At 57.5% G+C, this 110,999-nt stretch carries 116 protein-coding genes and 1 tRNA gene (1 of these 117 running past the window's edge); 78 read left to right on the top strand and 39 right to left on the bottom strand.

Annotated elements, in window-relative coordinates:
* Nucleotides 1-2,547, top strand: partial view of a PAS domain S-box protein gene (locus SLIT_RS15085; protein ID WP_013029015.1) — the 3' portion only. It extends 237 nt beyond the left edge of the window; 2,547 of the gene's 2,784 nt are visible here — the last part of the coding sequence; its start codon lies off the left edge, out of view; it ends in the stop codon at nt 2,545-2,547.
* 65 nt (nt 2,548-2,612) lie between these two features.
* Here SLIT_RS15085 and SLIT_RS04400 read toward each other — a convergent pair whose 3' ends face one another.
* On the bottom strand, nt 2,613-3,428 hold the full coding sequence (locus SLIT_RS04400) for an NAD(+)--dinitrogen-reductase ADP-D-ribosyltransferase (protein WP_041420771.1): 816 nt from the start codon (nt 3,426-3,428) through the stop codon (nt 2,613-2,615).
* A 299-nt stretch (nt 3,429-3,727) separates the two neighbouring features.
* On the opposite strand from SLIT_RS04400, the gene nifH reads away from it, so the two are divergent.
* From nifH to SLIT_RS04440, 8 genes are all read left to right on the top strand, one after another.
* Entirely contained in the window at nt 3,728-4,606 is an 879-nt protein-coding gene (gene nifH, locus SLIT_RS04405; protein WP_013029017.1) for a nitrogenase iron protein, read from the top strand.
* A gap of 105 nt (nt 4,607-4,711) precedes the next feature.
* The gene (gene nifD, locus SLIT_RS04410; protein WP_013029018.1) at nt 4,712-6,187 is read left to right on the top strand and encodes a nitrogenase molybdenum-iron protein alpha chain; all 1,476 of its coding nucleotides are present in this window, start codon (nt 4,712-4,714) and stop codon (nt 6,185-6,187) included.
* Nucleotides 6,188-6,269: 82 nt separating this feature from the next.
* Entirely contained in the window at nt 6,270-7,838 is a 1,569-nt protein-coding gene (gene nifK / locus SLIT_RS04415) for a nitrogenase molybdenum-iron protein subunit beta (protein ID WP_013029019.1), read from the top strand.
* A gap of 115 nt (nt 7,839-7,953) precedes the next feature.
* Entirely contained in the window at nt 7,954-8,175 is a 222-nt protein-coding gene (nifT, locus tag SLIT_RS04420) for a putative nitrogen fixation protein NifT (RefSeq protein ID WP_013029020.1), read from the top strand.
* A 16-nt stretch (nt 8,176-8,191) separates the two neighbouring features.
* A complete protein-coding gene (locus SLIT_RS04425) occupies nt 8,192-8,392 on the top strand; it encodes a 4Fe-4S binding protein (protein ID WP_013029021.1) in 201 nt (66 codons plus the stop codon).
* 108 nt (nt 8,393-8,500) lie between these two features.
* On the top strand, nt 8,501-9,208 hold the full coding sequence (locus SLIT_RS04430) for a dinitrogenase iron-molybdenum cofactor biosynthesis protein (RefSeq protein WP_013029022.1): 708 nt from the start codon (nt 8,501-8,503) through the stop codon (nt 9,206-9,208).
* Nucleotides 9,209-9,217: 9 nt separating this feature from the next.
* Nucleotides 9,218-9,490, top strand: coding sequence for a DUF6129 family protein (locus SLIT_RS04435; protein WP_013029023.1), 273 nt, complete (start codon nt 9,218-9,220; stop codon nt 9,488-9,490).
* A gap of 88 nt (nt 9,491-9,578) precedes the next feature.
* Nucleotides 9,579-9,845, top strand: a complete 267-nt coding sequence (locus tag SLIT_RS04440; RefSeq protein WP_013029024.1) for a hypothetical protein — start codon at nt 9,579-9,581, stop codon at nt 9,843-9,845.
* Between the two features lie 10 nt (nt 9,846-9,855).
* Here SLIT_RS04440 and SLIT_RS04445 read toward each other — a convergent pair whose 3' ends face one another.
* The 6 genes from SLIT_RS04445 to SLIT_RS04460 all read right to left on the bottom strand — a co-directional run bounded on the left by SLIT_RS04445 (nt 9,856) and on the right by SLIT_RS04460 (nt 14,520).
* Nucleotides 9,856-10,464 (bottom strand): HD-GYP domain-containing protein, encoded by a 609-nt coding sequence (locus tag SLIT_RS04445; protein WP_013029025.1) that lies wholly within the window; start codon nt 10,462-10,464, stop codon nt 9,856-9,858.
* 49 nt (nt 10,465-10,513) lie between these two features.
* Nucleotides 10,514-11,200, bottom strand: a complete 687-nt coding sequence (locus tag SLIT_RS04450; protein WP_013029026.1) for a class I SAM-dependent methyltransferase — start codon at nt 11,198-11,200, stop codon at nt 10,514-10,516.
* Between the two features lie 4 nt (nt 11,201-11,204).
* Nucleotides 11,205-11,780, bottom strand: coding sequence for a hypothetical protein (locus tag SLIT_RS04455; protein WP_013029027.1), 576 nt, complete (start codon nt 11,778-11,780; stop codon nt 11,205-11,207).
* A gap of 8 nt (nt 11,781-11,788) precedes the next feature.
* Nucleotides 11,789-12,250 (bottom strand): hypothetical protein, encoded by a 462-nt coding sequence (locus tag SLIT_RS15090; RefSeq protein WP_013029028.1) that lies wholly within the window; start codon nt 12,248-12,250, stop codon nt 11,789-11,791.
* Between the two features lie 58 nt (nt 12,251-12,308).
* Nucleotides 12,309-12,458 carry a hypothetical protein gene (locus SLIT_RS16050; protein ID WP_013029029.1) on the bottom strand — a complete coding sequence of 50 codons (150 nt, stop codon included), beginning with the start codon at nt 12,456-12,458 and terminating at the stop codon, nt 12,309-12,311.
* A gap of 331 nt (nt 12,459-12,789) precedes the next feature.
* Nucleotides 12,790-14,520, bottom strand: coding sequence for a lysozyme inhibitor LprI family protein (locus SLIT_RS04460; protein ID WP_049870953.1), 1,731 nt, complete (start codon nt 14,518-14,520; stop codon nt 12,790-12,792).
* Nucleotides 14,521-14,848: 328 nt separating this feature from the next.
* Between SLIT_RS04460 and modA (SLIT_RS04465) the strand changes: the two genes are divergently transcribed.
* From modA (SLIT_RS04465) to SLIT_RS04570, 21 genes are all read left to right on the top strand, one after another.
* Nucleotides 14,849-15,643, top strand: coding sequence for a molybdate ABC transporter substrate-binding protein (gene modA / locus SLIT_RS04465; protein WP_223293822.1), 795 nt, complete (start codon nt 14,849-14,851; stop codon nt 15,641-15,643).
* Between the two features lie 282 nt (nt 15,644-15,925).
* The gene (locus SLIT_RS04475) at nt 15,926-16,732 is read left to right on the top strand and encodes a TOBE domain-containing protein (RefSeq protein ID WP_013029032.1); all 807 of its coding nucleotides are present in this window, start codon (nt 15,926-15,928) and stop codon (nt 16,730-16,732) included.
* Nucleotides 16,733-16,753: 21 nt separating this feature from the next.
* Nucleotides 16,754-17,521: a molybdate ABC transporter substrate-binding protein gene (gene modA / locus SLIT_RS04480; protein ID WP_013029033.1), complete on the top strand. Its 768-nt coding sequence runs from the start codon at nt 16,754-16,756 to the stop codon at nt 17,519-17,521.
* A gap of 161 nt (nt 17,522-17,682) precedes the next feature.
* Complete coding sequence (gene modB, locus SLIT_RS04485) at nt 17,683-18,360, top strand: molybdate ABC transporter permease subunit (protein WP_041420774.1); 678 nt, start codon at nt 17,683-17,685, stop codon at nt 18,358-18,360.
* Complete coding sequence (modC, locus tag SLIT_RS04490) at nt 18,357-19,430, top strand: molybdenum ABC transporter ATP-binding protein (protein ID WP_013029035.1); 1,074 nt, start codon at nt 18,357-18,359, stop codon at nt 19,428-19,430. Before modB ends, modC begins: the two co-directional genes overlap by 4 nt.
* The gene (locus SLIT_RS04495) at nt 19,427-19,879 is read left to right on the top strand and encodes a GNAT family N-acetyltransferase (protein ID WP_013029036.1); all 453 of its coding nucleotides are present in this window, start codon (nt 19,427-19,429) and stop codon (nt 19,877-19,879) included. Before modC ends, SLIT_RS04495 begins: the two co-directional genes overlap by 4 nt.
* 109 nt (nt 19,880-19,988) lie before the next feature.
* Nucleotides 19,989-20,813, top strand: coding sequence for a 4Fe4S-binding leucine-rich repeat protein (locus tag SLIT_RS04500; protein ID WP_223293823.1), 825 nt, complete (start codon nt 19,989-19,991; stop codon nt 20,811-20,813).
* Nucleotides 20,810-21,775 carry a hypothetical protein gene (locus SLIT_RS04505; protein WP_013029038.1) on the top strand — a complete coding sequence of 322 codons (966 nt, stop codon included), beginning with the start codon at nt 20,810-20,812 and terminating at the stop codon, nt 21,773-21,775. Before SLIT_RS04500 ends, SLIT_RS04505 begins: the two co-directional genes overlap by 4 nt.
* A 266-nt stretch (nt 21,776-22,041) precedes the next feature.
* Nucleotides 22,042-23,448: a nitrogenase iron-molybdenum cofactor biosynthesis protein NifE gene (nifE, locus tag SLIT_RS04510; protein WP_013029039.1), complete on the top strand. Its 1,407-nt coding sequence runs from the start codon at nt 22,042-22,044 to the stop codon at nt 23,446-23,448.
* Between the two features lie 152 nt (nt 23,449-23,600).
* On the top strand, nt 23,601-25,100 hold the full coding sequence (gene nifN / locus SLIT_RS04515; protein ID WP_013029040.1) for a nitrogenase iron-molybdenum cofactor biosynthesis protein NifN: 1,500 nt from the start codon (nt 23,601-23,603) through the stop codon (nt 25,098-25,100).
* A gap of 10 nt (nt 25,101-25,110) precedes the next feature.
* Complete coding sequence (locus SLIT_RS04520; RefSeq protein WP_013029041.1) at nt 25,111-25,524, top strand: NifB/NifX family molybdenum-iron cluster-binding protein; 414 nt, start codon at nt 25,111-25,113, stop codon at nt 25,522-25,524.
* Entirely contained in the window at nt 25,521-25,958 is a 438-nt protein-coding gene (locus SLIT_RS04525) for a SoxR reducing system RseC family protein (protein ID WP_013029042.1), read from the top strand. The genes SLIT_RS04520 and SLIT_RS04525 overlap by 4 nt, the downstream gene beginning before the upstream one ends.
* Nucleotides 25,955-26,416 carry a NifX-associated nitrogen fixation protein gene (locus SLIT_RS04530; RefSeq protein WP_013029043.1) on the top strand — a complete coding sequence of 154 codons (462 nt, stop codon included), beginning with the start codon at nt 25,955-25,957 and terminating at the stop codon, nt 26,414-26,416. The genes SLIT_RS04525 and SLIT_RS04530 overlap by 4 nt, the downstream gene beginning before the upstream one ends.
* A 91-nt stretch (nt 26,417-26,507) precedes the next feature.
* A complete protein-coding gene (locus SLIT_RS04535) occupies nt 26,508-26,726 on the top strand; it encodes a CCE_0567 family metalloprotein (protein WP_013029044.1) in 219 nt (72 codons plus the stop codon).
* 14 nt (nt 26,727-26,740) lie between these two features.
* Nucleotides 26,741-27,031, top strand: a complete 291-nt coding sequence (fdxB, locus tag SLIT_RS04540; protein WP_013029045.1) for a ferredoxin III, nif-specific — start codon at nt 26,741-26,743, stop codon at nt 27,029-27,031.
* Between the two features lie 2 nt (nt 27,032-27,033).
* Nucleotides 27,034-27,357, top strand: coding sequence for a (2Fe-2S) ferredoxin domain-containing protein (locus tag SLIT_RS04545; protein WP_013029046.1), 324 nt, complete (start codon nt 27,034-27,036; stop codon nt 27,355-27,357).
* A gap of 122 nt (nt 27,358-27,479) precedes the next feature.
* Nucleotides 27,480-27,851, top strand: coding sequence for a hypothetical protein (locus SLIT_RS04550; protein WP_013029047.1), 372 nt, complete (start codon nt 27,480-27,482; stop codon nt 27,849-27,851).
* Nucleotides 27,852-27,858: 7 nt separating this feature from the next.
* Nucleotides 27,859-28,128 (top strand): nitrogen fixation protein NifZ, encoded by a 270-nt coding sequence (locus tag SLIT_RS04555; RefSeq protein ID WP_013029048.1) that lies wholly within the window; start codon nt 27,859-27,861, stop codon nt 28,126-28,128.
* A gap of 2 nt (nt 28,129-28,130) precedes the next feature.
* Complete coding sequence (locus SLIT_RS04560) at nt 28,131-29,669, top strand: nitroreductase family protein (RefSeq protein ID WP_013029049.1); 1,539 nt, start codon at nt 28,131-28,133, stop codon at nt 29,667-29,669.
* Between the two features lie 16 nt (nt 29,670-29,685).
* The gene (locus tag SLIT_RS04565) at nt 29,686-30,156 is read left to right on the top strand and encodes an ankyrin repeat domain-containing protein (RefSeq protein WP_013029050.1); all 471 of its coding nucleotides are present in this window, start codon (nt 29,686-29,688) and stop codon (nt 30,154-30,156) included.
* Nucleotides 30,149-30,475 carry a hypothetical protein gene (locus SLIT_RS04570; RefSeq protein ID WP_013029051.1) on the top strand — a complete coding sequence of 109 codons (327 nt, stop codon included), beginning with the start codon at nt 30,149-30,151 and terminating at the stop codon, nt 30,473-30,475. The genes SLIT_RS04565 and SLIT_RS04570 overlap by 8 nt, the downstream gene beginning before the upstream one ends.
* A gap of 55 nt (nt 30,476-30,530) precedes the next feature.
* Here the strand turns inward: SLIT_RS04570 and SLIT_RS04575 are convergent, their stop codons facing one another.
* From SLIT_RS04575 to SLIT_RS04600, 5 genes are all read right to left on the bottom strand, one after another.
* Nucleotides 30,531-30,902 carry a hypothetical protein gene (locus tag SLIT_RS04575; RefSeq protein ID WP_013029052.1) on the bottom strand — a complete coding sequence of 124 codons (372 nt, stop codon included), beginning with the start codon at nt 30,900-30,902 and terminating at the stop codon, nt 30,531-30,533.
* Nucleotides 30,903-30,957: 55 nt separating this feature from the next.
* Nucleotides 30,958-32,355, bottom strand: coding sequence for a TIGR00341 family protein (locus SLIT_RS04580; protein ID WP_013029053.1), 1,398 nt, complete (start codon nt 32,353-32,355; stop codon nt 30,958-30,960).
* Nucleotides 32,356-32,416: 61 nt separating this feature from the next.
* Nucleotides 32,417-33,790 (bottom strand): cation:proton antiporter domain-containing protein, encoded by a 1,374-nt coding sequence (locus SLIT_RS04585; RefSeq protein WP_398348834.1) that lies wholly within the window; start codon nt 33,788-33,790, stop codon nt 32,417-32,419.
* A gap of 54 nt (nt 33,791-33,844) precedes the next feature.
* Complete coding sequence (locus tag SLIT_RS04590) at nt 33,845-34,282, bottom strand: phosphate-starvation-inducible PsiE family protein (RefSeq protein ID WP_013029055.1); 438 nt, start codon at nt 34,280-34,282, stop codon at nt 33,845-33,847.
* Nucleotides 34,283-34,770: 488 nt separating this feature from the next.
* Nucleotides 34,771-35,262 carry an OmpA family protein gene (locus tag SLIT_RS04600; protein ID WP_013029057.1) on the bottom strand — a complete coding sequence of 164 codons (492 nt, stop codon included), beginning with the start codon at nt 35,260-35,262 and terminating at the stop codon, nt 34,771-34,773.
* 346 nt (nt 35,263-35,608) lie between these two features.
* Here SLIT_RS04600 and SLIT_RS04605 point away from each other — a divergent pair, with 346 nt between their 5' ends.
* The gene (locus SLIT_RS04605; protein WP_013029058.1) at nt 35,609-36,895 is read left to right on the top strand and encodes a chloride channel protein; all 1,287 of its coding nucleotides are present in this window, start codon (nt 35,609-35,611) and stop codon (nt 36,893-36,895) included.
* Nucleotides 36,896-36,949: 54 nt separating this feature from the next.
* Here SLIT_RS04605 and SLIT_RS04610 read toward each other — a convergent pair whose 3' ends face one another.
* From SLIT_RS04610 to SLIT_RS04625, 4 genes are all read right to left on the bottom strand, one after another.
* Nucleotides 36,950-37,189, bottom strand: coding sequence for a hypothetical protein (locus tag SLIT_RS04610; protein WP_150102938.1), 240 nt, complete (start codon nt 37,187-37,189; stop codon nt 36,950-36,952).
* Nucleotides 37,190-37,308: 119 nt separating this feature from the next.
* Complete coding sequence (ppdK, locus tag SLIT_RS04615; RefSeq protein ID WP_013029060.1) at nt 37,309-40,104, bottom strand: pyruvate, phosphate dikinase; 2,796 nt, start codon at nt 40,102-40,104, stop codon at nt 37,309-37,311.
* A 183-nt stretch (nt 40,105-40,287) separates the two neighbouring features.
* Nucleotides 40,288-40,830, bottom strand: coding sequence for a flavodoxin (locus SLIT_RS04620; RefSeq protein ID WP_013029061.1), 543 nt, complete (start codon nt 40,828-40,830; stop codon nt 40,288-40,290).
* A 67-nt stretch (nt 40,831-40,897) separates the two neighbouring features.
* Nucleotides 40,898-41,455 carry a hypothetical protein gene (locus SLIT_RS04625; RefSeq protein WP_013029062.1) on the bottom strand — a complete coding sequence of 186 codons (558 nt, stop codon included), beginning with the start codon at nt 41,453-41,455 and terminating at the stop codon, nt 40,898-40,900.
* 118 nt (nt 41,456-41,573) lie between these two features.
* Here SLIT_RS04625 and greB point away from each other — a divergent pair, with 118 nt between their 5' ends.
* Nucleotides 41,574-42,134, top strand: coding sequence for a transcription elongation factor GreB (gene greB / locus SLIT_RS04630; RefSeq protein ID WP_013029063.1), 561 nt, complete (start codon nt 41,574-41,576; stop codon nt 42,132-42,134).
* Between the two features lie 69 nt (nt 42,135-42,203).
* Here greB and SLIT_RS15810 read toward each other — a convergent pair whose 3' ends face one another.
* Nucleotides 42,204-42,863, bottom strand: coding sequence for a hypothetical protein (locus SLIT_RS15810; protein ID WP_013029064.1), 660 nt, complete (start codon nt 42,861-42,863; stop codon nt 42,204-42,206).
* A 213-nt stretch (nt 42,864-43,076) separates the two neighbouring features.
* Here SLIT_RS15810 and SLIT_RS04635 point away from each other — a divergent pair, with 213 nt between their 5' ends.
* From SLIT_RS04635 to SLIT_RS04665, 7 genes are all read left to right on the top strand, one after another.
* Nucleotides 43,077-43,652, top strand: a complete 576-nt coding sequence (locus SLIT_RS04635) for an RNA polymerase sigma factor (protein WP_013029065.1) — start codon at nt 43,077-43,079, stop codon at nt 43,650-43,652.
* Between the two features lie 17 nt (nt 43,653-43,669).
* On the top strand, nt 43,670-43,996 hold the full coding sequence (locus SLIT_RS04640; protein WP_041420775.1) for a hypothetical protein: 327 nt from the start codon (nt 43,670-43,672) through the stop codon (nt 43,994-43,996).
* Nucleotide 43,997: 1 nt separating this feature from the next.
* Nucleotides 43,998-44,660: an NAD(P)-dependent oxidoreductase gene (locus SLIT_RS04645; protein ID WP_013029067.1), complete on the top strand. Its 663-nt coding sequence runs from the start codon at nt 43,998-44,000 to the stop codon at nt 44,658-44,660.
* A 112-nt stretch (nt 44,661-44,772) separates the two neighbouring features.
* Nucleotides 44,773-45,489, top strand: coding sequence for a TetR/AcrR family transcriptional regulator (locus tag SLIT_RS04650; protein WP_150102939.1), 717 nt, complete (start codon nt 44,773-44,775; stop codon nt 45,487-45,489).
* Between the two features lie 60 nt (nt 45,490-45,549).
* Complete coding sequence (locus SLIT_RS15095) at nt 45,550-46,485, top strand: efflux RND transporter periplasmic adaptor subunit (protein ID WP_013029069.1); 936 nt, start codon at nt 45,550-45,552, stop codon at nt 46,483-46,485.
* Nucleotides 46,486-46,487: 2 nt separating this feature from the next.
* Complete coding sequence (locus SLIT_RS04660; protein ID WP_013029070.1) at nt 46,488-49,574, top strand: efflux RND transporter permease subunit; 3,087 nt, start codon at nt 46,488-46,490, stop codon at nt 49,572-49,574.
* Nucleotide 49,575: 1 nt separating this feature from the next.
* The gene (locus tag SLIT_RS04665) at nt 49,576-50,928 is read left to right on the top strand and encodes a TolC family outer membrane protein (RefSeq protein WP_223293824.1); all 1,353 of its coding nucleotides are present in this window, start codon (nt 49,576-49,578) and stop codon (nt 50,926-50,928) included.
* Here the strand turns inward: SLIT_RS04665 and SLIT_RS04670 are convergent.
* From SLIT_RS04670 to purM, 8 genes are all read right to left on the bottom strand, one after another.
* Nucleotides 50,925-53,417, bottom strand: coding sequence for a bifunctional diguanylate cyclase/phosphodiesterase (locus SLIT_RS04670; protein ID WP_013029072.1), 2,493 nt, complete (start codon nt 53,415-53,417; stop codon nt 50,925-50,927). The genes SLIT_RS04665 and SLIT_RS04670 overlap by 4 nt on opposite strands.
* A 5-nt stretch (nt 53,418-53,422) precedes the next feature.
* Complete coding sequence (locus SLIT_RS04675) at nt 53,423-53,959, bottom strand: YfiR family protein (protein WP_013029073.1); 537 nt, start codon at nt 53,957-53,959, stop codon at nt 53,423-53,425.
* Nucleotides 53,960-53,980: 21 nt separating this feature from the next.
* On the bottom strand, nt 53,981-56,128 hold the full coding sequence (locus tag SLIT_RS04680; protein WP_013029074.1) for a TonB-dependent receptor plug domain-containing protein: 2,148 nt from the start codon (nt 56,126-56,128) through the stop codon (nt 53,981-53,983).
* A 113-nt stretch (nt 56,129-56,241) separates the two neighbouring features.
* Nucleotides 56,242-57,513 carry an RsmB/NOP family class I SAM-dependent RNA methyltransferase gene (locus tag SLIT_RS04685; protein ID WP_013029075.1) on the bottom strand — a complete coding sequence of 424 codons (1,272 nt, stop codon included), beginning with the start codon at nt 57,511-57,513 and terminating at the stop codon, nt 56,242-56,244.
* Complete coding sequence (locus SLIT_RS04690; RefSeq protein ID WP_013029076.1) at nt 57,500-58,558, bottom strand: DUF3108 domain-containing protein; 1,059 nt, start codon at nt 58,556-58,558, stop codon at nt 57,500-57,502. The genes SLIT_RS04685 and SLIT_RS04690 overlap by 14 nt, the downstream gene beginning before the upstream one ends.
* The gene (locus SLIT_RS04695) at nt 58,555-59,259 is read right to left on the bottom strand and encodes a DUF3108 domain-containing protein (RefSeq protein WP_013029077.1); all 705 of its coding nucleotides are present in this window, start codon (nt 59,257-59,259) and stop codon (nt 58,555-58,557) included. The genes SLIT_RS04690 and SLIT_RS04695 overlap by 4 nt, the downstream gene beginning before the upstream one ends.
* Before the next feature lie 2 nt (nt 59,260-59,261).
* A complete protein-coding gene (gene purN / locus SLIT_RS04700; RefSeq protein ID WP_013029078.1) occupies nt 59,262-59,900 on the bottom strand; it encodes a phosphoribosylglycinamide formyltransferase in 639 nt (212 codons plus the stop codon).
* 3 nt (nt 59,901-59,903) lie between these two features.
* On the bottom strand, nt 59,904-60,986 hold the full coding sequence (gene purM / locus SLIT_RS04705) for a phosphoribosylformylglycinamidine cyclo-ligase (RefSeq protein ID WP_013029079.1): 1,083 nt from the start codon (nt 60,984-60,986) through the stop codon (nt 59,904-59,906).
* A gap of 399 nt (nt 60,987-61,385) precedes the next feature.
* On the opposite strand from purM, the gene hda reads away from it, so the two are divergent.
* The 9 genes from hda to panD all read left to right on the top strand — a co-directional run bounded on the left by hda (nt 61,386) and on the right by panD (nt 68,170).
* Nucleotides 61,386-62,048 (top strand): DnaA regulatory inactivator Hda, encoded by a 663-nt coding sequence (hda, locus tag SLIT_RS04710; protein WP_041420778.1) that lies wholly within the window; start codon nt 61,386-61,388, stop codon nt 62,046-62,048.
* A 92-nt stretch (nt 62,049-62,140) separates the two neighbouring features.
* Nucleotides 62,141-62,749 carry a hypothetical protein gene (locus tag SLIT_RS04715; protein WP_013029081.1) on the top strand — a complete coding sequence of 203 codons (609 nt, stop codon included), beginning with the start codon at nt 62,141-62,143 and terminating at the stop codon, nt 62,747-62,749.
* 72 nt (nt 62,750-62,821) lie between these two features.
* A complete protein-coding gene (locus tag SLIT_RS04720) occupies nt 62,822-63,484 on the top strand; it encodes a histidinol-phosphatase (protein WP_013029082.1) in 663 nt (220 codons plus the stop codon).
* A gap of 87 nt (nt 63,485-63,571) precedes the next feature.
* Nucleotides 63,572-64,915: a polynucleotide adenylyltransferase PcnB gene (gene pcnB / locus SLIT_RS04725; RefSeq protein WP_013029083.1), complete on the top strand. Its 1,344-nt coding sequence runs from the start codon at nt 63,572-63,574 to the stop codon at nt 64,913-64,915.
* On the top strand, nt 64,915-65,403 hold the full coding sequence (gene folK, locus SLIT_RS04730; protein ID WP_013029084.1) for a 2-amino-4-hydroxy-6-hydroxymethyldihydropteridine diphosphokinase: 489 nt from the start codon (nt 64,915-64,917) through the stop codon (nt 65,401-65,403). The genes pcnB and folK overlap by 1 nt, the downstream gene beginning before the upstream one ends.
* Nucleotides 65,404-66,045 carry a deoxynucleoside kinase gene (locus SLIT_RS04735; RefSeq protein ID WP_013029085.1) on the top strand — a complete coding sequence of 214 codons (642 nt, stop codon included), beginning with the start codon at nt 65,404-65,406 and terminating at the stop codon, nt 66,043-66,045.
* Nucleotides 66,045-66,836: a 3-methyl-2-oxobutanoate hydroxymethyltransferase gene (gene panB, locus SLIT_RS04740; RefSeq protein WP_041421054.1), complete on the top strand. Its 792-nt coding sequence runs from the start codon at nt 66,045-66,047 to the stop codon at nt 66,834-66,836. The genes SLIT_RS04735 and panB overlap by 1 nt, the downstream gene beginning before the upstream one ends.
* Nucleotides 66,836-67,663 carry a pantoate--beta-alanine ligase gene (gene panC / locus SLIT_RS04745; RefSeq protein ID WP_013029087.1) on the top strand — a complete coding sequence of 276 codons (828 nt, stop codon included), beginning with the start codon at nt 66,836-66,838 and terminating at the stop codon, nt 67,661-67,663. Before panB ends, panC begins: the two co-directional genes overlap by 1 nt.
* A gap of 120 nt (nt 67,664-67,783) precedes the next feature.
* On the top strand, nt 67,784-68,170 hold the full coding sequence (panD, locus tag SLIT_RS04750; protein WP_013029088.1) for an aspartate 1-decarboxylase: 387 nt from the start codon (nt 67,784-67,786) through the stop codon (nt 68,168-68,170).
* 109 nt (nt 68,171-68,279) lie between these two features.
* Here the strand turns inward: panD and purB are convergent, their stop codons facing one another.
* The 6 genes from purB to SLIT_RS04780 form a co-directional block, all read right to left on the bottom strand.
* The gene (purB, locus tag SLIT_RS04755; RefSeq protein ID WP_013029089.1) at nt 68,280-69,650 is read right to left on the bottom strand and encodes an adenylosuccinate lyase; all 1,371 of its coding nucleotides are present in this window, start codon (nt 69,648-69,650) and stop codon (nt 68,280-68,282) included.
* Nucleotides 69,651-69,706: 56 nt separating this feature from the next.
* Nucleotides 69,707-70,792 carry a tRNA 2-thiouridine(34) synthase MnmA gene (gene mnmA / locus SLIT_RS04760; protein ID WP_013029090.1) on the bottom strand — a complete coding sequence of 362 codons (1,086 nt, stop codon included), beginning with the start codon at nt 70,790-70,792 and terminating at the stop codon, nt 69,707-69,709.
* Nucleotides 70,793-70,899: 107 nt separating this feature from the next.
* The gene (locus SLIT_RS04765; RefSeq protein WP_013029091.1) at nt 70,900-71,346 is read right to left on the bottom strand and encodes an NUDIX hydrolase; all 447 of its coding nucleotides are present in this window, start codon (nt 71,344-71,346) and stop codon (nt 70,900-70,902) included.
* Between the two features lie 65 nt (nt 71,347-71,411).
* Nucleotides 71,412-71,597 carry a hypothetical protein gene (locus SLIT_RS04770; RefSeq protein ID WP_013029092.1) on the bottom strand — a complete coding sequence of 62 codons (186 nt, stop codon included), beginning with the start codon at nt 71,595-71,597 and terminating at the stop codon, nt 71,412-71,414.
* Between the two features lie 147 nt (nt 71,598-71,744).
* Nucleotides 71,745-71,951 (bottom strand): hypothetical protein, encoded by a 207-nt coding sequence (locus tag SLIT_RS04775; RefSeq protein WP_013029093.1) that lies wholly within the window; start codon nt 71,949-71,951, stop codon nt 71,745-71,747.
* 122 nt (nt 71,952-72,073) lie between these two features.
* Nucleotides 72,074-72,159: transfer RNA gene (locus SLIT_RS04780), tRNA-Leu, on the bottom strand.
* Between the two features lie 83 nt (nt 72,160-72,242).
* On the opposite strand from SLIT_RS04780, the gene queA reads away from it, so the two are divergent.
* The 6 genes from queA to SLIT_RS04810 all read left to right on the top strand — a co-directional run bounded on the left by queA (nt 72,243) and on the right by SLIT_RS04810 (nt 78,363).
* The gene (queA, locus tag SLIT_RS04785) at nt 72,243-73,265 is read left to right on the top strand and encodes a tRNA preQ1(34) S-adenosylmethionine ribosyltransferase-isomerase QueA (RefSeq protein WP_013029094.1); all 1,023 of its coding nucleotides are present in this window, start codon (nt 72,243-72,245) and stop codon (nt 73,263-73,265) included.
* The gene (gene tgt, locus SLIT_RS04790; protein WP_013029095.1) at nt 73,262-74,362 is read left to right on the top strand and encodes a tRNA guanosine(34) transglycosylase Tgt; all 1,101 of its coding nucleotides are present in this window, start codon (nt 73,262-73,264) and stop codon (nt 74,360-74,362) included. Before queA ends, tgt begins: the two co-directional genes overlap by 4 nt.
* Nucleotides 74,363-74,487: 125 nt before the next feature.
* Nucleotides 74,488-74,811: a preprotein translocase subunit YajC gene (gene yajC / locus SLIT_RS04795; RefSeq protein ID WP_041421055.1), complete on the top strand. Its 324-nt coding sequence runs from the start codon at nt 74,488-74,490 to the stop codon at nt 74,809-74,811.
* A gap of 42 nt (nt 74,812-74,853) precedes the next feature.
* Nucleotides 74,854-76,665: a protein translocase subunit SecD gene (secD, locus tag SLIT_RS04800; protein WP_013029097.1), complete on the top strand. Its 1,812-nt coding sequence runs from the start codon at nt 74,854-74,856 to the stop codon at nt 76,663-76,665.
* Between the two features lie 12 nt (nt 76,666-76,677).
* The gene (secF, locus tag SLIT_RS04805) at nt 76,678-77,610 is read left to right on the top strand and encodes a protein translocase subunit SecF (protein WP_013029098.1); all 933 of its coding nucleotides are present in this window, start codon (nt 76,678-76,680) and stop codon (nt 77,608-77,610) included.
* Between the two features lie 111 nt (nt 77,611-77,721).
* Nucleotides 77,722-78,363 (top strand): DedA family protein, encoded by a 642-nt coding sequence (locus SLIT_RS04810; protein WP_013029099.1) that lies wholly within the window; start codon nt 77,722-77,724, stop codon nt 78,361-78,363.
* A gap of 10 nt (nt 78,364-78,373) precedes the next feature.
* Here the strand turns inward: SLIT_RS04810 and gluQRS are convergent, their stop codons facing one another.
* The 3 genes from gluQRS to clpS are packed head-to-tail and all read right to left on the bottom strand — an operon-like array spanning nt 78,374 to nt 81,827.
* The gene (gluQRS, locus tag SLIT_RS04815) at nt 78,374-79,288 is read right to left on the bottom strand and encodes a tRNA glutamyl-Q(34) synthetase GluQRS (protein ID WP_013029100.1); all 915 of its coding nucleotides are present in this window, start codon (nt 79,286-79,288) and stop codon (nt 78,374-78,376) included.
* Nucleotides 79,263-81,524 (bottom strand): ATP-dependent Clp protease ATP-binding subunit ClpA, encoded by a 2,262-nt coding sequence (clpA, locus tag SLIT_RS04820; RefSeq protein WP_013029101.1) that lies wholly within the window; start codon nt 81,522-81,524, stop codon nt 79,263-79,265. Before clpA ends, gluQRS begins: the two co-directional genes overlap by 26 nt.
* Nucleotides 81,525-81,827: an ATP-dependent Clp protease adapter ClpS gene (gene clpS / locus SLIT_RS04825; RefSeq protein ID WP_013029102.1), complete on the bottom strand. Its 303-nt coding sequence runs from the start codon at nt 81,825-81,827 to the stop codon at nt 81,525-81,527. It lies immediately after the preceding gene.
* A 245-nt stretch (nt 81,828-82,072) separates the two neighbouring features.
* Here clpS and SLIT_RS04830 point away from each other — a divergent pair, with 245 nt between their 5' ends.
* Nucleotides 82,073-82,276 carry a cold-shock protein gene (locus tag SLIT_RS04830; RefSeq protein WP_013029103.1) on the top strand — a complete coding sequence of 68 codons (204 nt, stop codon included), beginning with the start codon at nt 82,073-82,075 and terminating at the stop codon, nt 82,274-82,276.
* A 122-nt stretch (nt 82,277-82,398) separates the two neighbouring features.
* Here the strand turns inward: SLIT_RS04830 and SLIT_RS04835 are convergent, their stop codons facing one another.
* Nucleotides 82,399-84,621: an NADP-dependent isocitrate dehydrogenase gene (locus tag SLIT_RS04835; protein ID WP_013029104.1), complete on the bottom strand. Its 2,223-nt coding sequence runs from the start codon at nt 84,619-84,621 to the stop codon at nt 82,399-82,401.
* Nucleotides 84,622-84,650: 29 nt separating this feature from the next.
* On the opposite strand from SLIT_RS04835, the gene SLIT_RS04840 reads away from it, so the two are divergent.
* From SLIT_RS04840 to pbpG, 15 genes are all read left to right on the top strand, one after another.
* Entirely contained in the window at nt 84,651-85,193 is a 543-nt protein-coding gene (locus tag SLIT_RS04840; RefSeq protein ID WP_013029105.1) for an rRNA large subunit pseudouridine synthase E, read from the top strand.
* Between the two features lie 370 nt (nt 85,194-85,563).
* A complete protein-coding gene (wecB, locus tag SLIT_RS04845; protein WP_223293844.1) occupies nt 85,564-86,640 on the top strand; it encodes a non-hydrolyzing UDP-N-acetylglucosamine 2-epimerase in 1,077 nt (358 codons plus the stop codon).
* A gap of 64 nt (nt 86,641-86,704) precedes the next feature.
* Nucleotides 86,705-86,947, top strand: coding sequence for an FmdB family zinc ribbon protein (locus SLIT_RS04850; RefSeq protein WP_013029107.1), 243 nt, complete (start codon nt 86,705-86,707; stop codon nt 86,945-86,947).
* Nucleotides 86,944-87,558, top strand: a complete 615-nt coding sequence (locus tag SLIT_RS04855; RefSeq protein WP_223293825.1) for a DUF502 domain-containing protein — start codon at nt 86,944-86,946, stop codon at nt 87,556-87,558. Before SLIT_RS04850 ends, SLIT_RS04855 begins: the two co-directional genes overlap by 4 nt.
* Before the next feature lie 38 nt (nt 87,559-87,596).
* The gene (gene aspS, locus SLIT_RS04860; RefSeq protein ID WP_013029109.1) at nt 87,597-89,393 is read left to right on the top strand and encodes an aspartate--tRNA ligase; all 1,797 of its coding nucleotides are present in this window, start codon (nt 87,597-87,599) and stop codon (nt 89,391-89,393) included.
* Between the two features lies 1 nt (nt 89,394).
* Nucleotides 89,395-89,781, top strand: coding sequence for a guanyl-specific ribonuclease (locus tag SLIT_RS04865; RefSeq protein WP_013029110.1), 387 nt, complete (start codon nt 89,395-89,397; stop codon nt 89,779-89,781).
* Nucleotides 89,778-90,152 (top strand): barstar family protein, encoded by a 375-nt coding sequence (locus SLIT_RS04870; protein WP_013029111.1) that lies wholly within the window; start codon nt 89,778-89,780, stop codon nt 90,150-90,152. The genes SLIT_RS04865 and SLIT_RS04870 overlap by 4 nt, the downstream gene beginning before the upstream one ends.
* Complete coding sequence (gene nudB / locus SLIT_RS04875; RefSeq protein WP_013029112.1) at nt 90,152-90,601, top strand: dihydroneopterin triphosphate diphosphatase; 450 nt, start codon at nt 90,152-90,154, stop codon at nt 90,599-90,601. Before SLIT_RS04870 ends, nudB begins: the two co-directional genes overlap by 1 nt.
* Complete coding sequence (gene nadA, locus SLIT_RS04880) at nt 90,594-91,691, top strand: quinolinate synthase NadA (protein ID WP_013029113.1); 1,098 nt, start codon at nt 90,594-90,596, stop codon at nt 91,689-91,691. Before nudB ends, nadA begins: the two co-directional genes overlap by 8 nt.
* Before the next feature lie 60 nt (nt 91,692-91,751).
* A complete protein-coding gene (locus SLIT_RS04885; RefSeq protein WP_013029114.1) occupies nt 91,752-92,495 on the top strand; it encodes an endonuclease/exonuclease/phosphatase family protein in 744 nt (247 codons plus the stop codon).
* On the top strand, nt 92,492-93,658 hold the full coding sequence (clsB, locus tag SLIT_RS04890; RefSeq protein WP_013029115.1) for a cardiolipin synthase ClsB: 1,167 nt from the start codon (nt 92,492-92,494) through the stop codon (nt 93,656-93,658). The genes SLIT_RS04885 and clsB overlap by 4 nt, the downstream gene beginning before the upstream one ends.
* A gap of 97 nt (nt 93,659-93,755) precedes the next feature.
* A complete protein-coding gene (locus SLIT_RS04895) occupies nt 93,756-96,242 on the top strand; it encodes a glycogen/starch/alpha-glucan phosphorylase (protein ID WP_013029116.1) in 2,487 nt (828 codons plus the stop codon).
* Nucleotides 96,239-97,228, top strand: coding sequence for a glucokinase (gene glk, locus SLIT_RS04900; RefSeq protein ID WP_013029117.1), 990 nt, complete (start codon nt 96,239-96,241; stop codon nt 97,226-97,228). Before SLIT_RS04895 ends, glk begins: the two co-directional genes overlap by 4 nt.
* Before the next feature lie 261 nt (nt 97,229-97,489).
* Nucleotides 97,490-99,367 (top strand): ABCB family ABC transporter ATP-binding protein/permease, encoded by a 1,878-nt coding sequence (locus tag SLIT_RS04905; RefSeq protein ID WP_013029118.1) that lies wholly within the window; start codon nt 97,490-97,492, stop codon nt 99,365-99,367.
* A gap of 77 nt (nt 99,368-99,444) precedes the next feature.
* Nucleotides 99,445-100,344, top strand: a complete 900-nt coding sequence (gene pbpG, locus SLIT_RS04910) for a D-alanyl-D-alanine endopeptidase (protein WP_013029119.1) — start codon at nt 99,445-99,447, stop codon at nt 100,342-100,344.
* 60 nt (nt 100,345-100,404) lie between these two features.
* Here pbpG and SLIT_RS04915 read toward each other — a convergent pair whose 3' ends face one another.
* Complete coding sequence (locus SLIT_RS04915) at nt 100,405-101,376, bottom strand: LysR family transcriptional regulator (RefSeq protein WP_049871037.1); 972 nt, start codon at nt 101,374-101,376, stop codon at nt 100,405-100,407.
* 165 nt (nt 101,377-101,541) lie between these two features.
* Here SLIT_RS04915 and SLIT_RS04920 point away from each other — a divergent pair, with 165 nt between their 5' ends.
* The 5 genes from SLIT_RS04920 (at nt 101,542) to SLIT_RS04940 (ending at nt 107,188) form a co-directional block, all read left to right on the top strand.
* Nucleotides 101,542-102,963, top strand: a complete 1,422-nt coding sequence (locus tag SLIT_RS04920; RefSeq protein WP_013029121.1) for a form I ribulose bisphosphate carboxylase large subunit — start codon at nt 101,542-101,544, stop codon at nt 102,961-102,963.
* Between the two features lie 94 nt (nt 102,964-103,057).
* Nucleotides 103,058-103,414, top strand: a complete 357-nt coding sequence (locus SLIT_RS04925; RefSeq protein WP_013029122.1) for a ribulose bisphosphate carboxylase small subunit — start codon at nt 103,058-103,060, stop codon at nt 103,412-103,414.
* A 134-nt stretch (nt 103,415-103,548) separates the two neighbouring features.
* Nucleotides 103,549-104,352, top strand: coding sequence for a CbbQ/NirQ/NorQ/GpvN family protein (locus tag SLIT_RS04930; RefSeq protein WP_013029123.1), 804 nt, complete (start codon nt 103,549-103,551; stop codon nt 104,350-104,352).
* A gap of 12 nt (nt 104,353-104,364) precedes the next feature.
* Nucleotides 104,365-106,755, top strand: a complete 2,391-nt coding sequence (locus tag SLIT_RS04935; RefSeq protein WP_013029124.1) for a nitric oxide reductase activation protein NorD — start codon at nt 104,365-104,367, stop codon at nt 106,753-106,755.
* A gap of 130 nt (nt 106,756-106,885) precedes the next feature.
* Nucleotides 106,886-107,188, top strand: a complete 303-nt coding sequence (locus SLIT_RS04940) for a hypothetical protein (protein WP_013029125.1) — start codon at nt 106,886-106,888, stop codon at nt 107,186-107,188.
* Nucleotides 107,189-107,198: 10 nt separating this feature from the next.
* Here SLIT_RS04940 and SLIT_RS04945 read toward each other — a convergent pair whose 3' ends face one another.
* Nucleotides 107,199-107,609, bottom strand: a complete 411-nt coding sequence (locus tag SLIT_RS04945; RefSeq protein WP_013029126.1) for a hypothetical protein — start codon at nt 107,607-107,609, stop codon at nt 107,199-107,201.
* Nucleotides 107,610-107,676: 67 nt separating this feature from the next.
* Between SLIT_RS04945 and purE the strand changes: the two genes are divergently transcribed.
* Both purE and SLIT_RS04955 read left to right on the top strand, forming a co-directional pair.
* Complete coding sequence (gene purE, locus SLIT_RS04950; protein WP_013029127.1) at nt 107,677-108,225, top strand: 5-(carboxyamino)imidazole ribonucleotide mutase; 549 nt, start codon at nt 107,677-107,679, stop codon at nt 108,223-108,225.
* A gap of 10 nt (nt 108,226-108,235) precedes the next feature.
* Nucleotides 108,236-109,468, top strand: coding sequence for a class II fructose-bisphosphate aldolase (locus tag SLIT_RS04955; RefSeq protein ID WP_013029128.1), 1,233 nt, complete (start codon nt 108,236-108,238; stop codon nt 109,466-109,468).
* 37 nt (nt 109,469-109,505) lie between these two features.
* Here the strand turns inward: SLIT_RS04955 and SLIT_RS04960 are convergent, their stop codons facing one another.
* Both SLIT_RS04960 and SLIT_RS04965 read right to left on the bottom strand, forming a co-directional pair.
* The gene (locus SLIT_RS04960) at nt 109,506-109,940 is read right to left on the bottom strand and encodes an EamA family transporter (RefSeq protein WP_013029129.1); all 435 of its coding nucleotides are present in this window, start codon (nt 109,938-109,940) and stop codon (nt 109,506-109,508) included.
* A gap of 48 nt (nt 109,941-109,988) precedes the next feature.
* Nucleotides 109,989-110,330, bottom strand: coding sequence for a hypothetical protein (locus tag SLIT_RS04965; RefSeq protein ID WP_013029130.1), 342 nt, complete (start codon nt 110,328-110,330; stop codon nt 109,989-109,991).
* Nucleotides 110,331-110,661: 331 nt separating this feature from the next.
* On the opposite strand from SLIT_RS04965, the gene SLIT_RS04970 reads away from it, so the two are divergent.
* Nucleotides 110,662-110,979, top strand: a complete 318-nt coding sequence (locus SLIT_RS04970; protein WP_013029131.1) for an ArsR/SmtB family transcription factor — start codon at nt 110,662-110,664, stop codon at nt 110,977-110,979.
* Nucleotides 110,980-110,999: the final 20 nt, after the last annotated feature.

The following is a 110,999-nucleotide window of genomic DNA, read 5'->3' on the forward strand; positions in this document are numbered from 1 at the left end:
TATGAGGCGCCGTTCTGGAATGCGAAACTCAAGGAGAATCGTATCGGCTTCTTCATCAAGAACCCGACTTTCGATGCTGAAGGCAAACTTCTATTCCTGGTCTGCATCACCTTTGATGTCACCGAAGACAAGAAGGCGGCGGCGGCATTGCGCCTGCAGAGCCAGATTGTGGAAAATGCCGTTGAGGGAATCGTGCTGATCAAGGCAAGTGACAGCACGATCCAGTACACCAACCGGCAGTTTGAAACGCTGTTCGGCTATGCCCCGGGCGAATTGATCGGCAAGCATATTTCGATCATCAACGCGCCTGGCAACAAATCCCAGATGGAAACTGCGCAGGAGATCAACCGGCAACTGGAAAAGGAGGGAGTGTGGAGCGGCGAAGTCTTCAACCGCAGGAAGGATGGTACGACGATCAACACCTTCCTGAATGCTTCCTCGTTTCAGCACCCGGAACTTGGAGATCTGTGGATTGGCTACCAGCGGGATATCACCAAACGCAAGTTGACGGAAGCGGTGATGCTCGAAAAGGAGTCCCAATACCGGGCCGCGATCGACACGGCCGCAGATGGTTTCTGGCTGGTAGACATGCAGGGGCGATTGCTCGAAGTGAATGATGCATATGCGCGATTGTCAGGATACAGCCGGGAAGAGCTGATCGGGATGTCCATTCCGGAGCTTGACGCGATCGACAACAGCGAGCTCGTCAGGGCTCGCATCGAGGAGATCATACGCAACGGAGGCTATCTTGAGTTCGATACCATGCATAAAAGGAAGGACGGCAGCCTCTGGCCCGTGCATATTTCCACTACCTATTCGTCTGTTTCGGGCGGTCGCTGTTTCGTTTTTTCCACCGATCTTACCGAACAAAAGAGGGCTGAGGAATCGTTGCGGCTTGCTGCCATGGTGTACGAGAACAGCAGCGAAGCGATCCTCGTCACCGATGCCGACAACCTGATCATCGCGGTCAATCCGGCCTTCGAACAGATGACAGGATACGCCGCGGCAGAAGTGCTTGGAAAGAATCCGCGCATATTCAAGTCCGGCCGGCATGACCGGGCTTTCTATCATTCCATGTGGCTTGCCCTGGACACCGAGGGTTACTGGCATGGCGAGGTGTGGGACAAGCGCAAGAACGGCGAAGAGTACATCAAGCTGCTGACCATCAACGTCATCAGGGATGACGATGGCGCGATCTATCGCCATGTCGCCCTGTTCACCGACATCACCGAACGCAAGAAGGTCGAAGAGCTGATCTGGAGGCAGGCCAATTACGATTCGCTCACCAAACTGCCCAATCGCCAGATGTTCCATGACCGGCTGGAACAGGAAGCCAAGAAAGCGCATCGCGCCGGTCTGTCGATGGCATTGTTGCTGATCGATCTCGACCGATTCAAGGAGGTGAACGACACCCTCGGGCATGACAAGGGCGACATCCTGCTGATCGAGGCGGCGCGGCGGATCAGTGCCTGTGTGCGAGAGTCGGATACGGTCGCCCGGTTGGGCGGTGACGAATTCATTGTCATCCTGTCGGAACTGGAGGATATGGCAAGCATTGATCGCGTCGCGCAGGACATCCTCGGTTCCCTGGCTGAGCCCTTCAAGCTCGACGCCGAGCCGGCTTATATTTCCGCCAGTATCGGCATATCGCTGTATCCGAACGATGCGACCGAACTGGATGTCCTGTTCAAGCATGCCGACCAGGCGATGTATGTCGCCAAGTACGCAGGGCGCAACCGGTTCAACTACTTTACGAAAGATATGCAGGAAGCTGCGCAAGCGCGCATGCACCTTGCCAACGATCTGCGCATCGCTGTAGCGGCCGGCCAGTTCCGTGTGTATTACCAACCCATCGTGGAGATGTCCAGCGGCCAAATATACAAGGCGGAAGCATTGATACGCTGGCAGCATCCTGTGCGCGGCATGGTCAGTCCGGCAGAATTCATCCCGTTGGCGGAAGAGACCGGGCTGATCGTCCCGATCGGTGAGTGGGTGTTCAGGCAGGCCGTGCAGCAGGTCGTGCAATGGCGCAGAAAGTTTCACCGGTCGTTCCAGATCAGCGTCAACAAGTCGCCGGTACAGTTCCGTCATGCCGAGTCTCTTTCGTGGCCCGAGTATCTTGAACAGCAGCACGTAAGTGGTGACAGTATCATCGTGGAGATCACCGAGGGGTTGCTGCTGGATGCGGAGGTCGAGGTTAACAAGAAGCTGCTGCGGTTCCGCGATGCAGGCATCCAGGTGGCGATCGACGACTTCGGTACAGGATATTCGTCGCTTTCCTACCTCAAGGAATTCGACATCGACTACCTTAAGATCGACCAGTCCTTCGTACGCAACCTCGGACCGGGAACAAGCGATCTCGCGCTTTGCGAAGCCATTATTGTGATGGCGCACAAACTGGGATTCAAGGTGATCGCAGAGGGTGTGGAAACGAGTACGCAGCACGAGTTGCTGGCTGCCGCAGGATGCGATTATGGACAGGGATATCTGTACTCCAGGCCGCTACCGCCGGAAGAGTTCGAGCGGCAGCTGGCTGGCAAGCTCTAAGATCTTCATCATCTGCACATGCCCAAGGATATGCATCAGGCCGGGTTATCGGCTCAAAGGGTAAATCAGTACGCCGCAATGCTAACTTCATACAAGCCGCCAATCACCGTGTACTCGTCTTCGCCCTGCAGCATTCCCGGTAGCAACCTCGTATAGCAGAACACTTTGGCCAGCGGCACTTGCGCAGTGAGCAGGTAGTCGCCGAACTCGTCGGCGCGTTCGCGGTTGGCGGTGAACGAGCTCAGGCTGTTGAACAGTACCACGCGGTGCTTGTCGTCCAGTGTGGCCAGCGTCTCATGGTCGTCCACGCGGTTCACGCCGCGATATAACGTGAGGTGGGTCTCGCCTGGATGTAGTCGCGTCAGTTCGTGCTGGCAGTAGGTGTAGAGCAAGTCGAACTGCGATTCCAGCGCGTTCGTTCCATAGAGCGCAGTTGCGCGCATCTCCAGATAGCGGCGGTAAGCTTCGCCCGACAGGTCGCGTATCTGGCCGCCGTGATGTCTTGGCAACAAGCCGAAACGCGATTCCACCCAGCCTTTCAGTGCCGCACCCTCCCGACCGTCCGCATCGAAGCTCCAGCCGCGCACCATGCGCAGGTAGTCGGCTTTTTCTCGCTTGTGTGTCGCTTTCGCGGTGTAACCCGCCTGTTCCGGTTCGTCGAGGTAGAACGAGGCGTTCATGTGCATGATGAAGGCGTTGGCTCTTTCCTTGGCATCGTTGATCTTGTCCAGCAGATTGAACAGGCCGCGATGGAATTGGGCGACGCCGTCGAGTTCGAGCGCGACGGGGGAGCGCTGGAAGGTGAGGCCGCCGAGGATGTCTGCAGGCAGGTTGCAGCGGTTGATCGGCAGGCGCGCCGTGCGTGGCAGGACGACGGACATGACGCTGTCCTTTCCGTCTCCCTCACCCCCGTCCCCCCTCTCCCCGGGGGCGATGGGTACGGTATGTCCTCGCTGCGCGAGGTCCTTTTGATTGCCTGACGGGGTTGTAGCCCCTGCTACAAAGGCATCGGTTTTGTTGGGTTCCACATCCGTCAATGCATTTTGTGTCGAATTGGTTTTCTCTTGCATTACATGCGGTTAGGCGTATCGGTGAGGGGTGGCACGGAGCTTGCGAAGTATTGGGTGCGAGCGACAGTTTTCAATCGCATATTAAATTCTGAAACTCTAAGGAGACTAACATGGCTCTGCGTCAATGCGCAATTTACGGGAAGGGCGGTATCGGAAAATCGACTACCACCCAGAACCTGGTAGCTGCTCTTGCTGAATCCGGTAAGAAGGTAATGATCGTCGGCTGCGATCCCAAGGCGGACTCGACCCGTTTGATTCTGCACTCGAAGGCACAAAACTCCGTGATGGAACTGGCTGCCGAAGCCGGTAGCGTCGAGGATCTGGAACTGGAAGACGTACTGTCCGTCGGTTTTGGCGGCATCAAGTGCGTTGAATCCGGTGGTCCTGAGCCCGGCGTTGGTTGTGCCGGCCGCGGCGTGATCACCGCCATCAACTTCCTCGAAGAAGAAGGCGCGTATGACGAAGCACTCGACTTCGTGTTCTACGACGTGCTGGGTGACGTGGTGTGCGGAGGTTTCGCGATGCCGATCCGCGAAAACAAGGCGCAGGAGATCTACATCGTTTGCTCCGGCGAAATGATGGCGATGTATGCCGCCAACAACATCGCCAAGGGCATCGTGAAATATGCGAACTCCGGCAGCGTGCGTCTGGCCGGCCTGATCTGCAACAGCCGCAACACCGACCGTGAAGATGAGCTCATCATGGCACTGGCTGCAAAGCTCGGTTCGCAAATGATCCACTTCATCCCGCGCGACAACGCTGTGCAGCACGCCGAGATCCGCCGTATGACCGTGATCGAATACGACCCTACGCACAAGCAAGCTGACGAATATCGCGCCCTGGCGAAAAAGATCGTGGAGAACAAGAAGTTCGTCATCCCGTCTCCTATCACCATGGACGAACTGGAAGCGTTGCTGATGGAATTCGGCATCATGGAAGCAGAAGACGAATCCATCATCGGCAAGAAAGCGGCTGAACTGGCTGCCTGATAAAGGTCTTGAGCGCGACGGGTCGTTAGTGTGCGGCCCGTCAACCTTAGCAAATCGAAACTCTGACAGACTCCACATATTGGTGGGTCATTTAAGGAGAATGAAATGACAGCATTAACACGCGAAGAAACCGAAGCCCTCATTCAAGAGGTGCTTGAAGTCTATCCCGAGAAAGCCAAGAAAGACCGCGAGAAGCACCTGGCGGTCAACGATCAATCCATCGAACAGTCCAAGAAGTGCATCACCTCCAACCGCAAATCGCTGCCTGGCGTGATGACCATTCGCGGTTGCGCATACGCCGGTTCCAAGGGCGTGGTGTGGGGCCCGATCAAGGACATGATCCACATTTCCCACGGCCCGGTCGGCTGCGGTCAATATTCCCGCGCCGGTCGCCGTAACTACTACGTCGGCACCACCGGCGTGAACACCTTCGGCACGATGAACTTTACTTCCGATTTCCAGGAAAAGGACATCGTGTTTGGCGGTGACAAGAAGCTGGCCAAACTGATCGGCGAGATCGAGCAGCTGTTCCCGCTGAACAAGGGTATCTCCGTGCAATCCGAGTGCCCGATCGGTCTGATCGGCGACGACATCGAAGCGGTATCCAAGAAAGCGGCCAAAGAGATCGACAAGCCTGTCGTTCCCGTGCGCTGCGAAGGTTTCCGCGGCGTGTCGCAATCGCTCGGCCACCACATCGCCAACGACGCGATCCGCGACTGGGTCCTGCCGCGCCGCGAAGGCAAGGCATTCGAAGGCACACCGTATGACGTGGCCGTGATCGGCGACTACAACATCGGCGGCGACGCCTGGTCTTCCCGCATCCTGCTGGAGGAAATGGGTCTGCGCGTGGTTGCGCAATGGTCCGGCGACGGCACCATCGCCGAGATGGAAAAGACACCTTACGTCAAGGTCAACCTCATCCACTGCTACCGTTCGATGAACTACATCGCGCGCCATATGGAAGAGAAGTACAACATCCCCTGGATGGAATACAACTTCTTCGGCCCGACCAAGGTTGCCGAAAGCTTGCGCGCAATCGCCGCCAAGTTCGACGACAAGATCAAGGAAGGTGCCGAGCGCGTCATCGCCAAGTACCAGCCGCTGATGCAAGCCGTCATCGACAAGTACAAGCCGCGCCTGCAGGGCAAGCGCGTCATGCTGTACGTCGGCGGTCTGCGTCCGCGTCACGTGATCGGCGCCTATGAAGACCTGGGCATGGAAGTGGTCGGTACCGGTTACGAGTTCGGTCACAACGACGACTACGACCGCACCATCAAGGATATGGGCAACGCCACCCTGCTGTACGACGATGTCACCGGCTTCGAGTTCGAGGAGTTCGTGAAGAAGGTCAAGCCTGACCTGGTCGGTTCCGGCATCAAGGAAAAGTTCATCTTCCAGAAGATGGGCGTGCCTTTCCGCCAGATGCACAGCTGGGACTATTCCGGCCCGTACCACGGCTATGACGGCTTCGCCATCTTCGCCCGCGACATGGACATGACCTTGAACAACCCGTGCTGGGGCAAGATGACCGCACCGTGGCTGAAGAAGGATGAGTCCGCCGCCGAGAAGAAGGCAGCGTAAGTAACAAGGGGGCGGCCCCGGTCGCCCATCTATCAATCTGTGCCGGCATCTGCATATGGGCAGTGCGGCTAAGGAGATAAAAATGCAACAAGCTGATGACATCAAACCCTGTTATCCATTGTTCCGTCAGGACGAATACAAGGAATCGATAGGCAACAAACAGACGCAATTCGAAGAGCGTCACGAAGCGGACAAGATCCAGGACACGTTCACCTGGACCACCACGATGGAATACCGCGAGCTGAACTTCAAGCGCGAAGCGTTGACCGTGAATCCGGCCAAGGCCTGCCAGCCGCTGGGCGCGGTGCTGTGCGCGCTGGGCTTCGAGAAGACCATGCCGTATGTGCACGGTTCGCAAGGTTGCGTGGCCTATTTCCGTACCTACTTCAACCGTCATTTCCGCGAACCGGTGTCCTGCGTATCCGACTCCATGACTGAAGACGCAGCCGTGTTCGGCGGTCAGAAGAACATGATCGACGGTCTGGAGAACTGCCGCGCCATCTACAAGCCGGACGTCATCGCGGTATCGACGACCTGCATGGCCGAAGTGATCGGTGACGACCTGAACGCCTTCATCCGCAACACGAAAAAAGCGGGCAACATCCCCGACGACTATCCTGTTCCGTTCGCGCACACCCCGTCGTTCGTGGGTTCGCACGTGACGGGTTGGGACAACATGTTCGAAGGCATCATGAGTTACTTCACCCGTAACAGCATGGAAGACAAGGTTCCAGGCAAGAACGGCAAGATCAACATCGTTCCCGGCTTCGAGACCTACCTCGGCAACTTCCGCGTGCTGCACCGCATGCTGGACGAAATGGGCGTTGCGCACACCATGCTGAGCGACCCGACCGAAGTGCTGGATACCCCGGCTGACGGCCAGTTCCGCATGTACGCGGGCGGCACGACCCAGGACGAGATCAAGGATGCACCGAACGCGATCACGACCTTCCTGATGCAACCGCTGCAACTGGACAAGACCAAGAAGTACATCGACCAGATCTGGAAACATGAAGTGCCGAAGGTCAACATCCCGATGGGCCTGGAGTGGACAGACGAATGGCTGATGAAGGTGTCCGAAGTGACCGGCAAACCGATCCCTGCATCGCTGGTAAAGGAGCGCGGCCGTTTCGTGGATATGATGACCGACAGCCACACCTGGTTGCACGGCAAGAAGATCAGCCTGTACGGCGATCCAGACTTCACCATCGGCATGACCAAGTTCCTGACTGAGCTCGGCATCGAACCGCTGCACGTGCTGTGCAACAACGGCAGCAAGCGTTGGGAAAAAGCCATCCGTAAAGTGCTGGAAGAGACTCCATACGGCAAGAGCACCCAGGTGTTCGCGGGTGCCGACCTGTGGCACTTCCGTTCGCTGGTGCTGACCGAGAAGCCCGACTTCATGATCGGCAACAGCTACGGCAAGTTCATCCAGCGCGACACGCTGCACAAGGGCAAGGAGTTCGAGGTTCCGTTGATCCGTATCGGCTTCCCGATCTTCGATCGTCACCACCTGCATCGTTCCACCACGCTGGGTTATGAAGGTGCCATGCAGATGCTCACTACGCTGACCAACGCAGTGCTGGAGCGTCTGGACGAGGAAACTCGCGGCATGGGAACGACGGACTACAACCACGACCTGGTACGTTAAGGCAGGATTTGGGAATTGGGAATTGGGAATTGGGAATTGGGAATTGGGGGCAGCCGAACTGCCCAATCAAAAATCCTAAATCCTAAATCCCAATTCCTGATTCAAGGAATTGCAAATGGCAAACATCATGATCCAGGGCAGCAAAGGTGCGTATGTGTTCTACCTGCCCAAGCGCGACCTCGAGGACAACATCGTTTCGATGGAATTCGACACCCCGGAAAAGTGGGGCGGCGAGATCAAACTCAACAACGGCGGTACTTATTACATCGAACCGCAGGCTGCACCGGCCAGATTGCCGATCTCCCTGCGCGCCAAGCGTCTGGATGCGGCTGAATAACAGAAAGGAATTCATCATGGCAATGAAAATCGACGCGAATCTGTGCACCTCGTGCGGTGACTGCGAACCGGAATGCCCAACGGCTTCCATCAGCGTGAAAAAAGGTCTGTACGTCATCAGCGCGAGCGGTTGCACCGAATGCGAAGGCGAATACGACAAGCCGCAATGCGTGAAGGTGTGCCCGATCAAGGGTTGCATCACACAGATCGCGGCGTAACGAGATTCCGTTCGTGGTCTGCCAATCAAGCCATGGACGGACCTATTCAAACAACCCGGATAGCTTGGTTGCTTCCAGGTTGACGGCTGAGAAGAGAGGTAGCAAGCCATGACCACAACAGTGATCACCAAAACCGCCGCCCTGCGCATCGCGCAAGCCGCCCGCGCGCTCGCTGATGTGAATGCAGGCGCTTTTGCGGCGAAGCTGGGAGACAGTCTCGGCCTGCCGATCACCGAAGAAAAACTGGCCAAGGTGACCGTGGCCGACCTCAAGCTCATCCTTTCCGGCGAAGAGACCGTCGAGCCGGATGTGGACAGCGCTTCCATCAAGCTGGCGGTGCGCCACCTGTGGGGTGAGGCCGGCGATGCGGACAACCTGCCGCCGATGGATGCCTATGTCGACGGCGAGATACCCGGCAGCCTGCGCGTGGCCGTCGCCTCCAATACCGAAGAGAACCTGGACGGGCACTTCGGTTCCTGCCCGCGCTTCCTCATCTACCAGGTTGGGCGCAATGACATGCGCCTGATCGATGCACGCTCCACGCTCATCACCGAAGATGCGGATGACAAGAATGTCGCGCGTGCCGAGCTCATCAGCGATTGCCAGATCGTCTATGTGCAATCCATCGGCGGCCCCGCGGCAGCCAAGGCGGTGCGTGCCAACATCCATCCGGTGAAGGTTCCGGATGGCGGCAAGGCCCGCGTCACGCTGCAGCGCCTGCAATCGGTGCTCGATGCGCCGCCTCCGTGGCTGGCCAAGATCCTCGGTGTGGAAGCTAAATCGCTGAGCAGATTCAGCTCGGCAGAGGAAGAATAGGGATACCGGATGATCGCTGCCGCGACATTGGAGCAGATCGCCAGCGCCGCCGATTCGATGAGCGCGCTCAATGACGAATCGCTGGTTGCCCTGAAACAGACCTGGCCGGACCTGCGTTTCACTTTGTGCAACGACGACGACATGCCTGCACGGTTGCCGCCGGCATTGAAGCGCGCAAGATTCAATCTGTACCTGGTCAACGGCAGCGAGCATTGCCTCAGCCTGACCGACGACCCGGCCAACGCCATCGGTGTCGTGCTGGCAAGCGTGGATGCCGACTAGCCGTGGTGCAGCAGAGCAGCATCAGGAGGGTGTCTTCAAATAATAATTTTGCCAATAAATACAAAAAGCAAATAAACGGGAGTTGGACATGCTGGACGCTGCAACCATGGCATTGCTTGCCAAACTAAAGGTATTGGGAAAACAATCGGGAACCAATATCGATCTTGTCAAAATGAGCGATGACAAGAAATACGCTGAACATACGCTGAATGAGCTGAGTAACGCGGATGATCCGGAACTGGTACTGATCGTCATCCAGTTGATGAACCTTTTCGGGATGATCAAGGCGCCGTCGTTGCAGGCCAAGGCCGAAGAGAAAGACGACAAGAACCGTTACGTCGGCTCGCTGCGCTGAGAACAGGAAGCTAGTTCCTGGCAGCCTTGAATTCGCTGCTTTCGATAAGGCCGCAGAAGATGTCCATCAGCTCCGGGTCGTGTTTCTTTCCATTCTCCTGCTGCAATATGCCCATGATGTCCGGATGAGCCCGGGAACGGTGATATGACCTGGTCACGGCCATCGCGTCATAACTGTCTGCGATGGAGATGATGCGAGCGCATATCGGGATATCTTCTCCTGCCAGACCATCCGGATAGCCCGTTCCGTCGAAGTGTTCGTGATGGTGGCGAATGACATCCGCCGCAAGCTGCGAACCTTCCAGTTCGGTTGCCGCCATGATCCTCTCGCCGATCTCGGAATGGCTCTGCATGACTTTCCATTCGGCATCGTCAAATTGTGCCGGCTTCAGCAGAATGCGGTCAGGGATGCCGATCTTGCCGATGTCGTGGAACGAGGCGGCGACCTGAAGCGCTTTCAGCTGGACTTTGGACAGGCCGCGAGCTTTACCGATAGCCAGGGAGATATCCTGCACGCGTTCAGAATGAAGTTGTGTCAGCATATCGCGGTAACCCAGTGCAACCGACAATACCTTGGTGTAGGTGGACAGTGTGTGAAGCGCATCGTCTCGATTTTCCATGATGTCTCCTTCTAAGAAAGTCTTCCACATCGATGGTTTGAAGTTGATCCTATAATTTTCGCACCAGCGTCAGTCCATCCGCAATTGGAAGCATGGTCTCGTCGACGCGGGGGTCGTTCCTGATTTTCAGGTTCAATTTTCGCATCGCATCGATATCTGCAGCGTTCATTCTGGACCCGGGCTCGGCATCCGGCAAGCTGCCTTCCACCACTCTCCCGAACAGCAATACATTGTCGATCGCGATCACGCCGCCGGGGCGCAACAAGCTTAACGATCTTTCGTAATACTCGTCGTAGCTGGCTTTGTCGGCATCGATGAAAATAAAATCGAAACTGTTCGCTTCGCCCGACTTGATCAGCGCATCCAGGGTGCGCACCGCCTTGCCGAAACGGAAGTCGATCTTGTGTTCCACGCCGGCTTCCTTCCAGTATCTCCTGCCGATGCCGACCCATTCTTCGTTGATGTCGCACGCGACGAGCTTGCCGTCATCGGGCAGGGCCATGGCAACGGTTAGAGCGCTGTAGCCGGTATAAGTGCCGATCTCCAGCGCCTTTCTTACGCCCAATGCCTTCACCAGGAATGACATGAACTGGCCCTGCTCCGGCGGGATCTGCATGATGGCGTGCGGGTCGCGAGACGTTTCCTCGCGCAGACGCTTCAGGATCTCCGGTTCGCGCAGCGATGCAAGCAGGTATTCATGCACGCCCTCTGAAAACTGTATCTCTGCCTTTTGCATAAGGTCACTGCGCCTGAGTCATCCGCAGCCAGGCGGCGTTGAACGTGGGCGGGATCGCGCCTGCCGTCATTTCCGGGCGGCTGCCTATCGGACAGTCGGCACCGTTGAGCTGGTCGAACCATTCCTTGAAGCGCAACATGCTGGCAGGATTCATCACGCAGGCCTTCTGGCCGAATGGATGGCCGAACTGGAACAGCAGATGCCCGATCTCATGCGCCAGATACGCACCGGCCAATTCTGCCGCATCCGCCCGGGAATATTGTTCGCCTCCGCGTAACAGCATCGTTTGTCCGGAATTGTCCAGAAACGGGAACGTGCTCATGAAGACATACGAGCCATATTTGCTGTCGCGGTTGTATGTGGTCGTACCGACTGTGACGCCGCCGCGGATGGCGGAATGGATGTCGACGCCATAATATTCCGCGCTCGCGATCAACTGATTGGTGATCACCAGGTCATAGGGCAGCTTGCCATAACCCAGGGTGTCCCAGTAGACCCATTCGTTGTATGGCGAGGCATCGAGCACAGAGGCGCCATCTGCCGCCTTGATCGCTCGCCATTGCTGCAGCCGTTCCAGCATGACGTTTGCTAGCAGTTCCGAAAACTCCTGCAGGTCTTTGGGGTGTGCATCCGCCGGCAGGTAGGGCGCGGCAAAGGCGAGCGCATCGGCCAGCTTCGTTTTGCGCTGGGTGAGCGTCTCGTTGATGCCTGCGGCAAGTTTTTTCCTGTCACCGGTACCCGCTTGAAGTCGAATATGGAAGCCATGCGCTCTTTCATGATGGCTGGCGGGATCAGCGCGAACAACTGATCGATGTTCATTTCCGGAACGTCGGTGAACTCGATATTGACGCCGAAGTTCTTCCACACGGTCAGCTGGGCGGATGCCAGAACGATCTTCAGATAGTCCGGGGACAGTTGCGGCAAGCGCGGGTTGGTGGCATGCACCACGCGGATCACGACGGTGGAGCCGGGTTTGATCGGCGCTACAGACGACTTTTTCCATTCGTTAACGTCACCATCACCCTTGCAGCCCAGGAGCAACAAAGCCATTCCGACGCTGAGGCATTTTTTTAGCAAGGCTCTTCTCTCGCAAAGCAGGGTTGAGCTGTCACAGCCCCAGGATGAGCAGCGCACCGGCGATGGTGGCAATGACCGCCATCGCGACGCCCATACCCGAGAAACTTAAATGCAGCAGGTGGGCCAGTCCGCTGACGAAGAGCCAGATACCCAGTAACAGCGATCCGAAACTTCTTTTCATTATTGCGATTCCTTATTGCTTGAAATTGACGAGATGATTTTAGCTGCGGGTTATGGCAAGCCTGGAGGCAGTGTAGCGGTGTGAGGTTGTTGACGCTATAGCAGATATGCATACAGGCCTGCCTTTTGTGGGTGAACCCCTGAAATTTTCAGCAAATCCAGATGGGGCTATGTGTGTCTGCTTCGTGCCCCCTTTTGCGACATTGCGGCCCAACAATATCTTGCGCGAAACCGGACACTATTGGAGGGCTGCAGATAACCCGAAGCTGCCGTTCGAGGTTCCCGATACCGGACACTCAACATTAAGTTTCAAGTAGTTTACAAACGGGGCGTTATTTAATTACTGAACGAACCCACTCTTTCCCAGGTACTTGCCCAAGCGCACCCTGCACAACCCCTAGCCTCCCTTTAGCTCGGGAAAACGGTTTGAAACTCATTTCGTTATTTTTAAGCCACTTATACGCGTTCTCAACTCCATCCACGCGACTGAAGGCAGCCATAAGCGGCTGAACTGCCCGAGCTTGTAAGTTATCCGAATCAATTTTTTTGGCCAAATCTAACCAAGTCAAAATAACCGTGCGTTGTGGTGATTCTGCGGCAGCAGCCATAACAATGGTAGATTGGATATAACCGTTAGGAATTTCAGCGAATATATTCTGAGCTTTCTGATATTCGCCAACTCGTGCTTCAGAAATTGCAAGTGCCTCAAGGGCATTTTGGTAGTGCGGGGAAAAATGATCATTAGCGGGAAAGGAATCCAAAACACGTTGGGCACTACTAAAATCTAGTTGAAGCGCCCGAACAGTAGCGATTTCTGCAATCATAAATTCTGCTTCAGCCATCGGTTTTTTGGTCAATTGCAGAGCAGTATCTGTATCGCCGTTCTCCGCATAAGCTCTGGCAAGGTTTAGCCAATCCAGCCAGCAGCTTCTATCTTCCGCAGTGTCATGGCAACTTTCTGCAACCCTCATTGCAGAACTGAGTACACTTTTTGAAAATTCTCGGTCTTTTGAGACCTTGGCAATCCTTGAATAAGTCTGGATGCGAGTTAGGGGTGTACCAATCTTTTCCACAGCATTCATGGCATCTGTTAAAGTTCCGGACTTGGCGTATGTATATGCTAATTCTCTCCAAAACCAATCAGAAGCAGATGTATCTTCTTCATCCGGAGTCTGCGATAAAACATAGTCAAGTATGGGTCGAGACTCCTCAAACCGTCCTTGGCGAGCCATTTCCTGAATTACTAGCAGACGTGCATTTGTAGAAATTGGAAGGTTAGACTTTGGATCAGCTTCAGCAATTGCATTAGTTAGATATCCATATTCAATTTCGAAAACTATAAGGTCATCCAAAAGGTAGTATTCGGTTTTTTTAGCGATGTCCTTCGCACTTTTAAAATCACCAGTTCGGACGAAAGATCGAATAATTCCTCTGGCCGCGTTTGATCTCTCATTTTCTAACGTTAATGTTTGGAATAAATTAATAGCACGAGAGGTATTGTTTTGGGATGCATACTCAATCGCCATTCTTGCAATTACGTTCTCTTTATTGACCTTATCTTTATCTGTTGACGTCCTCATCTGGCCTAGCAATTTCGCTGCGTCCAAATAGCACTTAGCTGATGCCAGTGCAACTGTAAGATCAGGAATTAAAGTTGTATACCCTGTTCGAACATTGTCCGAATCGCCTCCATTATCGAAATCTTTCAAGCCAGTTGCGGGTATGCTTCTGGCTAAGTCCACGGATTCGTTAAGAATTAATCGAAGCTGTTGGTTGCATTGTGAGGGAACATCTGTAATCGGGGTGGCCGTCAGATCATGAATTCGATCCTGATAGGACTTGTTCATGCATGACGTATCTTGGCAAGCATTCCGAACTTTTTTTAGCCATTGTCGTTGCTCGTCGATTACTTTCTGTTTGCTATCGCTTTGCTCAAGTGCTTTTTGGTATGCCATCTTCAAGGCATCATCCAACTTGGACAAATCATGATCGCTACATATCAGTTTCTCTACCTTTGATGACGACTGACGGCAATCAAAACTTGCAGCTTGTGCCGTGAGCATTAGAAGCCATCCTAGAGCAACCCATACTATTCGCCTCATACTGCCCCTTTTTTAGTGCTGAAACTCATAATTGAAAGGCACCCTCGAACTTCCGCTATTGGCCGACAGCGGAAATCTGCTCGCCAGTATTCACTGCCGCAAAGCTGCCATTCGTGACTGGCGGTAACTGGGACAAAGCCGACTTTTCATACAGGCTAAAAGCCAAGCGCTTTTCCCCTTATTTTCAAACGCCGCCGTTTTCAGCCCGCACCGTACCTGCGTCCACTTATCCGGTCAATATGCCAAACGGCCTATATACCTTTCACAACCTGCCAGTCAGCTTGTTATCATGGCAGCCATGTTCAGTCAGGAGTTGAAGATGCAGATTCCATTGCGCGGCCTTGTTGTCACCATGCTGTTGCTGTGCGGGCTGGTGAGTTCTCCGGTGTGGGCGGGCGAGGTCAAGGTTGCGGTGACGGCGGATTTCGCTGCGCCGATGGAGAAGCTGGCGCCGCTGTTCCAGAAGGAAAGCGGACACACGGTGAAATTCAGCTCGGGCGCCAGCGGCGTGTTGTATGCGCAGATCAAGAAAGGTGCGCCGTTCGATGTGTTCCTCTCGGCCGACGAGGAGTTGCCGAAACAGTTGTTGCAGGACGGGCTGGCAGTTGGCGGTTCGCGCTTCATCTATGCCACGGGCAGGCTGGTGTTGTGGAGTGCACAGCCCGGTCTGGTGGATGAGAAAGGCGCGGTGCTCAACAAGGGCAATTTCAGCACGCTGGCGATGCCCAATCCCAGGACCTCGCCCTATGGGACGGCGGTGAAAGAGACGCTGACGAAGCTGATCATGTGGAATGCGATGCAGGGCAAGCTGGACCGGCGCGACGATGTCGCAGTCGCCTACCAGTTGGCGGCGACAGAGCGGGCCGATCTGGCCTTCATCGCGCTGTCGCAGGTCATGCGCGACGGCAAGGTGACTGCCGGTTCCTGGTGGCTGGTGCCGCCCGAATTGCACAATCCCATCCACCAGAGCGCGGTGCTGTTGTCCGGTGCCAAGGATCCGGCTGCGGCAAAAGCCTTCCTCACGTTTTTGAAAAGCGAGAAAGCCAGGAAGGTGATGCGCGGGTTCGGCTACGAATCGCCTTAGACGGTATTCAAAATATTCCAGTTACTTATGAGAACGGGCACTTCGGTGCCCGTTCTGTTTTGCTGCAACTTCATCCATGGTTTGAAAGCGTTATAACTTTTACGTTGTAACGAATATGCCAAATTGTTCTGCTTGGCACAAAGCAGTCTGTTTAAAGTGCCCGTTTTGAATATCCCAAGATGCATCCAGTTCCAATATCCACGCGGTATTGCAGCCAGTTTCGCCCGCCGTGGCATCGCTTTTGCTCGTTATGTCGCATGAGTGATAACGCGTGAGGACATCATGACTCAATCCGTAATGGAAAAGACCGAACCGGGTGTCGTGCCCAGACTGAAACTTGCCAAGGGGCGGCGCTGGGATCATCTGGAACTGCTGGAGCGCATCGATGCGACCGGCTCGATCTCGGCGGCAGCAAGCGCCATGGGCATGAGCTACAAGGCGGCCTGGGAGGCGGTCGAGGCGATCAACAATCTTTCCGAGCAACCGCTGGTCGAGCGCAAGACCGGCGGACAGAAAGGCGGCGGGACGACGCTCACCACCTATGGTCGCAGGGTGGTGGGGGCTTACCGGCGCCTGGAACAAGAGCGCGAGCAGGTGCTGAAACAACTGGCGGAGGTGATGGACGATTTTGACAAGTACTACCATTTGATAAGGAGATTCGATATGAAGACGAGTGCGCGCAACCAGTTCCTGGGCGCGGTGAAGAGCATCAAGTCGGGGGCGATCAACGCCGAGGTGGTGCTGGATATCGGCGGCGGAGACACGCTGGCCGCGGTGATCACCAACGAGAGTGTGGAACATCTCGGCTTGAAGGTCGGCACCGAGGCATACGCGATGATCAAGGCACCATGGGTGATCGTGACCACTTCCGATGGTTTCAAGACCAGCGCGCGCAACGAGCTGCGCGGCAAGGTGGTGCGCTGTCAGGAAGGCGCGATCAACGGCGAGGTCATCATCGAACTGGCCGGCGGCAAGACCGTGGCGGCCATCGTGACCAACGACAGCATCAAGTCGCTGGGGCTCAAGGAAGGTGTAAAGGCATGTGCGCTGATCAAGGCATCGCACATCATTCTGGCAGTCAATGCATAATATATGGATAAGGAGAGAAAAATGGCATCGCGTAAAAATTCATTATTGGTTCTGGTTGGCGTGCTGCTGCTCGGCACGATGGTGCGCTCGGTGAGCGCAGGGGAAGTGAATGCGGCAGTGGCGGCCAACTTCACCGCGCCGATGCAGCAGATCGCTGCACTGTTTGAAAAAGAGAGCGGCAACACGGTGAAGCTCAGCTTCGGGTCGAGCGGCAAGTTCACTGCGCAGATCAAGGAGGGGGCGCCGTTCGACGTGTTCCTGGCTGCCGACGTGAAGAACCCCAAGCTGCTGGAAGAAGAAGGCCTGGCCGTCAAGGGGACGCGTTTCGTGTACGCGCTGGGAAAACTGGTGCTGTGGAGTGCCAAGCCGGGTTTTGTGGATGACAAGGGCGCCGTGCTGGGCAAAGGTGACTTCAACAAGATCGCCTATGCCGACCCCAAGCTGGCGCCTTACGGCCTGGCTGCCAAGGAGACACTGGAAGCGATGGGGTTGTGGGACAAGGTGCAAGGCAAGCTGGTGACGGGCGAGAGCATCGCGCAGACCTACCAGTTCGCTGCGACTGGAAATGCCGAGATGGCTTTCGTCGCCTTGTCGCAGATCACCAAGGACGGCAAGATAACAGGAGGATCCTGGTGGCTGGTGCCCGCGGACAAATACAATCCGATAGAGCAAAGTGCGGTGCAATTGACCGCTGCAAAAGACAAGGCTGCGGCAAAAGCGTTCCTCGCTTACCTGAAGAGCGACAAGGCAGTGGCGGTCATCCGCAGCTTTGGATATGAGCTGCCGTGATTCGATTTTTCGTCATTCCGGCGCAGGCCGGAATCCAGCGAAATAAGCACTTCATGCAGTGCAAAATCTTGATGTTGACCCGCAACGCGGGATGTTAAATCAACTGGATTCCGGCCTGCGCCGGAATGACGGTGTCTTAGAGGGAAATGATGGAAAGCGGAATGACTCCTGACGACCTGCAAGCCATCTGGCTGACGCTCAAGCTGGCGAGCGTCACCACCGTATTGCTGTTGCTGATCGTCACGCCGCTGTCGTGGTGGCTGGCACACACCAGGAAATGGTACCGGGGGCCGGTGGCGGCAGTGGTGGCATTGCCGCTGGTGTTGCCGCCGTCGGTGCTGGGATTCTATCTGCTGTTGTTGCTGGGACCGCACGGCCCGGTCGGCAAATTCACCGAAGCTTTGCATCTGGGCACATTGCCGTTCACTTTCGCCGGCCTGGTGGTGGGCTCGGTGCTGTTCTCGATGCCCTTTGCGGTGCAGCCGATCCAGAACGCATTCGAGGCGATGGGCAGGCGTCCGCTGGAAGTGGCTGCCACCCTGCGTGCCGGCACTTGGGATCGCTTCTTCAGCGTGGCAGTGCCGCTGGCACGTCCCGGTTTCCTTACCGCGATCATCCTTGCGTTCGCACATACGGTCGGTGAATTCGGCGTGGTGCTGATGCTGGGCGGCAATATCCAGGGCGAGACGCGTGTACTCTCCGTCGCTGTCTATAACCATGTCGAGGCGATCGAGTACGGTGCCGCGCACTGGCTGGCAGGTGGCATGGTGCTGTTCTCGTTCGTGGTGCTGCTCGGTTTGTATCTCGCCGGAGGGAAGTCCTGGAAGGTGACGCGATGAGCGAGATACGCGCGCAGTTCCGCATGCAACAGGAAGGTTTCGCGCTGGATGCCGCCTTCACTGCGCCGGCTGTCGGCGTCACCGCCTTGTTCGGTCCGTCCGGTTCCGGCAAGACCACGCTGCTGCGCTGCATCGCCGGACTGGAACGCGCTGCAGGTTCGCTGCAGGTGAACGGCGAGACATGGCAGGACGAGGCTGTGTTCGTACCGACACACAAGCGTCCCTTGGGTTATGTGTTCCAGGAAGCCAGCCTGTTTCCGCATCTGTCGGTGCGCGCCAATCTGGAATACGGGTTGCAGCGCACACCGCTGGCCGAACGCAAAGTGCCGCTGGAGCAGGTGGTGGAATGGCTGGGACTGGGACGGCTCATCGAACGCGGCGATCCATCGAAGCTTTCCGGTGGCGAACGCCAGCGTGTCGCCATCGGCCGCGCGTTGCTTACCAGCCCGCGCATCCTGCTGATGGACGAGCCGCTGTCTGCGCTCGACACCACCAGCAAGCAGGATATCCTGCCGTATCTGGAGCGCTTGCATCGCGAGCTTTCCATTCCCGTGCTGTACGTCAGCCATGCGATGGATGAAGTGACCCGGCTGGCCGATCATCTGGTGCTGCTGCAGCAAGGCAGTGTCATCGCCAGCGGACCGCTCGGGGAAACCCTGGCCCGGCTCGATCTGCCTATCGCGCATTTCGACGATGCGGGAGCGGTGATCGAGGCGGCGGTGGCGCAGCACGACGAGAAGTACCATCTCACGCGGCTGGATTTCCCCGGCGGACAACTGTGGGTGGGCAGGGTGGATCAGCCGTTCGGCACTCGGGTGCGTGCCCGCGTGCTGGCGCGCGATGTGAGCATCGCCACGCAACCGCCGCAGGGTTCCAGCATCAACAACATCCTGAATGCACGCATCGAAGAGATACGCGACGAGGGGCCGGACAAGGTGATCGTGCGCATGAGGGTGGGCGATGAACATATGCTGCTGTCGCGCATCACGCGCCGTTCGCGCGACCATCTGGCCCTCGTTGCCGGGATGTATGTCTGCGCACAGGTGAAGAGTGTGGCGCTGATGTCATGACCATCAGGATCGGATTCGCCACCAAGGCCGACTTGCCATATCTCGTCGATCTGCTCGCCGAGCTGTTCGCGCTGGAGAGCGACTTCACTCCCGATCCCCAAAAGCAGTTGCGAGGTTTGCTAGCCATCCTCGACGAGCCTGAGCTTGGCAAGCTGTTCGTGGCGCGTATCGATGGCAAGGTGGTGGGCATGGCCAATGTACTGATCACCATCAGCACTGCGGAAGGTGGCCGCGCGCTGTTGCTGGAGGATGTGATCATCCATCGCGATCATCGCGGCAGGGGGCTTGGGCGCAAACTGGTCGAACATGTGCTGCACTGGGCAAAACTGCGCGGTATCGTGCGCGTCACCTTGCTGGCCGACCGCGATAATCATCCGGCACAGGATTTTTACCGCAAGCTCGGCTTCGTGGATTCGAACATGACGGTGTTGCGCAAGCTGTTAAGGTAGGTCGCATCGTTTTGTCGCAATCGCGACAAAACCTGCCATACGTTCCCCCCTTCTTTCTGCATCCTCCTTGTCTCTATTGGGCTGGCGCCATGTTCGGGGTGCTGGCACGGTGGTTGCTCATCTCCATGCCGGGTTCTTTGCGGAGCAACAATTGAAGGTCTTCAACATGTCGGAGCGTCATCCGGGGGCATCACCATTGGCAGAAGTCGTGCGCGTCGATTGCTTGGTGTGTCCGCATCGCGCGCTATTGGCCGAAGGGAAGTGCGTGCCGGGCGACATCTGCCTGATTGCGCAGAGCGGCAGACAGATCGACCGTTTCTTGCGGCGCAATCCGCAAGTGGCACAAGATTGCCTGAACGACGGATTCTGGGAGCGTCGCGCCATCGCCGCGCGCTACGCACCGCTGGAGGCGGTGCGCAAGCTGCCGCGCGATGCGGACGAGGTGGTGCGGCGCGTGGTAGCAAGCCGGTTGCCGATCGACGAGCTGGACGGATATCTGCATGACTCGGATCGCGAAGTGCGCATGACGGTGGCCGAGCGCATCGCGCCCGAACGGTTGAGCGCCCTGATCGGGGACGAGGATTATCTGGTGCGCTTGCAGGCGGCAAAACGCCTGCCGCACGGGCAATTGCGGCGCATGGCGGGCGACCCGGATCGCGAAGTGCGCAAGGAGGTGGCGCGGCGTCTGCCGCCTTTCGCCTTGAGTCTGATGGCTAAAGACGATGATGCGGAAGTGCGGCGCATCGTCGCGTCGCGCATGTTGCCTGACGATGCAGTGCAGATGCTGGCCGACGACGATTGGCTGGTGCGTCTGGAGGCGGTGCAACGCGCGCCGCTTGAAACCATCGCTGAATTGGTGGACGATGCCGAGCCCGATGTGCGCGGCGCAGTAAGGGAGCGCCTGAACGATTTTTTGCTGGGAGAGAGTCAATGAGTATCTATACGCTGGACGAGACCACGCTGCGCAACCTTGCCGCCGAGATCGACGCAGCACCGCCGCGGCCGCATCACAGCGGGCTATTGGAGATCGCGAACCGCATTCGCTCCGGCTGCAGCTTCCGCTATGCGCTGAATCGCGGAGGCTGGTATCGTCCCGGCGGGATCATCGCAGCCGACGGCACTCGCATTACCAATAGTCTGGCCGAGTGGGCGAAGTCCGAACTCGCAGCTTGCGGCAACGACATGCATGAACTGGTCGAGCGCCATGCCGATAGTGGTTTGCTGGTGACGCGCCATACCGGTCGTACACATTATTTCGTCGCGGCCTACGGCCCTGCGCCGGCGGATTTCCTGCAGCTTGAGGTGGAAGAGTTGCAGGAAGTGCTGGATCGAGAACTGATCGACACGGATCAACCGCCGGAAGATCTGCAGGAACTTGTCGAGCCGGTCGCGCCCGAGCTTCTCGAAGCCCAAGCGGTCGCCGCGCCGCGCTATCGTTTCAGCCGGTTGATCGATATGCGCCAGACCGTTGCCAGGACGTCGTCTTCGAATACGCGCAATGAAGGGTTGCCGCGCTTGCTTTCCGAATGGGCGCACAGCAGCGCTGCCGGGCGCGGTCATTTCAGCGACCACTGGATCGTCGCGCTGCGGGAACACCAGGATCGTTACCGTAACCCGGTGATCTCGGCTTCGCTGGTGTCGCGCCATGCGCGCGAGCTCAAGCCGTTCCAGTGGAACATCGAACTTTCCGGGCCGGAGATGTCTGCGCAGTTGAAGGCATTCGACCGTGCAGCAGGGTATACCTCGGCCTGGTATGCACATCTGGTGGCGGGAACCATCACCCCGCCCAAGGTCGCCTATGCCGTGGCGCGCGATCTGGAAGCCGGTTTCAGTTACCTGCCGGATACGGAAGCTGCGTTGATCAGGAGCTGGGTGGTTGCGCCTTACTCGGTTTGATGCGCGAAACCTACTGCGTGGACTGATTGCTGCGTTGCGTGGTACTCGCTTCCTTGCCTACCTTCAAGGTATGTCTCGTCGCTCCGTTCCGTGCGCCTTGCACTCAAGCCACTCGCTATGGTTTCATCTGTAGACGATTTGTTGTGTCAGGGTGTCTTGTCGGGTTTGCTACAAGACATCCATCCATAAATCCCATTGAAATCAACCTACTGTTTTTGGCACGGCATTTGCGAATACGAGGGTGTCATTACTCGTGAGTGAATGCCATGCAAGCCAAGGATATCGCCGAACTGCTGAACGAACCGGCGTGCACACATAACACCAAGTCGAAATCGGGCTGCGCTCGACCCAAACCGGGGTCGACGGCGGGCGGTTGTTCTTTCGACGGTGCGCAGATCGCCTTGCTGCCCATCGCCGATGTGGCACATATCGTGCACGGCCCGATCGCCTGCGCCGGCAGCTCCTGGGACAACCGCGGCACGCGCTCTTCCGGCCCGACCTTGTACCGCATCGGCATGACCACCGACCTGACCGAACAGGATGTGATCATGGGGCGCAGTGAGAAGCGCCTGTTCCATGCCATCAAACAGGCGGTGGACGGCTATGCGCCGAAGGCTGTCTTCGTCTACAACACTTGCGTGCCGGCGCTGACCGGCGACGACATCGGCGCGGTGTGCAAGGCCGCTGCGGAAAAATGTGGCGTACCGGTGGTGCCGGTGGACTGTGCCGGTTTCTACGGCACCAAGAATCTGGGCAACCGCATCGCTGGTGAGGCGATGTTCAAATACGTGGTGGGCACGGCGGAACCGTTGCCGGTGCCGGCCGGGGCGCAGCGTCCCGGCATCACCGTGCATGACGTGAACCTGATCGGCGAATACAACATCGCGGGCGAGTTCTGGAACGTGCTGCCGCTGTTTGACGAACTCGGTCTGCGCATCCTCTGCACCTTGTCCGGTGACGCGCGCTTCCACGATGTGCAGACCATGCATCGTGCCGAGGCCAACATGGTGGTGTGCGCCAAGGCACTGCTCAATGTGGCGCGCAAGCTGCAGACCGACTACAAGATTCCGTTCTTCGAGGGCAGCTTCTACGGCGTGACCGATACTTCGATGGCGTTCCGCGAATTCGCGAAGTTGCTCAACGACCCGCAGCTTTCCGAACGCACCGAGGCACTGATTGTGCGCGAAGAGGCGAAGATCAATGTGGCGCTCGATCCGTGGCGCGAGAAATTGCGCGGCAAGCGCGTGCTGCTCTATACCGGCGGCGTGAAGTCGTGGTCCATAGTCTCCGCGCTGCAGGACCTGGGGTTGGAAGTGGTCGCCACCGGCACCAGCAAATCCACCGAGGAAGACAAGGCACGCATCCGCGAGATCATGGGCGAGAAGACCAAGATGATCACCGACGGCAGTCCCAAGGCGCTGCTCGGTGTGGTGAAGGAATACCAGGCCGACATCCTCATCGCCGGCGGACGCAACATGTATACCGCCTTGAAAGCGAAGATCCCTTTCCTCGACATCAACCAGGAACGCGAATTCGGCTACGAGGGCTACAGCGGCATGATCGAACTGGCGCGGCAACTCGCGCTGACCTTGCAGAGTCCGGTGTGGCAGTCGGTGCGCAAGCCGGCGCCATGGGCGAAGTCGGGTGTGCCGGGTGTGGAGTTGGGAGCGTGAACATGGCTCGAACTTCAACCCGTCATTCCGGCGCAGGCCGGAATCCAGCTCAAACAAACAGCCCGCAAAGCGGACAACCCATTGTTGTTCCGCTACGCGGAATATTTTCTTCAACTGGATTCCGGCCTGCGCCGGAATGACTGGGGTGTGACATGGCCGAGATACTGAAACGCAACAAGGCACTCGCGGTGAATCCGCTCAAGGCCAGCCAGCCGGTCGGCGCATCGCTGGCCTTCCTCGGCATCAACCGGGCGATGCCGATGATGCACGGTTCGCAGGGCTGCACCGCCTTCGGCAAGGTGTATTTCGTGCGCCATTTCCGCGAGCCCATCCCGCTGCAGACCACGGCGATGGACCAGGTGTCTACGGTGATGAACGCGGACGAGAACGTGATCGAAGGTCTGCGGGCGGTGTGCGAGAAGAGCAAACCGGCGCTGATCGGCTTGCCCACTACCGGTCTTTCGGAGACGCAGGGTACGGACATCAAACGCCTGGTGAAGGATTTCTACGCGGCATATCCGGAATACGCCAACATTCCCGTGGTGCCGGTGAACACGCCGGATTTTACCGGTTGCCTGGAAAGCGGCTATGCGCTGGCGGTGAAAGCGGTATTGGAAACATTGCTTCCCACGATTGCTCCCTCGCCCGCAAGCGGGAGAGGGTTGGGGAGAGGGTTTGTTGGCAAGCGCAAGAAACAGGTCAACGTGCTGGCTGGGTCGTTCCTCACGCCGGGCGACATCGAACACATCAAGGAGCTGATCGAGGCATTCGGCCTGCGTCCGCTGGTGTTGCCCGACATCGCAGATTCTCTGGACGGTCATCTCACCGAGATTGAGACCAGTCCGGTGACCGTCGGCGGCACGCCGGTATCGGACATCTCCAGCATGGGCGAATCGATCGCCACGCTGGTGCTGGGTAATTCGCTGTACGACGCGGCAGACTTCCTCAAGGCGCAGACGGCTGTGCCGGATCACCGCTTCGACAGCCTGATGGGCTTGGAAGCGGTGGATGGCTTTGTCGCAGCACTGGCCGAGATCAGCGGCAAGCCGGTGCCGGAGAAGATCGAACGCCAGCGCGCGCAACTGCAGGACGCGATGGTGGATTGCCACTTCATGCTGGGTTTTGCACGCGTCGCCATCGCGGCCGATCCCGACCTGCTCTTCGGTTTTGCGCGCCTGGTGACGGAGATGGGGTGCGAGGTGGTGGCTGCCGTCGCACCGGCGCGGGCAAACATCCTCGGCGAGGTGGCTGCCGAGAAGGTCGCCATCGGTGACCTGGAAGACATGGAGAACGCGGCAAAGAGCAACGCCGCGCAACTGGTCATCGGCAATTCGCATGCGGTGGAAAGCGCGCGCCGTCTCGGTGTGCCGCTGTTGCGTGCAGGCTTCCCGCAATACGACCTGATCGGCGGCTACCAGCGCCTGTGGGTCGGCTATCGCGGCACGCGCCAGGCCTTGTTCGATCTGTCCAATATGGTGGTTGAACACGGGCATCACGAGCCGGAACCTTATGTATCGATCTATACCCAGCGGACAGGAGATGCTGCGCATTTCCCCCACCCTAACCCTCCCCCGGTGGGAGAGGGGACAAACGTGAAAAGCAATTTTGGAGAGGTGTGTCGTGCGACACCTGCGACTGGTCAAACCCATTGAGGAGGCGGAGATGACGGTAAAGATCGCCTTTGCGACCAGCGACCGCCGCGCGGTCAACCAGCATTTCGGCGCAGCCGAGGCATTTGCAGTCTACGAGTTGAGCGAGAGCGAGACGCGCCTGATCGAGGTGGCCGAGTTCATCGAGACCGCGATGGACGGACATGAGGGCAAGCTTGCCGCCAAGGTCGATCTGTTGGGTGATTGTGCGGCGGTGTATTGCAACGCGGTGGGGGCCTCGGCGATCCAGCAACTGCTGGCCAAAGGCATCCAGCCGATGCGTGTGGATGAGGGCGCACTCATCGACGAGCTGTTGTGTGGCTTGCAAAAAAATCTGGCCAGCGATCCGCCGGTGTGGCTGGCGAAACACCTGAAGAAGCAATCCAGCGCCGGACGCTTCGCCGAAGACGAGGAGTGGCAGGAATGATCGTGACGACGGCACGCGTGGTTGCGGCGGACAACGGCAGGACGATGGTCGAGCCGAGCAACGAGTCCGGCTGCGGCGGCTGCAAGTCGCGCAGTGTGTGCGGCGTTTCCGGTCTGGGGAAATATTTTTCCGGCAACCGCAAGGCCATCGAAGTGCAGTGCGATGCGAGCGTAACCGCAGGCGACGAGTTGCAGTTGAGCATGAGCGAAGGAGACATGCTCAAGGCCGGGTTGCTGGCCTACCTGTTGCCCAGCGTGATGGCACTGGCCGGTGCAGGCATCGCGTCTGCTTACGGGTGGGGCGATGCCGGTGCGGTGCTGGGCGCGGCCGGCGGTGTCGCTGCAGGATTGCTGATGGGGCGCCTCACCGGTTGGGTGCCGCACATACTGGCACAACGAAAGAACGAGTATTCATCAAAAGGAGAAACACCATGAATCAAGTTGCAGAACAAGACCCGTTGCTGGAAACCGACTTCATCAAGGAGATGGTCAAGCAGATGCGCGCCATCGACAGCTACGGCACCTACGACGGCTGGCCGGCCGATCGCATCCTGGCGCCGTATGTGGTGACCAAGGAGCAGCGCCGTGCGATCCCGGTGATCGGCGATCCGGACGAGATCATGCTTTCGCGCATCAAGGCTTTCTATAACGCGATCTCCTCGCTGATCGAAAAGGAATGCGGCCTGATGGCGGTGCCCAGCGTCAACATCACGCACGAAGGCTTCGGCCGTGCCTTGATCACCGTGGGCAAGCTGGTGGTGATGGATCGCACCCTGCGCGACGTGCACCGCTACGGCTATGAGAGCCTGTCGAAGATGAAGGACGAGGGCGACAAGCTGCTGTCGGTGGCGCTGGAGATCATCGGCAAGTATCCGGAAGTGGCGGGACTTTGATGCAGGATTGAGGGTTTAGGACTGAGGATTGAGTGTGAGACGTGGCTTCTGGTTTTGCACAATCCTCAATCCTGATAGCTAAGGGCTAATTATGACCGAAGATGAACTGAAAGCGCTCGACAAGGAAGTGAAGAAGCTCAAACGCATCTCCAGCGAATGGGCTTCGCAGTTGCACGACCTGGTTGAGGATAAGCTGCCGGCCGGATACAAGGATATCCCCGGCATCGCGCAATCCACTTTCGATGCGTGCCAGGCGTGGGCCGAGGCGAACGCAAGATTGGCGGCAGCACAAAAAGAGATACAAGGATAAGCAGAGGAAGAACCATGTCCAATATAGCCGGAATAACCCGAGGCGGCACGCCTTACGAACCCACCTTTGTCACCGCGCTGAATGCGGCCAACTGCATCGGCTGCGGCCGCTGCTACAAGGTATGCCCGCGCAAAGTGTTCGAACTGGTCGAGCGCAGTGAGGACGACGAGAACTACGACGAGGATGAAGACAACAGCATGGTGATGACGCTCGCCAACATGCTGGACTGCATCGGCTGCGGTTCGTGCGGACGCGTTTGTCCCAAACAATGCCACACGCATCAACCGATGGCGGCGGGAGCATAACGATGCCGAAACCTCCAAGACACGTGTTTGTCTGTTCCCAGAATCGCCCCGCCGGACATCCGCGCGGCTCCTGCGGGCAGAAGGGCTGCGCCGAAGTGGTGGATGAGTTCATGAAACAGTGGCAACAGCGCCAGTTGTTTGCACAAGTGATGGTGACGCTCAGCGGCTGCATCGGTCCGTGCAACATGGGGCCAAACGTGCTGGTCTATCCCGAAGGCGTGATGTACAACAATGTGAGTAAGGCCGATGTGGCCGAGATATTTGACGAGCACCTGCTGGGCGGAAGACTTGTCGAACGTTTGAAAGCACCATCCGACATATGGTGATTCCGACTCCATTTCATCGGTGATGCTGCGTTGGCTTCTTTGCTCTCTCCTCGTCGTACTGATTGTACTGCCATCGTCGGTCGCTCGTCGCCGCCTTGCCTGACCTTCGAACTGGAGCCGGAATGGATGATGTGATGACACGCCAGTTGCCCGCAGAACTTCAGGCGCTGGCCGAGCGCATCGTGTCGGCGTTGCAAAAAGAGGCGATCAATCACGCTGCGACCGGTGCGATGCCGAAGATCGAACTGGCCGAGCTGCAGTTCACCCGTGTCATCGATCCCGGCAACCAGTTGCCCGGCTATGAAGGCGTATGGCGCAATGCGCGCAATGACCGTTGCGGCACGCTGACCATCAACAGCGACAACAGTTTTTTTGCGGAGTACGATCTGTTCTGTCCGCACCCGCGCGACCCGCGCTGGTTCGTCGAGATGGTCACGGCGTGGGGCAACGAAGAGTCGTTGCGCAGTGAAGCGACGCTGATACCGAATTTGTGAGGTGGTCATGAGCAGATTTCAAATGGGTGACATGGTCTTTGCGGCGTACGACCTGTTCAACGAATCACTGGAGGAGACCGGCGAGAGCAGCATCCCGGGTGTCGAACCCGATGCCTTGCTGGCTGCCGCGGGAACGCGCGGCGTGGTGGTCAATGTCGGGCATGCGCAGGAGATGCCCAATGCAGAGATCTACCTGGTACGCTTCGAGATGGATGCAGAAGGCACCTTGGCCGAGCCCATCGGTTGCCTGAGCGACGAGCTGACCGGATTGAATTGACCATGAACGATGCTCGTGTCGCGACCGTGCTCGCTTATCACGCGCGCACCAAGCATGCACTGGATCGTTATGCGGCCGGTCCCGGCGCGCTGGATTGGGAAGCGCAGCCCGCGGCGTTCCGCGACTGGAACGGTACGCAGCAGGTCGCATTGCCGCGCGATGTCGTCGTGTCCGGAATATCCTGGACGGAGCTGTCTGCAAAGCGGCCATCCTTGCCACTGGATACTGCCAATCTTGGCTCGCTGTTGCGCTTGTGCGTCGGGCTGACTGCGTGGAAGGAATATGCCGGATCGCGCTGGTCGCTGCGCGCGCATCCCTCGTCAGGCAACCTGCATCCCACCGAAACATGGCTGATCGCCGCAGCTGTGGATGGCCTGGAAGACGGTTTGTATCACTACCAGAATCTGCATCATGCACTGGAGCGGCGAGCCTGGGGAAGCCCGAGCCCGACAAAGGGTGCATGGCTGGGATTCAGTTCCATCCATTGGCGCGAAGCCTGGAAATACGGTGAACGTGCCTTCCGTTACTGCCAGCTCGACCTCGGTCATGTGCTGGCCGCAGTGAGCTATGCCGCGGCGCTGCATGGCTGGCAGGCACGTTTGGTCAAAGCGGACGCGGCGGCTGTCGCGCACAGTCTGGGGCTGGATAGGGAGGCCGATTTTGCCGGTGTGGAGGTCGAAGAAGCGGAGGTCATCGTTGCATTGCAGCCAATCGATGAGGTGTTGCCGACGGACTGGCAACACTGGGCGGGCAAGCCCAGCCTGCTCGATCCGCGTCCTCTGTATCAATGGCCGGTGATCGCAGAGGTGGCCGAGTCCACACGTGGTAATTCGCCCGTAGCTGAGCCGTCCATAGCGGCGACTAGTGTCAAGCGCAAGACTGGCAGCGATATTCCTGCCAGCCAGGTCATCCTGAATCGCCGCAGTGCACAGGCTTTCGATGACCAATCGGTGATGGCGCAAGCCTTGCTCAGACAAATACTCACCAGCCTGCTGCCGGGCGGCTCGCCCATATGGGATCTGTGGCCGCATGCCGCGCGGGTGCATCCGGTGCTGTTGGTGCACCGGGTGGAAGGTATCGCGCCCGGCCTGTACGCGATGCCGCGATCCGGGGAAGCCGGAACGTCGCTGCAGCAGGCGTTTCGCGAGACCTTTTCCTGGCAGCGTGCCGATTCGGAGTTGCCGTTGTACCAGCTGGTCGCTGCGCGCGCAGGCAAGACCGCGCGCACGCTATCCTGCCATCAGGACATCGCCACGCACTGCGCGGTCACGTTCATGATGGTGGCCGAATTCGCGCGACCTGTTACGGCAGACCCTGCCGCCTATCGCCACCTGCACTGGGAGGCCGGCATGCTGGGGCATGCGATCACGCTGGAGGCGGAAGCGGCCGGATGGCGCGGCACCGGCATCGGCTGTTTCTTCGACGATGCCGACCACGAAGTGCTCGGGCTGCAGGATGACAGATTCCAGGTGATCTACCACTACGCTGTCGGGATGGCGCTGGAGGACAGGCGCATCTCGACGTTGCCAGCTTACGAATGAATCGAAGGGGACCGGAATGAACGACAACCAACTCAGATGCTGGCTGCTGCAGGCAGGATTCAGCGCGGCTGACCTGCTGCAGGCCGACATCGACAAAGCATTGGCCAATGGAACGACTCCGCTGATGCATGCCGCCCGCATGGGCGAGACCGAGGTTGTGCAGGCATTGCTGGCACGGGGCGCCGATCCGTCCTTGCTGAATGCGGATCGCAACGGCGCATTGTGGTTCGCCTGCTTTGCCGACAGCCAGGCCTGCGCAACCGCTCTCATCAATGCGGGCGCTCAACTCGACAGCCAGAACATCAACGGTGCCACGGCTCTGATCTATTGTGCATCTGCTGGCAAGGCTGCACTGGTGCGGCTGCTGCTGGATGCGGGTGCGAATCGGGATTTGATGACGCTGGACGATTTCACTGCACCGGAACTGGCTGCCAGCCAGGAGTGCTTGAAGATGCTCAGGGCGGCGAGGAGTGTGACCCATGTCTGAGCGATCTGGATCGCCATTCGCTGTGAACAGCATGCAGCACCGCGCCTTTGGCAAGCTGGTGAAGCTGCAATTCGCAGATGACTTCACCTTGAGGCTGACCCAGGCCGAGGCATCCAGTCTCTCGTTTGCGCTGGTCGCCGTGCGCGACGGTATCAGTCCGGAACGCGAGATCTACATGAGCCCGATCGCCAGCGATGCTGCATTCGTCGGTTCGGTATGCGACTCGGGGATGAGCATCGCCGTGCCGGCAGGCGCGCTGGAACTGGATTGGTTCAATGTGGGGCGATTGGCAGAGTTGCTTGCTGCGGCGATAGATTAATACCGGTTGTGTCTGGATGCGACAGGGGCCTGGCTGTCGTACCGGATCCAATGTCTCACGATCGCTTGGGGTTTTCCTGATCGAACTGTTTTTCAGCTTTTTCAAGGTGACGAATCAGCAGATGGGAGATCACGTTCACTCCGACCCCGGCAAACAGCGCCGGCAGCAGATACAACGCCAGGGAGATTTCTGAAGAGAACATCCTGTCGTCAATGAACGAGGGTGACGCGGCTGCGATCACTTTCAACCTCTGCAACAGAAACACGCACACGCCCGCGATCGCTATCAAGGTGATGCCGAACATCAACACGGCACCGCGGGAGATCACCTTTTTCCACATCATGTAGCCATAGATACCGGCGGGCAGCACGATCGAAAAGATGATCAGCAGAAAGAACTCGATCTCGGAGAATGCGGAGACCACCATTTTCAGTTCACCTTCTGGTTCAAAGAATGACGCCAACGTTTTGCTTGTGCAAATCTCATCTGGAATCAACCAGCAACTTGACTTGAGCTACTTCTGTTCTGACCTTCAACCATGCACTGATCCTTTGTTGCTCTGTTTTGCTGAGTGCTTTCTTCGTTGAGATACTAACTAACAAAACAATTGCATTGTCTGACTTGCCGGTTTGATGCTCCATTGCCTTTGCAAAAGACAGTTTCTGTACTTGGGGATATTGCGCCAATAGTTCATCAAAGATTTTTTTCTGCTCTGCCAAACTTGCTGATTGCTCGGCTTGCTGTTCCTGTAAGAGTGCAATCTGTTTTTGCAGGTCGTGGATCTGCTTGTTCTTTGTATCAAAGATATCCTGACTTGTATTTAGCAATTCAGCGAGCAGCGATTTTTTCAGTGATGTTTCGTCAAATTCATTATAGGCAGATTGGTGAATGACCAGTCTGGCTTTAGGTATGCGGTAGCTTTCCAGTCTTTTCGAAAGGTCCGATAGCTTTTCATCGCTGACCTTCTGGCCTATCAAGGTGATATCGATCTCGTGCTTGTCTGCCGAAATATTCTCCTTAGCAACAACACTGTTCTCGAACACCAGTTCATGCCTGATGAAGTCATTGGCCCTGGAATTGAAAATCTCGCGCGTGACTAGTCCATATGCCAGATAGATGCTGGGTACGATCGTTAACATGATCACCAGGTAGATGTAGCGTTTCACCTTGCGTTCCCGCTCGGCGCTTACGAAGATCTTGTGCGGAGGGTTGATGTAACTGATCAGTAACAGGGTAGCGAATGCAATAAATACGCAGTTGATGAAGAACAGATAAAAAGCACCGAAGAACATTTCCATGGAGCCATTGGCCAAGCCATAGCCAGCGGTACATAACGGCGGCATCAACGCGGTTGCAATGGCCACTCCGGGTATGACGTTCGTTTTTTCTTTTCGTGTCGAAGCGATAATGCCAGCGAGTCCGCCGAATAGCGCGATCAGGACATCCCAGATGGTCGGTGTCGTTCGTGCCAGTAATTCCGACTGTACGAAGGATAGCGGGCTGACCAGAAAATAGACTGTAGAGGTGAACAGGCCGATCAGAAAGGATACCAGCAGGTTGCCCATGGCCTTTCTGATGAGGAGGCCATCATTGATGGCAGCGCCGTAACCTACCGCCATGATTGGCCCCATGAGCGGCGAGATCAGCATCGCACCTATGATCACGGCCGTAGAGTTGACATCAAGCCCGATGGAGGCGATGAAGATCGCCAGCATTAGCACCCATAGTTTGGTCCCTCTGATCTCGCAGCCGTCGCGAATGTTCTTGTCGATTTCTTCGAAGCTGTCTTGATCGGCGCGTAAATGGAAGCGATAGGCAAGCGAAGCCCGGATCCTTTTGACGACTATCCTGAACAGTTTCTTGTCTTCTTCTCTAAACATGTCGAATCACCCGTCGATTGCTTTCTTTAAATTTATTTACCTGGATCCGGTGGACAGTCATCTATTGTTGAGATTGAGATGCCTGAAGGGGCTGGATTATCTCCTGATTCTTTTCCGATAGAAAACGGTCTTTGTTTTGGCCGATGATCAACAGCAAAATCCCGGAATAGATGAACGTGGAAAGCATGATGACCCCGATCACCACAGCCTTGAACATTTCCAGATGCTGGAACGAAGCGGGGATCATGTTTATCATCACGATGGACAGCCCACCCTTGATTCCGGCAAATGTCAGTACGCCCCACCATTGCATACTGATATCGGCCATCTTGGCTGTCCTGTTGGATATCCACGCGAACAGTCCCATCATCACGCCGCGGATCACGGTCGTGGCCAAGAACATCGCCAGTATCTCGATCCTGTATTTCCACAATATGTTCAGCTGGATCATTTCTGCCATGGCGACGAACAGGATGGTATTGGCTACCAGGGCCAGTAACTGAATGTCCTCCTTGGTGCGAAGATGGCGGTCACGCTCCTCGATGGTGGCCTTGAGCCTGCGCAGGATATTCCTGAAGACGCCAGAGGATGTCTCGGTTCCTTGAATCTCGACTTGCAGTGCAGCCTCCTCGCGATCTATCCGGCTGTCTTCCTCGGCGATCGCCTGCGTCATCACATGATGAACGGTGATCGTGGCAAATATGACCGCCAGGATCCCGGATAGATGGAAGTGAGAGTGCGATCCCAGTAAATCGAGAATGAGATAGAAATGCTCGGCCAACTCGAATGCACCGTATCCGGTGATGATCAGCACCATCATCTCGGCGATGCGGTTGCTGGTCGATTTCATGGCAAACAGTCCGATGAATCCGACCAGCATTCCTGTCACTATCGATCCGACGATCACTTCGCTGCTGATTTCGACAACATACCCGGCTGTTATCTGCTCGCCTTCCAGGGCGTACAAGCCGATAAAGACGAAGACGATCAATGCCGTTGCATCGTTAAGCAGACTCTCGCCCTCGGCCAGGATCTTCAGCCGGTGTGGCAGTTCGAATTTGGAAAATATGCTGACCACTGAAACCGGGTCTGTTGCCAGCACCATGGCAAACAGCACGATGACCGCTGCATTGGAAAGGGCATATTCGGAAAACAGCCAGTCGGAAATGACCAGCGCCGTCAGTACCGAAAGAACCACTGCCACGACCGCAAGGTAGAGCAGGCTCAGACCATGCTCTTTCAGGTCAGCCAACTTTAGTTCGAGGGAATCTGAGACCAGCAGGATAGGCAACAGAAAAACCACCAGTGTGGCGAAATGTTCTGCATCCCCGGTCAATACCGGAACTTGCTTGAAAAGAAAATGAGCCACGAACGAGAGTGCTATCAATCCAAGCGGGGAGGGCACTTTGAACTTGTCCTCCAGTTGGAGTGCCATATACAGTATCCCGGTAATCATCAGCAAGATTGTGATCATATGTTTATATTCTGACTATTTCTTCCGTTCCAGCAACCAATAGACTATTCCGAGCGATAAAAGCGAAAAGGCGAGCGCAAACAGGATGAGCGGAGATGTCGACTCTATTTCAAATACGATGAACTGCCGTGAAATGGCAAGGATCGAAACGAGAACAACTGTTCTCGCGATCACTTCTCTGCCGCTCTTCAAGTGCACATGCATGATCGTATGGTTGAACTCTATTGCGATCAGCAGCGTCATTATCATCCCGAAAGCCGACTGGAATGCTTTGTGGTCCAGCGAATCGAATGCACCATGAAGAACAAGGTGGTAGGTTTCGATGATCAAGCCCCAGAATGCTGCGACTATCATGATCGATGTAAGAATAACCAGGCCTGTCGTAATCAGATTCTCAAAGCGGGGATATATTCTCGATGTAAAGGATGCTGTGATTTTTTCAGTATTGGGCATTGTGGCTACAGGATATCAGGGAATGTGGATATTCAAGCCTTGACTCTGTCGGCCAGACTCAGAGCTACTGCTGTTTATTGTGTCAGATTGCTTCGATCGTTACTTGCGTCTTCCGTCATGCCAATTCAAAGACGCTAGTCTCAGACCCCGATCTTCCGGAATCTATCCCAACTCTGTACCTTACATGGCATAAAGTTGTTGTTCCGCAGAGTCATTATGGGTGGGCTGGGGGTGTTGCAGATTCAATTCGAGTGTGGGAGAGATCTGGCGATCACATGGTTGTTCAAGTTTGCTGTGTTTTCCGGTGGCTGTGTTTTACTTAACTGGATGCATATCAGCAGCAAGATGCTCAAGGCGCCTACGATTAACCATTCGTTCATGGCGACCTCCACCTGTTAACAAATCGATCTTCGTTGGGGGTTATTTCAACTGTGGGGAAAACGGTGAAAAGCCGGATGAAATTCCAGCATTCCACCGTTCGAAGTACTTTAACCCAGGTTATGCAGGAAATCGACCCGGCGATTTTCTTTCCAGCACTTTTCCTTGTGGCAGGTGAGCCGCGGTTTATCCTTGCCCAGGCTGACCATCTTGATCTGGTCCGCAGGTACACCATCCTTCTCCAGAACCTTTGCAACTGCATCGGCCCGGTTTTCACCCAGACCCAGATTGTATTTTTCGCTGCCGCGCTCGTCTGCGTTACCTTGCAGTGTGACGACATCGTTTTTATGGGTTTTGAGGAACTCTGCTTCTTTTTGTATGACGTTCATGTACTCGGACTTCACGGTGTATTTGTTGAAGTCGAAATAATCGCTTTGTTTTTCCATTTGCTGTATCTCTGCATTCAATTTGCCCAGATCCACTTTTGCGGCGGCGGCAGATGCCGTTGCATTGTTCTCATTCGCTTGCGAAGTGTTGGTTTTCTGGGTTGATGCGCATGCCACAACCATAAGTGAAGCCAAAATGACTGCCAATTTTTTCATGACGAAATCTCCGGAAAATTAAGTGAAACCTTGTGAGGCAACTCCATAAACGGATTGAAGACTATAAGGTTGACATGAATAATATTTATATAAATGTTATTTGAGGGTGCATAATGCAAAATAAATCGAATACTTAACCTGGCTGAATGGACTTAAACTGTAAGCAGCTGGCGGGCAAGACTTTAAATACGATGTAGCGCAAGGAAGAATTAGCCTATGTAATCTTCTCGAAATATTTTCGACTCGCTTCTGAGTCTGTCCGGAATCAAGAGTTCCTGGTTCGAATTTATATTTTGATTAATACCGAATTGTGAAAATCTCGTTAGTATTTCTTAAAGAACGATTGATGAAAATTTCCTCGCTGGATGTTGACCTGATCCTGGATTGGAAACGAAGACTGGTGTTCTGGAGCGGAGCGATCAGCGTGGGATTGGCTGCGATCCTGTTTGCCATCGCCTGTGAGTGGGCGAACGACGTGTTCCATAAGCTGCTTGCAATTTCACCATATCTCCCATTGCTGATCACGCCAATCAGTCTGGCATTGATCGTCCATATCACCCGCAAGTATTTTTCCGGGGCGCAAGGTAGTGGCATTCCCCAGGTGATCGCATCGCTGGACCCCAAAGAGAGCAGCAAGGTGCGCGAGCAGGTACTTTCGTTACGCGTGACCATGGGCAAGATCATGCTGACCATCCTGGGGCTCATGAGCGGGACATCGGTGGGCCGCGAAGGGCCTACCGTGCAGATCGGTGCATCCATCATGCACAAGCTGGGCAGCCTGGCGCGCTTTCCCAAGCATGATCTCGACAAGGGCTTGATACTCGCCGGCGCAGCTGCCGGCGTCGCTGCCGCGTTCAACACTCCGCTTGCGGGCATCGTGTTCGCCATAGAGGAGATGAGTCGCTCCTTTGAGGAACACAACAGCTCGACCATCCTCATGACGGTGATCATTGCCGGTATTGTTTCGCTTGCGCTGCTCGGCAACTATTCCTATTTCGGCCACACCTCGGAATCGATGGATTTCGGCAAGGAATGGTATGTCGTCATCGTATGTGGCATCGTGGGCGGAACGCTCGGAGGGGCATTCAGCCGCGCGCTGATCGAAGTCAACAAGGGGCTGGCGGGGAGCATGGGAACCTGGATACGCGCGAATCCGGTCCGGTTTGCAGCAGTCTGCGGCTTGCTGCTGGCGCTGATAGGATTGGCTTCTGGCAACAATACATACGGCAGCGGATACAATGAAGCGAAGTCACTGCTCGTAGGCAATGCGGCATTGCCGGATAACTACGGCCTGCTGAAGATGGCCGCCACAGTGATTTCATACATCAGCGGCATACCCGGCGGGATAATGGCCCCAACGCTTTCCGCAGGTGCCGGGTTCGGCGCCAATATCGCCTCCTTCGTTACTTCCGTGCCTGTAGCCGCGACGGTCATACTCGGCATGGTCGCCTACTTCGCCGGTGTCACCCAGGCACCGATCACCGCTTTCGTCATCGTCATGGAAATGATAGACAACCACGAGATGGTACTGCCGTTGATGGCTACCGCATTCATCGCCAAGGCCTGCTCTCGGCTGGTATGCCCGACGCCCATATTCCACACGATGTCGGAGAATTTCATCGGCAAGAAATGAAATACGGTTTCTGAGCGCAAAGCCGATTCCAACCTGTCCGGCGGTTGGTCGGGACTATCTTGAAGAGTCGTCCTGCTTCGACCTTCTGTTTTTCAGATCCCGCATGCTGCTTCGCCAGATCAGCCCGAAAACCACTACGATGGTGACAATGGTAACTCCCTCGATCGTCCAGGATATCGCCTGGACTTCCTCTTTCGCGGACATGTTCAATACGGCTTGCGCATAGCCCGTCAACGGAAGCATCCCGAACATCGCAAGCAGAACGAGAGTCTGTTTTTTCAGATATATCTTCATGTCGTTATCCTGAAATCCTTCCATCTTCTTGATGTGCGCCCGGCAAGGTTTGGACGGGCTCCCCTTTTGCTGCATTGCACTCCGAACTGCGAATCATTCCAGTTTTTCTGCCCGAACGATCAGACAGGTTCCTGATACTTGTCTTCCAGCAGTTTGGCCTGTGCTGCAGCCAGACGCGCGATGGGCACGCGCGGGCCGGAGCAGGAGACGTAATTGAGTCCAACGTGATGGCAGAACCGGATCGAGCCGGGATGACCGCCGTGTTCGCCGCAGATTCCGACCTTCAGCTCCGGGTTGGTCGCGCGGCCTTTTTGCACGGCCATCTTCATCAGTTGCCCCACACCTTTGATATCCAGCACTTCGAACGGATTGTCTTCGAGGATGCCGGTCTCCGTGTAAGCGGGCAGGAACTTGTTCTCCGCATCCTCGCGGCTGAATGAGAAGGTGGCCTGGGTCAGGTCATTGGTGCCGAAGGAGAAGAACTCGGCAGTCTCTGCCATGCGCCCGGCGCGCATACAGGCACGTACCACTTCCAGCATCGAGCCGAACTTGAATTTCACGTCGATGCCCTGCGTCGCTTTTACTTCCGCATGGATACGCTGCACGTAGCTGTGGATGCGCTTGAGTTCTTCCACGGTGGCTACTTGAGGCACCATGATCTCGGGGTGGATCTCCAGCCCTTCCTTGGCACACAGGGCAGCCGCTTCCAGCACGGCGCGTATCTGCATGGAATATATCTCGGGATAGGTGATGCCCAGCCGCACGCCGCGATGGCCCAGCATCGGGTTGACCTCGGCCAGCGCGCGAACTTTCTTCAACACCACTTCCTTCTTGCTGATCACGTCTTCTTCAAGATGTGATTCCTTGAAGTCGCTCAATCCGCCCATGAGCTTGGTCAGGCCGTCTGCGTATTGCTGGTACAGCTTGGGGTTGAGCATCTTCAGCGTGTCCGGCAATTCTTCCAGACCCTTGATGGTGTCGCGCAACTGGTGCAGGTGCGCGATCTCCAATTCGAGTTGTGCTGCGGTGGGCAGGAACTCGTGCATCGGCGGATCAAGCAGGCGCACGGTGACGGGTAATCCCTTCATTGCCTTGAAGATGCCCTTGAAGTCGGCACGCTGTATCGGCAGCAAACGGTCCAGTGCGGCCTGGCGTGCCTCGGTCGTTTCGGCCAGGATCATCTCCTGCACGATGGGCAGGCGGTCGGTGCTGTTGAACATGCGCTCGGTGCGGCACAGGCCGATGCCCATGGCACCGAATTCGCGCGCGCGCGCAGCGTCGTTGGGCGTGTCGGCATTCGCCATCACCTTGAGTCTGGACACCTCGTCCGCCCACGACAGCAGCGTCGCCATTTCCTGCGAGAATTCCGCATGCACGGTCGGCACTTCGCCCGCATAGACATGGCCGGTACCGCCGTTGATGGTGATGACATCGCCTTCGTGCAGGGTGGTCTCGCCGATCTGCGCGCTGCGCAACGCATCGTTGATGACGATCTGCTCGCAGCCGGAGACGCAGGGTTTGCCCATGCCGCGGGCGACGACGGCTGCGTGCGAGGTCTTGCCGCCGCGACTGGTCAGGATGCCTTCCGCCTGGAAGAAACCGTGGATATCTTCGGGCTTGGTCTCCTCGCGCACCAGGATGATCTTCTCGCCGGCACGGCCGCGGATCTCGGCGGTGTCGGCATCGAACACGATCTTGCCGGATGCGGCGCCGGGTGAGGCTGGCAGTCCCTGTGCCAGCGATTTGCCGCGGAAGTTCGGGGCCAGTTGCGGCACCAGCAGCTGTTCGAGGATGGCAGGATCGATGCGCAGCAGGGCACGCTCCCTGGTGATCAGTCCTGCGTTGAACATCTCAACCGATGTGCGCACCATGGCGCGCGCATTCATCTTGCCGTTGCGCGTCTGCAGGCAATACAGGATGCCTTTCTCGATGGTGAACTCGAAATCCTGCACTTCCTGGTAGTGCGATTCCAGCCTGTCGCGCAACTCGATCAGCTGGCGGTAGATCTCCGGCATCTCCGTTTCCATTTCGGAGATCGCCTTCGGCGTGCGGATCCCCGCCACCACATCCTCGCCCTGGGCATTGGTCAGGTATTCGCCGTAGATGATGTTCTCGCCGGTGCCGGGATTGCGCGTGAAACCCACACCGGTAGCGGAATCGTTGCCCATGTTGCCGAACACCATGGTGCAGACGTTCACCGCCGTGCCGTTGGCCATGTCCCTGGTGATCTTGAATTGCTTGCGGTAATCCACCGCGCGTTTGCCCATCCAGGAATGGAACACCGCACCCACCGCGATCTCGAGTTGTTCGTAGGGGTCCTGCGGGAATGGCTTGCCGGTGTGGCGCTGGACGATTTCCATGAATCCGGCAGCCACCTCCTGCAGATGCTCGGTCTTCAGGTCCACATCCTGCAGGGCGCCGAATTTGCGCTTGACCGCGGTCATGTGTTTGTCGAAATGCTCGTCGCTGATGTCGAGCGCGATCTTGCCGAACAGCTGGATGAAGCGGCGATAGGTATCGTAGGCAAAACGCTCGTTGGCGGTCAGCTTGATGAGCCCTTGCAGGGAAGATTCATTCAGTCCGAGATTGAGTATGGTGTCCATCATGCCCGGCATGGACATGGAAGAACCCGAGCGCACCGAGACGAGCAAGGGATTCTTGCCGCTGCCGAAACCCTTGCCGGTCTTCTTTTCCAGCGCCTGTATGTGCGTCTTGACGGCGTCCATCAGCCCGTCGGGCAGCTGGTTCTTTTCCAGATAGGCAAGGCAGGCTTCGGTGGTGATGGTGAATCCGGGCGGGACATTCAAACCGATCTGCGTCATCTCGCACAGGTTCGCCCCCTTGCCGCCGAGCAGCATCTTGTTCTTGCCGTCGCCCTTGTCGAAATCGTAGATGTATTGCTTGCTGCCGCCCATGGTGTCTCTCCTTAGCTTGCCCAAAAGAAACCAGAAAACATCGACTGATTGTATTTTGTCGTGAAAGTCGAGTGTTCCGCTTGCACATTGCTACAACGCGCACAGGACGCATTGACGCATATCAGGGCCGATAATTAAAGGGGGCTGCCGGAAAAAAACGAAAAAGCGGAGCGGGTGATGAGGCTACAGCGGCAGTCCGAATTCGGGCGCGATCAGTTTCAGCCAGGCTTCCAGGCGTGCATCGGTAAGTATCTTCTGGTTCTCTTGGTCCAGCGCCAGGCCGACGAATTGGTCGTCTACAAAGGCTTTGGATGAGATGAAGTCGTAGTCGTCGGCGGGCCAGACACCGACTATTTTTGCACCGCGCGCGACGACGAACTCGTAGATGATGCCCATGGCATCGACGAACTCGTCCGGATATTTCGACTGATCGCCCAGGCCGTAAAGCGCGACGGTCTTGCCGCTGAAATCGACGTTCTTGAGTTGCGGCAGGAACTCCTCCCAGCCTCCGCCCATGCAATCGGTGGAAAGTCCAGGCAACTGCCCACCACCCAGCGTGGAAGTGCCGAGGATGAGATGCGAATAGCCGGCCACCAGCCCGGGGCTGGCCTTGTTGACGTTGAGAGCCTCCGCCATCGTCTCGTCGTCAAAACGTTTCTTGATCATTTTGGCGATACGCCGGGTGTTTCCGGTACTGCTGGCGAAAAAGAGGCCGATGCGTGGCATGATGTTCCCTCGATTGTTTGGCCGATTGTCGCGAACATGACAATCGGCGGGCGGTGCAACAGGCAGATCAGACGGGGCCGCGTCCTGCGCGTTTGAGTTCGACCGTCCGGGTCAGTGCTTCCTCGAATGACACCTTGTCACCCTTGGGCTTGTAGTCGGACAGCGCCTTGTAGACTGTGACGATCTTTTCGGTAGCAGACTGGCCCTTGAAATCGCCCTTGTCCAGTGCGGCGATGTCGATCAGCTCGTTCCAGATCAGGCCTTCCTGCATGCCGATGGTGGCGATGTTCAGGCCGCCCAGTTCGATCACCATGGGCTTGTTGATATTGACCACGAACAGGATGATGCGCACATCGGGGGCGAAATCTGCCTGGTAGTAAGTCAGCACTTTTGGCAGCAACTCAAGCTCGTCCAGACTGCCGACGTACAGCTTGATCTGGTCTTTATCCGCCAGCACGATGGTGTTCTTGATGGTGGCGGTAGGGGGCTTGCGGTGACCGAGCGCGTCGCCGACTTCGCCCAGGGCGAGTACCAGGTCTCCGCGATAAGCCGAGTAACCGGCTTCGGACTCCTTGAAGTTCATATTGAACAGCAAACCTTTTTGTTCATAAGTGTCGAATAGCATGGGGCACCTTGTCGTAAATGAATGATGGAGTCCTACGTTCAGCAATATCCGTACCAGTACCGGCGGGGTTTTTCAGTTACTATTTATGCAGTCCCTTTAAGGCAATCCTGTAACGAACATGAGCAAAGCTTTCACCCGCGAAACCGATGATGATGACGATGATGAGCAATCGGCGTTGCCGGCCATCCCGGCCGGCACCAAGAACTACATCACCCCTGAGGGATATCGCCGCCTGAAAGAGGAGTACATGCAGCTGCTCGACGTAGAGCGTCCCGCGCTGGTGCAGACCGTATCCTGGGCGGCTTCCAATGGCGACCGCTCGGAGAATGGCGACTACATCTATGGCAAGAAGCGCCTGCGCGAGATCGACCGGCGTTTGCGCTTCCTCGCCAAGCGTCTGGAAAACTCCCAGGTGATCGATCCGGCACAGCGCCAGGGTTGCGAACAGGTATTCTTCGGCGCAACGGTCACGGTATGCCACAGCGATGGAACCGAACGCACCTACAGCATCGTCGGCATAGACGAAGCGAACGCAAGCAAAGGCCACATCAGCTGGGTGTCGCCGCTGGCGCGAACCCTGCTCAAGGCGCGCGCAGACGATGCCGTGATATTGCAACTTCCCGAGGGAGTTGAAGAACTGGTGGTGATCGAAGTGAGCTACCAGAGTATCGAGTTGTAGCTGTAGATCCTGGTTTGTTAGTTTGATGGGTGGCAGTTATCGGCTGCAAATAACAGCCATTCGAATCTTTCAAAAGGTGTAGTCCATTCCTAATGCAACTTTGACAAAGATATCTGAAAGAGTGCCACCAGGATTGATAGGGTCAGCGACTTTAGCGAAGAGAAATAAGTCGGATGCTAGCCTAGCTGACAGACGTGGCGTAACTGGATAGATGTATCCAGCACCAAGTAAAAGACCAGTCCCAGTTACAGTGCGAGAATATGGCCCACTACCCAATCCGAAGTTACCCTCCGACCTCACAATCGATCTAAATAAGCCGATTTTGCCGAATAATGCCTCCCCTTTGTCCGTTGCTGCGCCAAGCATATCTACATGCACCATTGTTGCTTCATGTCTCCAGGTAGCAGTTGTGCTTGGACCTAAACAGAGTAGTGGACATCCCTGAGGATAATACGTCGTACTGCCGGAAATGCTTCCTAGTGTGTCGTAGCCTATTTCCCAACCAGTCTTGCTGTTGCCGTCGCGCGGCAACCACATACCTATGCGAATTCCAGCCCCATTGCTGCTGCCGTCAGAAACTCCCGTGCAATTGCTACTACATATAATGTACTTGCTTTGCCTCCATAAGTTCAGCGGTACAACATCGGCGCCAACATAATACTCTGCCGCCTGGGAATGCAACGCCAATATGGTCATCATCGGGGAGATCAATAACGCGACAAATTTCACTTGTCACCTCCAAAAGTCCACTCAAGATGAGAGTTAATAAAACAAACATGCAAGATGACAATACGCTCCTCAAATGGCTCGTGCAATATGCCGAGTTGGTCTATCTGTATAGGTCAGAATATCCAATTCGGATAAGCAAGTCATAATGTATAACCAAGGGTAATTATTTTTTCATCCATACAATATTTCCATCGGTGAATCGTCTTCACCTGCATGGATACGACCCTGACTACCAATGCCCTGATGGCCGAACAGGAAAAACGCATCACTGAGGATATCTCTCGCGAGCGCGGGCGGCTACGGGATTTCATCCGCCGTCGCGTGCCGGATGCGAACGAGGCCGAAGATATCCTGCAGGATGTGTTCTTCGAATATGTCGAGGCCTATCGCTTGCCTGAGCCGATCGAGCAGGTCGGTGCGTGGTTGTTCCGCGTCGCACGCAACCGCATCATCGATCGTTTCCGCAAGAAACGCGAGGTGCAGTTGCCGGATGTCTCTGGTGATGCTGAAGAGGAACATTGGCTCGATGAAGTATTGCCTTCACCGGAGGCAGGGCCTGAGGCGGCTTATGCGCGCGGGGTGTTGCTGGAGGAGTTGTATGCGGCGCTCGGCGAATTGCCGAAGGAACAGCGCGACGTATTCATCGCCCATGAACTGGAAGGGCGCAGCTTCAAGGAGATGGCTGCGGAAAACGGGGCAAGCATGAACACGCTGCTGGCGCGCAAACGTTATGCGGTGCTGCATCTGAGGGTGCGACTGCAGGCGATCTATGACGAATTCGATATCTAAGGAGAGTGGCGATGGGAATGAACTGTAAACCGAAATGCTGGAAGGTCGTGATATTGGTGTTGGCCGGTATCGCGGCGCTGGGCTGGGTCGTGATGGCGCTGTGGAACTGGTTGCTGCCGAACCTGTTCTTCGGTGTCAGGGAGATCGATTATTGGCAGGCGATGGGCGTGTTGTTGTTGAGCAAGATTCTGTTCGGCGGATTCCGCGGGCACTGCGGCGGCCACAGAAAGTGGCACCAGCATCGCCTGGAAAGCATGACGCCGGAAGAGCGCGAGAAATTCAAGAGCGGCATGCGTGGCTGGTGCGGCAAGCCCGGGCAGGATGAAGCCGAGTCGAAGGAATAACATGAGCAAACGCATCCTGCTGTTGGGGGCGACCGGACGTACCGGCAGTCTTGCACTGGAGTACGCCCTGTCGCAAGGGCTGGAGGTGGCGGCATTGGTGCGCCGCCCGCAGGCGATCAGCGTCAAATCGGAAAAACTTACGGTGATCGAGGGTTCACCGCTGAACGAGAACGATGTAAGGAAGGCTCTCACAGGTTGCGATGCTGTGGTCAGTGCGTTGAATAACAACCGGACTTCCGACAATCCGTGGGCGAAACGCCTGAGCCCGTCGCTGTTCATGACGAACTCGATACGCAATTGCCTGTCGGCGATGAAAGAGCATGGCACCCGCCGCATCGTGGTGCTGAGCTCCATCGGCGTGAACGAGTCTTTCGACGACGCAGTGTTCTTCATGCGATGGCTGATCCGTAACACCAATCTGCAATACACGTTCCAGGATCACGATGCCCAGGAGTCCGAGCTGCGCCGTTCCGGGCTGGACTGGACGGCTGTGCGGGCGGCCGGTTTGAACAACGGCAGCAAGCTCAAGTCGCTGGTGGTGAGCTATTACAACGAGCCCAAGCCGGCATGGATGATATCGCGTCTGCATACCGCGCGTTATCTCATCGATTGTGTCGGCGACACGACGACATTCCGCAAGACCCCCGCGATTTCAGAGCGGTAAGGAACTGGATTGGAGCGTGGCGGAGAGTGCAGGGTGTGGTTAATTCAGTCGCTTGACTTAATCAAATGACTGAATTATCTTGCCTCATCCTTTAATCGATCCGGGGCTGAATGTGACTGCCAAAAAAGAGACCCGCTGCCTGTTGCTGCAAACCGCGCAGCGCCTGCTTGGGCATCAACCGAGCGCGCAGGAAGAGACCCGCTGGCGCCTGCTGCAGGCGGCGAGCGAGGTGTTCGCCGAGGTCGGCTACCACGCGGCGACCACGCGCGAGATATGCAAGCGTGCCGGGGTCAATCTGGCGTCCATCCATTATTACTACGGCGACAAGGCGGAGCTTTATCGCGAGGTTTTTCGCCTGCCTTTCCTGAATGAATGCAATACGTTCGCTACGCTGGACATCGCGCAGGCTTCGTTGCAGGAAGCGTTGCGGTCGTTCTATGGCTGGCTGTTCCCGGCGACCGCAGAGGAAGACCCGATGCAGCAGCTCTTCATGCGCCTGCATGCGCGCGAGGAAGCCGAGCCTAGCGGCGTGTTAGGCGATGCCATGTTGCAGGCATTCCGTCCGAACCACGAAAAGATGCAGGCCTTGTTGTGCCGCGAGTTCGGGTTGAAGAAACCGGATGCAGAGGTGGACAGGCTGACCTTCGGTGTGATCGGTCTGGCGACGGTCTATTTCCACAATCGCACAGCCGTCGACAACTTCGCACCGCACCTGCTCGAAGGGCAGAAGGCCAGGGAAACGATGGCGCAGCGTCTGGTGGGATACGCGATGGCTTTGATCGAGGCGGAGCGACAGCGTCGCACCCAGGCCGGGCGGGCAAAGAAATAGACGCGCCGCAAAATCCACGCGCAGTGATACAGATCGAACGCTTTAGAAGGAACAAGAACAATGAGCACGAACAGCAAACCTGATCCAAAGATATTCAAGGGCGCAGTGATCGCACTGATAGCGATCGGCGCAATCGCCTGGTTCGCCGGCAGCAACAGATCCAGTGCCGAACAGGCCGCACCTGCAGTAAGCAACCCCGCACTGACCGTGCGTACCACGATGTTGCGCGAAGACAAATGGGGGCGTTCGCTGGAGGCTTCCGGCAGCATTCTGCCCTGGCAGGAGGCCATCATCACCGCGCAGGTGCAGGGCGTGCGTATCGCCGAGGTGAAGGCCAGTATCGGCGACCATGTGAAGCAAGGCGATGTGCTGGTGACGCTGGATAACTTTGCCCGCCTCAGCAACGACCCGGCAGTCTCGCATTCCGCACAGGGACGCATCGTCGCACCCTATGACGGCGTCATCTCGGCGGCCAACGCCAATTCCGGTTCCATGACCCAGCCGGGCATGGAACTCTTCCGCCTGATCCGTGGCGGACGCTTGGAATGGCGCGCCGAACTGACGGCAGACGAACTGATGCTGCTGCGCAAGGGCATGCTGGCGGAGATCGGCGTGGGCGAAGGCCGCGTCATCAAGGGCACGGTGCGCGCCATCTCCCCTGCGGTGAATCTGCAGACGCGCTATGGATACGCGCTGGTCAGTCTGGCGGACAGCACGGGGATCATCGCCGGGCTTTTCGCACACGGCACGTTCGATATCAGCGGCAAAAAGCCTTTGCTGTCGTTGCCGCAATCGGCCGTCATGCAGCGCGGCAGCATGACTTTCGTGCTGGTCGTGGGTGCGGATAGCCATGTGCACGAACGCGAGGTCAAGGTCGGGCAGCGCAATGGCGACCGCATCGAGATCAAGCAGGGATTGAAGCCGAATGAACCGGTGGTCGAGAGCGGCGGCGCGTTCCTGACCGAAGGCGATACCGTTCAAGTGGTGAAAGGCTGAACATGAACGTATCCGCCTGGTCCATACGCAACCCCATTCCGGCCGTGCTTGGCTTCGTCATGCTCACGTTCCTGGGCGTGATGGCATTCAAGGCCATGAAGATCCAGCTTTTCCCGGATATCGACCTGCCGATGGTCACCGTGACGGCAACGATGCCGGGCGCATCGCCCGACCAGCTGGAAGCGGAAGTGGCGCGCAAGATCGAGAACGCGCTGGCCAGTTCGCAAGGCTTGAAGCACATCTACAGCCACATCACGGACGGCACCGCCATCGTGTCCGCCGAGTTCCGGCTGGAACGCGATTCGCGCGAGGCGCTGGAAGATGTGCGTTCCACCGTCACGCGCATCCGCAGCGACCTGCCCAAGGAGATGCTCGATCCGGTCATCACCAAGGTGGAGCTTAGCAGCAAGCCGATCGTGACCTATGCCATCTCCGATCCGGACATGACCGAGGAGGAGCTGTCCTGGTTCGTCGACAACAACATCACCAAGCTGTTGCTGGGTGTGAAAGGCGTCGGAGCGGTCAATCGTGTCGGCGGGGTGACGCGGCAGGTGCGCGTCGAGCTCGATCCGGCCAGGTTGCAGGCATTGAACATCACGGCTGCCGAGGTATCCAGCCAGCTGTTCAAGATCCAGCAGGAAGCGCCGGGCGGACGTACCGATCTCGGCGGGATCGAGCAGACCGTGCGCACGCTGGCGACGGTGAAGACCGCAGAGCAGCTGGCGCAGATGGAGATCAGCATCCGCGACGGCCGCCGTATCCGCCTCGACCAGGTGGCCGATGTCAGCGACTCCATCGCCGAACGCCGCGCGGCCGCGCTGCTCAACGGCAGGGAAGTGGTCGGGTTCGAGATCATCCGTTCGCTCGGGGCCAGCGATGTCGAAGTGGGGCAGGGTGTGGCCAATGCTCTGGAGACCCTGAAGCAGACGCATCCGCAGGTCAAGGTCGAGCGCGTGTTCAATACCATCGATCACGTGTACGAGACCTACAAGGGTTCGATGGAGATGATCTTCGAGGGTTCGTTGCTGGCTGTGATCGTGGTGATCTTCTTCCTGCGCAACACACGTGCCACCATCGTGGCGGCGACAGCTCTGCCTCTGGCGGTGATTCCCACGTTCGCGCTCATGTATGTGTTCGGCTTCACCATCAACCTGGTGACGCTGCTGGCTTTGTCGCTGGTGGTAGGCGTGCTGGTCGACGATGCCATCGTCGAGATCGAGAACATCATGCGCCATCTGGAGATGGGCAAGACTCCCTACCAGGCGGCGATGGAGGCAGCCGACGAGATCGGCATGGCGGTGATCGCGACGACCTTCACCCTGGTGGCGGTGTTCCTGCCGACGGCGTTCATGAGCGGGGTGCCGGGCAAGTTCTTCGTGCAGTTCGGCTGGACGGCGGCAGTCGCCGTGCTGTTCTCGCTGGTGGTGGCGCGCTTGCTGACGCCGATGATGTCGGCTTATTTCCTGCGCCCGCGTGTCCTGCATGCGACGCCGAAGTGGCTGGAGATCTATCTCAAATGGGCGCAATGGTGCCTGGCGAATCGCCTGAAGACATTGGCAATGACGGCGGTGTTCTTCATCGGCTCGTTCATGCTGGCCGGTACCCTGCCCACGGCCTTTCAGCCCAAGGACAACCTGTCGCAGACCCAGGTGGTGCTGACACTGCCGCCGGGAAGCAGATTCGACCAGACCTATGCCCTGGCCGAACAGGCTCGCGGCATCCTCATGAAGAACCCGAATGTGACGCTGGTCTATACCGCCATCGGTGCGGGCTCGACCGGGGGCAATGCATTCGAGCCTGCGGGCACATCCGATGTGCGCAAGGCTACGCTATCCGTACAGCTGAAGTCCAAACAGGAACGCAAGTTGAGCAAGCAGCAGATCGAGGACCAGCTGCGCGAGGCGATGAAGGTATTGCCCGGCGTGCGCTTCAAGGTCGGTCTGGGTTCGTCTTCCGACAAGTACCAGCTCGTGCTGACCAGCGAGAACGGCGAGGTGCTGAGCGAGTATGCCCTGAAAGTCGGGCAGGAACTGCGCAAGATCCCGGGCATCGGCAATGTGGTATCCAATTCCAGCGTCTTGCGTCCGGAACTGGTGGTGCGTCCCGACTTCGCCAAGGCCGCCGACCTGGGGGTGACTTCCAGCCAGATCGCCGAAGCGCTGCGCGTGGCGACCAATGGCGATTACGAGCAATCGCTGCCCAAGCTCAACTTGCCTGACCGGCAGCTGCCTATCGTCGTGAAGCTGCGCGACGATGCGCGCCAGGATATCCAGTTGCTGTCGCACCTTGTGGTGCAGGGCTCGCGCGGCCCGGTGATGCTGAGCAACGTGGCGACGCTGAGTCTGGAAAGCGGCCCGGCCGAGATCGACCGCTACGATCGCCAGCGCGACATCTCCTTCGAGATCGAACTGGCCGGACAGCCGCTGGGCAAGGTGCAGGCTGCCGTACTGGCATTGCCCGTCATCAAACAGATGCCTGCGGGCGTCGAATTGGCGCCGATCGGCGATGCGGAAATGATGAAGGAGCTTTTTGCCAGCTTCGGCCTGGCGATGTTCACGGGCGTGCTGTGCATCTACATCGTGCTGGTGCTGCTGTTCAGGGACTTCATGCAGCCCGCCACGATATTGTGGGCGCTGATCCTGTCCATTCCCGGCGCGTTCCTGGCATTGTTCCTGACGCGCACAGCGATCTCGATGCCGTCGATGATCGGCATCATCATGCTGATGGGCATCGCCACCAAGAACTCCATCCTGCTGGTGGAATACGCCATCGTGTCGCGGCGCGAGCGCGGCATGAACCGCAGCGAGGCATTGCTGGACGCCTGCAAGAAACGCGCACGTCCCATCGTGATGACGACCATGGCGATGGGCGCGGGCATGCTGCCGGTGGCGCTCGATCTCGGCGTGGGAGACGGCAGCTTCCGCTCGCCGATGGCGATCGTGGTGATCGGTGGCCTGATCACTTCCACTTTCCTGAGCCTGCTGGTGATCCCGGTGGTGTTCACCTATGTGGATGACCTGATCGAATGGCTGCGTGCCAGGGTGAAAAGCTTCATGCCGGCACAATCCAGTGCCCAGATGAGTAAATGATATGAAGATCGGAGAACGTGCGATGAGATATTCGAAATTGACGGCGAGCGTATTCCTGTCGCTGGGCATCACCCCGCTGGCAGGCGCGACCGACCTGCTCGACATCTACCACGCGGCGCAGAGCCAGGACGCCGTGTTCGCCGCCGCCCGGGCCAGCCAGCAGGCAGGTGAGGAGAAACTCACCCAGGGCCGCTCCCTGTTGCTGCCCAGCGTCAGCCTCAACGCCAACACCACCAAGAACAACGTCACCACCACCTACGCCCCCGGCTCCTTCCTCGCCCCCTACGGCGGCAACCAGCAATACAACAGCCACGGCTACGGCGCCACCCTCGTGCAACCCCTGTTCCGCGAACAGAACTGGGCCCTGTACAACGAATCCGAACTGCAAGTGGCGATTTCCGAAGCCCAGTTCAAACTGGCCGAACAAGACCTCATCCTGCGCAGCGCCCAGGCCTACTTCGACGTCCTCATCGCCCAGGACAACGTCCAGCTGACCGCCGCCCAGAAGACCGCCATCTCCGAACAACTGGAACAGGCCAAGCGCAACTTCGAAGTCGGCACCGCCACCGTCACCGACACCTATGAAGCCCAGGCCCGCTACGACCTCATCGTCGCCCAGGAGCTGAACGCCGCCAACAACCTCGAGATCAAGCGCCGCAGCCTGCAGCAACTGGTCAATGGCAACGTCGGTACACTCAACGACCTCGGCCCCGGCTTCAAGCTGGAAGCCCCGGTACCGGCCGACATACAGAAATGGGTAGACGACGCCCGGCACGGCAACTACCAGATCGCCATGGCCCAGGCCGCGGCCGAGATCGCCGACCGCGAAGTCGACCGCAACCGCGGCGGCCACCTGCCCACCGTCGACCTGGTGGCCAACTACAACAAGAACACCACCGGCGGCGGCACCTTCGGCGCCACCGACACGCGCAGCACCGCCATCGGCGTCCAGCTCAATATGCCGCTGTTCCAGGGCGGCGCCATCCAGTCCAAATGGCGCGAAGCCGAAGCCAACCGCGAGAAGGCCAGACAGGACCTGGAGAACGCCCGCCGCAACGTCGAACTGCAGACGCGCCAGGCGTATCTTGGCGTAGTCAGCGGCATCTCGCAGGTGCAGGCGTTGCAACAGGCATTGAAATCCAGCGAAAGCCTGCTGGAAGCGAGCAAACTGGGACAGCAGGTGGGCGTGCGCACCAACCTCGACGTGCTCAATGCGCAACAGCAGCTGTTCTCGACCCGGCGCGACCTGTACCAGGCGCAATACAACTACCTGGTCAGCCAGCTAAGCCTGAAGGCGGCGGTGGGCGGGTTGGTGGAAGACGACTTGGGCAGGGTCAATCTGGCGCTGCACTAGGCCTGCCGTATCGGATTCTTGAGCATGCTTTCGAACTCGTGCGACGGGAGCGGGCGGGAGAAGAAATGGCCTTGTCCATAATCGCATCCCGCCGCTGTTAGCAGGTGGCGCTGGGTGGCTGTCTCTATGCCTTCGGCGATTACCTTTAGTCCGAGTTTGTGTGCCATCACGATGATTGCCTCGCACAATACCATGTCGTCCGATGTGGCCGTCAGGTTGCGCACGAAACTGCGGTCGATCTTGATGTAGTCGATATCGAATTTCTTGAGGTAGGAAAGGGAAGAATAACCCGTACCGAAATCGTCCAGCGCGACCTGGATGCCGGCATCGCGCAAGTCGAGCAGTTTTGCCTGCACGCTCTCTGTCGCATCCAGCAGCAGACCTTCGGTGATCTCGATCGTGATGCATTCGCCGGGCAAGCCCAGTTGCTGCAAATGAGGCAGCCAATCGCGGAAATAGCGGTCGTCGTTGCGGAACTGGATCGGCGATTTGTTCACGCTGATCTGGAACTCGGGGTGGTGTTCCTCGCGCAAACGCAGCACCTGGCGGACCGATTCCCTGAATACCCAGTCGCCGATCTCGACGATCATTCCAGACTCTTCTGCCAGTGCGACGAACTCGGCCGGATTGATCAGTCCTCGCACAGGGTGGTCCCAGCGGATCAGCGCCTCTGCCTTGTGGATGTTGCCGCTGCTCAGCTCGACGATGGGATGGTAATGCAGGCGAAACTGGTTTCTGGAAAGTGCATCGCGCAGATCGTTGATGAGGTGCATGCGGTTCAATGCGGCTGCCTGCATGCTGGGCGTGAAATAACTGAAGCGGTTGCGTCCGGCGCTCTTCGAGGCGTACATGGCCTGGTCGGCATTGCTCATCAGCAGTTCCAGATTGGGCGCGTCATTGGGATAGAGCGTGATGCCGATGCTGGCAGAGACGAACGCGACCTCTTCGGCCAGCAGGAATGGCGCAACCAGGGCCTGGATGATGGCTTGCGCGATGCGCTCGATGCTGTTGGCGTCATCCAGTTCCGACAGGATGACGGTGAATTCATCTCCGCCCAATCTGGCAACGGTATCCGACTCGCGCACGCAACCCGAGATGCGTTGCGCCGCCTCGACCAGCAGGATATCGCCCTTGTCGTGTCCCAGGGTGTCGTTGACTTCTTTGAACTTGTCGAGATCGATGAACATCAATGCCAGCGGCAACCCCTCGCGGTTGGATTTCTTGATCTCGTGTTCCAGCCTGTCCTGGAACATGCGGCGGTTGGGCAGGCCGGTGAGCGGATCGAAGTTGGCCTGTTGCCAGATCGTCTCCTCCGAGCGCTTTTTTTCGGTGATGTCCTGGCTGACGCCGGTCAGCTTGTATTTGCGTCCATGCTCGTCGCTTTGGGATTTGAAACGGATCCTCATCCAGCGCATGCTGCCGTCTGCACACAGGGTTCGGATCTCGGTCTCCACGACGAAATCCGCTTCGCTGGAATCCAGTTCGAACTGGATGTGGTCGCTGATGCGCTGGGTATCCTCGTGATGGATGAAGCGTTTGGCAAAGTCCTCATACGACAGACGGTATCCGCCGACTTCACTGGCGGTGGTGAAATGCAGCGAATAATACTGGTCGTTGAACGTGAATTCCCTGGCAAGGACGTCATATTCCCAGTAACCGAGAGTTGACATTTTCGCCGCCAGCGCCAGTTCATCATTGGTCCTGGCAAGTTCTTCCGTGCGTTTCACCACTTCTTTTTCCAGCCTGTCTTGATGGCGAAGCAGGCTCTCGTCGCGATCCTGGATTTCGCTCAGCATATGGTTGAACGCCAGGGTCAGGTCGCCGATCTCGTCGTTTGAATGCTGCGGGACCCGCAGTTCATAGGATTTGTTGTCGGCAATGGTCCGGGCAGTATCGGCAACGTTCCTGATCGGTCGCGAAATGACGTTTTGCAACCGGGTTGCCAGAAAATAGACCGCCAGCAGCGACAGGGCGGCGACGATCAGTCCCGTTTCAAGGTCGGCAAGATGGCTGTTCCAGTTGTCGGTGAGGTCGGCATGCAGCAGAACATATCCGATACGATCTTCGCCGCGCATCACCGGGCGATAGAGTTCGGCGTTCCTCGACCAGAATTCCGAACGTATTTGTTTGGCATCGGTCCGGTAGTCTGCAGGAGCCGTCTTGACTGCGCCATGGCGGTTCCATGCGGCCAAAGGATCGCCCTTTGCATCCAGCAACCAGGCCGCATCGATCTCGCGGTGCTGCTGCAGCGCATCAAGCAGGCGCCTGGCTTCATCGCGGTCCTCGAATATCAATGCGGCTTGAGCGTTCTCGGCCAGAATATCGGAGAGGCTGGAAAGCTGCTGCAAAGTTTCCTTGTAGCTGCTGCGCAAAGAACTTCCGAACAGCACCGTAAGGCTGACCAGCAGGCAGATCGTGCTGCTCAGCATGATCAGGAAGACAAGCTTCCTGCTTAGCGACCAGTTGGACAGATTCGGCAGGATTCTCATGAGGTTCATCTCCCGAAAATGTTCGCAGCCAGATTGAGCATCTGGCTGGACAGGCGCAATCCCGCTTTTCGGGTCGATGCGAGGTTGATCTCGAACAGTACCTTGTCGTCGCGGTAGATCAGCCCGATGTTGCCTCCGCGTTCGGCGAAGTTCGGTATGTCCGAGATGGTCAGAACGGGCCTGCTCCCCAGCGACTTGAGGATGGGAACAAGTCGGTGCTGTTCCTGGTCTTCGATATACAGCGCATGGCACGAACTGAAACCGTCGCTGCCGTCGCTGTGCGGCATGACCTGCAATTCGTACGCTCCAGCCTTGCGCCCGTTGAGTGTGGATAGCGAAGCATGCAGCTCGCTGTTTCCCAGCACGCACAGCCGGATCTTGTCCCCGGATTTGAGTGTGTCCGCAGGCCACTCTGCAAACTTGATGAAATTGAACACGTAGGCCGATTCGATCTGCAACTCCGTGAGTTCTGCGCGACAGGCTTGCGTACCCAAACCCGTGAGCAGGAACAACAGCAGAAGGAATCGCGCAGTGTCTCTCATGGGTTCAGGAGGGGCGATTGTTCAGTGAACGTGCCATAGCGCTTTCAGGTAGATCGTGCGTTGCGGCACGACCGGGAGAGACGGCATGTAATCCGGATATATCTGAAGCTGATTTCCGGAAAGCAGATTCTGCAAGGTGAGCGAAAGTTCGAGTGCCTCGTTCACCTGTTCGGAATAGCGCAGATCCAGCTCGGTCCTGGCATTGATGGGCATCGTACCAGGCAAGCCGGAAATGTACCCGGTGTTGGAAAGGCCGCCGATCCTGCGCCACCAGAGATCGAAGTGGCGTTCCTCGGTGATATCGTACGAGGAGCGAATCGAACCCTGATAGTTCGGACTATTACCATACACGACGCCGTTGTTGTTGGGGCCACCGTCCAGCCACATGCGCGAAGCGTTGACCTGCAAACGCCAGTCGGGCAGGGGATTCCACTCGGTGGATAGCTCGATGCCGCGCGTGCGCACCGACTCGGCATTCCCTCTCGGCATGGTCATGCACAATCCGGGTGAGCCTGCGGCCAATCCGAAGTTGGTCAGTGCTGCGGTACAGGCCGGATCCACGGAAATGCCCAACGCGCCGGCAACGCCGGGGTTGTTGGTGGTCATCGACGTGCCGGACATGGTGTCGAAGATGCCGTCGTAATGGCTGACATAGACAGTGAGGTCGGAGTAGAAGGTCGGCGTCCACTGAGCCCGATGACCGGCCTCGATGGTGTGGACTTTCTCGTTGCCGAAGCTGGCCTGCTCGCCGGGGGCGGCGTAAATCAGTGTCGGCAACGGGACCGAGGCTGATGGTTGCATGGCTCCCGGATAAGCGCCGATGGTGCGGTTGACTACGCTTGGCGAACGTACCGTCTTCGACCAGGCAAGCCAGAACGATTGCCGTTCTGACGGCGTCCACAGCATGCGGATCGAGGGTTGCGGAGACGTTCCACCGAAGGTCTGGTTCTCGATCCGTACACCTGCCTGGAAACTGAAGCGGTGCGGGATCAGCGTCCATTCATCCTGCGCGAAGATGCTGGCCAGACTGACGGTGATGTCCGGGCGCGATGAGGTCAGGAAACCGGTCGATCCCATGGTGTCCCGGTGTCTGCTCTGGCGGTAATTGCCGCCCCATACGATGTCATGCGCATCCCCGAGAGGAAAACGATGCTGGGCGTCGATATCCATCGTCGTGTGATTGTCGTAAGCACCGACGACCGATCCTCGATATTCCTCAATATAGGACTGGATGCGTACTTCGCCGCCGCCATCTGTCGATTTCTCGAAACGCCCAAGCAGGTCGCCGCCATTCTGTGTCGAAATGTAGGGGACAAGCCGTGCCGTGCCGTACTGGGCAAGATTGTATGTTGCCGCCGCGTCGAAAGTGGGGATGAGCCAGGGGTCGGCAGATTTGGTTTCGAAGACACGTCCGGTGAAAAGCCAGCGTGTGTCGATATTGACCGGCTTGTCGTAGCGGAAGGTCAGTGAAGTATCGTTCCAATAATCGGGGGCATCCATGCCGTTGAGTTCCTTGCCGCCATCGCGCTGCTGGTCGTTGGCAGTGATGCGAAAGGCCGATCCATCTTCCATTTTCATGCCGTAGCGCACCGCCAGTCCGGCTTTCCCGGTCGAAGTCCCGGCATGGCTATCGACCAGCCAGCCGGAAGTGTCTTGCGCTCGCTTGGTGATGATGTTGACTACGCCATTGACTGCATTGGAACCCCAGGCAAGCCCCGCTGAACCGCGTATGACTTCGATACGGCTGATCTCTTCGAGCGGGATATTTTCAGCTTCCCAGATCACTCCCCCATAAAGCGAGCTGTAGATCGAACGGCCATCGACCAGAACCAGCAGTTTGTTGGCCATGCGGCCATTGAAACCGCGTATGGTGACAGCCCATCTGTTATTGCTCACTTTGGCGACTTCGACTCCCGGTGCCAGCCGCAATGCTTCAGGTATGGACAAGGCACCGGAGCGTTTAATGTCCGATGCCGAGATGACGAATACGGCGGCAGCCGTGTTGGAGACTGACTGGCTTTTGCGGGAGGCAGTCTCGATGCCGACTTTCATCAAGTCGCCCAGGCTGAGTTCGGGCCAGTTTGCTTCGCCGGTGCCGGACGCATTGGCATGCGGCGAGGCAAGCAACATGCAAAGCAGCATCCAGCTGCATATTGTTATTTTTTTCATGTGCTTTCCAGTGAGATTTTTTGTTCTGATTCGAGCGACTCTCCAGCTCAGCATTTTGCCGGTCGATTATTTCATAAATTGGATTTTCCTGTGTCAAGCGGCATAAGCCATTGTTACGCGTTTCTACGTTCCATCACGGCGGCGAAGAATCCGTCAGTATTGTGATATTGAGGGGTGAGTTGCAAGTAGTCGCCCATCGCCAGATCGATGTGTTGCTGCCGCAGCACATCGCTTGCAGGTACCAGCGTGAAATCGGGGTGAGCCGCCAGGAATGCCTGCACGATGGCCTGGTTCTCTTCATGCAGCAGGCTGCAGGTGGCATAGACCAGACGGCCACCCTGTTTCAGCAGACGCGCAGCCGAAGCGAGGATCGCCGCCTGTTTCTCGTTGAGTTCGGCCACGCTCTGAGCCGACTGGCGGAACTTGAGATCCGGATTGCGGCGCAGCGTTCCCAGCCCGCTGCACGGTGCATCCACCAGCACGCGGTCGATCTTGCCGGCCAGTCTTTTTACCTTGTTGTCGTTTTCGTGGGCGATGAGCTGCGGCTGCACGTTGCTCAACCCGGAACGTTTCAAACGCGGCTTCAGGTTGGTGAGCCGTTTTTCCGAAACGTCCCATGCATACAGCCTGCCCTGAGAATTCATCATTGCGCCCAGCATCAGCGTCTTGCCGCCCGCGCCGGCGCAGAAATCCACCACCATGTCGTTGCGTTTCGGCGCGAGCAATATCCCCAGCAGCTGGCTGCCTTCGTCCTGCACTTCGAATTTGCCGGTGAGGAACAATGCGTGTTTGTTCAGCGCCGGTTTGTATTTGAGGCGGATGCCAATCGGTGAATAAGGTGTCGCCTGAGCATCCATGCCTTCGGCTTGCAGGGATTGCAGCACTTCGTTGCGTCCGGCGAGCAGCGTGTTCACGCGCAGATCGAGCGGGGCGGACTGTTGCATGGAGCGACCCAGCGCAAGGATTTCGTCGTCGCTGTGTTGCGGGCGCAGTTTTTCGACGATCCATTCAGGCAATTCCGCCTGGATGGAAAGCGGCAGAGCGTTTGCGTCGATGCTCTTCACTTTGCCCAGCCATTCAGCTTCCTTGGGTTTGAGCAGCGGCTCCAGTTCGCGCAGGTTGTAGCCGCCGAACCTGACCCAATAGGCCAGGGCCATGCGCCGCGCCGTGGCTTGTCCTTTGTCGTCGAGGGTGCAGGCATGATCGAGGAACAGGCGATGGCGCAGCACGCCGAACAGTGTTTCGGCCACCAGCGAGCGTTCGTTGGAACCGATGCGTTCGGCCTGGAAGAAATGGCGCAACACGGCATCGGACGGATGTTCCATTTTCAGGGCTGCACGCAGGGCTTGTATGACCAGGTCGAGACGGTATTCAGTTAACAGCATTGCTTCTTACTCCTTGTTCATCCGACACGCGGATGTCGGTGATGACAGCCTCGCCGGTGACTTCGCCATTTCTTTCGATAAAACGCAGCTTGACCGGGAACAAGCGGTATTCCCTGGCCAGCCATATATCCAGCCCCTCCTCGTCGGGGGCGCGCATCTTGCGCAGGTGCACGGTGAGCATCTTGCCGAGCGGAGTGTCGATCGTTTCGTCAACGGCTATCTCGAACTTGTATTGTTCGATCTTCTTGCCGTTACACACCGAGACAGTGGTCATCTCGGTATGTGCCAGTGGCGGAAACTGGTACAGCACGCTCAGGATGTCCTGGGTATCCGGCGGCAGGGGCGTTTCGCCACCGGGTGCGAAAAATGCGTGCTGCGACTTTCTGTCAAATTCAACCGCATGACTCTGTGTGCCGGATCGTTCTATGCGTTTTTCGAGAAACTGTTCCGGTTGCAGGCCGTATTGGTTATAGCTGCCGCTACTGAACTGGGAGAGTTCGTAACTTTTGAACAGGCTCACCAGACCGACGGTCTTCGTCACCGCCTGCAATACATAATGCCCGTCCTTGATCTCCAGCGTGTGGACGGCTTCGCCGATGCGGAAGCTGGTGGTCCCGTTATAGATGGCGAAAGTGAGCTGAGCGTACTTGGGCAAAGGCGGTCTATCGACGGTTTGATTGGCGTTTGCAATGGTTTCTGTTTCCGCGGGCGCGCTGGCTGCGACTGGAGTGCTGGCAGCCACGGCACTGGCAGCGACCGGGGCGCTTGCCGCAGGTGGCGATTGCAGTAGTGCGGTGTTCTGTGCTGACTGATCCTTGACTGGAGCAGATTTGGGGGCGGCAGGTCTGGTTTTTGGTTTGTGCTTTGCCTTGGGTCTGGGAGGAGCCGAAGGCAAAGCTTCGAGTCTGGCGGTCAATGCCGGCAACGAGGACTGGAAACGCGGCAGATGGATGTCCGGGGTCCACAGCATCAGGCCGTGCAGCAGCAGGGAGATGCCGATTGCAAAAGCGATGCGGCGCGACGGAGTGTCCAGCCTGAAACTCACTGGGAGATGCTCAAGGCAGTGAGGACCTGTGTCAATTGATCGCCATTGTCCTCGGTCACTACGATCTTGCAAGGGAAGTTGCCGTTCTCGACTGACAGCCATATCTCCGTCTTCCACGCTGTTGCCTCCGGCGGGGTGCTCAGATACAGCGTTTCCAGCGTGCCCATCGGGACGGTGAGCATCTGTACCGGATGTGTCAGGTAATGGCGCGTGTCGATCTTGCTGCCATTGGTGATATGCATGGTCAGCTCCTTGCGCTCGCGCAGTTGCGGGATGTAGCGGAACTGGTATTGCACGCTCAGGCGGTCCTGTGTGGCCGCTGGCAACGGTTCGGAACGCTGGCCATTGCGGTCGCTGAGCATGAGATTGGATTGGTTCCAGTCGAAACTCGCTGCTGTGTTCTTGAGCGTTTCCTGCGAGTGCTTGTAGACGAAGCTCTGCGGCCGCAAGCCTTGTGCGGTGACATCGCCTTCGCTGACGACTGACAGCGTACCGGGCTTGAACATGGCGAGCAACCCGACCGGTTGAGTCAGGCTTTCGATGCGGTAATGGTTGCCGATGCGCGTGAATTTCTCCGTGATGACGGCGATCTTGACGCCCTTGGTGGATATTTCAAAACTGGCTTCTATGTGTTGCGCCGGCGGGGCGGCGAAAAGCGGGGGAGCAATGCAGCATAAAAGGAATGCGACGAGAGTACGCATGCTTATTCCAGACCCGGCGAGATGAGTGCCGCCCCCGGTTGTTCCAGACGGTCACTGGCCACACGGCCAATCTCATCCAGCCACACCTGGTTGCGGCACAGCCAGCGGACGGCCTGTGGGTAGATACGGTGTTCCTCGCACAGCACGCGAGCGGACAGGCTCTGCGGCGTGTCGTCGCGCAAAACCGGCACTGCCGCCTGGATGATGATGGGACCGTGATCCAGATCGGGTGTGACGAAATGCACGGTGCAACCGTGTATCCTGGTGCCGGCCTGCAAAGCGCGCTGGTGAGTGTCGATGCCGGGGTAGGCGGGCAATAACGACGGGTGGATGTTGATGAGTCTGCCGCGATAACGTTCGACGAAATTTGCCGTCAGGATACGCATGAAGCCGGCCAGCACGACAAGGTCGGTCGCGTAACTGTCGATGATTTCGGCCAGCGCAGCATCGAAGGCGGCACGGTCGGGATAGTTGTTGTGCGGTATCACGGCGACCGGGATACCGTGCATGCGGGCGATCTCCAAACCCTGCGCATCGGCACGATTGCTGATCACCGCCGCGATCCGGCAAGGGAGGTTCGCTTCCAGCAAAGCCTGCATGTTGCTGCCGCGTCCCGAGATGAGGATGACGATGCGTTTCACGGCTCAGCGGACTTGTGTCTGGTGTTCGCCGCCGTTGCGTGTGCGGATGACGCCGATGCGCGAGACCGTCTCGCCGACGGATCGCAGGTGCCCGATCGCCGCATCCGCATCCTGCGCGCTGACCACGACCACCATGCCGATGCCGCAATTGAAGGTACGGAACATTTCCTGCGCTTCGACATTGCCGCCCTCGCGCAGCCAGTGGAACAGCCTGGGCATCTGCCAGGTCTTGCTGTCGATGTCGGCAACCACGTTGGCGGGCAGCACGCGCGGCACGTTTTCGGTGATGCCGCCGCCAGTGATGTGCGCCATGCCTTTCACCGTGATCTTTGCCATCAGGCTCAGCATCGGCTTCACGTACAGACGGGTGGGTGCCATGATGCAGTCGGCCAGCGTGCGCTCGCCGTCGAATTTGGCGTTCAGGTCGGGCTTGCTGCGTTCGATGATCTTGCGCACCAGCGAATAACCGTTGGAGTGAGCGCCGTTGGAGGCCAGGCCGAGCACCACGTCGCCAGCGGCGATGTGCTCGCCGGTGATGATCTTGCTTTTTTCCACCACGCCGACCGCGAAGCCGGCCAGGTCGTATTCGCCGACAGGGTACATGCCGGGCATCTCGGCGGTCTCGCCGCCGATCAGCGCGCAGCCGGAATCTTCGCAGCCTTTGGCGATGCCCTTGATGACTTCGGTGGCGGCCGGCACGTCGAGCTTGCCGCAGGCGAAGTAGTCGAGGAAGAACAACGGCTCGGCGCCCTGCACCAGGATGTCGTTCACGCTCATCGCGACGAGGTCGATGCCCACGGTGTCGTGGCGGTTGAGTTCAAACGCCAGCTTGAGTTTGGTACCGACGCCGTCGGTGCCGGACACCAGCACCGGCTCCTTGAACTTCTTCGAGATCTCGACCAGACCGCCGAAGCCGCCGATGCCGGACAGGACTTCGGGGCGCATGGTGCGCTTGGCAAAAGGTTTGATGTTCTCGACCAGTTGGTCACCAGCATCGATATCGACGCCCGCATCGCGGTAGGAAAGACTGTTGGAAGGGGTGCTCAATTTAAGTTCTCTCTTTCTAAAAGGGAATTCCAATCCCATTTCTTCGGTGAAACGTCGTTGCCTAGCCATTTGACTAGGCTGTCAAAAGACAACAGCCAAGTCCCTGGTTATTGCTCACTCCTTGCTGTGCAACGGCGACACGTTACTGGCGAAGCCAGCCGATTGCGGGAGCCGTTGCATGGCCGTTCCTCCCGCACCTAAGGGCTACGCCCCACCGTGTTGGAACGGCAACTGCACTGCCTTCGTCGTTCGCTCGTCGTCGCCTGGTTTGACCTTTGAAATGAAATTGGAATACAGTGCCGCACGTTTTTAAGCCGCGGATTTTACCCGAAATGACCTCTTCCCGCTTTGCTGCCGTACAGCGGCCGGTCAGGGCCGTCGTTTTGCAGGGCGTGCCGCGATGTTCCCTGCCTGAATGAGTGAGATATACGACGAGCCATGACGCAAATGCTATTGGGCATAGCCCCCGAATGGATCCCCACGCTGGAGAACTTCGTTGTCGGACGCAACGTCGAGTTGCTTTCGGCTTTGCGTCATGCACTCGCTGGCACTCAGGGTGAGCGCATGCTGTATGTCTGGGGCGATGCGGGGGGCGGCAAGAGCCATCTGCTGCAAGCATCGGCCGGACTGGCGCTGGCATCTGGACAATCGGCGATCTGTACCTGTGGTGCAGTGCCGGAGGCCGCACAGGTGGTCGCGGTCGACGATGTCGAGAAACTGGACGATGAGGCTCAAGTCGCATTGTTCGCCCTGTATAACCGCCAGCGCGAGAACGGCGGCATGCTGCTGGTGGGCGGCAGGCAGGCTCCCGCATTCCTGTCGTTGCGCGAAGACCTGCGCACCCGCCTGGGCTGGGGCCTGGTGTATCAGGTGCATGCGCTGAACGATACCGAGAAAGCGCAGGCACTGGAACAACACGCCATGGCGCGGGGTTTCGAATTGACGACCGAGGTTACCACCTATCTGTTGCGGCATGGTCGCCGCGACCTGCCAGCCTTGCTGGCGACGCTGGATGCTCTGGATGAGCTTTGCCTGCGCCTGAAGCGTGCCGCATCCGTGCCGCTGTTGAAAGAGGTGATGCGCAACGATCAGCCAGGGTAGTCGGCTTCTGTCAAATCTGCGAGAATTGAACGTGGAGGGTGTGTCAAAAAAACAAGAACGTGATTTCAATCTTAAAAATTGGGGAAAACTTTATGAAGAAGCAAATTCTATTGGCAGCAATGTTGGCGGCGATGTCGGCTCCGGCATTTGCGGGTACCGGTATCGAAGCGCGCATCTCTACTTTGGGCTATGGCCTGGGGCTGGGATTCCAGGCGACCGATTCGGTAGTGGCACGCGTGGGTTTCAATCAGTTCAGCAAGACCTATTCCACTACCTCGGGTACGGTGAATTACAACGGCAATCTGAAGCTTTCCAGTGCCGACCTGCTGGCTGACTGGCACCTGTTTGGTGGCGTGACACACCTTACGGCAGGCTTGGTCTACAACAACAATAAAGTCGAGATGACTTCCGTTGGTCAATATACGCTTAACGGCAATCCTTATACCGGCACGTTGAATTCTTCCGTGACCTTCAACAAGGTTGCACCCTACCTGGGGTTCGGCTGGAGCGGTCAACCGAAGAACAGCGGGTTTTCCTTCAATTCCGATTTCGGCGTCCTGTTCCAGGGGCAGCCTAAAGCATCCGTCAGCGGCAGCGGCAATGCTGCAGCCGATGCGACTGCACAGGCAGACTTGGAGAACAGCCTGAAGAACTTCAGGTACTACCCGGTGATCTCGGTCGGTATCGCTTACGCGTTCTAAAGTCATCAAGTAACGGTTGTTCGGAAGCCAGGCCATGCAGCACGCCTGGCTTCTTTAATTTGGGAGAAAGTAGTGAATCTGGCTTTATTCGACTTGGACAATACCCTGCTGAGCGGCGACAGCGACTTCGAGTGGTCGCAGTTCCTGATCGAGCAGGGCGTGCTGGACCGCGAGCTGTTCGAGGCAAAGAACCTTGCGTTCTACGAACAATACAAGGCGGGTACGCTGAATATCTCCGAGTTTCTCGATTTCCAGCTCAAACCCTTGTCGCGGCACGCGCGGAAGTTGCTGGACGAGTGGCATCAGGAATTCATGCGGCGCAAGGTGCGCCCCATGATGGGCGACAAGGCGCGAGCCCTGGTCGCGAAGCACAAGTCGGCGGGCGACGTGTGCGTGATCATCACTGCCACCAACAGCTTCGTGACGGCTCCCATCGCGCGTGAGTTCGGCATCGAGCATCTGATCGCCACCGATCCGGAAGAAAAGGATGGCGAATTCACGGGCAATGTCGCAGGTGTGCCCAGTTTCCGCGACGGCAAGGTTGTGCGCATGGAAAGCTGGCTGGCGGAACGCGGTCAGGGTTGGGAAAGCTTTGAGAAAACATGGTTCTATAGTGATTCCCTGAACGACCTCCCGCTGTTGTCCAAGGTGAGCTGTCCGGTTGCCGTCGATCCCGATGCAACCTTGCGCGTGCATGCCGAAAAACGAGGCTGGACGGTCATTTCCCTGCGCTGAGGGGGAGGCTTAAGGGGCAGTGTATAATCTGTCCCGTAGATGTCCATAGGATCGCCGCCCTTGCGGCGATTTCAACTTTTACTGACGATGATAAAAAGACTGATCAAACGGGTGTTCGGCAAGACTGTTCCGGTGCGTGTTGCAGGCGCCGCGCATGTGATTCCATTCGAGTTGCACAAAGTGAGCCGCGATGGGATCAGTTACGGTGCCCGGCGGGTGACCGATGGGTTGCAAGCTGCCGGATTCAAGGCCTTTGTGGTCGGCGGCGCGGTGCGCGACCTGTTGCTGGACCGCCAGCCCAAGGATTTCGATGTGGCGACCGATGCCACGCCGGAAGAGGTGAAGCGAGTGTTCCGCCGCGCGCGCATCATCGGCCGGCGTTTCCGGCTGGTGCATGTGATGTTCGGGGAAGAGACGGTGGAGGTCTCGACCTTCCGCCGTGCCATTGATGCGGAAGACGCCGAAACCGACGAGCACGGGCGTATCCTGCGCGACAACGAGTTCGGCGATCAGGAGCAGGATGCCGCGCGGCGCGATTTCACCGCCAACGGCTTGTTCTATGACCCTGCCACGCAAGAGATATTCGACTACCACCACGGCTACGAAGATATCCGTGCCAACACCTTGCGCATGATCGGCGACCCGGAAGTGCGCTATCGCGAAGATCCGGTGCGCATGTTGCGAGCGGTGAGGCTTTCGGCCAAGCTGGGGATGAAACTGGATCCGGCCACTGCGGCCCCGATCTCGAAAATGAAGGAATTGCTGAGCAACGTGCCGGAGGCACGGTTGTTCGACGAGATGCTCAAGCTGCTGTTGTCCGGGCAGGCCTTGCCTTGTATCAAGAAACTGCGCGCGATGGAGCTGCATCACGGCATGCTGCCGATGCTCGATGTGATCCTGGAACAGCCGATGGGCGAGAAGTTCGTCATGCTGGCCTTGCAGAACACCGACCAGCGCATCGCCGAAGAAAAACCCACATCACCGGCTTTCCTGTTCGCAGCCTTGTTGTGGCACGAAGTGCTGGCCGCATGGAAGGCCAGGCAGGATGCGGGCGAGCGCCCGGTCGGGGCGATGCATGCGGCGATGGACGAGGTACTGGACAGGCAGCGCGCGCAACTCGCCATTCCTCGCCGCTACGACACGGTAATGAAGGAGTTGTGGCTGTTGCAGCCGCGTTTCGAGCAACGTGGCGGGCAGCGCCCCCTGCGCTTGCTGGCCTTGCCGCGCTTCCGCGCCGCTTACGATTTCCTGCTGTTGCGTTGCCAGAGCGGAGAAGTGGATGCAGAGCTGGGTGCATGGTGGGAGGAATTCCAGCATGCCAGCGACGAGCGTCGCAACGAGATGCTGTTGCCAGACAGCGGTGGCCCGAAGAAACGCCGCCGCCGCAACAAGAAACCTGCCGCCGCCCAGGCTGAACTGCCCATAGATTGATGAAGCGCCTTCAACACGTTGCATTCGTAGGGTTGGGTAGCAATCTGGCCGATCCGGTGTTTCAGGTGTCCAGCGCACTGGAGGCTCTGGCTGGATTGCCGCAGACGCGCATGGTAAGGCACTCTTCGTTGTATCGCAGCGCCCCGGTGGGCTATCTGGATCAACCGGATTTCATCAATGCTGTGGCGCAGATCGAAACGGAACTGAAACCCCGTGCCCTGCTGGATATGCTGCTCGCCCTGGAACACGAATGCGGACGCACGCGCGAGTTCTGCAATGCGCCGCGCACTCTGGACCTGGATGTGTTGCTTTATGACGATCTGCAGCACCACGAGCATGGCTTGACCATCCCGCATCCGCAGATGCATCTGCGCGCGTTCGTGTTGCAACCTTTGCTGGAGATCGCGCCTGACTGCGTTATCCCGGGGATCGGTTCCGCAGCAGAGGCGGCCTTGCTATGCACGGGACAAACTTTGGAGCGGATCTGAATGCCCTTGAGCAAATATCGATATATCGTGGTGGAAGGCCCCATCGGCGTGGGCAAGACCAGCCTGGCGCAGCGCCTCGCCGAGCATGTCGAAGTGCAGCCATTGCTGGAGAAACCGCAGGACAATCCTTTTCTGGCCAGCTTCTATCAGGACCCGGTGCGCTATGCCTTGCCCACGCAGTTGTTCTTCCTGTTCCAGCGCATCAACGAAGCGCGCGACATGGCGCAGATGGACTTGTTCCAGACCCGTACCATCTCCGACTACCTGTTCGAGAAAGATGCATTGTTCGCGCGTTTGACCCTGAGCGACGACGAGTACAAACTCTACCAGACCATCTATCAGGGACTCTCGCCGCAAGTACCCACGCCCGATCTGGTGATCTACCTGCAAGCCCCCACTTATGCCCTGGCCGAACGCGTACGGCGGCGCGGGAATCGTTATGAAAGATCCATCCAGGACGATTATCTGGCGCGGCTGGCCGACAGCTATGGCGAGTTCTTTCACCAGTACGATGAAGCGCCGCTGCTGGTGGTGAATAGCGAACACCTGAATTTTGTGGATAATTCTGATGACTTCGAATTGCTGCTCGATCGTATCGGCAAGATGCGCGGGCGGCGGGAATATTTCAACGTGGGTGCATGATGCGCAAGACACTATCGACACTGCAAGCGATGCGCAGCAAAGGCGAAAAGATCGCGGTATTGACCTGCTATGACGCCAGTTTCGCCACGCTGCTGGAAACGAATGGTGTGGATGTGCTATTGGTCGGCGATTCGCTGGGCATGGTGATCCAGGGGCGCGAAACCACCCTGCCGGTGACCATCGAGCAGATGGCGTATCACACCTCCTGCGTGGCCAGCGGCGCACAGCAGGCGTTCATCATGGTTGATATGCCGTTCGGCACTTCGCAAGTCAGTCCGCGCGAGACCTTCGCCTATGCGGTGCAATTGATGGCGGCTGGTGCGCAGATGGTCAAACTCGAAGGCGGTGCAGAGATGGCCGAGACCGTCCACTTCCTTGCTTCACGGGGTATCCCGGTGTGCGGGCATGTTGGCCTGACGCCGCAATCCGTACACCAGCTCGGCGGTTACAAGGTTCAGGGCAAAGGCGATGCCGCTGCGCAGAAGCTGTTGCAGGATGCTCTGGCTTTGCAGGGGGCGGGGGCCGGCATCGTGCTGATGGAGGCGATTCCTGCAGCGCTGGCGACAGAAGTCACCGCAAGACTCAGTGCGCCTACGATAGGCATCGGCGCTGGTGCCGGGTGTTCCGGGCAAGTGCTGGTGATCTATGACATGCTGGGCATCTATCCCGGCAAGAAGGCACGTTTCGTCAAGGACTTCATGGCGGGAACCGGCTCCGTCGGGCAGGCCGTGGCGAATTATGTTGCTGAAGTGAAGGCTGGGACCTTCCCGGCGCCGGAGCACTCGTTCTGATGCAACTCATCCACTCCGTGGCGGAACTGCGCGCCCGTCTGGCGCAGGAAATGTCGGTCGCCTTTGTGCCGACCATGGGCAATCTGCACGAAGGGCATATCGAGTTGGTGCGTATCGCGCGCCAGCATGGTTCCTGCGTGGTGGTCAGCATCTTCGTCAATCCCCTGCAGTTCGGCCCCAACGAAGACTTCGACAAGTATCCGCGCACGCTGGAAGCCGACTGCGCCAAGCTGCAGGGACTGGCAGACGTGGTGTTCGCCCCCATGGTGGGCGAGATGTATCCGGAAAAACAGACCATCTTCGTCGAGCCGCCTCCCATCGCCAACGAATTATGCGGAGCTTTCCGCCCCGGCCACTTTCTCGGCGTGGCGACCGTGGTGCTGAAGCTGTTCAATCTGGTGCAGCCGCAAATCGCCATCTTCGGCAAGAAGGATTACCAGCAGCTCGCCGTCATCCGGCAAATGGTTATCCAGCTGAATCTGCCCATCACGATCATCGGCGCGGAGACTGCCCGTGCAGCGGACGGCCTGGCGCTGTCTTCGCGCAACCAGTACTTGTCCGCAGATGAGCGAACCGAAGCGGCATTTTTGAGTCAAATCTTGCGTGGGATGGGGGTTGCCCTGAAAGAAGGGGAGACTGGTTATGCCGGTCTCGAGGAAAAAGCGGGCGCGGCGCTTGCCAAGCGTGGCTGGCAGGTGGAGTATGTGGCGGTGCGTAGACAGGCGGATCTTGGCGTTCCGGAGAAGAGCGAGCGCTATCTGGTCTTGCTGGCAGCCGCCCGGCTGGGCAAGACCCGGCTGATCGATAATATCGAGGTTGGTCTTTGATTTCGGGGCGTTTATAATGCGCGCCCGCAGAACTTTGGGCGGGAGTTTAAGATTGCCTTTCTCGTTCGCCTCCTTGCCAATCGGCAGGAGAGGATAGAGGAGAGGGCGGAGGAGGTGATCATGCAACGAACCATGCTACAGGCAAAATTGCACCGCGTGCGCGTGACGCAGTCGGAGCTGCATTACGAGGGTTCGTGCGCCATCGACGACGACCTGCTGGATGCTTCCGGCATCAGGGAATATCAGGCGATCGACATCTACAACGTCACCAACGGCGAGCGCTTCAGCACTTATGCCATCCGTGCCGAACGCGGATCGGGCACCATCTCGGTGAACGGTGCGGCAGCGCACAAGGCCGGCCCGGGCGATATCCTCATCATCGCGGCATTCTCCGTCTATCCCGAACTGGAATTGCAGAAATACCATCCCACACTGGTCTATGTGGACGATAACAACCGCATCATCGACAAGCGCGACAAGATACCCGTCCAAGCCGCCGCTGCCTGAATGAAAAAGCCCCGCTTTGGCGGGGCTTTTGTTTGGGATTGCCTGAAGATCATAACCAACCACTTGGCAACCGTCTTTTGGTTTCTTAGTGGGATGGCTAGTAGTTTCATCAGATGCGCTTTGCCAACTCGGCTGCTTTGCCGGTGTACGTTTCCGGACTTAACGCCTGCAGGCGTTGTTTCTCGCTAGCGGGGATGTCCAGTGTCTGGATGAATGCTGCCAGGCTTTCGCGGTTGATGCCGCCCTTGCCGCGCGTGAGTTCCTTCAGCTTGTCATAGGCATTTTCGATGTTGTAGCGGCGCATGACAGTCTGGATCGGTTCGGCTAGCACTTCCCAGCTGTTGTTCAGGTCTTCCGCCAAGCGCTGCGGATTGGCTTCCAGCTTGTTCAGCCCCTTCAGGCATGATTCGTAGGCCAGCAGCGTGTAGCCCAGGGCCACGCCCATGTTGCGCAACACGGTGGAATCGGTGAGGTCGCGCTGCCAGCGCGAGACCGGCAGCTTTTCGGACAGGTGCTTCAGTAGCGCATTGGCCAGCCCAAGGTTGCCTTCCGAGTTCTCGAAGTCGATCGGGTTGACCTTGTGCGGCATGGTGGAAGAGCCGACCTCACCGGCCACCACCTTCTGCTTGAAATAACCGAGGGAAATGTAACCCCAGATATCGCGGTTGAGGTCGATCAGGATGGTGTTGGCGCGAGCATAGGCATCGTACAGTTCGGCCATGCAGTCATGCGGCTCGATCTGGATGGTATAGGGGTTGAAGGTCAGGCCGCGCGCCTCGACGAATTTCTTCGCAAAGCTTTCCCAATCCACGTCCGGATAGGCGGACAAGTGTGCGTTGTAGTTGCCCACCGCGCCGTTGATCTTGCCCAGCACCTCGACGTCGGCGATGTGCTGGTGGGCGCGGCGCAGGCGATAGACGACGTTGGCCATCTCCTTGCCCAAGGTGCTGGGAGTGGCGGTCTGGCCGTGGGTACGGCACAGCATGGGCAGGTCGGCATGCTGGTGCGCGAGATGCTGCAGGCGTTCGATCAGCACCTGCAGGGTGGGCAGCATCACTTCGCGGCGCGAGTGATTGAGCATCAATGCATGGCTCAGGTTGTTGATGTCTTCCGAAGTGCAGGCGAAGTGGATGAATTCCAGGGCCTTGGCCGTTTCCGGAATCTCGGCAAGTTTTTCGCGCAGCCAATATTCGATGGCTTTGACATCGTGATTGGTGCGGCGCTCGATGGCCTTGATCTGTTCCGCATCCGTTTCCGAGAATTCTGCGGCGAGTTGTACGAGGTGTGCGATGGCGGCGGGGGAAAACGGCGGCAGCTCCTTGATGCCGGCTTCATTGCTCAGTGCCTTGAGCCATTCGATCTCGATCAATACGCGATAGCGGATCAGTCCGAATTCGCTGAAATGACTGCGCAAAGCGTCGACTTTGCCGTGATAGCGTCCGTCAAGGGGGGAAAGGGCGGTGAGGGCAGTCAGTGTCATGGATATCCGGAGCAAAATTACGGAGGCGCTATTTTACCTGCGCTGTTGCGGCGAGGCTATGCAATGATGCCGCCGCCCAAGCATATCTCGCCATCGTACGCCACCACGGATTGGCCGGGAGTCACCGCCCATTGTGCTTCGTCGAAGGAGAAATGTGCGGTATCCGGTGCGTTGATCGAAATACGGCAAGCCGCATCCTGCTGGCGGTAGCGCGTCTTGGCGGCATAGTCGCGCGTCGTGTCGGGCGCATGGTCGCCGATCCAGTGCATGTCCAGCGCATCGAGTTGCGGCTTGAGCAACAAGGGGTGGTCGTGCCCCTGCACCACGAGCAGGCGGTTGTTCGCCATGTCCTTGCCCGCAACGAACCACGGTTCGCCGCTGCTGTCCTTGCCGCCGCCGATGCCCAGCCCCTGGCGCTGACCGTAGGTGTAGAACGACAGGCCCATGTGTTGCCCCATCACTTTGCCCTCCGGCGTGACCATGTCGCCGGGTTTGGTCGGCAGGTAGCGGTTGAGGAACTCGCGGAACGGGCGCTCGCCGATGAAACAGATGCCGGTGCTGTCCTTCTTCGCGGCGTTGGACAGGTTGTGCTGGCGCGCGATCTCGCGCACTTTGCTCTTCGGAATGTCGCCCAGCGGGAACATCGATTTCGACAATTGGTGCTGGTTCAGGCGGTGCAGGAAGTAGCTCTGATCCTTGCTGTCGTCGTCGGCCTTGAGCAACTGGAATGCGCCGTCCTGTTCGCGCACCTTGGCGTAGTGGCCGGTGGCGATCTTCTCGGCGCCGAGGCGGATGGCATGGTCGAGGAAGGCCTTGAACTTGATCTCCGAGTTGCACAGGATGTCCGGGTTGGGCGTGCGTCCGGCTTCATATTCGCGCAGGAAATAGTTGAACACGCGGTCCTTGTATTCTTTGGCGAAGTTCACCGCCTCGATGGGGATGCCGATGGTGTCGGCCACCGACACAGCGTCGATCAGGTCCTGGCGCGAGGAGCAGTATTCGCTATCGTCATCGTCCTCCCAATTCTTCATGAACAGGCCGATGACCTCGTAACCCTGTTCTTTCAGCAGGAGTGCCGTGACGGAAGAATCGACGCCGCCGGACATGCCGACGACGACAGTGATTTTACGATTGCTTTGCACGTTTGGCCCCCTCCCTCTGGGATAACCAGCGACTTGGTTGAGGTTTTTTGCAGTCTAGTCGAATGGCTAGTTGCTTCACCCAGAGGGTTCGGGAGAGGGCTGGTCCTTTACTCATAGTGGGCGATCAGGTCGAGCGGATAGCGCTTGCCCGCAAGGTAGTCTTCCACGCAACGCAATATCAGCGGGCTGCGGTGACGATCTTGCGTGGCGCGTATCTCGTCCAGTGTCATCCACACGGCGCGCACGATGCCTTTGTCCAAGGCACGTTCGGGGTGGTGGGCGAGGGTGCGTCCGCCAAAAGCGAATCGCAGATAGGTGGTGTCGGACTTGGTCGAATGCCAGCGATATACGCCAATCAGGAATTCCGGCTCGAAATCGTAGGCCGACTCCTCCAATGTTTCGCGGATCGCGCCTGCTGGCAAAGTCTCGTTCGCTTCCCAATGTCCGGCCGGCTGGTTGAACAGCAAGCCCTGTGGGGTATGCTCTTCCACCAGCAAGAACTTGCCATCCTGTTCGAGGACGGCGGCGACGGTGGCGTGTGGTTTCCAGATCATGATGTAATTCTAAACGAAATAAAAAAAGGCAGGGCTCCCCCTGCCTCTTTGAGTACTTGCGAATGTTACTTGGCTTTTTTCATGCTTTCATGCTTGGCGGCGTGCTTGGCTTTATGATGCTTGGCAGCCGGCTTGGCGGTTTTATGGGCAGGTGCGGCGGAAGCGGCAGCAGGAGCGGCTGTATCGGCAGCAACGGCGGAGAACGAGACTGCAGCGAAAACGGCAGCGATCAGAATGGAAAGTAGTTTCATTTGTGACTCCAGTTCAGTAGTTTATAAATGAAGACACCGTCAGTGTCTTGAAAACTAACGTTTGAGTTGTTTCCGGGTTGACTCGGCGGTCTGATAGAAACAAAAAAATGGCAGGGTCACCCCTGCCATTTCTAGGTTGAAGCGATATTACTTAGCTGCTTCAGCTTTTTTTGCTTTCTTTGCTTTTTTTGCTTTCTTTGCCTTGTGAGCCTTCTTGGCTGGCTTGGCTTCTGCCTTGGCAGCAGGAGCAGCAGCGGCAGCAGGAGCAGCAGCAGGAGCAGCAGCTTCTTCAGCAACAGCAGAGAAAGTAACCAGTGCGAACACAGCGGCGATCAGAGTGGACAACAGTTTCATGAAAGACTCCAGTTTGGTAGTTAATAAACGTTTATGACACTGCTCGTGTCGAGACGAATAACGCAGCTGGTTCATAAGCCGTTGACATGAAGTTGACACAAATCTGACAAAAAATGCGAATTTGGTGCCGGGGGGGGAATCGAACCCCCACGCCCTTTCAGGCACCGGATTTTGAGTCCGGCACGTCTACCAGTTCCATCACCCCGGCAAGGGAAGGGCGCGAATTATCCATGAAACGTCAGGCCTCATCAACTACAATGCGCGTTTTTGTTCCGGCAGCATATAGTCTGGATGCGTACCGACGATTTTGATTTCATTTTGCCCGAGCGCTTGATTGCGCAACATCCCCCTTTGCAGAGAGGGGCGAGCAGGTTGCTGCAGGTAGGCAAGACGGGGCTGAAAGACAGTCAATTCGCTGACCTGCATGGGCTGGTGCATGGACATGACCTGCTGGTATTGAACGACACGCGCGTATTGAAGGCACGGCTGTTCGGCGAAAAAGAAAGTGGCGGCAAGGTCGAAGTGCTGGTCGAGCGGGTGCTGGGCGAGCATGAGGTGTTGGCGCAAGTAAGGGCCAGCAAGACGCCCAAGCCCGGAAGTCGGTTATTGCTTGCGGAAAAATTGCGGGTCAAGGTATTGGGGCGTGAAGGTGAATTCTTCCATTTGTGCTTCGAGGGTGCGGCCGCGGTGACGGCTTTGCTGGAACGGTATGGGCACTTGCCCTTGCCGCCCTATATCGCCCATGTTGCTGGTGCCGAAGATGAGGAGCGCTACCAGACCGTGTTCGCCCGGGAGCCGGGTGCGGTGGCCGCGCCTACGGCCGGGCTGCATTTCGGCGAGACCATGCTGCAGGCGCTACGCGACAAAAAGGTGGACATTGCTTACGTGACCTTGCATGTCGGCGCCGGCACGTTCAAGCCGGTACGTGCCGAAAATATCGAGGAGCACGTCATGCATAGCGAGCGCTACACCATCCCGCAAGCTACGGTGGATGCCATCCGTGAGGCAAAGGCCAAAGGCGGGCGCATTATCGCAGTGGGCACGACCAGCCTGCGTGCGCTGGAAAGTGCGGCTGCGAGCGGAGAACTGGTTGCCGGTTCGGGCGAAACAAGCATCTTCATCACGCCTGGCTATCGTTTCGGGGTAGTGGATGTGTTGCTGACCAACTTTCATCTGCCGCGCTCCACTTTGCTGATGCTGGTATGCGCTTTCGGCGGAATGGAGAAGATGCTGGCTGCATACCGTCATGCGGTGGAAAAGGAATATCGCTTCTTCAGTTACGGCGATGCGATGTTGATCGAAAGAGAACAATGAAATTCACCTTACATAACACCTCGGGTGCTGCTCGTCGCGGCACGCTGGATCTGGCGCACGGCAAGCTGGAGACGCCAGCCTTCATGCCGGTCGGCACATATGGCACGGTCAAGGCGATGTCGCCGCTTGAGCTGAAAGACATGGGGGCACAGATCGTGCTCGGCAACACTTTCCATCTGTGGCTGCGCCCGGGGCTGGAGGTCATCGCGGCCCACGGCGGCCTGCACCGCTTCATGGGGTGGGATGGTCCTATCCTTACTGATTCCGGCGGTTTTCAGGTGTTCAGCCTGGGCGAGTTGCGCAAGATCACCGGCGGCGGAGTGGAATTTCGCTCGCCGGTGAATGGCGACAAGTGCTTCCTGTCGCCGGAAGAGTCCATGCGCATCCAGCAGGTACTCAATTCCGACATCGTGATGATCTTTGACGAATGCACGCCGTATCCAGCGGACGAACAGGCGGCGGGCGTGTCGATGCGCCTGAGCCTGAGCTGGGCGGAGCGCAGCAAGAAGGCGCACGAGGGCAATCCGAATGCGTTGTTCGGCATCGTGCAGGGCGGTATGCACGAGCATCTGCGCGACGAATCGCTGACGGGACTGAAGGGCATCGGCTTCGACGGTTTTGCCATCGGTGGCCTGTCGGTTGGCGAACCCAAGGAGGATATGCTGCGCATCCTCAGACATACCGCGCCGCAATTGCCGGTGGACAAGCCGCGCTACCTGATGGGCGTGGGCACCCCGGAAGACCTGGTGGAGGCGGTGGGCAACGGTATCGACATGTTCGACTGCGTGATGCCGACACGCAATGCACGCAACGGCCACCTGTTCACCCGTTTCGGCGATGTGCGTATCAAGAACGCGCAATACCGGCTGGACACGCGTCCGCTGGACGAGCAGTGCAGCTGCTACACCTGCCGCCATTTCACCCGGGCCTATCTGCATCATTTGCACCGCCTTAACGAGATACTCGGTGCGCGGCTCAATTCCATCCATAACCTGCACTACTACCAGGAACTGATGCGCGACATCCGTGTCTCTATCGAGGCCGGGCGCTACGCCGAGTTCCAGGCCTCGTTCCGGCATGCGCGTGCAGGCTTGTAAGCAACGTTGGCAGAGCCGGGCGTGGGCGTAGTAAAACAGTCATGCCATCCATGTTAGAATGCGCACCTTCGATTTTTTGACCCCTATTATTCGAGAGGATAGAAATGATTTCAACGATCGGCCAATTGTTCATCAGCAACGCATATGCAGACGGTGGCGCACCTGCTCCGCAAGGCAGCATCATGGAGTTTCTGCCATTGATCGCCTTGGTGGCGGTATTCTATTTTCTCATCCTGCGTCCTCAGCAAAAGCGCGCCAAAGAACAGAAAGCCATGATCGAGGCGTTGCAAAAAGGCGATGAAGTCGCCACGGTTGGCGGCGTACTCGGCAAAGTGACCAAAGTCGGCGAAGACAGCGCGGCGATCGAGATCGCCGACAATGTCGTCATCCAGGTGCAAAAGGCTGCTATCCAGAACGTCTTGCCCAAGGGCACCATCAAGTCGATCTGATCCCCGGATCCTTCTAATCATGCTGTAAATCAAGGTGTCGCTATGAACCGCTATCCGCTGTGGAAGAATCTGCTGATAATTGTCGCGCTGATGCTGGGCCTGGTGTATGCCTTGCCCAATCTTTATGGCGAAGCACCCGCGGTGCAGGTGCTGCCGCTACGCTCGAATCTTAAGGCGGATGAAAAATTGCTGGCACGCGTGGAAGATGCGCTGAAGGCTGCACAATTGAATCCCGAAGCCATGTCCCTGGATGCGACCAGCGTCAAGGCACGCTTCAGCAACACCGATATCCAGCTCAAGGCAAAAGATGTGCTGCATGCCCAGCTGGGCGACGACTATATGGTGGCACTCAATCTGGTGCCGCGCTCGCCGCAATGGATGGCCAGCCTCAATGCCTTGCCGATGTACCTGGGTCTCGATCTGCGCGGAGGGGTGCATTTCCTGCTGCAGATCGATATGAAGGCGGCGCTGGACAAGGCCCTGGAGTCTGATTCCGGCGATATTCGCAGCAGTTTGCGTGAGGCTGACATTCCCTACTCGGGCGTGAGCCGTGATGCCAGCGCGATCACGATCAAGTTCCGCGATGCCGATGCGCGCAGCAAGGGCGAGGATGAACTTAAGCAGCGATTCGGCGGGCTTGAGTTCAATACAAGCGAAGATGGCAGGGAGTTCCTGCTGCTCGCCAGCCTCAAGCAGCAGGAACAGATTCGCATCCAGGAATCTGCCGTGCAGCAGAACCTCGTTACCTTGCGCAACCGGGTGAACGAACTCGGCGTGGCCGAGCCGGTGATCCAGCAGCAAGGCGCAGATCGCATCGTGGTGCAATTGCCGGGTGTGCAGGATACCGCGCGCGCCAAGGACATCCTGGGGCGTACCGCCACACTGGAAGTGCGCATGGTGGATGATGAACACCATTTGAGTGCAGGCGGAATAGCTCCATTCGGCACTGAGATATTCAAGGATCGCGACGGTACTCCGCTGCTGGTGAAGAAAAGCGTGATTCTGACCGGCGAACGCATCAATGATGCCCAACCCGGTTTCGACAGCCGCAACAACGAACCGGCCGTGCACATCAATCTGGATGCGGTCGGGGCACGCAAGTTCAAGGAAGCGACACGCGAGAATGTCGGCAAGCGCATGGCCATCATCCTGTTCGAAAAGGGCAAGGGCGAAGTGGTCACTGCACCGGTGATTCGTGAAGAGATCGGCGGCGGGCGCGTGCAGATCAGCGGCAAGATGAACACCGAAGAGGCCAAGGATACTGCATTGCTGTTGCGTGCCGGGGCTCTGGCTGCGCCGATGGAGATTGTCGAGGAACGTACTGTCGGCCCGAGCCTGGGTGCAGACAATATTGCGCGGGGTTTCCATTCCACGCAGATCGGCTTCATTGCCATTGCGATCTTCATGATTGCCTACTACCTGATGTTCGGTGGAGTTTCCGTACTTGCGCTGGGGGCCAACCTGTTGCTGCTAATAGCGCTGCTGTCCATGCTGCAGGCCACACTGACACTGCCCGGCATGGCGGGTATCGCATTGACACTGGGTATGGCGATCGACTCCAATGTGCTGATCAACGAGCGTATCCGTGAGGAACTGCGCAACGGGGTGCCGCCGCAAATGGCGATCCATGCGGGCTATGAGAACGCCTTTGCCACCATTCTGGACTCCAATATCACCACGCTGATAGCCGGTATCGCTCTGTTCATGTTCGGTTCCGGGCCGATCAAGGGGTTCGCGGTGGTGCTCTGCCTGGGCATATTGACTTCCATGTTCAGCGCCGTGCTGGTATCGCGTGCGCTGGTCAATCTGATCTATGGCCGCAAAGCGCGGCTGAACAAGGTTGCCATCGGCTAAGGGGATAAGACTATGGAATTCTTCCGCATCAAAAAAGACATCCCGTTCATGAGTTATGGCCGGTATACGACGGCCATCTCGCTGGTGACCTTCCTGTTCGCGGTGTTCTTTCTTGCGACGAAGGGGCTGAACTTCGGCGTGGATTTCACCGGCGGCACCGTGATGGAAGTCCATTACGCGCAATCGGCTGACCTGGATAAGGTGCGTGGCCAGGTTGGCAGCATCGGCCTGAACGATGCGCTGGTGCAGAACTTCGGCTCCAGCAAGGATGTGCTGATCCAGATCCCGCTCAAGGAGAACAAGGCGGGTGCGAAACTTTCTGATCAGGTGATGGATACCCTGCATCAGCAGGATGCCAGCGTTGAGTTGCGCCGCGTCGAATTCGTTGGCCCGCAGGTCGGCAAGGATCTGGTCGATAACGGGGCAATGGCGCTGTTGCTGGTCAGTCTGGGTATCGTCGGCTATCTGTGGATACGTTTCGAGTGGAAATTCGGCCTGGCGGCGATCATCGCTAACCTGCACGACGTGGTCATCATCCTTGGCTTCTTCGCTTTTTTCCAGTGGGAATTCTCGCTTTCGGTGCTGGCTGCGGTGCTGGCCGTCCTGGGCTATTCGGTGAACGAATCGGTGGTGGTGTTCGACCGGATCCGCGAGAACTTCCGCAAGATGCGCAAGACCGAGGTTGCAGTGATCATCGACAACGCGATCACCCGCACCATGTCACGCACCATCATCACCCACGGATGTACTCAGATCATGGTGACTTCCATGCTGTTTCTGGGAGGCGAGACGCTGCATTATTTCGCACTGGCGCTGACCATCGGCATCTTGTTCAGTATCTACTCCTCGGTGCTGGTGGCCAGTCCCTTGCTTATGATGTTCGGCGTGTCGCGCGAAGACTTCATCAAACCGGAAAAGACCGAAGCTGAAGAAGTGCTGCCTTAACAGGCATGAATCTGATAATGAAACTTGCCATGACTGTTCCCTCTCCTCAATCCTCTCCCGCATGCGGGAGAGGAGGCAAACGGCTCGCTGTGCGAGTTTTATGTTAATCCGATGGATCTGCTGACATCGTTCTTTGATATTGTCCTCCACCTCGACGCCCACCTGCTGGTGCTAGTGCAACAGTACGGCATGTGGATATATGCCATATTGTTCGGCATCATCTTCGCGGAAACGGGTCTGGTCGTCGCGCCTTTCCTGCCTGGCGATTCCCTGTTGTTCGTGACGGGTGCACTGTGCGGTATGGGCTCGCTGGAGCTGCATATCCTTATGCCATTGCTGATGCTGGCTGCGTTTGGCGGCGACAACACGAATTACTGGATCGGGCGTCTGCTGGGGTTGCGCTTGCTCAATAGTGTCAACCAGCGCTTCATCAAGCATGAGCATCTGGAAAAGACCCACCGCTTCTTCGACAAGCATGGCGGCAAGACCGTACTTTTCGCCCGCTTCCTGCCCATCATCCGTACTTTTGCACCGTTCGTGGCGGGCATCGGCACCATGAGCTACCGATTGTTCCTGATGTTCAGCGCACTGGGCAGCCTTGCCTGGATCGGCAGCCTCACGCTATCGGGCTATTTCTTCGGCAATATTCCGATCATCAAGAACAACCTTACCTTGATGATTCTCGTCATCATCTTCATTTCATTCATCCCGGCCATCTTCGAATTCTTGCGCCGCCGTCGTCAGCCAGGCTAGATGCGCTGAATCAAAGTGGAAGTGTGCGGATTCCCCGTAATCTGCTTGCGTCCCAGTTCAGTATTGCCCACTCCAGCGCCGTACTCACATCAGTCCGGGATAATTCGGCAGGCGGTTGCTGCTGCAAGAACTCCAGTACCTGCAACATCGTTGCAAGAGGGGCTGAGGCATCTACCGGCGCCGCCAGCGTCTGCTTGCTCAGCTTTTCTCCCGCTTCGTTCACCGCGACAGGCAGATGCATGTATCGTGGCTCAGGCAGGCCAAGCAGGCGTTGCAGATGGATCTGGCGCGGCGTGGAAGCCAGCAGGTCGGCGCCGCGAACGATATGCGTGATGTTCTGGAACGCATCATCCGCTACGACTGCCAGCTGGTAAGCGAACAATCCGTCCGCGCGTTTCACCACGAAGTCGCCGATATCCAGCTCGAGGTGCTGGGTGATGTGGCCTTGCAGCGCATCATCGAATTCAATGGCCTGGTTGTCAGTGCGCACCCGCCAGGCTCGTTCTTCGCGCCCGGACGGAATGCCATTGCGGCAAGTTCCCGGGTAAACGTGGCCTTCGATGCCGTTCAGCGCCGAGTCGGCGATCTCCTTGCGTGTGCAGCAACACGGATATGCCGCACCGCAGCTTTGCAGCTTGCGCAGCGCGTCCTCATATGCTGCCGTGCGCCGGCTCTGGTACAGTACAGCTTCATCGCTGTGCATCCCGAATGCCGCCAGCGTGCGCAGGATGTCGTCAGCCGCTCCAGCTGCACAGCGTGGCACATCAAGATCTTCCATGCGCACCAGCCAGATGCCGTGGTGATGTTTTGCGTCAAGGTAGCTGCCGATAGCGGCGACGAGTGAACCGAAGTGGAGGGGGCCGGTGGGGGACGGTGCGAACCGTCCCCGGTAACCGGGATCAGGCAGGGACAGCCTCTTCCTCAAATTCCAGCACTACCTTGCCATCTTTTACGTCCACGGTGACCTTGCCACCGTTCGCGAGCTTGCCGAACAGCAGTTCGTCGGCCAGCGCAGAACGGATGGTGTCCTGGATCAGGCGTGCCATTGGGCGGGCGCCCATCAGTGGGTCGAAACCGTTTTCGGCGAGGTAATCCTTGAGCGCATCGGTGAACAAGGGATCCACCTTCTTCTCGTGCAATTGTTCTTCCAATTGCATGAGGAACTTGTCCACCACGCGCAGGATGACCTCTTTCGACAGCGGTGCGAATGAGACGATGGCATCCAGACGGTTGCGGAACTCGGGCGTGAACATCTTCTTGATGTCGACCATCTCGTCGCCCACCGCGGAGGCGACTTTGGTGAAGCCCATTTGTGCCTTGTTCAGCGCTTCCGCACCCGCATTGGTGGTCATGATGACGACGACGTTGCGGAAGTCGGCCTTGCGTCCGTTGTTGTCGGTGAGCGTGCCGTGGTCCATCACCTGCAGCAGGATGTTGAAGATGTCCGGGTGCGCTTTCTCGATCTCGTCCAGCAGCAATACGCAATGCGGCTGCTTGGTGATGGCTTCGGTGAGCAGCCCACCCTGGTCGAAACCGACATAGCCGGGAGGGGCGCCGATCAGGCGCGAGACGGCATGGCGTTCCATGTATTCCGACATGTCGAAGCGATGCAGCGGCATGCCCATGCTATAAGCGAGCTGGCGTGCCACTTCGGTCTTGCCGACGCCCGTGGGGCCGGAGAACAGGAAGCTGCCGATGGGTTTTTGCGGGTTGCCGAGGCCGCTGCGCGACATCTTGATGGCGCGCGCCAGGGCGTCGATGGCCTTGTCCTGACCGAATACGGTGGCCTTGAGGTCACGATCGAGGTTCTTCAGCGCATTACGGTCATCATGGGAAACGCTGCGCGCCGGGATGCGGGCGATCTTGGCGATGATCTCTTCGATCTCGTGCTTGCCCACGACCTTTTTCTGTTTGGACTTGGGCAGGATGCGCTGGGCAGCCCCGGCTTCGTCCAGCACGTCGATGGCCTTGTCCGGCAGGTGCCGATCATTTATGAAGCGCGAAGACAGTTCTGCGGCGCTGGTGAGGGCAGCAGAACTGTATTTGATGCTATGGTGTTCCTCGAAGCGCGATTTCAGCCCCTTCAGTATCTCGATGGTCTGTTCCACCGAAGGTTCGGACACATCGATCTTCTGGAAGCGGCGCGACAACGCGGAATCCTTTTCAAAGATGCCGCGATATTCCTGATAGGTGGTCGCTCCTATGCATTTCAGGGCACCGCTGGAAAGCGCAGGCTTGAGCAGGTTGGAGGCATCCATGGTACCTCCCGATGCCGCACCTGCACCGATCAGGGTATGAATCTCGTCGATGAACAGCACCGCGTTGGGGGCATCCTGCAATTCTTTCAGCACGGCTTTCAGGCGCTGCTCGAAATCGCCACGATATTTTGTTCCGGCCAGCAAAGCGCCCATGTCCAAAGAATAGACGTGGGCGTCCTTCAGGATTTCGGGCACTTCGCCCTCGATGATGTTTCGAGCCAAGCCTTCCGCGATGGCCGTCTTGCCTACGCCGGCTTCACCCACCAGTAGAGGGTTGTTTTTACGCCGGCGGCATAGCGTCTGAATCACGCGTTCCAGTTCCATGCTGCGCCCGATGAGCGGATCGACCTTGCCCGCCAAGGCATGGGCATTGAGATCCAAGGTGTAATTCTTGAGCGCGCTATCGTTGCTGCTTTCCTGTTCGGTATCCGCCTCGTTCGCGGTCTTTTGCGTGGCGGGCTGGATCTCGGCAGTCTTGTTGATGCCGTGCGCGATGTAGTTCACCACGTCCAGACGGGTGATGGCGCGCTGGTTGAGGAAATAGACCGCGTGCGATTCCTTTTCGCCGAACAACGCAACCAGGATGTTCGCTCCGGTCACCTCTTTTTTATTGGTGGATTGCACATGCAGGATGGCGCGCTGGATCACGCGCTGGAAGCCGACGGTCGGTTGCGTATCTACCTCGCCTGTACCCGGGACGACTGGGGTATGGGTCTCGATATGTTGCACCAGTACAGCACGCAATTCTTCGATGTCCGCGCCACAGGCGCGCAACACATGGGCAGCAGAGGGATTGTCCAGCATGGCGAGCAACAGATGCTCGACAGTGATGAACTCGTGCCGTTTCTGGCGGGCTTCGACAAATGCCAGATGCAGGCTGACTTCCAGTTCTTGCGCGATCATTTAGTTTTCCTCCGTTTGGCATCGTAATGGATGCCCGTGCTGCTTTGCAAACTCTGACACCTGAGATACCTTGGTTTCGGCAATGTCTTTCGGGTACACGCCACACACTGCGGAACCCTCGTTGTGGATTTGGAGCATGACTTGCGTCGCGCGTTCCTGTCCCATCGAAAAAAAGATCCTTAGAACCTCAATGACGAACTCCATGGTGGTGAAGTCATCGTTCAGCAGGATCACCTTGTAAAGCTTGGGCGGCTTGGTTTTGCTGCGCTCCAGCAGGTTTACATTTTCTTGCTTGGTTGCCATGGTTCGCTATTCTCGCCCTTTGCTCAGTTGCATATTTGACGATTAGCTCGGGTTTTTCAAGTCAATTCGTCAATATTTTGTATTTAGCCCTTGACGTTATAAGTTCAAGTGGGGTAAAAAGCGCTCGGGTGTTTGAATCAAAGTATCTGCAGTGCTGGTTTTGCCATGTGCGGTCCCATTTGCGATCTTGGAATTCAAACAATTTGATGGGGGTCCACCCATCGTTTTTTGTAAGGAAGTAAAGCATGGCAAACGGTACTGTAAAATGGTTCAACGATGCAAAGGGTTTCGGTTTCATTACTCCCGATGACGGCAGCGAAGATTTGTTTGCGCACTTCTCCGCGATCAACATGAGCGGCTTCAAGTCTCTCAAAGAAGGTCAGAAAGTGACTTTCGAGGTTGTTCAGGGTCCGAAGGGCAAACAAGCCTCCAACATTCAAGCGGGTTAATCGCCGCCTGAGTTGTAAAAAAGCCCGCCATTCACGTGGCGGGCTTTTTTATTTGGTATCAGTACCGTGAATTCGATGGGGATTGCCCCCTTTTAGGGAGCTGGGTTCTCGTCAGGATTTTTTCAAATAGCTCCCAGAGCCGCATTGAGTGTGGCGCTAGGACGCATCGCCTTCGATATTTTGCCGAAATCCGGGTGGTAGTAGCCTCCCATATCGACCGGCTTGCCCTGCGCCGCGAGCAGCTCTTCGTTGATCTTCGCTTCGTTGTCCGTCAATGCCTTCGCCAATGGGGTGAAGCGTGCCTGTATTTCCTTGTCCCTGGTCTGAGCGGCCAGTGCCTGGGCCCAGTACAGTGCCAGGTAGAAATGGCTGCCCCGGTTGTCGATCTCACCTACCTTGCGGGCCGGTGATTTGTTGTTGTCGAGGATCCTGGCGTTAGCCTGATCCAGCGTTTCGGCCAGGATCTGCGCCTTGACGTTGTTGAATTTCTGGCCAAGATGTTCCAGCGATACGCCCAGCGCCAGGAACTCGCCCAGCGAATCCCAACGCAGGTAGCCTTCCTGCTGGAATTGCTGCACATGCTTGGGTGCCGAGCCACCGGCGCCGGTCTCGAACATTCCGCCGCCATTCATCAGCGGTACGATGGACAGCATCTTGGCGCTGGTGTTGAGTTCCAGGATGGGGAACAGGTCGGTGAGGTAGTCGCGCAATACGTTGCCGGTGACGGAGATGGTGTCTTTTCCCTGACGGACTCGTGTAAGCGTTGCGCGGCAAGCATCCGCCGGCTCCATGATTTTGATGTCAAGCCCGTTGGTGTCGTGATCCTTGAGATATCTATCGACCTTGGCGATGATCTGTGCGTCATGCGCGCGATTCTTGTCCAGCCAGAAAATAGCCGGTGTGCCGGAGAGGCGCGCGCGAGAGACTGCAAGCTTGACCCAGTCCTGGACGGGCGCATCCTTGGTCTGGCAGGCGCGGAAGATGTCGCCTTGCTCGACATTCTGCGCCAGCAGCACCTTGCCGGATGTGTCGACGATGCGTACTACGCCGTCCCCGGCGATCTCGAAGGTCTTGTCATGCGAGCCATATTCCTCGGCCTTCTGCGCCATCAGGCCGACGTTGGGCACGGAGCCCATGGTCGCGGGATCAAGCGCGCCGTTCTTCTTGCAGTCCTCGACGGTGGCGTCATACACGCCAGCGTAGCAGCGGTCAGGGATCATCGCCAACGTGTCATAGGGTTTGCCGTCGGCGCCCCACATCTTGCCGCCGTCCCGGATCATCGGCGGCATGGAGGCATCGACGATCACGTCGGATGGTACGTGCAGGTTGGTGATGCCCTTGTCGGAATTCACCATCGCCAGCGGCGGCTGGTTCCTGAAACAATCGGCGATGTCGGCTACGATGCCGGCGCGCTTCGCTTCCGGCAACGCTAACACCTTGGCCTCCATATCGCCGAAGCCGTTGTTGACGTTGATCTTCAGTTCCTTGAGCAAGTCGCCGTGCTTGTCGAACACGTTCTTGAAGAATACGGAAACGGCATGGCCGAACATGATGGGGTCGGACACCTTCATCATGGTGGCCTTCAGGTGCAGGGATAGCAGCACATCTTCTTTTTTCGCCGCTGCGATCTGTTCGGCATAGAACTTGCGCAGTGCGCGGCGGCTCATCACGGCGGCATCGATGATCTCGCCTGCCTGGAGCGCAAGCTTGTCCTTGAGCACGGTGACCTTGCCGTCCTTGCTCACGAACTCGATGCGGGTGCTGACGGCTTCGGGCACGGTCATGGATCTTTCGCTGCCGTAGAAATCGCCGCTGCTCATGTGTGCCACGCGGGTCCTGGAGTTGGCGGCCCACTTGCCCATGCGGTGCGGATGCTTGCGCGCATATTGCTTGACCGAGGCGGCGGCGCGGCGGTCGGAATTGCCTTCGCGCAGCACCGGATTTACCGCGCTGCCCAGCACCTTGCCGTAGCGCGCCTTGATTTCCTTCTCGGCCTCGTTCTGCGGGTTCTCGGGAAAATCGGGCACCTTGTAACCCTGCGACTGGAGTTCCTTGATCGCCGCCTTCAGTTGCGGGACCGATGCGCTAATATTCGGCAGCTTGATGATGTTGGCTTCCGGCTTCAGCGTCAGTGCGCCCAGCTCGGCGAGGCCGTCGGTGACTTTTTGCGCGGCGCTCAGGTGTTCGGGGAAGTTGGCGAGTATGCGTCCGGCGAGAGAAATGTCACTGGTCTCGACAGTGACCCCGGCTGCCTTGGTGAATGCCTGTATGATGTGAAGCAGCGAGTAGGTCGCCAGACTTGGGGCTTCATCGGTCAGGGTATAGATGATCTTTGGGGTCGTCATGATGTTTGCAAATCGCTTAAGTGAATTAGATGAGTCGCATCCTGCTGTTCAACAAACCCTATGGCGTGATCTGCCAATTCAGTCGTGACGGGATGCACCCGACGCTGGCGGATTATATCGCCGTTCCGGATGTTTATCCCGCGGGTCGCCTCGATACCGACAGCGAAGGCCTGTTGCTGCTTACTGACGACGGCAAGTTACAGCATCGCATCACCGACCCCAAACATAAACAGCCCAAGACCTATTGGGTACAGGTGGAAGGCATTCCCGACGCAACGGCGCTGGAGCAGTTGCGGCGCGGCATACAGCTCAAGGACGGTATGACCTTGCCTGCCGAGGCAAATCTGATGGCCGAACCGCAAGGTTTGTGGCTGCGAGACCCGCCTGTTCGTTTTCGCAAAGATATCCCCACCTGCTGGTTATGGCTGACCATCCATGAAGGCAAGAACCGCCAAGTGAGACGAATGACGGCGGCGGTAGGGTTTCCAACCTTGCGCCTGATTCGATATTCGATCGGAAAATGGACGATCGACGGGCTTGCGCCCGGAAAATGGTTGAGCATGCACGCATAAACCCTGTTCAGGTTATGGATGGTGTCTGCCTGCCGTCAAAGGTTGTCCGGGCATCGTCGCACTCAAGGGTGTGCAAACACAACACCATCGCGCGCAAACGCCAGTTTGCGGGTGTTTCAGGCTGATTCTGATGTATGGCACGGTTGTTGCGTTCTCTAGTTCATGAGGTTCCCGGAAGGTGCGGGGACAACTTGAATAAGGACAGCGCATGAAACCAGTCTGGCTAGGCATTATTTTCTTCCTTGTATATGGCCTTTTCTCCATGAAGAGCAGGGCGGCGGAAAGTGTTCCGGTTGCGGAAGCCGTTTTTGCAAATGGTGAGTTCAGGTTGCATTCGGCCAGTCCGGGCAGATAGGTGCGCAAGATACTTGTGGTCGTTGGAGATCGTTCCGAGGCGATCCTCATGGCTCCACTGATACACCGTTTCAGGTCGTCACCCTCGATACAAACTATTGTTTGCGTTGCTGGGCGAAATCGCCATGCGATCGATCAACTGCTCGATATCTTCGGCATTCAACCCGACGCGGAGTTCGGTCAGCCGGAGCAGGTGCAAAGTGCCGACGGACCGAAATTCGTGGACATCATGATTGAAAAACACAAGCCGGATTGTGTGCTGATGCATGGGGAGCCGGATTTCGCAATCGACTCCAGATATCTGAATGCGCCTCTATCCTGCGACCTGAAAACCGGTTTGCATATGCACGAATTGCGCCATGGCAGCACATCAGAAGAGAGGCGCAATGAGATTGAGCGGCTAGCCACGTATTATTTCGTTCCGTCCGAGGCGTCTCGCGACAATTTGCTTAGAGAGGGTGTGGCTGCCGAAAAGATTTACCTGACCGACAGCATGGCGGTGGATGCATTGTTGATGGTGGCAGAGCGTATTCATGGCGATGATGTGCTGAAAAACGGTTTGGCGGCCGCTTTCCCGTTTCTTGATCCGAAGAAACGCCTGATCTTCGTTGCCGGACACAAGCACGGGAACGAAGAGGGGCGCCTGGAAAGCCTATGTCGTGCTTTGAAACGTCTGGCGATGCGCGCAGACGTCCAGGTGGTCTATCCCTTGCATCCTGATGCCAAGCAAAACTCGGTTGTGGACGAGGTCTTCGCCAGTCATCCCAACATCACGCTCATTCAACCGCAGGATTACCTGCACTTCGTTTACCTGATGCAATCGGCCTACCTCATTCTCACCGACCTTGACGATACGCTGAAGGAGGCGCTGTCATTGTGCAAGCCGATACTGGTGTTGCGCGATGTGGCCGAACGCCCGCAGGCGATCGATGCCGGAAACGTCAAACTGGTTGGGACCGAGACTGAACGTATCCTGCGGGAGTGCGTCATGTTCCTGGACGATCCCGCCTATTACCGGGCATTCTCCAGCCATCGCAATCTTTATGTCGACGGCCATACCGGCCAGCGCATCGTGGAGATGCTGCTGCGATAAAGCCGCTTCTGCGAAAACGGGGGCGCAGGGTATAATGCGCGCCTTTCCAATATAGGAGCGGGTTATGCCTATTTACGAATATCGTTGCAGCAGTTGTGGTACGCAAAAGGATGTGATGCAGAAGTTGAGCGATGCGCCGCTGACCAAATGCCCTGAATGTGGCAAGGAAACGTTCGCCAAACAGCTCAGCGCTGCTGGATTTCAGCTCAAAGGCAACGGCTACTACGCCACCGATTTCAAGAACAAGCCCGGTTCGTGCGAAGCCTCGCCTTGTGCGTCATGTCCGTCTGCGGGTGCGCACTCGTGAAAAAATATCTGCTGACCGGCCTGCTGGTGTGGGTGCCGCTGGGAATTACCCTGTGGGTACTGAATCTCATCATCGGCATTCTGGACCAGACACTGACCTTGTTGCCAGCGCACTGGCAGCCGGACTGGCTGCTGGGTATCCACATCCCCGGCCTGGGTGTCATCCTGACGGCTGTGGTGGTGCTGACGACCGGTTTGCTGGTGCGCAATGTGTTTGGCCAGCAGTTGCTGATTTACTGGGAAGGCTTGTTGCGCCGTATCCCCTTCGTCAATGCCATCTACAACAGTGTCAAGCAAGTCAGCGATACATTGTTGTCCGAGAATGGGAATGCATTCGGCAAGGTGTTGCTGGTGCGCTATCCACATCCCGATGCCTGGTCGTTGGCATTCCAGACCACCGTGCCGGGCGAGGTGACGCGCATGCTGCACGGGGAAGAGTACGTCGGCGTGTTCGTGCCGACGACGCCAAGCCCCGTGAACGGTTTCTATTTTTACGTCAAGAAGTCCGAGACGGTCGAGCTGGATATCAGCGTCGATGCGGCTTTCAAGGCCATCATCTCCATGGGCGTCGTGACTACCCCGGACGCAGCGCACCTGTCTAAACCTTTGTAACCCTCCATCTTTGTTTTTCTGATCGAACTGAACCATCTATGCGTACTCATTATTGCGGGCAACTTAACGTTAGTAACCTCGGCCAGACCGTCACTTTGTGCGGCTGGGCACATCGCCGCCGCGACCACGGCGGAGTGATCTTCATCGACCTGCGCGACCGCGAGGGACTCGCGCAAGTGGTGTGCGACCCGGATCGCGCCGATATGTTTGCCATCGCCGAATCGGTGCGCAACGAATTCGTGCTGAAGGTCACCGGTCGCGTGCGCCGCCGTCCCGAAGGTACCGACAACAAGAACATCCCCAGCGGTGAGATCGAGATACTCTGTCACGAGATCGAAGTGCTGAATGTCTCGGTCACGCCCCCGTTCCAGCTGGACGACGAGAACCTGTCCGAGAATGTGCGCCTGACCCATCGCGTCATCGACCTGCGCCGTCCGCAGATGCAACACAACATGATGTTGCGCTACAAGACAGCGCGCGCGTTCCGCCGCTTCCTCGACGACAAGGGCTTCATCGACATCGAGACCCCGATGCTGACCAAGTCCACGCCGGAAGGCGCACGCGACTACCTGGTGCCGTCGCGTGTGCATGCGGGCGAGTTCTTCGCGCTGCCGCAGTCGCCGCAGCTGTTCAAGCAGATGCTGATGGTGGCGGGCTTCGACCGCTACTACCAGATCACCAAGTGCTTCCGCGACGAAGACCTGCGTGCCGATCGCCAGCCGGAATTCACCCAGGTGGATATCGAGACCTCCTTCCTGACGGAAGAGCAGATCATGGTGCTGATGGAAGAGATGATCCGCACCGTGTTCAAGGAGGTGCTGAATGTGGCGCTACCCAACCCGTTCCCGCGCATGACCTATGCCGAGGCGATGGGCCGTTTTGGTTCGGACAAGCCGGACATGCGCGTGACGCTGGAGATCACCGAGGTGACCGATGCGGTGAAGGATGTTGCATTCAAAGTGTTCGCCGGCGTGGCGAATTCCGACAACGGTCGTGTTGCAGCCTTGCGCGTGCCCAAGGGCGGCGCGTTCTCGCGCGGCGAGATCGACGAGTACACCAAGTTCGTTGGCATCTACGGTGCCAAGGGGCTGGCCTACATCAAGGTCAACGACATCACCAAGCTGAACGAAGAAGGCCTGCAATCGCCCATCGTCAAGAACCTGCACGAAGCGGCGCTCAAGACCATCGTCGAGCGTACCGGCGCACAGAACGGCGACATCATCTTCTTCGGTGCCGACAAGGCCAAGATCGTCAACGACGCACTCGGTGCGTTGCGCAGCAAGATCGGCCACGAGAAAGGCTATACCAACGGCAAGGCATGGGAGCCGCTGTGGGTGGTGGATTTCCCGATGTTCGAATACGACGACGAAGCCAAGCGCTGGAATGCCTGCCATCACCCTTTCACCGCGCCCAAGGACGAACATCTCGCGTTGCTGGAGAGCGATCCGGGCAAGTGTCTGGCCAAGGCTTACGACCTGGCGCTGAACGGCTCCGAGATCGGCGGCGGCTCGGTGCGTATCCACAAGGAGGAAGTACAGAGCAAGGTGTTCCGTGCGCTCAATATCGGTGCTGAAGAAGCGCAGCTCAAGTTCGGTTTCCTGCTCGACGCGCTGCAATATGGCGCACCGCCGCACGGTGGGCTGGCCTTCGGCCTGGACCGTATCGTCACCATGATGACCGGTTCCGAATCCATTCGCGACGTGATTGCGTTCCCCAAAACGCAACGAGCACAATGCCTGCTGACCCAGGCGCCCTCACCAGTGGACGAGAAACAGTTGCGCGAACTGCACATCCGCCTGCGCCAACCAGCGACGGTCGAAACGCCAAAGGAATAAGATGCGGCGCGTTACACAAGCACAGTGGTGGCTGTTTTTCGGCTTGCTGCTGTGTTTGCCGCTTGCTCAGGCCCGTAGCCATCATTCGCACGATCTCGACAATACTTCCAGCATTGCTGTTGCCGAGCTGCCGGCGGAAGCGCGCGATGCTTTGCTCCGGATCAAACAGGGCGGCCCCTTTCCCTATCCACGCGACGGTGTGGTGTTCGGCAATTATGAACATTCCTTGCCGCAACAACCGCACGGCTATTACCATGAGTACACGGTAAGAACGCCGGGTCTGCGCAATCGCGGTCCGCGGCGCATCGTGTGTGGCATCGTGCCTGAATGCTACTTTACTGGCGATCATTACCGGACATTCAGACGCATCGGGGAGGAAGGCAGATGAGCGATCTGTGCAGGCGATTGCAGAACGTGCAAGAGGCGGGGGTCTATCGACTCAATTGCCCGCTGGCGGATCTGCGAGAGAGCGCGGCTGAATGCGGATTCGCTATGTTTGAAGCGGATATTGCGGCGGCCAGCGGCAAAGGCGAGGTGCTGGCAGAATTGGCGCGCGCGATAGCGGCACCGGACTGGTTCGGTCATAACTGGGACGCACTGGCCGATACACTGGGAGATCTTTCGTGGCGCCCCGCCCCCGGCTATGTGTTGCTGCTGCACGGCGAGTCTTCAGGCGAACCCAGGCTGGACAATGTGCTTGATGCCACGGTGTCGTTCTGGGAATTGCAGCACAAGGCATTCTGGGTGTTCTTTGCGTAATGCGCACCTACAAGCAACCCGTCTCCGCTCTCATCGTTATTTATACCGCAGCACTTGATGTGCTGCTGCTGGAACGGGCGGATTTCCCCGGCTATTGGCAATCGGTGACCGGCAGCCGCGATGGCGACGAGAGCTTGCGCGAGACCGCTATCCGCGAGGTGGCAGAAGAGACCGGGCTGGATGCGACGAGCTATTTGCTTGCCGATTGGCAGCAGCAGAACGTGTACGAGATCTACGAGCAGTGGAGACATCGCTACCCTCCAGGCACCACGCACAACACCGAACATGTCTTTGGCCTGCAACTCCCTCGGCCAGCCATAGTCCAACTCTCGCCGCGCGAGCACCTCGGCTATCTGTGGCTGCCATGGAACGTGGCTGCCGAAAAGGTTTTCTCGCCGAGCAACCGCGAGGCGATCCTGCAATTACCGGAACGTATCCAACATGGCTGAAAACATCATCTCTGTCGCCTATGAACATCCCGATGCCGTGCATCACACCTGTAGCACCGCGCACGCATGGGCAAAGAAACCGCGCGAACCCGAAGCGAACGAGAAGGCCGAGCTCATCGAACGCATCAAGCGCCTGTTGAAAGAGCAGGATGCCGTGCTGGTCGCACATTACTACGTGCACTCGGATCTGCAGGACCTGGCGGAACAGACCGGCGGTATCGTGTCCGACTCCCTCGACATGGCCAATTTCGGCCACCAGCATCCGGCCAAGACCATCGTCGTGGCGGGCGTGCGTTTCATGGGCGAGACGGCGAAGATACTGAATCCCGAGAAACGCGTGCTGATGCCCGATCTGGAAGCCGAATGCTCGCTCGATTTGGGCTGCCCAGCGGACGAATTCACTGCGTTCTGCGATGCGCACCCCGACCGCACCGTGGTGGTGTATGCCAACACCAGCGCCGCAGTGAAGGCGCGCGCCGACTGGATGGTGACCAGTTCCATTGCCTTGCCGGTGGTCAAGCATTTGATGGAGCAGGGCAAGAAGATTCTGTGGGCGCCGGACCGACACCTTGGAAGCTATGTGCAGGAACAGACCGGCGCGGACATGCTGTTATGGCAAGGCTCCTGCATCGTGCATGACGAATACAAGTCCCTGGAATTGCAAGAGCTGAAAGCGCAGCATCCCGATGCCTTGGTGCTGGTTCATCCCGAATCACCGCGAGCGGTGGTCAAGCTGGCGGATGTGGTCGGCTCCACCACGCAACTGATCAAGGCGGCACAGAACTCGGCAGCCAGGAAATTCATCGTCGCGACGGATAACGGCATCCTGCACAAGATGCGCACTTTGTGTCCAGAGAAGCTCTTTCTTGAAGCGCCCACCGCCGGACATGGCGCCAACTGCACCAGTTGCAGCCACTGTCCGTGGATGGCGATGAACGGATTGATCAACCTGGCAGAAGTGCTGGAATCCGGCAAGAATGAGATATTCGTCGATCCGGTCATCATCCCGCGTGCCGTAGAGCCGATTCGGCGCATGCTTGATTTCGCCAGGCAGATCAATCTGCCGACGCGAGGGATAGGGAACGCCTGACAGGTTGTTCGGCGTGAGCATAGCGCACGCCAGTTTGTCGATTAGGTAGAATGTCCAGCCATGACCACGCTCAAGATCGCTACCTACAATATCCATAAAGGTTTCTCGCAATTCAATCGTCGCGTGGTACTGCACGAATTGCGCGAACGCTTGCGCGAACTGGATGCCGACATCGTATTCCTGCAGGAGGTGCAGGGCGAGCATGCGGGTCATGTGCAACGCCACGCCGATTATCCGGCCGAGCCCCAGCATGAGTTTCTTGCCGATGAGTTCTGGGCGCATCATGCTTATGGCATGAACGCGGTTTACGACGAAGGTCATCATGGTAATGCCGTACTCAGCCGTTTCCCCATCCTGCAGGCTTTCAACAAGGATGTGTCCGCGCATCGTTTTGAGAGCCGCGGTTTGTTGCATTGCGAAGTGGAGATCGGCGGGCAGCTGGTACATTGTCTCTGCGCTCACTTCGGACTGTTTGCCAAGGGGCAGCGTGCGCAGATGAGAGCCTTGGTCGAGTACGTGTTGAACGACATACCCAAAGATGCACCGCTGGTCATCGCGGGGGACTTCAATGACTGGCGCAACCAGTTGAGCCGGGCTTTGGCCAAAGAGATCGGCGTACAAGACGTGTTCGGTCTGCAGGAAGGCAAGCCTGCCCGCAGTTTTCCGTCGCGCATCCCGGTGTTTCGGTTGGACCGGATATATGTGCGCGGTTTCAGCGTGCAATATTGCGATGTGCATATCGGCGGCAAATGGCGCCGATTGTCGGATCATGCTGCGCTTTCCGCGCAACTGGAAAGGATATGAATCGTACCCATCTGATATCCGGCGCCGAGCTGATGCTATTGCAGAACGGCGCGGAGTTCTTTCCCCAGCTGTGTACCGAGATCGATGCGGCAAGACATTCCATCTATCTGGAGAGTTATATCTTTGCCTCCGACGAGACCGGCAACATGGTTGCGGAAGCATTGCAGAGGGCGGCAGAACGCGGGGTGGTGGTGCGGGTGTTGCTGGATGGCTTTGGTTCGGCGGAGTTGTCGGGTGAATTTGTCGATGCTTTGCGCATGGTCGGGGTGGAAGTGCAATTGTTCAGGCCCGAAGTATCCCCTTTTACCTTGCGCCGCAGCAGGATGAGACGCCTGCGGCGCATGCATCGCAAGCTGGCCGTGATGGATGGGGCGGTGGCTTTTGTCGGAGGCATCAACATCATTTGCGACATCCCCGCAAGACTGGGTTTCGATGCGCCGCGTCTGGACTATGCCGTACGGGTAAAAGGCGAGCTTGCGGGCGAGATACAGGCGGTAATGCAACGCTTGTGGGAAATGGTTTCCTGGGCAGCGTTCCGCAAGCGTGTCAGGGAGGAAGGCTGGCGCAGGTACCGGGTCAGGAGTCATCCTGCAGCAAAGGTGAGACTGGTCCTGCGTGACAACGTGCGGCATCGGCGCGATATCGAACGAGCCTATCTCAATGCCATCGCGGGCGCGCAGCATGAGGTCATCATTGCCAATGCTTATTTCCTGCCGGGCCGTCTGTTCCTGCGCGCACTGGTGCATGCGGCGGAGCGCGGAGTGCGTGTAGTGCTGATGTTGCAGGGCAAGGTGGAATACCGCCTGCAACATTATGCCACCCTGGCGCTATACGGGCGCCTGCTGGCAGCAGGTGTGGAGATTTACGAATATCATGCCAGCTATCTGCATGCCAAGGTCGCGGTCATCGATGGAGAGTGGGCGACCGTGGGCTCGTTCAATATCGATCCGTTCAGTTTGCTGTTGGCACGCGAGGCGAATCTGGCGGTGCAGGATAAAGGCTTTTCCGGAGACCTGCGCGGTAGCTTGTGGCGCGCCATCGAGCGGGACGGGCGACGCGTAGAACTGGCCCGGGCAAATCTGGGCACTCGGGTTCTGGCGCGCATGAGTTACGGATTGGTGCGGCTCATCATCGGCGTGCTGGGAATCTCCAAATCACACTGATGCCATCGCCGCGAATTGACACTGCCAGATGGCGCGCGGAGAATCTGCAGCTAGAGCCGCAGCTCGAGCGAATGCCTGCACATCAACTGGGGGAGCGATGAACAATAAAGCGACGCCGCAGCATCGAAATGCAGGGATGAGCAAGGAGGCGGTCGAGGTATCGCTCGGCGACCACCTCATATACACCAGCAGCAAATACCATACCGACGCGACCACGCACGACTGGTTCCAGATCACGGCGCTGACAGTGCGCGACCGCCTGGTCGAGCGCTGGATGGAGACCATGCAGCGTTATTACGAGCAGGATGTAAAACGTACTTACTACTTGTCGCTCGAGTTCCTGATGGGACGCACGCTCGGCAATGCAATGCTCAATCTGGGCATGGAAGAGCAATGCAAAGCCGCGCTCTACGAGCTGGGGCAGGAGCTGGAGGTGGTTGCCGAAGTCGAGGCGGATGCCGCGCTGGGCAACGGCGGACTGGGGCGTCTGGCCGCATGTATCCTCGATTCCATGGCGACGCTGGATCTGCCCTGCTACGGTTATGGCATACGCTACGAATACGGCATGTTCCGCCAGAGCATAGAGAATGGCATACAGATGGAACACCCGGACAACTGGCTGCGCTATGGCAACCCGTGGGAGTTCCCGCGCCCGGAATTGTTGTATCCGGTGAAGTTCTACGGCCGCGTGGTGGAGTACAGGCATGAGAACGGTTTGCTGCATCACCATTGGGTCGATACCGATGATGTGATGGCCATGGCTTACGACACGCCGGTTCCGGGTTACGGCGGCAAGACGGTCAATAACATGCGGTTATGGGCTGCGAAATCATCGCGCGATTTCGATCTGCGTTATTTCAACCAGGGCAACTATATCCAGGCCGTTGCCGACAAGAACGAGTCGGAGAACCTGTCCAAGGTGCTGTACCCCAACGACACGACTGAAATGGGGCGCGAATTGCGCCTGAAGCAGCAGTACTTCTTTGTCAGCGCTTCATTGCAGGACATGCTTTTCCGCTACAAGAAAAAACACTCGAACTGGGTGCAGTTGCCCGACAAGGTCGCTGTGCAGTTGAATGATACGCACCCGTCCATTGCCATCGCCGAGATGATGCGTCTGATGGTGGATGTCCATCATCAGACATGGGAAGAGGCGTGGGAGCTGACAACGCGCATCTTTTCCTACACTAACCACACGTTGATGCCGGAAGCGCTCGAGACATGGCCGGTGGCGATGCTCGAAAGCGTGCTGCCGCGCCATCTGCAGATCATCTATGAGATCAACCATCGTTTCCTGCAACAGGTGATGCACCAGTTCCCGGGGGATGGCGAATTACTGCAGCGCCTGTCCATCATCGACGAGTCCGGTGGTCGTCGCGTGCGCATGTCGCATCTCGCCATCATTGGCAGCCATGCCGTGAACGGTGTTGCCGCACTGCATACCGAACTGATAAAACGCACGATCTTTGCCGATTTTGAACGCGTCATGCCGGGCAAGATCATCAATATAACCAACGGTGTCACGCCGCGCCGCTGGTTGAACCAGGCCAATCCCGGGTTGTCCAGGCTGATCACCGAATATGTCGGCGATGTTTGGCTGACCGATCTTGACCAATTGAAGCGGCTGCGCGAGTTTGCAGACAATGAGGTTTTCCAGCAGCAATTCCGCGCAGTCAAGCAAGCCAACAAGGCACGCCTGGCCGGGATGATACGCAAACAGCTCGGCATCGAGATCGACCCGTCTTCGATATTCGACATCCAGATCAAGCGTATTCATGAATACAAGCGCCAGTTGCTCAACATGCTGCATGTCATCACGTTATACAACCGCATTCGTTCGGGTAATCATCCAGACGTCATGCCGCGCACCGTGATCATCGCCGGCAAGGCCGCACCCGGATATACGATGGCCAAGCGCATCATTCGTCTTGTCAACGATGTGGCCGAGGTCGTCAATAACGATCAGCTGATCGATGGCAAACTGAAGCTGGTGTTCATGCCCAATTATGATGTCTCGAATGCCGAGCGCATCGTGCCGGCTGCCGACCTTTCCGAACAGATATCCACTGCCGGAACCGAGGCTTCCGGAACGGGCAATATGAAGCTGGCATTGAACGGTGCGCTCACTATCTGCACCTTGGACGGAGCGAATGTAGAGATGGGCGACGAGGTGGGTACGGAGAATCTCTTCATGTTCGGCCTTTCGGCCGCCGAGGTCGACTTGCTTCGGCGCCAGGGTTACGATCCTTTGAGCTACTACAACGGAAACGGAGAATTGAAACAGGCGCTGGACATGATCGCAACCGGCTATTTTTGCCCGGACGAGCCGAATCGTTATCAGGAGATATCCGACGCGTTACTCAAGAATGGTGATCATTTTATGTTGCTGGCAGACTACGCAGCCTATATTGCCTGCCAGGACAAGGTGAACGAGCTCTATCGCGATCCAAAAGAATGGACCAGGCGTGCCATCCTGAACGTTGCCGGGATGGGCAAGTTCTCCTGCGACCGTACGGTTCGCGAATATGCCGAACGCGTATGGCATGTCGCGCCGATAGAGCCGATGGCAAGCGAGAGCACATGACCAGGGTCGTTGCAGGGGATATTGGCGGAACCAAGACAAGGCTGGCGATTGCCGAGGTTGCCGACACGCATGTCGACGTCGAACGCGAAATCAGTTATCCGAGTTCCGACTTCGCCACCTTCGAGGCATTGCTGACGGATTTTCTGACCGGTATGCAGACGCCAGATTTTGCGGCGTTTGGCATCGCAGGACCGGTGCATGCAAGGGCGGTGCGTACCACCAACCTGCCCTGGTATATCGAAGCCGACGTTTTGCAGCAGCGCTTCGGCTTCAGGGTTTGCACCCTGCTTAACGATCTGGAGGCGACTGCCTGTGGACTTCCGGCTTTGAGCGCTGCGGACCTGCTGACCTTGCAGCAGGGAGAGCCAGGGGCGCTCGGCAACTCGGCTGTCATCGCAGCCGGTACCGGACTGGGCGAAGCAGGCTTGTTTTGGGACGGGCAAGTGCACCACCCCTATGCGACCGAAGGCGGGCATGGCAGCTTCAGTCCACAGACGGAACTCGAGATCGCTTTGTTGCGTCACCTGCAACTGCGACATGCGCATGTCAGCTGGGAGCGTGTCGTCTCCGGCATGGGGTTGCTCGATCTGCACGACTTTTTGCGCAGCTACCGCAAATCTGCCGTTCCCCGGTGGCTTGCCGAGGAGATGCAGTCAGGTGACGCTGCTGCCGCCATTTCCGGCGCGGCATCGGCTGGCACGGACGATGTCTGCATCGAAACGATGAACTGCTTTGTGCGCCTGTACGGTGCGGAAGCCGGCAATCTCGCTTTGAAGACGATGAGCCGCGGGGGCATGTACGTAGGAGGGGGCATTGCACCAAAGATATTGCCGTTGCTGCAGGGCGGCCAGTTCCTTGAGGCATTCCTGAACAAGGGGCGGATGCGTCACCTGTTGGAGGCGATGCCGGTACGCGTGATCTTGAACGACCGGGCGGCGCTTTATGGTCCCGCGCTCCGTGCAGCGGGTGCCGCGCTCAATGTTTGATGCACGCAGCTAGTGCGCTGTGCGACATTCGTGTGCATTACCTTTCAATACTGAAATTGGCATTCCTTATAAAATCCTTTTGAATCAATGCCAATAAAATTGGCATGGCGCTTGCTCATAGAGAGATGAAAGCGGCCTTGGGTCTCCCGCCCTTCCGCTTTTATGTATCTCCTCCTGTTTTGGGCATCCTTTATGGATGCCCGTTTTTTTGACATTTGATCAGCAAGCTATAATGCAAGTTGTCATTTATTGTGTACTCAGATGAATCCCTATTCGCACACCCCATCCGCGCAAACACGTACCGATTGGCGTGTCATCCGCAGTCTGATGCCCTATCTGCTGGAGTTCAAAGTCCGCCTGGTGTCGGTGATCGTGCTGCTGGTGCTGGCGAAGCTCACCAACGTTGCCGTGCCGCTGGTGCTCAAGGAGATCGTGGACGCGATGGGCAAGCCCAAAGCGATGCTGGCCATCCCTGTGTTTCTGGTTGTCGGATACGGCCTGCTGCGTCTGTTCAGTACGCTGTTCGGCGAGTTGCGCGATGCATTGTTCGCCAAGGTCACTCAGCGCGCCATCCGCCGTGTGGCGCTACAGGTCTTTGAGCATTTGCACAATCTGAGTTTGCGCTTCCATCTGGAGCGGCAGACCGGCGGAGTATCCCGCGACATCGAGCGGGGTACGCGCGGTATCAGTTTCCTGCTTACTTTTCTGCTGTTCAATATCCTTCCAACCCTGCTGGAGATCGTGCTGGTGGCGGGCATCCTGTTCGTGAAATACAACCCCTGGTTCGCCATCATCACCTTCGTCACGCTGTTGATCTATGTGATTTTCACTTTGGTGATCACCGAATGGCGCATGGTGTTTCGACGCACCATGAATGACATGGATTCCAAGGCCAACACGCGTGCCATCGACAGCCTGATCAATTACGAGACGGTGAAATATTTCGGCAACGAGCACTACGAAGTACAACGCTATGACGAGCAAATGCAGCGCTGGGAAGTCTCGGCCGTACGCAACCAGACCTCGCTGGCCACGCTTAACGCCGGGCAGAGCATCATCATCGCCGTCGGGGTAACCTTGCTTATGCTGCTGGCTGCCGACGGAGTGGTGAAGGGCACGATGACCATCGGCGACTTGGTGCTGGTGAACGTATATATGTTGCAGCTCTACATGCCGCTGCATTTCCTGGGATTCGTCTATCGTGAGATCAAGAACTCATTGGCCGATATGGAAAGGATGTTCCGGCTGCTGGATGAGAACCGGGAAATACAGGATGCACCAAGCGCGCTTCCGCTCAAGCTGCACGGCGTTGCAGTACGGCCAAGACACGGTGCGGCGGAGCCGACGGGGGCGGGAGTGGCCGCATCGCACCCTCTCCCGCAAACGGCTGACTCCGTCAGTAATGTGTCGGGGGTGCGTTTCGAAAAAGTCCGATTTTCCTATGAGAAGTCGCGCGAGATATTGCACGACGTGAGTTTCGACATTCCGGCGGGGCATACGGTAGCCGTGGTGGGGGCGAGCGGCGCAGGCAAATCCACCCTGTCGCGTTTATTGTTCCGTTTCTACGATGTGGATGGGGGCAGCATCTCCATCGACGGGCAGGACATCCGCTCGGTCACCCAGGCCAGTTTGCGTGCTGCCATCGGCATCGTGCCGCAGGACACCGTGTTGTTCAACGATACCATCTACTACAACATCGCCTATGGGCGGCCTGACGCCTCGCGAGATGAGGTGATCGCAGCGGCACAATCCGCTCATATCCATACTTTCATCGAATCCTTGCCGCAAGGTTACGATTCGATGGTGGGGGAGCGTGGCCTGAAGCTTTCCGGGGGCGAGAAGCAGCGAGTGGCTATCGCGCGCGCCATTTTGAAGAATCCGGCGATCCTGATCTTCGACGAGGCAACTTCGGCGCTTGATTCGAAATCGGAAAAAGCCATTCAGGACGAATTGCGCAGCATCGCCATGAACCGCACCACCCTGGTGATCGCCCACCGTCTGTCGACTGTCGTGGACGCTCATCAGATTCTCGTCATGGATAAAGGTGCTATCGTTGAGCGTGGAACACATCGTAACCTGTTGGAAAAACAGGGTATTTATTCGCAGATGTGGGCGCTACAGCAGCAGGAAGAACATTAGCAAATTTGCCACAATCATTGTATCCATTTGGTTTTTTAGGGTATTCTCCACGCCGTTTGGAGAGTCAAAGGGGAATCATGTTTAAGAAAATCATCATGTTGGCGTTGTTCAGCCATGTGTTGCTGGTACATGCGGAGGGCAATGAAGGCGTGAATCCGGTAGTGCGCGACGATCAGCCGTCCAGCGTTGCATTCAGCCATATGCCGCCTCCAAGGCTGCAATCCGCTATCGCCATGATCTATGACGAACAGGATCAGCGCCCGATCTATTCCAAGAACTCCCACAATGTCGTTCCCATTGCATCCATAACCAAGCTGATGACGGCAATGGTCATTCTGGATGCCAAATTGCCGATGGATGAGCCAATCAGCATCAGCCCGGAAGACCGAGATCATTTGAAGGGATCGCGTTCTCGTATGCGCAACGGCATGACTTTGACGCGGGCGGAACTGATCCAGCTGGCTTTGATGTCATCGGAGAACCGTGCCGCGGCCGCTTTGGCGCGCACTTACCCGGGCGGTACGCCGGTGATGCTGGCGATGATGAATGCCAAGGCGCGCGAACTGGGGATGAACTCTACCCACTTCCTGGATCCGACCGGGTTGAACAGTGCAAATGTTTCGACTGCTCAGGACTTGGTCAAAATGGTGATGGCAGCGCAAGGTTATGAATATATCCAGCACTGCACGACCTCACATTCGCGCATCGTGCAAGTGGATAGTCGACGTACATTGCGTTTCAGCAATACCAATCCCCTGGTCAGGAATTCCCAATGGGATATCGGTCTCAGCAAGACCGGCTACATCAGCGAGGCCGGGCGTTGCCTGGTCATGCAGGCGAGGATAACCGATCGACCAGTGATCATCGTGTTGCTGGATTCCTGGGGTAAGCGCACTCGCGTCGGCGATGCTGTGCGGGTAAAACACTGGATGGAGAGCGCAGTTTCCAGGTCGATCCGGCGTACCAGCTACGAGTAAGCCTGAATAAAAAAAGGGGGCGCAAGTCCCCTTTGCTTTTTGCATATGGCTGACATCAAATCAGGCGGAATCCTTTCTGTCCTTGCCGCCATTTTTTCGAGTGGGAAAGCCGGGGATACCCTGCAGGTATTTTTCACCAACCAGCTTGCTCTCCTTGTGCAGGAATTCGAGGAAGGCCAAGGCGACCACCGATAGCTGTTTTTCCTTGGGATGGGCCAGATACCAGTGACGCTGGATCGGGAAGCCCTGCACATCGAGGATAGCCAGTTCCTGGCTGTCGCGATCCAGCGCAAGGGTATGCGCCGACAGCACGGCAATTCCCAGCCCGCCAACCACTGCCTGCTTGATCGCTTCGTTGCTGCCGAGTTCCATCCTCACTTTTAGCTTCAGCCCTCTTTCGGCAAAGAATTGTTCAGTGGCCAGACGGATGCCGGAACCTTGTTCGCGCATCAGGAACTGTTCTTCAGTCAGACGTTGCAAGGAGATATTCTTTTCTGCTGCCAAAGCATGGTTGCTTGCGGCCAGCACGACCAACGGATTTTCCAGGAAGGGTTCTATCTCTATATCCATATCTTCCGGTGGCGCTCCGAGTACGTACAGGTCATCCTGGTTGTCGGCGAGGCGTTGCAGTACCCGTTCCCGATTGGTCACCTTGAGTGACACGTCGATACCCGGATAGCGCTGGCAGAAAAGCCCAAGCAGACGCGGTACGAAATACTTGGCAGTAGTGATGATGGCCAGGTTCAGCTTTCCCGCCTTCACCCCTTTCATGTCCGAGACCAGCATCTCGAAACGGGACATATCCTCAAAGATATTTCGGCAGACCTTGAGCAACTCGCGCCCGGGGTCGGTCAGGTAGATGCGTTTGCCGATCTGTTCCAGCAGGGGTAGCCCGACGATATCGGTTAACTGCTTGATCTGTATCGATACCGTTGGTTGGGTCAGGTACAGCTCCTCGGCTGCGCGGGTGTAGCTTAGATTGCGTGCCACCGACTCAAACACCTTGAGCTGGCGCAATGTCGCGTTTTTCATCATGTTCTTTACTCAAAAAACCATAGATATTAGTCTATCGTTTACATCGAAAATTACAATTATTATTTATGGTTGCTCCTGTTTATAGTGGCTGCACGCTCTTCTGAGCCACGAAATCTTTCGTACTGGAGGATACATGTTCAACCTGATAACAAGGAGTTCGCCATGGCAGTCAAGACATATAACGCCGGTGTAAAAGAATACCGGCAAACCTACTGGACGCCGGAATACACCCCGCTGGATACCGACATCCTCGCCTGTTTCAAGATCACCCCTCAGCCTGGCGTGGACCGTGAAGAAGTTGCGGCCGCAGTCGCCGCAGAGTCCTCAACCGGCACCTGGACCACGGTATGGACCGATCTGCTGACCGATCTGGATTACTACAAGGGGCGTGCCTATCGCATCGAAGACGTGCCCGGAGATGATACCTGCTTCTATGCGTTTGTTGCTTACCCGATCGACTTGTTCGAAGAGGGCTCTGTCGTCAACGTGCTGACCTCGCTGGTCGGCAACGTGTTCGGCTTCAAGGCGTTGCGCGCCCTGCGTCTGGAAGACGTGCGCTTCCCGATCGCCTATGTGAAGACTTGCGGCGGACCTCCTCAGGGCATCCAGGTCGAGCGCGACAAGATGAACAAGTATGGCCGCCCGCTGCTGGGCTGCACCATCAAGCCCAAATTGGGTCTCTCCGCCAAGAACTACGGCCGTGCCGTGTACGAGTGCCTGCGCGGTGGCCTGGATTTCACCAAGGACGACGAGAACGTCAATAGCCAGCCGTTCATGCGCTGGCGCGACCGTTTCGAATTCGTGCACGAAGCCACGCTGAAAGCCGAGCGCGAGACCGGCGAGCGCAAGGGCCACTACCTGAACGTGACCGCGCCGACGCCGGAAGAGATGTACAAGCGCGCCGAGTTTGCCAAGGAGATCGGCGCACCGATCATCATGCACGACTACCTGACCGGCGGCCTGACCGCCAACACCGGCCTGGCCAACTGGTGCCGCAATAACGGCATGCTGCTGCACATTCACCGCGCCATGCACGCCGTACTGGACCGCAATCCGCACCACGGCATCCACTTCCGCGTGCTGACCAAGGTGCTGCGCCTGTCCGGCGGCGACCACCTGCACTCGGGCACCGTGGTCGGCAAGCTGGAAGGCGACCGCGAGGCGACGCTGGGCTGGATCGACACCATGCGCGACGAGTTCATCAAGGAAGACCGCAGTCGCGGCCTCTTCTTCGATCAGGACTGGGGCTCCATGCCCGGCGTCTTGCCGGTCGCCTCCGGCGGTATCCACGTATGGCACATGCCGGCGCTGGTGACCATCTTCGGCGACGACTCCGTGTTGCAGTTCGGCGGCGGCACGCTGGGTCACCCGTGGGGCAATGCGGCCGGTGCGGCAGCCAACCGCGTTGCGCTCGAGGCCTGTGTGGCAGCGCGCAACCAGGGCGTAGCAGTCGAGAAGGAAGGCAAGTCCATCCTGACCGAAGCCGCGAAATCCAGCCCGGAACTGAAGATCGCCATGGAAACGTGGAAAGAGATCAAGTTCGAGTTCGACACCGTCGACAAGCTGGACGTGGCACACAAGTAAAAATGCAGGTCGGGCAGCGCGGAAGCGATGCCCGGCAATTCACACAACATTGGGTCACGGCCAAGCTTGGCCCAAGCTACGAAAGGATGGAATCATGAGCGAAGTAATGGATTACAAATCACGTTTGTCCGACCCTGCCAGCCGCAAGTTCGAGACATTCTCCTACCTGCCGGCAATGACCGCCGACCAGATCAAGAAGCAGGTGGAGTACCTGGTTTCCAAAGGCTGGAATCCCGCCATCGAGCATATCGAGCCGGAATACCTGATGGACTCCTACTGGTACATGTGGAAGCTGCCGATGTTCGGCGAGACCGACGTGACCAAGGTATTGGCGGAAGCCGAAGCCTGCCACAAGGCCAACCCCAACAACCACGTGCGCCTGATCGGTTATAACAACTTCAACCAGTCCCAGGGCGCGGCCATGGTGATCTTCCGCGGCAAGACGGTTTGATGCAGTTGACTCCTGCCGCGCCGGTTCGGGCGGCAGGTTTTTTTTACCGCGACCTGAGGTGTTTCGCATATGGACACAAGCGTCTGCAAGCCGGCCGCTTCTGCCTTTGTGTTGAACGATAGACGGAGACAAGAATGAGCGACATCATCCAGCAGTACCGTATCGAAAAGGAACCCTATTACCGCGCCGTTTCGGACGAGGTGGAATTGTTCGAGGCTGCCTACACCGTGCGCATGCCGATGATGCTGAAGGGTCCCACGGGCTGCGGCAAGACCCGCTTCGTGGAGCACATGGCATGGAAGCTGGGCAGGCCGCTGATCACCGTGGCCTGCAACGAGGACATGACCGCTTCCGACCTGGTCGGGCGCTTTCTGCTCGACGCCAACGGCACGCGCTGGCAGGATGGTCCGCTTGCGATTGCGGCACGTTATGGTGCGATCTGCTATCTGGATGAAGTGGTGGAAGCACGTCAGGACACCACCGTCGTGATCCACCCGCTGACTGACAATCGCCGTGTACTGCCGCTGGAGAAGAAGGGTGAGCTGGTGCACGCGCACCCTGATTTCCAGCTGGTGATCTCCTACAACCCCGGTTACCAGAGCCTGATGAAGGATCTGAAGCAGTCCACCAAGCAGCGTTTCGGCGGACTCGACTTCAATTATCCGGAGCATGACATCGAATCCGAGATCATTGTCCATGAGACCGGTGTCAAGGCGGATGTGGCCGGCAAACTGGTTTCCATCGCCGAACGTGCTCGCAACCTCAAGGGGCACGGGCTCGACGAGGGCATCTCAACGCGCATGCTGGTATATGCAGGCAGTCTGATCGCAACCGGCGTCGATCCGGTCAAAGCCTGCCGTGTCGCACTGGTGCGCCCGATCACGGATGACCCCGATATGCGTGATGCGCTGGATGCGGCGGTGACGACATTTTTTTAGGGTGACGCGACCATGGCAATCAATCTCGACGACTACCAGGAATTGCTTGCCGCGCTTTCGCCGGAGTTGCAGGAGAGAGTGCGTTCCTCCTGGCCTGAAGCTGCCAAGGTGTTCAGTGCCCGCGGCCTCGATAATTTCCTCAAGGGGGTGGCTGCACTGAGGAGTCTGGGCAAAGGCGACGAACTGGTTGCCACCTGGATCGACCATGCGCCGCTGGTGGCCAAGGAGATCGGCGAGGATGCCGTGCCCGACCTGGTACAGACCGCATTGTCGCTGGCTTCCAAGACCTCCGGCGCGGTGATAGAACTGATGCTCAGCACTGCGCCGACAGCGGCCAACCGACTCGGCGACGAGGCCTTGTTTCGTGCTTACCTGCAATTCCTCGCCAACCTGCTGGCGCAGGCGCCACGCGGCGTGCGGCCGATGCTGGAGAACCTGGAAAAACTTTTCAGCCAGCTGACCCTGGGCGGATTGCGCCGTTGGGCGCTGTGGGGCGCGCATGCACACCGCACCAACTACCCCGAACAAGCCAGCTACTTCAGCCTGCAGTCGAAGGAGTCGCAGGCGATGCTGCAGCAGGAGCGCAAGGGCACGCTGTTCATCGATGTGCAGCGTCGCATCAACATGTATCTGCGCGCACTCTGGGCCAGGGACTTCTTCATGAAACCGACCTCGGGCGATTTCGAGTCGCGCGAAGGCTATCGCCCGTTCGTGGAAGGCTATTTCATCCACCTGCCCGATGCCTACGATGATTTTATCCTCCCCGCAGGGGATCGTTCGGCCCCTCTCCCGCAAGCGGGAGAGGGTTCGGGAGAGGGGCGCAAGCTCCCCGGACTCGAGCTTTACCGCGCCGCGGCAGCGCATGGTGCGGCTCATCTCGTGTACACGCGCGAACCGATCTCGGCCGAGGCGCTCAACCCGTTCCAGATGGCCGTCATCAGCGTGATCGAGGACGCGCGCGTGGAAACGCTGGCGGCGAACCGGTTTCCGGGTCTCAGAAAACTGTGGGTGCAGTTGCACACCATTGAAGCGGGGCAGGGCGATTCGGCCGGTGACTTCCTCAACCGGCTGGCGCGCGCCCTGTTGGACCACGATTATCAGGACAACGATCCGTGGATCGCGCAGGGGCGTGTGCTGTTCAAGCAGGCAGCCGACCGCCTGGACAGCAACCAGATATCCTGGGACATCGGCGTGCAACTGGCGCATGAATTCCTGGCCAAGCGTATCCCCTTCAATCCGCGCAGCGATCTGCTCACGACACCTTACCGCGACGACAACCGCTATTTCTGGGAGTTCGAGGAATTCGACTTCGACCAGGCACTGGCGGCAGGCTACGAGGCGCCGAAGCAGGTACGCAAGCATGTCAGCCTGATGGAATTCGCCAATGAGCTCGACGTGGAAACGGCAGGCGACGATGCCGAAGAGATCTGGGTGCTCGGCACCGAGCTCTTCCCTTACGAAGATATGGGCAAGTCGTACAACGAACTGGAGGGCAAGGAGCCGGTCTCCGAACCCTACCATTATGCCGAGTGGGACTACCAGATCCAGCTCGAACGCCCGGCCTGGGCCACGGTGCTGGAGAAACGGCCCAAGGCGGGCGACCTGCAGCTGATCGACGACATCACCGCGCAGCACAAGCGCACCATCGGACGCCTGAAATTCCTGCTGGATGCGTTGCAGCCGCAGGGCGTGACGCGCATACGCAAGCTGGAGGACGGTGACGAACTGGACGTCAACGCGGCCATACGCGCCATGATCGACATGCGCATGGGACAGCAACCCGACCAGCGCATCATGATGCGCTCGGTGCGCAAAGTGCGCGATATCTCGGTGATGGTGCTGCTGGACCTGTCGGAGTCAACCAACGACAAGGTCAGCGGGCAGGATTACAGCGTGCTGGATCTGCAGCGCCAAGCTGCCGTGTTGCTGGCGGATGCCATCCACAAGATCGGCGACCCGTTCGCAATCCACGGTTTCTGTTCCGATGGCCGCCACAATGTCGAGTACTCCCGCTTCAAGGATTTCGACCAGCCCTATAACGAGGTGCCCAAGTCGCGCCTGGCGGGCATGCGCGGTCAGTTGTCCACGCGCATGGGCGCAGCCATCCGCCATGCCGGGCATTACCTGAAGCTGCAGAAATCGGCGAAGAAGTTGTTGCTGGTGATCACCGATGGCGAACCGGCAGACGTAGACGTGCGCGATCCGCAGTATCTGCGCTATGACACCAAGAAAGCCGTGGAGGAAATGGCACGCTCGGGGGTGACGACTTTTTGCATGTCGCTTGACCCGAGAGCGGATCAATATGTCTCAAGGATATTCGGGGCCAGGAACTACATGGTAGTGGACCATGTGGAGCGTTTGCCGGAAAAGCTGCCGGCTCTCTATGCCGGATTAACCAGATGACAAAAGAACGATCCATGATGATTTCCGGATTTCGGAGAGACAGCTTTCTGCGCAGGCTGACTTCGCAAGGCGAAGTTAAGCGCAGCAGCCGAAACCCAAAGTTACCAATACTCTACGCAGGACTTACACGATGACACTACAGACTTATATTGGAGTAGATGAAGATACCAACGCCGGACTGACCCATCTGGGGCGCCTCGTACGCGATGCCTGGGTATTCGGCATCCTGCCCGAAACGGAAACCTGTGCAGGCTGGGATTCAGCGCGCATGCAGAACCTGTACGAAAAGGTGTACGCCGCATGGGAGCCTTATGCTCATCTGCCCAGCCGCTTGCCGGACGACTTGCGTGAACGGCATGCCAGGTTGTATGCGGCAGCCATCTCGTCAGCGCGAGACAAGGGCTGGGATGCGGAGCTTGGCGAGGATGATTAAGGCGCCAACATCATGCATGTCCCGGGGCCGCAAACTTTATCACCCGGGCCTGTCCGTCAAATCGCCCTTTGGCTGCAAGTTCGTTCAGTGCGCGCGGCAGTTCTGCCAGCAGGCGCGGCATAAGATCGGACGCTGCCGGCTGGTAGTAAACGGCCTGGTAGGCCACCGGGTCGCTGAGGGACGTACGATCCTGGGGGTGGAAATCGCGCCAGGCGATGTCGATCCAGCACTTGCGTGTGCCGTCGAGAAATATGAGCTCTTCGGCATCCAGTATCGCGAGATATTGCATGCTGCGCATCGGAACGAACAGGCAACCGGAGCTGGTGCGTGACCACAGTGCATGCGCAAGATTGTAAGTTGCTGCAGGCAGGAATCGCGGCTCACGCGCAAGTTCGGGATTGCGATAGCAGGTGATTTCCATGAGCGCTCCATGGGGTGGAAGTCGGCAACAATTATCCATACTTTGATCGAGATTGAGGAGACCATGCATGAAAAAACCAGTGCCTGCTGCGGCACCATCCACAAAGGCCGTCAACCAGATTCTGGTAGGCATACTGACGGGCAGTCCCAACGATCTGCCTGTCGTGGTCAAAGTTCGCGACACTTTGACTGAGCTCGGTATTTCCAGCGAGCTCGTGGTGGCGTCTGCACACCGTACGCCGGACAAGGTGCTGGCCTATATCGAACGTGCGCACAAGGAAGATGTGCAGGTGTTGATCGGGTGTGCGGGGATGGCCGCACATCTGGCCGGGGTGATTGCCGGCCACACGCGGTTGCCCGTGATCGGCTTGCCGCTTTCCGGCGGCGTCGTATCCGGCCTCGATGCGTTGCTGTCCACGGTGCAGATGCCGCCAGGTGTCCCCGTTGCCACGGTTGCAGTGGATGGCGCCAGGAACGCTGCCATGCTGGCTGCGCGCATCCTGGCGTTGAAGTTTCCGCGAATCAATGCAGCACTGGAAGCTGCAGCGAAAAAAGAGCGCGCACGCTATGAGCTATCCGCAAACGAAGCACTGTCGAAACTGAGCGCCAATCAATAAGGGAGCCGTCATGCCTCTCGTTCATCTGACCGATATCGTCAATCATGCTCACCGGCACAATTACGCAGTGGGTGCTTTTGGCGTGGACAACCAGGATTTTCTGGAAGGGGTGATGCAAGCTGCCGAAGACAGCCGTGCGCCAGTTATCCTGAATCTGATCGATTCTCATTTTTCAGCTCACGACATCGATCTGTTCGTTCCGGCTGTGGTCGCCGTGGCGCGGCGAGCTGCCGTACCGGTAGCGATCAATTTCGACCATGGCACCGACCTTGAGTCGGCCGAACGCGCGATCTCTGCCGGTTGCAACGCAGTGATGGTGGATACATCCATGCTGCCCTTTTCGGAAAATCTGCGCCAGACCCGCGATATCGTGGACATGGCGCATGCCTGCGGAGTCACCGTGGAAGGTGAGCTTGGCTATGTACCCGGACTGGAAGGGGAAAGCGCTGCGGAACATCCGGGGGATCTGGCGTATACATCTGCGGTCGAAGCCAAGGCATTCGTGGAGCGGACAGGTGTCGATTGTCTGGCGGTTTCGGTCGGCACGGTGCATGGCCGGATGAAAGGGGTGCCGAAGCTCGATTACAACAGGCTGACCAGGATACGCGAGGCTGTCGATGTGCCACTGGTGATACACGGTGGCACCGGGCTGACCGACGAGCAGTACAGGCGGCTCATTTCCCATGGCGTATCCAAGATCAATTACTACACCGGCCTGGCCGATGTCGCAGGCCGTCATGTCAGGGAAAATGCGGCAGCCAATCAGGGTGGGGGTTACCGTGCGCTATTGGAGGGTGTTCGCGATGCTGTACGCGAGGAGGCCGCACGTTGCATCCGGATCTGGGGCAGCGGCGGGCGGGCCGCGGAAGTCCTGGCCCAGTGCAGACCGTGGCAGGAATTGGAGCATGTCGTTCTGTACAAGGCTGGCAATGAGCTGACCGACAGCGAAGTGGCTGCCATCATGCGCGAAGGCAAGGAGTCCATGCGCGCGATTCCCGGCGTACGCAATATCCGTATCGGACGGGCTTTGCAGCAGGATGGCAAGTATCACTATTGCTGGCTGGTCACTCTGGCCAGCGAATCGGCGATCGAGATTTACCAGAATCATCAGGCGCAGCAAAGTTTTTCCCACAACCTTTTCCTGTCGGTTGCAACAGACTGGATTTCGCTGGACTTTTCGGAGATCGCGGCACCACCGATCCCGCTCGCTTCATTACCGGTGAAACATCTGGCCAAAGTCTGATCGCGGTGACGGCTGCTGCTCTTGCGGGCGGCTGAATCTAGCGTTTGAGTGCCAGCATCAACACGCCGCCCGCAACCATGGCGATTCCGGCCCATTCTCGTAACGATGGGCGTTCACCGAGGAAGGTAAAGGCAAAAATGGCAACCAGGACCAGGCTCAATTTATCCACGGGGGCAACTTTCGAGGCCTCGCCGATCTGCAGAGCGCGGAAATAACAGACCCAGGACGCTCCCGTCGCCAATGCGGAGAGGGAAAGGAATATCCATGTCCTGGGAGGCAGCTTGAACGGGTTGCTCCACTTCCCGGCGAACCAGACGAATGCCGAGAGCGCGACGATGATGATCGCAGTCCGGATCAGCGTGGCCAGGTCGGAATCGATGCCTTTGATGCCGATCTTGGCAAAAACGGCAGTAAGGGCGGCGAAGATCGCCGACATGAGCGCCCAGTAGAACCAGCCAGTGGAAGTCAGCATCGTGCGGGGGCGGCTAAATGGGGGATATGCAAAATCCAGTCATGCTTTTTAAAATGGCATGTCTCTTTTCAAAAGCTTGATCAATGCGTTGGCGCTGTCATGCAACATCGCCTCAGGATGTTTTTTGCAGTACACATCCGACCAGTCCACGATGGAGATCTTGTCCGAGTTTTTTATGAAGTCCCTGTCGAGCATGTCGCCATACATGGCATCGGCCCCGGATAAATATCCGTTGAGCCAGACCTTGTAGGATTCTCCATCGGCAGGATGGTTTTGCCGGTCTTGCCATTGTTGGCAAGTGATATCGCCTATTACGGTACTGGCGTTCGAGTTGCTGACCATGAAGCTGGAAACGAAAATCGCTAGCAGAATGCGGCTGGTAATTCTCATGGATGGACTCCGATCGGGTTTTCTTGAGATTTTATTTAAACAGGTCACATCTGCATTTAACCATTGCATGGCTGGGTATATTTGATGGTTGATAGTTCCCGGACAGCACATTCAGCGTCGTGGCGGGCGCAGTGCGATGACTACGACAGCAACCAGTACGACGAGAATCATCAATTCCAGGAACATCTGAATACCCTGTGACGGTAGATGGATACAGCATCGGGTTGCATGCTAGCACGAAAGGCAAATGTCGATGAATTGCAGGCCCAGGTTGCGGTTGGTTTAATATTTCTATAATATTGGAAATATAGAATGTAAACATGAGGTGGAGATGAAGATCGAACTGGCAGTAGAAGCCTTGGCAGCATTGGCGCAGGAATCGCGCCTGTCGATCTTTCGCCTGCTGGTGCAGGCAGGGAAAGAGGGAGTGGCGGCGGGAGCATTGGGAGAGAGGCTGGGTATCCCGGCCGCCACCTTGTCTTTTCATTTGAAGACGCTGACACATGCCAAGTTGATCAAATCGCGCACCGAGGGGCGGTTTGTGATCTATAGCGCCAATTTTGCCGGGATGGACAAGCTCATTGCTTATCTTACCGAGCATTGTTGTGCGGGTGATGCGACACAGTGCGCTCCGGTCAAGAAATGTTGATACGTTAAAGGAAATCGATA

It is taken from the genome of Sideroxydans lithotrophicus ES-1, from assembly GCF_000025705.1.
GTDB classification, from domain to species: Bacteria; Pseudomonadota; Gammaproteobacteria; order Burkholderiales; family Gallionellaceae; genus Sideroxyarcus; species Sideroxyarcus lithotrophicus.

Excerpts from the sequence above, each read along its gene's own strand:
- SLIT_RS04640 (WP_041420775.1), top strand. The coding sequence starts at position 43,670 with ATGAACTGTAAACCGAAATGCTGGAAGGTCGTGATATTGGTGTTGGCC.
- hda (WP_041420778.1), top strand. The coding sequence starts at position 61,386 with ATGACGCAAATGCTATTGGGCATAGCCCCCGAATGGATCCCCACGCTG.
- SLIT_RS04835 (WP_013029104.1), bottom strand. The coding sequence starts at position 84,621 with ATGACGACCCCAAAGATCATCTATACCCTGACCGATGAAGCCCCAAGT.
- SLIT_RS04555 (WP_013029048.1), top strand. The coding sequence starts at position 27,859 with ATGAGCAGATTTCAAATGGGTGACATGGTCTTTGCGGCGTACGACCTG.
- panB (WP_041421054.1), top strand. The coding sequence starts at position 66,045 with ATGCGCAAGACACTATCGACACTGCAAGCGATGCGCAGCAAAGGCGAA.
- clpA (WP_013029101.1), bottom strand. The coding sequence starts at position 81,524 with ATGATCGCGCAAGAACTGGAAGTCAGCCTGCATCTGGCATTTGTCGAA.
- SLIT_RS04570 (WP_013029051.1), top strand. The coding sequence starts at position 30,149 with ATGTCTGAGCGATCTGGATCGCCATTCGCTGTGAACAGCATGCAGCAC.
- ppdK (WP_013029060.1), bottom strand. The coding sequence starts at position 40,104 with ATGGGCGGCAGCAAGCAATACATCTACGATTTCGACAAGGGCGACGGC.
- SLIT_RS04605 (WP_013029058.1), top strand. The coding sequence starts at position 35,609 with ATGAAAATTTCCTCGCTGGATGTTGACCTGATCCTGGATTGGAAACGA.
- SLIT_RS04940 (WP_013029125.1), top strand. The coding sequence starts at position 106,886 with ATGACACTACAGACTTATATTGGAGTAGATGAAGATACCAACGCCGGA.
- nifD (WP_013029018.1), top strand. The coding sequence starts at position 4,712 with ATGACAGCATTAACACGCGAAGAAACCGAAGCCCTCATTCAAGAGGTG.
- SLIT_RS04535 (WP_013029044.1), top strand. The coding sequence starts at position 26,508 with ATGACCGAAGATGAACTGAAAGCGCTCGACAAGGAAGTGAAGAAGCTC.
- SLIT_RS04680 (WP_013029074.1), bottom strand. The coding sequence starts at position 56,128 with ATGAAAAAAATAACAATATGCAGCTGGATGCTGCTTTGCATGTTGCTT.
- secD (WP_013029097.1), top strand. The coding sequence starts at position 74,854 with ATGAACCGCTATCCGCTGTGGAAGAATCTGCTGATAATTGTCGCGCTG.
- nudB (WP_013029112.1), top strand. The coding sequence starts at position 90,152 with ATGCGCACCTACAAGCAACCCGTCTCCGCTCTCATCGTTATTTATACC.
- SLIT_RS04450 (WP_013029026.1), bottom strand. The coding sequence starts at position 11,200 with ATGCAAAAGGCAGAGATACAGTTTTCAGAGGGCGTGCATGAATACCTG.
- SLIT_RS04865 (WP_013029110.1), top strand. The coding sequence starts at position 89,395 with ATGCGGCGCGTTACACAAGCACAGTGGTGGCTGTTTTTCGGCTTGCTG.
- SLIT_RS04665 (WP_223293824.1), top strand. The coding sequence starts at position 49,576 with ATGAAGATCGGAGAACGTGCGATGAGATATTCGAAATTGACGGCGAGC.
- SLIT_RS04915 (WP_049871037.1), bottom strand. The coding sequence starts at position 101,376 with ATGAAAAACGCGACATTGCGCCAGCTCAAGGTGTTTGAGTCGGTGGCA.
- SLIT_RS04935 (WP_013029124.1), top strand. The coding sequence starts at position 104,365 with ATGGCAATCAATCTCGACGACTACCAGGAATTGCTTGCCGCGCTTTCG.
- SLIT_RS04430 (WP_013029022.1), top strand. The coding sequence starts at position 8,501 with ATGACCACAACAGTGATCACCAAAACCGCCGCCCTGCGCATCGCGCAA.
- SLIT_RS04585 (WP_398348834.1), bottom strand. The coding sequence starts at position 33,790 with ATGGCACTCCAACTGGAGGACAAGTTCAAAGTGCCCTCCCCGCTTGGA.
- nifT (WP_013029020.1), top strand. The coding sequence starts at position 7,954 with ATGGCAAACATCATGATCCAGGGCAGCAAAGGTGCGTATGTGTTCTAC.
- SLIT_RS04840 (WP_013029105.1), top strand. The coding sequence starts at position 84,651 with ATGAGTCGCATCCTGCTGTTCAACAAACCCTATGGCGTGATCTGCCAA.
- SLIT_RS04850 (WP_013029107.1), top strand. The coding sequence starts at position 86,705 with ATGCCTATTTACGAATATCGTTGCAGCAGTTGTGGTACGCAAAAGGAT.
- SLIT_RS04550 (WP_013029047.1), top strand. The coding sequence starts at position 27,480 with ATGGATGATGTGATGACACGCCAGTTGCCCGCAGAACTTCAGGCGCTG.
- pcnB (WP_013029083.1), top strand. The coding sequence starts at position 63,572 with ATGATAAAAAGACTGATCAAACGGGTGTTCGGCAAGACTGTTCCGGTG.
- SLIT_RS04775 (WP_013029093.1), bottom strand. The coding sequence starts at position 71,951 with ATGAAACTGTTGTCCACTCTGATCGCCGCTGTGTTCGCACTGGTTACT.
- SLIT_RS04955 (WP_013029128.1), top strand. The coding sequence starts at position 108,236 with ATGCCTCTCGTTCATCTGACCGATATCGTCAATCATGCTCACCGGCAC.
- nadA (WP_013029113.1), top strand. The coding sequence starts at position 90,594 with ATGGCTGAAAACATCATCTCTGTCGCCTATGAACATCCCGATGCCGTG.
- clsB (WP_013029115.1), top strand. The coding sequence starts at position 92,492 with ATGAATCGTACCCATCTGATATCCGGCGCCGAGCTGATGCTATTGCAG.
- modB (WP_041420774.1), top strand. The coding sequence starts at position 17,683 with ATGACTCCTGACGACCTGCAAGCCATCTGGCTGACGCTCAAGCTGGCG.
- SLIT_RS04455 (WP_013029027.1), bottom strand. The coding sequence starts at position 11,780 with ATGCTGGAACGGCTGCAGCAATGGCGAGCGATCAAGGCGGCAGATGGC.
- SLIT_RS04905 (WP_013029118.1), top strand. The coding sequence starts at position 97,490 with ATGAATCCCTATTCGCACACCCCATCCGCGCAAACACGTACCGATTGG.
- SLIT_RS04885 (WP_013029114.1), top strand. The coding sequence starts at position 91,752 with ATGACCACGCTCAAGATCGCTACCTACAATATCCATAAAGGTTTCTCG.
- greB (WP_013029063.1), top strand. The coding sequence starts at position 41,574 with ATGAGCAAAGCTTTCACCCGCGAAACCGATGATGATGACGATGATGAG.
- tgt (WP_013029095.1), top strand. The coding sequence starts at position 73,262 with ATGAAATTCACCTTACATAACACCTCGGGTGCTGCTCGTCGCGGCACG.
- SLIT_RS04400 (WP_041420771.1), bottom strand. The coding sequence starts at position 3,428 with ATGTCCGTCGTCCTGCCACGCACGGCGCGCCTGCCGATCAACCGCTGC.
- SLIT_RS04670 (WP_013029072.1), bottom strand. The coding sequence starts at position 53,417 with ATGAGAATCCTGCCGAATCTGTCCAACTGGTCGCTAAGCAGGAAGCTT.
- folK (WP_013029084.1), top strand. The coding sequence starts at position 64,915 with ATGAAGCGCCTTCAACACGTTGCATTCGTAGGGTTGGGTAGCAATCTG.
- SLIT_RS04810 (WP_013029099.1), top strand. The coding sequence starts at position 77,722 with ATGGATCTGCTGACATCGTTCTTTGATATTGTCCTCCACCTCGACGCC.
- SLIT_RS16050 (WP_013029029.1), bottom strand. The coding sequence starts at position 12,458 with ATGAAAAGAAGTTTCGGATCGCTGTTACTGGGTATCTGGCTCTTCGTC.
- nifK (WP_013029019.1), top strand. The coding sequence starts at position 6,270 with ATGCAACAAGCTGATGACATCAAACCCTGTTATCCATTGTTCCGTCAG.
- nifE (WP_013029039.1), top strand. The coding sequence starts at position 22,042 with ATGCAAGCCAAGGATATCGCCGAACTGCTGAACGAACCGGCGTGCACA.
- SLIT_RS04695 (WP_013029077.1), bottom strand. The coding sequence starts at position 59,259 with ATGCGTACTCTCGTCGCATTCCTTTTATGCTGCATTGCTCCCCCGCTT.
- SLIT_RS15090 (WP_013029028.1), bottom strand. The coding sequence starts at position 12,250 with ATGGCTTTGTTGCTCCTGGGCTGCAAGGGTGATGGTGACGTTAACGAA.
- SLIT_RS04965 (WP_013029130.1), bottom strand. The coding sequence starts at position 110,330 with ATGAGAATTACCAGCCGCATTCTGCTAGCGATTTTCGTTTCCAGCTTC.
- SLIT_RS04960 (WP_013029129.1), bottom strand. The coding sequence starts at position 109,940 with ATGCTGACTTCCACTGGCTGGTTCTACTGGGCGCTCATGTCGGCGATC.
- SLIT_RS04970 (WP_013029131.1), top strand. The coding sequence starts at position 110,662 with ATGAAGATCGAACTGGCAGTAGAAGCCTTGGCAGCATTGGCGCAGGAA.
- panD (WP_013029088.1), top strand. The coding sequence starts at position 67,784 with ATGCAACGAACCATGCTACAGGCAAAATTGCACCGCGTGCGCGTGACG.
- fdxB (WP_013029045.1), top strand. The coding sequence starts at position 26,741 with ATGTCCAATATAGCCGGAATAACCCGAGGCGGCACGCCTTACGAACCC.
- SLIT_RS04530 (WP_013029043.1), top strand. The coding sequence starts at position 25,955 with ATGAATCAAGTTGCAGAACAAGACCCGTTGCTGGAAACCGACTTCATC.
- SLIT_RS04830 (WP_013029103.1), top strand. The coding sequence starts at position 82,073 with ATGGCAAACGGTACTGTAAAATGGTTCAACGATGCAAAGGGTTTCGGT.
- aspS (WP_013029109.1), top strand. The coding sequence starts at position 87,597 with ATGCGTACTCATTATTGCGGGCAACTTAACGTTAGTAACCTCGGCCAG.
- SLIT_RS04925 (WP_013029122.1), top strand. The coding sequence starts at position 103,058 with ATGAGCGAAGTAATGGATTACAAATCACGTTTGTCCGACCCTGCCAGC.
- SLIT_RS04625 (WP_013029062.1), bottom strand. The coding sequence starts at position 41,455 with ATGCTATTCGACACTTATGAACAAAAAGGTTTGCTGTTCAATATGAAC.
- SLIT_RS04920 (WP_013029121.1), top strand. The coding sequence starts at position 101,542 with ATGGCAGTCAAGACATATAACGCCGGTGTAAAAGAATACCGGCAAACC.
- secF (WP_013029098.1), top strand. The coding sequence starts at position 76,678 with ATGGAATTCTTCCGCATCAAAAAAGACATCCCGTTCATGAGTTATGGC.
- SLIT_RS04685 (WP_013029075.1), bottom strand. The coding sequence starts at position 57,513 with ATGCTGTTAACTGAATACCGTCTCGACCTGGTCATACAAGCCCTGCGT.
- SLIT_RS04575 (WP_013029052.1), bottom strand. The coding sequence starts at position 30,902 with ATGGTGGTCTCCGCATTCTCCGAGATCGAGTTCTTTCTGCTGATCATC.
- SLIT_RS04425 (WP_013029021.1), top strand. The coding sequence starts at position 8,192 with ATGGCAATGAAAATCGACGCGAATCTGTGCACCTCGTGCGGTGACTGC.
- modA (WP_013029033.1), top strand. The coding sequence starts at position 16,754 with ATGGCATCGCGTAAAAATTCATTATTGGTTCTGGTTGGCGTGCTGCTG.
- purE (WP_013029127.1), top strand. The coding sequence starts at position 107,677 with ATGAAAAAACCAGTGCCTGCTGCGGCACCATCCACAAAGGCCGTCAAC.
- SLIT_RS04565 (WP_013029050.1), top strand. The coding sequence starts at position 29,686 with ATGAACGACAACCAACTCAGATGCTGGCTGCTGCAGGCAGGATTCAGC.
- SLIT_RS04675 (WP_013029073.1), bottom strand. The coding sequence starts at position 53,959 with ATGAGAGACACTGCGCGATTCCTTCTGCTGTTGTTCCTGCTCACGGGT.
- SLIT_RS04440 (WP_013029024.1), top strand. The coding sequence starts at position 9,579 with ATGCTGGACGCTGCAACCATGGCATTGCTTGCCAAACTAAAGGTATTG.
- pbpG (WP_013029119.1), top strand. The coding sequence starts at position 99,445 with ATGTTTAAGAAAATCATCATGTTGGCGTTGTTCAGCCATGTGTTGCTG.
- SLIT_RS04445 (WP_013029025.1), bottom strand. The coding sequence starts at position 10,464 with ATGGAAAATCGAGACGATGCGCTTCACACACTGTCCACCTACACCAAG.
- clpS (WP_013029102.1), bottom strand. The coding sequence starts at position 81,827 with ATGGCAACCAAGCAAGAAAATGTAAACCTGCTGGAGCGCAGCAAAACC.
- SLIT_RS04895 (WP_013029116.1), top strand. The coding sequence starts at position 93,756 with ATGAACAATAAAGCGACGCCGCAGCATCGAAATGCAGGGATGAGCAAG.
- SLIT_RS04520 (WP_013029041.1), top strand. The coding sequence starts at position 25,111 with ATGACGGTAAAGATCGCCTTTGCGACCAGCGACCGCCGCGCGGTCAAC.
- nifH (WP_013029017.1), top strand. The coding sequence starts at position 3,728 with ATGGCTCTGCGTCAATGCGCAATTTACGGGAAGGGCGGTATCGGAAAA.
- purM (WP_013029079.1), bottom strand. The coding sequence starts at position 60,986 with ATGGGATTGGAATTCCCTTTTAGAAAGAGAGAACTTAAATTGAGCACC.
- nifN (WP_013029040.1), top strand. The coding sequence starts at position 23,601 with ATGGCCGAGATACTGAAACGCAACAAGGCACTCGCGGTGAATCCGCTC.
- SLIT_RS04475 (WP_013029032.1), top strand. The coding sequence starts at position 15,926 with ATGACTCAATCCGTAATGGAAAAGACCGAACCGGGTGTCGTGCCCAGA.
- SLIT_RS04590 (WP_013029055.1), bottom strand. The coding sequence starts at position 34,282 with ATGCCCAATACTGAAAAAATCACAGCATCCTTTACATCGAGAATATAT.
- SLIT_RS04435 (WP_013029023.1), top strand. The coding sequence starts at position 9,218 with ATGATCGCTGCCGCGACATTGGAGCAGATCGCCAGCGCCGCCGATTCG.
- SLIT_RS04600 (WP_013029057.1), bottom strand. The coding sequence starts at position 35,262 with ATGAAAAAATTGGCAGTCATTTTGGCTTCACTTATGGTTGTGGCATGC.
- SLIT_RS04870 (WP_013029111.1), top strand. The coding sequence starts at position 89,778 with ATGAGCGATCTGTGCAGGCGATTGCAGAACGTGCAAGAGGCGGGGGTC.
- SLIT_RS04610 (WP_150102938.1), bottom strand. The coding sequence starts at position 37,189 with ATGAAGATATATCTGAAAAAACAGACTCTCGTTCTGCTTGCGATGTTC.
- SLIT_RS04765 (WP_013029091.1), bottom strand. The coding sequence starts at position 71,346 with ATGATCTGGAAACCACACGCCACCGTCGCCGCCGTCCTCGAACAGGAT.
- SLIT_RS04735 (WP_013029085.1), top strand. The coding sequence starts at position 65,404 with ATGCCCTTGAGCAAATATCGATATATCGTGGTGGAAGGCCCCATCGGC.
- modA (WP_223293822.1), top strand. The coding sequence starts at position 14,849 with ATGGCAGCCATGTTCAGTCAGGAGTTGAAGATGCAGATTCCATTGCGC.
- SLIT_RS04770 (WP_013029092.1), bottom strand. The coding sequence starts at position 71,597 with ATGAAACTACTTTCCATTCTGATCGCTGCCGTTTTCGCTGCAGTCTCG.
- SLIT_RS04460 (WP_049870953.1), bottom strand. The coding sequence starts at position 14,520 with ATGCTCACGGCACAAGCTGCAAGTTTTGATTGCCGTCAGTCGTCATCA.
- glk (WP_013029117.1), top strand. The coding sequence starts at position 96,239 with ATGACCAGGGTCGTTGCAGGGGATATTGGCGGAACCAAGACAAGGCTG.
- SLIT_RS04495 (WP_013029036.1), top strand. The coding sequence starts at position 19,427 with ATGACCATCAGGATCGGATTCGCCACCAAGGCCGACTTGCCATATCTC.
- SLIT_RS04560 (WP_013029049.1), top strand. The coding sequence starts at position 28,131 with ATGAACGATGCTCGTGTCGCGACCGTGCTCGCTTATCACGCGCGCACC.
- SLIT_RS04660 (WP_013029070.1), top strand. The coding sequence starts at position 46,488 with ATGAACGTATCCGCCTGGTCCATACGCAACCCCATTCCGGCCGTGCTT.
- SLIT_RS04635 (WP_013029065.1), top strand. The coding sequence starts at position 43,077 with ATGGATACGACCCTGACTACCAATGCCCTGATGGCCGAACAGGAAAAA.
- SLIT_RS04945 (WP_013029126.1), bottom strand. The coding sequence starts at position 107,609 with ATGGAAATCACCTGCTATCGCAATCCCGAACTTGCGCGTGAGCCGCGA.
- modC (WP_013029035.1), top strand. The coding sequence starts at position 18,357 with ATGAGCGAGATACGCGCGCAGTTCCGCATGCAACAGGAAGGTTTCGCG.
- SLIT_RS04580 (WP_013029053.1), bottom strand. The coding sequence starts at position 32,355 with ATGTTTAGAGAAGAAGACAAGAAACTGTTCAGGATAGTCGTCAAAAGG.
- SLIT_RS04525 (WP_013029042.1), top strand. The coding sequence starts at position 25,521 with ATGATCGTGACGACGGCACGCGTGGTTGCGGCGGACAACGGCAGGACG.
- SLIT_RS04505 (WP_013029038.1), top strand. The coding sequence starts at position 20,810 with ATGAGTATCTATACGCTGGACGAGACCACGCTGCGCAACCTTGCCGCC.
- SLIT_RS04620 (WP_013029061.1), bottom strand. The coding sequence starts at position 40,830 with ATGCCACGCATCGGCCTCTTTTTCGCCAGCAGTACCGGAAACACCCGG.
- SLIT_RS04545 (WP_013029046.1), top strand. The coding sequence starts at position 27,034 with ATGCCGAAACCTCCAAGACACGTGTTTGTCTGTTCCCAGAATCGCCCC.
- SLIT_RS15095 (WP_013029069.1), top strand. The coding sequence starts at position 45,550 with ATGAGCACGAACAGCAAACCTGATCCAAAGATATTCAAGGGCGCAGTG.
- queA (WP_013029094.1), top strand. The coding sequence starts at position 72,243 with ATGCGTACCGACGATTTTGATTTCATTTTGCCCGAGCGCTTGATTGCG.
- SLIT_RS04645 (WP_013029067.1), top strand. The coding sequence starts at position 43,998 with ATGAGCAAACGCATCCTGCTGTTGGGGGCGACCGGACGTACCGGCAGT.
- panC (WP_013029087.1), top strand. The coding sequence starts at position 66,836 with ATGCAACTCATCCACTCCGTGGCGGAACTGCGCGCCCGTCTGGCGCAG.
- purB (WP_013029089.1), bottom strand. The coding sequence starts at position 69,650 with ATGACACTGACTGCCCTCACCGCCCTTTCCCCCCTTGACGGACGCTAT.
- SLIT_RS04930 (WP_013029123.1), top strand. The coding sequence starts at position 103,549 with ATGAGCGACATCATCCAGCAGTACCGTATCGAAAAGGAACCCTATTAC.
- SLIT_RS04715 (WP_013029081.1), top strand. The coding sequence starts at position 62,141 with ATGAAGAAGCAAATTCTATTGGCAGCAATGTTGGCGGCGATGTCGGCT.